The organism is Methylomicrobium lacus LW14 (genome assembly GCF_000527095.1).
Lineage (GTDB): Bacteria > Pseudomonadota > Gammaproteobacteria > Methylococcales > Methylomonadaceae > Methylomicrobium > Methylomicrobium lacus.
The window spans coordinates 3503690-3619032 of sequence record NZ_AZUN01000001.1 but is presented as its reverse complement, the minus strand read 5'-3'; the positions used below and the strand labels follow the sequence as shown (position 1 = coordinate 3619032).

Sequence of the window (115343 nt, the reverse complement as noted above, 5' to 3'; positions counted from 1 at the left end):
CAATGTCGACCGGCACCACTTCGTAGCGTTTGCGCAGCCTGACGATCGCCAATCTGCCGTTGCTGATCTGATCCCGCATCGCTTTCGGCACGAACAGCTTTTTGACCTTGTTATGATCGGTAAAATGATAGGCCTGGCTGTCGTCAAATTCATCGATCGCGCCCTCGTCGATCGCGATACGGTGGCTTTCGATCAATTGCCGAACTTGCGCGGCGATTTGCTTGCGTTCTTCCTGCTCTTGTTTAAGCCGATTCAGTTCCTTGTCGCGCTCGGCCTTTTCGGCAAGCGCCTGCTGCACCATGCGCTTGCCCTCATCCGAGATCTCCACCTTATTATGGCGCTGCTGCTGAACCTGTTTATGTTTGTCGGACTTTGCGGTCCTGACCTGCGCGGTGGTCACAAGCCCCGTCTTCAACAATTGTTCCTGCAGCGATAATTTTTTTTGACTCATAAACCTCATCCCAATGACATCATCATACGCCTCATTATAAAGGGTCTCGATTGCTGTCAAAAAGTGATATTTTCCCGGCCGTGCCGGCAGGTTTTGCGATGCGGCCCCAGGCGGGTACAATGGGCTGAACCGAGGCATTGGAGACCGACCATGAGCGACAACAAAAATAACGACGAACAATGGCGCGATAAATTGACGCCCGATCAATTCGCGATCTGCCGGCTGAAAGCCACCGAACCGCCGTTTACCGGCAAATACTACGACTGCAAAACGCCGGGAATCTATCGCTGCGCCTGCTGCGGCAATGCATTGTTCGATTCCGATACCAAATATGATTCGGGCTCCGGCTGGCCGAGTTTCTGGGATGTGTTATCCGCAGACAGCGTCGCCGAACATGCCGACAGCAGCCACGGCATGCGCCGGGTCGAAGTGACCTGCAAGTCGTGCGGCGCGCATCTCGGCCATGTGTTCACGGATGGTCCGCAGCCGAGCGGGCTGCGTTACTGCATCAATTCCGCCGCGCTGGATTTGCAGGAAAGATCATGACCGCCAGACAACACGCGCAGCATTTGCTGGACTTCATCGACAAGAGCCCGAGCCCCTGGCATGCGGTCGCCTCGATCGAAACCGCCGCCAAGGCATTTCTGTTTAACCGGCTCGACGAAAGCGCCAAATGGGATTTGCATGCGGGCGGGCGCTATTACGTCGTGCGCGACGATTCCTCGATCGTGCTGTTCGTGTTGGGACACAAAGCGACCGCCGAATCCGGCTTCAGCATCGTCGGCGCGCATACCGACTCGCCGGGCCTCCGCGTCAAGCCGAATCCCGCGACAGTGAGTGACGGTATCGCCCGGCTCGGCGTCGAGATTTACGGCGGCCCGATTCTTGCGACCTTTACCGACCGCGACCTGAGCCTCGCCGGACGGGTTAGCTATGTCGATGACCGCGAACGCCTCACGCACAAGCTGGTGCGCTTCGAGCGACCGCTGTTGCGTCTGCCGAATCTTGCGATCCACATGAACCGTGGCGTCAACGAAGACGGCCTGAAGCTGCACAAACAGAACGAATTGCCGCTGCTGCTCGCGCAATTGACCGGCGAACAACTGCCGCAGCCTTATTTTTTATCCTTGCTGGAACAGGCCGTCGGCATCGGCGCCGCGCAAGTACTGTCCTGGGATCTGGCCGTCTACGACACCCAGAAAGGCGCGCTCTGGGGCGCGAACCAGGAATTCATCGCCGACAGCCAGCTCGACAACCTGGCCTCCTGCCATGCCGGACTGCAAGCCCTGCTCGACGATAACATCCTGAATCAGGCCGAAAGCACGCTGGTCTGCGCGTTCTTCGACCACGAAGAAATCGGCAGCGAAAGCCACATCGGCGCGGCCGGCAGCTTCTTGACCGATGTGCTGGAACGGATCAGCATCGCGACGTCACCGGACCGCGAGGACCATGCGCGTGCGCTGTCGCAAAGCTTTTTGATCAGCGCGGACATGGCGCATGCCTATCAACCCAACTTCCCTTCGGCCTACGACGCGGATCATAAGGTCTTCGTGAACAAGGGCCCGGTGATCAAGGCCAACGCGAATCGGCGCTACAGCTCCGAAAGCATCTCCACCGCACGCTTCATCCATTGGTGCGAGGAAGCCGGCGTTCCCTATCAACGCTACTCGCACCGCTGCGACCTGCCCTGCGGCAGCACGATCGGGCCGATCGCCTCGGCCAAGCTCGGCATCCGCAGCGTCGACATCGGCTGCCCGATGTGGGCGATGCACAGCCTCCGCGAAAGCGCGGGCGTGTTGGATCACGATTATATGATACGGGTCTTGAAGCGGTTTTTTATGGGTTAAGCCTCCTACTGCACGTACGCCACCGCCGGGCAAAGCCCTGCCCTGCATTCCACTGGATGACGCGTTCGATTTATCGGCCATCGGTTACTGACTGACTGACTGACTGACTGACTGAGTATCGTATTTGAATGATCTTGGGCTGCCTAGTATTGGTTGTTCGATGAAAAAACGGGGTAGCGGGCATAATGGGCATGCCCGACCTAGCTTATACCCCCTACGCGCCTCATTTCCTCATCTTCAACATGCCACGGATTGAGATGCCGCGATTTTCCATGGCCGTAAATAGTCTGCGTCCTCCGTCGACTCCATCCCGGAACAGTTTTACGAACGGATAGGTTATCTGTCGGCAAACATTCCACATTAGTCGCGATTTCCTTACTCGACTCTCGCAGGGAAAATCGGAATCGGCAATACCTGTAGCCGGATATTCTGATGGGCCTCGATAAGCTGTTCCGAAGAGATAGTCCCAGAAGCTGAAAAGCACGCCGAAGTTCTTGTCACGATGACGATCCTCTTTTGAGTGATGTAGTCGATGAAATTGCGGCGACACCAGAACATAGTTTAAAACCCCAAAATCGATCTGCACGTTGGCATGGATGAATCTCTGCATGGCCCCTCTTATCACTACCATTGCGGTAAGTATGGGGAGCGCTGGGTCGAACATGAGAAATGGAGCGTAGGTTATGACCCTCCGAAAGAGAACGTCGACCGGGTGACTGCGATCATCGGTAAAAACGTTTATCTGTTCCTGAGAATGATGGACGGCGTGAAATGCCCATAGCACCGAGTTTTTGTGGATCAACACATGACTAAACCAGTTTAGGAAATCACTCATCACCACTGCCAGTAGGACTTGTAAGGACAAAGGCCATGCCGATGTGGTTTGAATTGTCAAAAAGCTCAGATTATGATCGTAGACAGCCTCGAGAATGATGAACGTTGGTCCCAGCAAGAGCGGGTCTAAAAGCGTGCGCACCACGAACCAGATCGCATCCTGCAGGAAGCCAGCGCTCAAGAGCGGCTGCTCTAGCCTGCATGGGACAAGGTATTCGAGCAGCAAGATGAACGGCACTACAAAATAAAGACAATTCTTATACAGAGACCAAACCAACTCACGAATGAAATCAGGCAACTCGTGGTACAAATCCCGTAAATTGATCAAAAAGCGCTGAAACGCCGCAGAAAAAGAATCAGCATCTAGTGTAAAACCCAACTTGGAAATTTTAATGATATCTAACTGGAGATCCAGCAATGAGAGGATCGCAATGAAACCAATTATTAAGAAAACGGTTGGAAAATTAGGATGATCTACCAAGAAGCGACGAAGCCATCGAGGCAAATTTAGAAAGCTATTTAAAGAAGTTGATCGGTGATTTGACATGATTTTTCTTCATTAGCCCATATTTTGCATAAAAAATGGCTATCCTTGCTTAGCTCATTGATAGAAAGACTATTCCGTCAATTATTAAGCAAGCATTTTCCACTCAGATTTTCGAAAATATATACAAAGCTTTGCGAAAGCAGTCGAAGCGGTGGAAAGCTATCCAACATCTCACGCAGAAATGCGTACTTGATCTTCTCCCTCAGGATTTCGGCGCAGTTCAGTTCGGTTAAACATGAAAAAAACCAACCTAATCCTAGCCAATCCCATTAAGCTTCCGCTACGGTCTTTTTGTAGATGGATGCAGAGTTCCCAACAGCCAGCTTATCGGGCTTGCGGGACGCACAAAACCTGAAATCGGCTCAATCTCAGCGGGAGAAACATTAAAATAATCTTACGCCGCGACCAGTCAGATGTCAAACTCGTCTAATCTCGAACCGGAATCGGTGAATTATCGGGCTATTCAGACTCTCAAAACATCACGTATCACGGCCATATGACGTCTTGAGTGAACGAGCGACCCAAGAAGAGGGCCTTTGTTAACAAGCATGTATGCTAGAGTGCCGAAGGGCCATAAATATGCTGCTTGCGCTGAAGCGGATCAGCATCGCTGACGTCACCATACATTGAGAATCATGCGCGCGCTGTCCCAAAGCTTTTTGATCAGAGCCGACATGGCGCATGCCTATCAACCTCACTTCCCCACGGCCTACGACGCGGATCATAAAGTCTTCGTAAACAAAAAGGCTCCGTGATCAAAGCCAACGCGAACCGACGCTACAACTCCGAAAGTATCTCCACCGCGCGCTTCATCCATTGGTGCGAGGAAGCCGGCGTTCCCTATCAACGCTACTCGCACCGCTACGACCTGCCCTGCGGCAGTACGATCGGACCGATCGCCTCGGCGAAGCTCGGCATCCGCAGCGTCGATATCGGCTGCCCGATGTGGGCGATGCACAGCCTCCGCGAAAGCGCTGGCGTGTTGGATCACGATTATATGATCCGGGTATTGAAGCAGTTTTTCAGCGATTACCCCCCTCTACACTGCACTGCCGCCGGGCAAGACCCTGCCCGGCTTTCCACTCGCTTACACGTTCGGCTTATCGGCCATCGCTTACTGCCCGGGCATCGCTTTTCAATTTTGCGATTCTGAAGCTGAAAGGGACAGCAAACTGGCCATGATCCGCGATAGACCTTTGGCGGACTGGTGATCCTTATACATAGTTTGCAAACATCAGCAGGCTTTTACTCTCCAAGACAACTCATCTTTAAAGCTAACCGCATAAGGATTCGTACGTATTGTGCGCTTACCTCTTATCTTGTAGTTTTAACATGCAAAAGTTACATGTCCATATGTTACTTTCCAGCCCCATACCGAGACAATAGGCACAAGTCGCCTTAGGTAATGGCAACCTTATCTCACCAGGAGAGGATTATGCATAGAGTCAACACGAGTACACAAAAAATGACCGCGGTATGTCTGTTTATCGCAGGAATTTTATTCAGCCTGACGGTTTCCGCGGGCGAGACGGATCCCTCGGGAAAGAAGAAGAGGATCCCTTTGCATAGAGACCCCATCGTCAAGAACGCCGCCCGCATGGTCGGCCAGGGCCGGGATATTTTCCGTTTCGATACCTTTGGCGATGAGAAATTCTGGGGCGATACGCTGCAGTTGCATCAAGCCATCCAGGGCGAACGCTTTGGCGGAGTCGGCGCAGGGCTCTCCCCCCAGCAAGCCTTGGGAGTGGGTCTGAAGGTGGACGTCGATGCGCTCCCGAAGCAAATCGTCCACCAGCTCAAACGGGGCAAGGTCGACCTGAACGATGTCGCGGTCACCTTGGCCCTCCTGCAGCAAAATGCGGTTGTGGGCGTCAAAGGCAACTTCAATGAGAACGGCGCGTTGAAATCGGTCGGCATTACCTGCGCCCTCTGCCATTCCACGGTGGATGATTCCCTGACGCATGGCGTTGGCCACCGGCTGGACGGCTGGGCGAACCACGACCTCGATGTCGGCGCGATCATCGCCTTCGCGCCCAATCTGCAACCTGTCACCGATTTGCTGAAGCTCGTTAACGGACCGCAATTAAGCAACGACGACGTGCGCGCGGTATTGAACAGTTGGGGGCCCGGCAAGTTCGACGCGGAACTGCTGTTTGATGGCAAGACAGTCAATCCGCAACAGATAACCAACGGGGAAGTTACCGCCACCAATGTGCCTGCGGCAACCCTGCTCCCCGACGCCTTTGACCTTGCCGGGTTCAACCAGCATACCTGGACCGGCGATTGGGGCTCGGTCCCTTATTGGAACGCGCTGGTGGCCGTGCTGGAAATGCATGGAGTCGGCAACTTTTTCGATCCCCGGCTGGACGACCCCGTCAAGTTCCCGATCGCCGCCGCGAATAAGTTTGGCCATACGTCGGTAAGCCCAAACAAGGATCAGGTCACTTCCAAACTGCCGGCGCTCCATTTCTATCAGTTGGCCCTGCCGGCGCCGAAGCCGAAAGCCGGCATTGATTTTGATCCGGCGGCGGCCAAGCGGGGAGATGCGTTGTTTAGCGGCAAGGCCAATTGCACCAGATGCCATGCCGAGCCGCTGTGGACCGAGCCGGGCTGGAACCTGCATACCCCGGAAGAGATGAAGATCGACAGCTTCCAGGCGGACCGGGCGCCTGGCAATACCTACAAGACGATGAACCTGGCCGGCCTCTTCGTGCGCGAACGCGGCTTGTTCATGGACGCAGCGAACAAAGGGCGCTTTTATCACGACGGCCGTTTCATGACATTGATGGACGTGGTCGAGAGTTACACTGCGCGTTTTAACCTGAATCTGAACGACACGGAAAAACAAGACTTGGTCGAATACTTGAAATCGTTGTAAGAAGGATGGGACGACGGTCGCCATCACACAATGGCGACCGTCATCGGTTGACCTATAACCAATCGGCCGAGTACGCCGATGTCTGCCTACGACTGATGAATGTGCATTCGACATGAAAAAGTCGAGGGACATCTGTGCGTAAATGCTGGATTTCGTACTTCAACCGAGTATACGCGCTAAACCGTATCTACCTGGATTCAATGTATTCACGCATTTTATTTGCGGTATTGCGAAGGATCATATTGGCACCGGATTCCATAATAAACCGCGGAGGGAAATGCTCATCTGATTGCATTACCCGGAAATAAACGAGAGATGTGTTTTGATGTCCGCGTTTTGCTTCAAAATAGAAATCACCTTCCATACCCGCAAAGGTGCCCTGAGTCACTACAAAGTGGATCCATCCTGGATCTTTGTCGTGGAATTGAATCAACGAGAGCATTTTCCAACCCAAAATTCCGCCTTCAATCGCCACTTTGGCGGGGGCTTCAATCACTTTGATGTCATCGATAAATGGAATCAGCTTCTCGTAGACTTCATAGCGTGTAAGAATATCTCGTGTAACCGATACAGGCGCATTGATTGTAAATGCAGCGCCTGCTTGGTATGTTTCTAAAAAAGGTGGATTTGGAGTTTTGCCCAGTTTTGTGGTGACATAGGTCTCATCATCTTCGATAAGAGCCTCATAGTCTTGTGAGCTCAGAAGCGACTGGATTCTTGAAGCTTGCAAGGATGCGCTTGCCGCAATTCCCATGCAGTTGTATCCCATCGCCACAATTACAATCACCCAGCATTTTCGCATAGACATAAAACCGACTATCGATTAGAAGAGCTGTTAGCCCCCAGTTTTGCAGGCTTTAAGAAAGGGGGCATCGACGACCCAGAAGATAGATATTTCAGCCATCTATCATGACTTGAAAGAGCACCTCCCTACGGTTTGTGGAATAATGCAACAAGCTTCATCTTGGCCACTTGTTACTTGCTATAGAGACATCTTGGGTCCAGCAAGCGAATTTGATTCCGCTTTAAATCCAGGGTATTCAGTCAGCAACTCCAGTATTACCGTTTCACAAGCCCCGCAGCCTGCACTAGCCCCGGTAATTCTCGAAATTCTTTCCAGATTGTCGACCCCATTGTCGATAAGTTTGATGATTTGCTGTGTAGTCGTTCCGCTACAGTGACAAATCACGTCGTTTTTTCTGTCCGGATAGTCTGAATGGATCGTGTTCATCGGCATTTTAGGCAAGCGCCTGCATCTGAGCCAACAGCCAATCCGTCCAGGCCGAAAAGTTTTCGCCCTGGGTCGATGACAGCCGGATGATCTGGATATCCGGATTGACCCGCCGCGCGTAATCGATACAGCGCTCGATGTCGAAATCGACATACGGCAATAAATCGGTCTTGTTGATCAGCATCAGATCGGCGGCATGAAACATGTCCGGGTATTTCAGCGGCTTGTCGTCGCCTTCGGTCACCGACAGCACCACGACCTTGTGCGCCTCGCCCAGGTCGAACGAAGACGGGCAGACCAGATTGCCGACATTTTCGATCGCGAGCAGGCTGTTGTCCTGCGCGCCCAGATCCATCACCGCATGGCCGATGCCGTGCGCATCGAGATGGCAGGCGCGGCCGGTATTGATCTGCACCGCCGGCGTGCCGGTGGCGCGGATGCGGTCGGCATCGTGTTCGGTCTGCTGGTCGCCTTCGATCACCGCAATCGGAATCCGATCTTTCAAGGTCTTGATCGTTTCGACCAGCAGGGTCGTTTTGCCGGCGCCGGGGCTGGAAACCAGGTTCAACACAAAAATATTGTGTTCCTTGAAGTACGCCCGGTTTTGCATCGCGTAGGCATTGTTCTTGCCGAGCAATTCCTGCTCGATCCTGACCAGGCGGCCGGCGTCGGGCTCGTCATGGCTATGGTCATGTTGATGGTGGTGGTGACCCTGGCTCAACACGAATCGGTGAGTCTGTTTGGGCTCAGTGGAGCCGCAACCGCATATTCCGCACATAATGATTCCGCAACTAAATGACTATCAAATCTTTAATTTTCATCTCCGCGCCCTGGACGACGTCCACATAAGGGCAGCCGCACTCGGCGCAGGGATCGTATAACGTTTCGATGACCGACTGGCGCCCGCATTGCCGGCACAGCCCAATGCCGCTCGCTTCGGTGATCACCAGTTCGGCGCCTTCGGCCAACGAGCCTTGCATGACCACATCGAAGCCGAAGCGCAGCGCTTCCGGTTCGACGCAGGACAGTTTGCCGATTTCCAGAGTCACCCGCGTGACTTTGGCGAAGTTCTGGCTCTGCGCGTGGCTTTCGAGAATTTCGCGCACGTTTTCGAGCAATGAAAGTTCATGCATGACGACTGCTTCCAAAAAAAATCACCCGTGGGAGCGACGCCCACGTCGCGACAGGAGGCTTTAGTCGCGACGTGGGCGTCGCTCCCACCACTCGCTTATCGATTTTCACGGGGATGGCCGTAACTCTCGGGACGGGATTTGCAATTCCGTCTCTCATCGTTTTTACGATGCCGATACGCCTAAGCATCCATCAAATCCTGCGGACGGGGCAACATGCCCCGTCCGGCGAGAGGGTGCCTGCTATCGGCTTGTTGCCGCCAGACCGCAACATCGGTATGACTCAACAGACTCAAGGCAAACCGGCAAGCCTGTTGCAGATTTTTCCCGGCATTTTCGCTCAATTCCTCGCCCAGTTCGAACGACTCGCCCTTGATGCCGAGCAGAAAACACGGAGGCGGCGGCTGTTTTTTGATCGATCGGTAAACCGCCATCACCGCCGCCGGGCTCATCGCATGGGTCGTGTAACTGTTATCCTGCGCCGGTTCAAGCTCGGTCAATTCGAAAGGCCCTGCGCAGCTTACCGAAGCGTCGACAAACAGAACAAGCTTTCGATCTTCCAGGTCCAGCGCATGTTCGATCTGCAACTGAAAATCGGTCAGCAGCTCGATTTCGCTCAAATCGCCATGCCCCTCGACATATTCAAGCAGCAGCGGCCCCAATGCGTCGTCGCCCCGGCTCAGATTGCCGCAGGCCAGCAGCAGAACGGGCTTAGTCATGCCTGTCAATGGTGCCGTCGTTGTGCTTGACCAGCTTGTCGACCAGCCGGCCCTCGGCATCGACCAACTCAAGCTGGAGCGGCATTTTGCCGACCGCATGGGTCGCGCAGGACAAACACGGATCGTAGGCGCGTATCGCGACTTCCAGGTTGTTCAACAGCGGCTCGGTCAGTTCGCGACCGGACAGATACGTAGCCGCCACCTGCCGCACCGACTCGTTCATCGCCATGTTGTTGCTGGTGGTCGAGACGATCAGATTGGCCTTGGTCACGATGTCGTTTTCATCGACCTGGTAATGGTGAAACAGCGTGCCGCGCGGCGCCTCGATCACGCCGATGCCTTCGAAGCGTTTTTCGCCCTGGGTGACCAGGTCGTGCCCGATGATGTCGGGATCGTGCAGCAATATCTTGATGCTTTCGGCGCAATGGAGGAGTTCGATCAGGCGCGCCCAGTGAAACGCCAGCGTGCTGTGCACCATCGCCTCGCCGCTGTGCGCCTTGAACTCCAGGCGGGCCGCCTCGGCCATCGGTGTATCGATGAAGTCGCAGTTATTGACCCGTGCCAACGGTCCGACGCGGTACCAACCGCTTTCCTTGCCCACGGACAACAGATAGGGAAACTTCATGTACGACCAGGAGCGGACTTCCTCATGAATAGCTTCGTTATAACGGCAATAATCGAAATGATCCAGAAGCGTTTCGCCTTGAGCGTTTTTCGCGCGAATGCCGCCGTGATACAGTTCCAATGCGCCGCCTGGCTGAATCAGGCCCAGATAATTGCTGCGTATCGTCGCGAACTCGTCGTAAAATGGCAGGCTGGAGCAATGCACTTTTTTGATCAGCGCGACCGAATCCGCCGCCCATCGAATCATCTGATCGACATCTTCCAGTAAAGTGTCGCACTCGCCCTTGGTCAGCGACTTGTTCATGCCGCCGGCGATCGCGCCGGTGCCGTGAATGCGCTTGCCCGACACCATCCGAATCACTTCCTGCCCGTACTTGCGCAGCTTGACGCCTTGCAGGCCGATGTCGGGATAGGCGTTCAAGACCGCGATGATGTTGCGCTTGCCGATGTCGCTTTCGAAGCCGAACAACAAGTCCGGGCTGGATAAATGGAAGAAATGCAGCGCATGCGACTGCAGGACCTGGCCGAAATGCAAGAGGCGCCTTAATTTGGTCGCGCTCGGCGTCAGGTTTTCAGGATCGACGCCGACCAGTTGGTCTATCGCCTTCGCGGCCGCCAGATGATGGCTGACCGGGCAGATGCCGCATAAACGCTGCACCAGCACCGGCAACTCCCAGTAAGGCCGCCCCTGGATGAAGCGCTCGAAACCGCGGAATTCGACGATATGCAGCCTCGCCTGCTTGACCTTGTTGTTTTCGTCGAGCAATAAGGTGACCTTGCCGTGGCCTTCGACGCGCGAGACCGGATCGACCACCACGCGTTTCAGATTTTCGCTGTTCTCGGCGGTTTCTAAATGTTCGTACATAGACTTCTCTAAAATTTAACCAGAACAACAGGTATGGCCCAATTGTTTCGGCGGGCAAACAACCGTTCCGTATGAACAAAAGACGCAGCAATCGCCCTGCTTAGGTTTAAATAAAGCCTGGCAATTCGTACATTGGTAAAAATAAATACAGGAATCGGTCGGCATGATTTCCTGTTTTTCAAATCCGCACTCGGGACACGTCAGCACCGATGTCAAAACAGGTTTCGTCTCTGATCGCTTAATCATAATGCACCAGTTCATAAGACAACGACGGCTCGCGCCCTTCCAGCAAATCGGTCAGAAATTTCCAGAACACATCCGCCGACGGCGGGCAGCCGGGCAGGAAATAATCGATCTTGACCACTTCATGCACCGGCCGCACCTTGTCCAGCAATAACGGCAACTCGGGATCGTTCGGAATCTGCGGATTCTCGACGCCGATGCCGTCCAGATAGGCTTCCTGCAGGCATTCTTCCAGCGGGATGAAGTTGCGCAAGGCCGGCAAGCCGCCGTTGATCGCGCAGGCGCCGACCGCGACCAGGATTTTGCAATTCTTGCGGAACTCGCGCAGCACATGCACGTTTTCGGAATTGCAGACGCCGCCTTCGATCAGGCCGATGTCGCAATTCGTGCAGTGTTCGATATCAGTGATCGGCGAGCGGTCGAATTCGACCACTTTGGCCAATTGCAGCATGCGTTCGTCGATGTCGAGGAAGGACATGTGGCAGCCGAAGCAGCCCGCCAGCGAGGTGGTGGCGACGCGGATTTTTCTATTAGCCATGTTCGCCTCTCTCCTCTTCCAAGCTAACTGCATCGATCTCTCTATGGTCATACACCCGCTCGCCGATCGGCACCGTGTAGCCGGTGCGTTTGATCAGAATCGCACCGGTCGGGCAGATAGTGGCGGCTTGATCGGTCGCCTCGAGATCGGTGTCCTTCAACAGGCCGCTTTCGGCGTTCACGATCAGATGCTTGTTGATGCCCCGACCGCTGATCGCGAACACGTCCTTGCCGTCTTTTTCCCGGCTGGCGCGCACGCACAGCGTGCAGAAAATGCAGCGGTTGTGGTCGATCAATACGTCAGGGTGCGAGGCATCCATGTTCCGCTTCGCATAAAAGTGCGGAAAATGATTGTCGAGCATGTTCAGATGATAGGCGACCGCCTGCAACTGGCAGTTACCGGTTTTTTCGCAGCCAGGGCACAGATGATTGCCTTCGACGAACAGCATCTGGGTGATCCGCCGCCGGTCGGCGTTCAACTCCTCGCTATGGTTCTGAATATCCTGGCCCTCCGCGGCCGGGAAGGTGCAGGCCGAGCAGATTCTGCCGTTGACCCTGACGTTGCAGAGTTTGCAACTGCCGTGCGGCGTATAGCCCGGATGATGGCAGAGATGCGGAATGTAGACGTCCGCCGCGGTCGCGGCCTCCATGATCGTTTGCCCCTCGGTGAAAGGGATGGCCTTGCCGTCGATCGTGATCGTTTTACTCATGTTCTGCCGCCGTTTGTTGCAAATGCGCCGCCGCATCGTTCCGGTTCGCCATGCGCCGCGCGGTTTCGAGCGCGCCGTCAAGATCGAAGCCCGGTTCGAAACTGATTTTCTTCAAGCGGCTTTGATAAAGCTCGGGATAGCGTTCCAATGTCGTCAACACCGGGTTCGCGGCCGTTTGCCCGAGGCCGCAATGGCTGTTCGTCTTGATCAGGCGGCAAATTTCTTCCAGAGCGACCACGTCGCCAGCCGAGCCGTGGCCGCCTGTGATCTTGTCGAGCTGATTTCGCAGCAGCGAGGTGCCGACCCGGCACGGGGTACAGAAACCGCAGCTTTCATGCGCGAAGAAATGGGTGAAATTATGTGCGATGGCCAGAATGTCGCGGTTGCCGTTAAAGACGATGAACGAGCCGCCGGTAGCCAGATCCTCGAACGCCAGCTTGCGGTCGAATTCCTGGTCGGAAATGAAGGTTCCGGAAGGTCCGCCGACCTGCACGCCGAGCACGTCGCTCGCGCCGCAGTCGTCCAGAATGGTACGGACCGTCGTGCCGAACGGGTATTCGTAAATGCCGGGTCTGGCGCAATCGCCGCTGATGCTCAGAATCTTGCTGCCTTGCGATTTTTCGGTGCCGCTTGCGGCAAACCAGTCGCCGCCATGGACCGCAATCGCGGATGCCGCAAAGAAGGTTTCGACATTATTCACGACCGTGGGCCTTCCAAGATAGCCGCTGGTGACCGGATACGGCGGACGGTTGCGCGGGATGCCGCTTTTGCCTTCCAGCGATTCGATCAGGGCGGATTCCTCGCCGCAAATATAGGCGCCGGCACCGAGCCTGATTTCGATGTCGAAATCCACTGCCCCGCCCAAAATTCCCGCCCCGAGCAGTCCGGCCGCGCGGCGCTCTGCCAGAATGGCTTGCAGTTTGTCGTAAAGATGCAGATATTCGCCGCGCAAATACAGAAAACCCTGCTTCGCGCCGATGATCGCGGCGCACAGGGTCATGCCTTCGAACACCTGATCCGCGAACGAATTCAGCAGCACCCGGTCCTTGAAGGTGCCGGGCTCGCCCTCGTCCGCATTGCACACCACATAGCGTTCGGTTTGCGGCTCTTCGGCGCAGAAGCGCCATTTCATTGCGGTCTTGAAGCCGGCGCCGCCCCTGCCCCGCAAGCCCGACTTGTCGATTTCTATCAGGGTTTCCTTGAAGCCTCTTGCGAGTGCCGCCTTCAATGCTTCGCCTGGCGCAATTGGGCTGTCCAGCAATAAGCCCGGCCTGCGGATATTATCCTCAACCTGAAAAAACTCGGCCGGCCATTCCTCCAGCGAAATTTCCCCGTTGATCAGTTCGGCGATCTGGTCGATCCGGCTCCGGTCGAGACGGGTCAAGGCGTAACCGTTGACCAGCCCTGCCGGCCCCTGGTCGCACATGCCGGTGCAGGAGGTGTTGTCCAGACTCACCACGCCGTCGCTGCGGACTTCGCCGACCGCAACGCCCAGTTTACCCGCCAGATAAGCCATCAACTCCTGCTTGCCCAGCATATGGTCGGTGATCGAATCGCTGATCAGCAATTCATAACGGCCCTTGGGATCAGTCGAGAAAAAACTGTAGAATTCGGTGGCATCGATGATCCGGGTTCGCGGTATGCGCAAGACTTCGGCCAGCAGTTCGGCTGCATCGGCCGGAATATGATGGTAGCGGGCCTGAACCGCTCTTAACATTTCCAGCAAGTGCGTCGGCCGAAAATCGTGTTTTGCTGCAAGACGCTGAATGAACTGTCGCATGGGAACCGCCTGGCTGGGTCTGATTTTAAAACGGCTATTTATTTTTTATCCAAGATCGCGGTTAAATAGTATTAATATCCGGTTATTAGTTCAACAGGTTTCAATATTATTACCGAGCATCTTGTCATTACGATTACAGGCTATGTCCAGGGCGTGGGCATGCGGCCGTTTATCGCCCGCCTTGCGGGGCTGTGCCGGCAGAACGGCTGGGCCGCCAATACCGCCGAAGGGCTGACGATTGCGATCGAAGGCGAGCCCTTCTTGCAGCAACAGTTTATTGATCGCCTGCAAAGCCAGTTGCCGCCTCTGGCCCGCATCGTCTCGCTGACGGTCGACAGGCAGCCTGCGGCCCATTACCCCGATTTTCAGATCAAAGCGAGCCGCGACGAAGGCGGTTCATCGGCCTTCGTCTTACCCGACATCGCGTCCTGCCCGGAATGCATCAACGATATATTCAATCCCCACAGCCGCTTTTACCGCTACCCTTTCACCAGCTGCACGGACTGCGGCCCGCGTTACAGCATCATGCAGAAGAGCCTGCCTTACGACCGGGAGCGCACGGCGATGGCCGGCTTCGTGATGTGCGCGGACTGCGAACGCGAATATCGGTCTGCCGACAACCGGCGCTTTCACGCGCAAACGATTGCCTGCCCAAACTGCGGGCCGGTCTTGAGCCTGCTCGACCCGGCCGGCAAGCGCTTGGCCGAGCGCGATGATGCCTTGCTCACCGCAAGCGATTACTTACGGAAGGGAAAGATCATCGCGGTCAAGGGCATCGGCGGCTTTCAGCTCTGGGTCGATGCGGCCAATCAGGCCGCAATCGAACGCCTGCGGCAGAGAAAGCACCGCCCGCAAAAACCCTTTGCGCTGATGGTGGCCGATTTGGCGGCGGCAAAGCAATTAGGCATTATCAATGCAATAGAACTACAAACCCTGACCTCGCCGGCCGCGCCGATCGTGCTGCAGAGAAGACGGGAAAGCGCTCAGGTTGCCGATGCGGTCGCGCCCGGCACCGACCTGCTGGGGGTGATGCTGGCCTATGCGCCCTTGCATCATTTGCTGCTGCGCGAATTCGGCGCGGCGGTCGTCGCGACCAGCGGCAACCGCCAGAACGAGCCGATATGCATCGACAACGACCAGGCCCTGGACCGGCTGGCGGACATTGCCGATGTTTTCCTGACCCACGACCGGCCCATCCTGCGCCCGCTGGACGACTCGATCGTCCGGCTGATCGGCGGTCAAATGACCGTATTGCGCCGCGCCCGAGGTTACGCTCCCCTGCCCGTGCTATTGAAAACGGCGCTGCCCGATGCGCTGGCGGTCGGCGGCCATCTAAAAAATACGGTCGCCGTCTGCCATGACCGGCAAATAATTCTGAGCCCGCATATCGGCGATCTCGATTGCGCGGCTTCGCAGCGGCAATTCGAGGCCGCGTTGACCGACCTTCGGCAGTTTTACCGGATCAATCCGCAAAGGTTGATGCGCGACCTGCACGACGGCTACGGCAGCAGCCAGTATGCGATGCGGCAATCGCAGACGGCAAGCGGAAAAGTGCAGCATCATTACGCGCATATCCTCGCCTGCATGGCCGAGCACGGCCTGGAGCCGCCCTTGCTCGGCGTGGCCTGGGACGGCAACGGCCTCGGCGACGACGGCACCTTGTGGGGCGGCGAGTTCCTGAGGATTCACGACCACGGCTTCGAGCGTTATGCGCATCTGCGGCCGTTTTCGCTGCCCGGCGGCGGCAAGGCGATCGAGGAACCGAGGCGCGCCGCGCTGGGCCTGCTGCACGAGATATACGAGGAGCGCGTATTCGACCTGAACTTCCTGCCTTTTACCGAATCGGAATTGCAGTTGCTAAGCCCCGTATTGGCGAAACAAATCAACTGTCCGCGCACCACCAGCGCGGGCCGCCTGTTCGATGCGGTCGCGAGCCTATTGGGGCTTTGCCACCTTAACCAATATGAGGGACAGGCGGCGATGGCGCTGGAAAGCTGCGCGGCGAGAAGCGAATCTGACGCCGCTTACCCCTTCCGAATCATCGAAACCGAGCCTCGGGTGATCGACTGGCAAGACGCGATCGAAGCACTTTTAGCCGACATACCGAACCGTGATGCTGAATTGATCGCAAAAAAATTCCATAATACGCTGGCGGAGATGATCCTGGCGGTAGCGAAACGCGCCGGCGAACAGACCATCGTCTTGAGCGGCGGCTGTTTCCAGAATGCCTGTCTGGTGGAAGCCGCCGTCGAACGCTTAAAAACCGCCGGCTTCAAGGTGTTCCGGCATCAAAACATCCCCCCAAACGACGGCGGCCTGGCGCTCGGGCAGCTGTATGCGACAAAATACATCGGATAAATCTATGTGCCTAGCCGTTCCCGGACGCATCATCAGTCTTTCAAACGCAAGCGATCCCTTGGCGCGTACCGGAAGGGTCGATTTTTCCGGCGTTAGCCGGGAGATCAGCCTCGCCTATGTGCCGGAAGCGAAGGTCGACGATTACGTGATCGTGCATGCAGGCTTCGCGCTGTCGGTGCTGGACGAAGAGGAAGCCAAGGCCAGCCTTCAGGCTTTTCGGGAGCTGGACGCGGCGGGCGAAGACCGATGAAATATCTGCAAGAATACCGCGACCCTGCAACCGCCAAAAAACTGGTCGCGGCAATCAAGACGGCCGCGACTAGGCCCTGGAAGATCATGGAAGTCTGCGGCGGCCAGACCCATAGCGCGCTGAAGTACGGCATCGACCAGTTGCTGGACGGAGTGATCGAATTGATCCACGGCCCCGGCTGCCCGGTCTGCGTGACCCCGATCGAATACATCGACAAGGCGCTGGCGATTGCCCAAGCGCCGGGGGTGATATTCTGCTCATTCGGCGACATGCTGCGCGTCCCCGGTTCAGCCAGCGATCTGCTCGGTCTGAAGGCGCAAGGAGCCGATATACGGATCGTCTACTCGCCGCTCGATGCGCTGACCCTGGCGCAGCAAAACCCGGACCGGCAGGTGGTGTTTTTCGGCGTGGGCTTTGAAACCACCGCCCCGGCTACCGCGTTGGCGGCCTATCAGGCCAGACAACTGAACCTCGAAAACTTCACGCTGCTGGTCTGCCACGTGCGCGTGCCGCCGGTGATCGAAGCGCTGCTGCACTCGCCAAGCAATAAGGTACAGGGCTTTCTCGGCGCCGGGCACGTATGCTCGATCATGGGATACCACGAATATCTGCCCATTGCGGCACGCTACCGGATACCCATCGTGATCACCGGTTTCGAGCCGGTCGACCTGCTGCAAGGGCTGTATATGACCGTCCAACAACTCGAAGAAGGCCGCTTTGAAGTCGAAAACGAATACAGCCGGGTCGTGAAAGAGCAAGGCAACCTGCCGGCCCAGGAATTGCTGCTGAAGGTATTCGATACGGTCGACAGAAGCTGGCGCGGGCTCGGCCCGATTGCAGGCAGCGGCCTGGCGTTAAACGCCGACCACGACGACTGGAACGCCGAACAGAGGTTTCCGGTGGCGGGCATCGCTACCCAGGAATCGCCACTCTGCCGTAGCGGAGACGTATTGCAAGGCCTGATCAAGCCGACCCAATGCCCCGAGTTCGGCGTCCGCTGCACTCCCGACAAGCCTCTGGGGGCGACCATGGTTTCGTCCGAAGGCGCCTGCGCCGCCTATTTCCATTACCGCATCCATCCTCATGTCTGACCTGGAACTGAACTGCCCCTTGCCGCTGCAATACGACCGGATCGTGATGGCGCACGGCGGGGGCGGCCGCCTGATGCAGCAACTGCTGGACAACCTGATCCAGCCGGCTTTCAGCAATCCGCTGCTGAACCAGAAACACGACAGCGCGGTATTCGACATCAACGGTGTGAGGCTCGCCTTCACGACCGATTCCTATGTCGTGAAGCCTTTGTTTTTTCCCGGCGGCGACATCGGCAAGCTGGCCGTATGCGGCACCTTGAACGACCTGGCGATGAGCGGCGCGAAGCCTTTGTATTTGACCTGCGCGCTGATCATTGAAGAAGGCTTCCCGATGGCAGACCTCCAGCGTATCGTGCAGTCGATGCAGCGCACGGCCGAAGAGGCAGGTGTTTTGATCGTGACCGGCGACACCAAAGTGGTCGACAAGGGCAAAGGCGACGGCGTCTTCATCAATACCGCGGGCATCGGCCTGATCGAAGCCGGCATCGAGAGCAATCCCCGCCGAATTAAAGCGGGCGACAGCATCATCCTGAACGGCGACCTGGGCCGGCACGGCATCTCGGTGATACTGGAACGCGAAGGCCTGAATTTTGCGCACGAGATCGAGAGCGATTGCGCCGATCTTTCAGGACTCGTCGAAGACTTGCTCGCGTCCGGGATCGAAATCCATTGCATGCGCGACCTGACCCGAGGCGGCCTGGCGGCCGCGTTGATAGAACTGGCCGCGACGGCGCGGCAACACATCGAAATCAGGGAAGCTATGCTACCGGTTAACAGTAACGTCAAAAGCGCCTGCGAGATACTGGGTTTCGACCCGGTCTATATCGCCAATGAAGGCGCGTTTATTGCATTCGTTCCCGAAGAACAGACCGAACAGACCTTGTCCGTTTTGCGGCGGCACCCGCTCGGCCGGCAGGCTAGCCGGATAGGCCAGGTTAAGGCGGCGCATCCCCGCGGCACGGTCACGCTCGAAAACGTCATGGGCGTCAGCCGGGTTCTGGATTTATTCAGCGGCGAGCAACTGCCCCGGATTTGTTAATCACAGCGAAATCAATTGAGATCAATAATTTGCTGATCAATGGGGGCAAATCAGTCGAGTATGGCCCATAGATTTTTTTCGATTTTAAGCATTCAATAAATTAACTAAATATATTATTGATAGTTTAAAACCCAGAAATGATTATCATGAACACCCTGGAAAACCCAAAAGCCTCTATCGCACAAGCTCAACAGCCATTTGTTTTGCCTGCCAAATTCTGTTTTCCCAAGGCATTGCCGCGGCTTCCTATACGGGCTCTGATTCCTTTGACGGCAGCGAGCAGACCATGCTCTCTCGTTTTTCCAGACGATTAGACCCCCACCCCACCACGGAGTGCGAGACAGTACGCCCCGACATACTCCACCCGTACAAAACATACACTTTCAAAACCGATGATTCGGGGCAACTGACGGCAAGCTTTGACCCAACAGACGACTGTAACAAAAGTCTCTATGTCACTTTTCATAAGGGCAGATTTAATCCGGAGAACCTCTGCGCCAACTTTATCTGGACACATGGATTCAACGAGAAATTTACCGGCGAAACTTTCGACGTCCCCCCTTCCAGTGAAATGACCATGGTCGTCAATAGAATAGTTACTGCACCCTATGTGTCCTGCAAGCCGTTTACCTGGACATTGGATGGAGCCAATGCGCCACCAACCACTGGATTATGGATCAGCAAACTGTCCATCAAAGACAATGAAGGATCGGAAGATTCATGGCAGGCAACGTTTATTTATAATGCCGACCGCAGTGCAGGCGATATCTTTAACCCGCAAACTCAAAACTTGAAGGTTGCCGTAGGCGGCAGCAACATTAACATTCCTGTCGGTAAGCTGATCGGCGATGCCAAGGAGGGCTTTAGCTACAAAAGCCCCAAAAATGAAATCCCGGTCGTCAGCATTAAGGGCAACCCGTCAAAACAAACCCTGAATATCAAGGTCAGCAAAACGGACGTCGGCAACATGGGATCGGGCATAGCGACGTCTGTGAAGTTGGGCGGAGTTCTCAACCAATTTACGGCGCCCTTGACAAACGGCAAATATAAATCCGTAGCCAATCCTTTGAGCGACAGCTTTGTTGTTGTCAGCGGCAAAATACGCAATAAGGAGGGGGAAAACGACACGCTCACGGCCAGTTTTAAACTGGCTTCCCCAAGCCTGATAAGTACATTGGAAAGTTGCAATGGCGATTGCAAGGCGGTTGTTAAGCTCAAGTTATATCGTAATGCTGAGACAGCCCCGTTTGTTGATGAAGACTTAACAGACTTGCTGAGCGTCAGCGAAAAAACGCAAAATAATAACAAAAGCTATTCCATTAAAAAAAGTCCGGCAAAAAACAAGTTGACGGCTTTTCGCTACACCAGCAGCAATGGCTCGCTGAGCTTAGGACTTAATGTATTGGCGCTGCCATTTGCTTTAATAGAAGAAAAACTGGGTGTAGAGCTTACGATCGGGGAAAACACATACAAAACTTTTGTCACGTTATTTGCCAAGGATGATAAATTTTCAAGCTACAGCACCACCTTCTGAAACTAAAAAAATCATGGTGAATGAAGCATTGGCGACTGCAATTGTGGGGAAATTTGCCCTAATCTAACCTCGGCTCGGGATAAGAAAACGTTTAAAACCGGGAGGTTGAGTCCTTTTGATAATTAATTTCCTCATTCTTGGACCTTTTTTAGCCATGCGCTTTCCAATGGTCATCCTTTACCTCAAACCTGGGAGGCAGCCATGAACATTTTCAATGATGCGATCGAAACGCACATTCAATGGAACATACGGCTAAAACGCCACATAGAAGAAGGAATCATCCAGGACCTAAAAAAGGTGGCGGATTGCCATGTTTGTGACCTCGGACACTGGATTTATGGCGATGGCGTTCAATATAACTATTTGCCCTCCTTTGAATCGATGTGTACCGCACATGAACACTTCCACCGCATTGCGGCTGAAGTGGTTTACCACAGCAACGCAAATAACAAAGAGAAAGCCAGATCATTACTAGCAGCCGATGGGGTCTTTGCTCAGAGTTCTTCCAAACTGATTAAGGCACTGATGAGCTGCAGCAAAGATCTTTGCGATTCTGTAGTCAATGGAATAAGAAACAGGCGTAAAGTCAAGGACATATTACAAGCCAAGGAAAACAACACGATATTCTCAATTGAAGATCACTCGCCTGTTTTAAATGCAATAAAGATCATGGCTGATCATAACATCGGAGCGGTAGCCGTCACCAATAAGGGCTTTTTTCTCGGTATTTTTACTGAACGGGGTTATTTGCAGCATCTTATGTATAGAGGCGCACCCGGCCTGGAAGCCCCTGTTTCCGAGATGCTTGATATCAATACCCTATGTGTCGATCCGGATGATTCTGTGGAGCAGTGCATGATATTGATGACTTCCACGCATACGCGCCATTTACCTGTTCTGGAGAATGGCAAATTGATTGGCATGATCAGCATCGGGGATGTCATAAAACAAGTTGTGTCGGAGGACAGTAGTACCATCTCTCAGCTAACTGATTATGTCCATAATCGTTATGGCGTTCAGTAGCGGAGCACAATAGCTTCCGAACAATTTTTTTGCTCCGTTTTATCGTCCTTTGGGACATTCAAAAATAGAAGATCTTTCACTTAACCGGCTGTTCATTTTTTCGGGCCACATTTCTGAAAGTACATCCCTGTACTCCGGATGAAACGGTTCCCCAGGTCAGTGACGCTTACACTCGCCAATCATTGACTGCCCCCCAGCATTGATAAACGCCTTCCGCGCTTCGACGCCGGTATCGGGAAATTCGGTAAACAGGCCATCGACGCCCAGGTCATAGTAATAAGTCATCTCCTCGCGAGGATCGAAAAAGCCGTAGCCGCCGGCATCATTGCGGAAGGTCCAGGTATGCACCTGCAAGCCCTTTGCGTGCGCTTTTTCCAAAACGCCGGTGCTGCCATCGACGCGGCGGTCGTTGATCGTGATCTGCCCGTCGCCATTGCGATCGACTTGATCATCGACGGTTTTGACCAGATAAGGCTTCCAGGGGCCGACCGCATCGGCATAGGTTTTGACAAAATCCAGCCCGGCATCGGTCAACAGGTCTGCAAAGGTGCGCGGATCGCCGGAAACGACGAAGTCATATGGCTGGCGATAAGGCACGACCAAAGATATTGAGCCATCGGCGTTCACGTCATCGGCATCGATCAACTGCACCAAATTGATTTGGGTTCTACGGCTCAGATATTGCAGGTTGCCGACTTCGAAAGACTGGATAAATACCGGCGCGCAAGCGCTGTTTCCGTATGCCTTATGCAGCTTGTTCAGTAACTTTATCTCGAAGAAATGCTTGCCGAACAGTTTATGTTTCTTTCGATTCGTCACCGTCGCATGATAGGTCGAATGCTTGATCTCGGGATAGATGCCGATCGTACGACCGGTTTCCGCGCTCTTTTGCTTGGCCAGCGCAATCACTTGATCCAGCGTGGGTATCTCGTATAAGCCATTGTATTGCTGATCGCGGTTCGCCCGCGCTTGCACAGCGCGGAGGGTTTTAATTTCCGCCAGTGTAAAATCGGTCGCGAACCAGTCGTTGTACTCGACGCCGTCAACCATCCGCTGGGTCTTGCGGTCGGCAAATTCCGGGTGGCTGGCGACATCGGTGGTTGCCCCGATCATCGGCTCATGCCGGGCGATCATCTTGCCGTCCTTGGTCAACACCAAATCCGGTTCGATAAAATCGGCGCCCTGGTCGATAGCCAAGGCATAGCCTTCCAGCGTATGTTCGGGACGATAGCCCGACGCGCCGCGATGGCTGATCACGAGGGGCCTGACGACCGGCGCCAAGGTTTCAACCGGCTTGGCTTGGACTCTGTTCTGACAACCTAGTACGGCCACTGCCGCGACCGCCAGCCAGGCATGTTTGCTGAGTTCGTTTAACATAAATCGTATCCTTTAAAATCTGATGAAGGGGTACAAACGATAGAGCCAGCGTTGGCCTGAAAGTGCCCGAACTTGCCCGGCCGCTTGCAATCAATTAGTGGCTTCTGAGCTTGAGAAAGCGCAAATTATAGGTAGCGTTAGGTGACAGGATGATTACGGCATGATGCGCTACATACGTGGGCTAGCAGACAGACGGCTCAGGTCCGCTTTGATTATGATCTAAGCTGATTGACCCTCAATATTACGTTTGAACAACAGCTCATTTTGATTTTCCACGCTATCCGCCCGGAGATTCCCGCCGCTCAGCTTTAGGAGTCAGCGCATGCTTTTTGAACTCACCCACAAAGCCATCATCGTAATCTTAGCTTCCGGCACCCTGACGACCATATTGCCGAATGTGCCGCCGATAGCTACCTCGGTGGCAATGCCTGCCGTTCAACTGCCGAATGCTGAATTGCAGGATCAGCACGGCGCTTTGGTCCGCTTTACCCGCGATATCGTAGGTGACCGGATCATCGCAATCAGCTTCATTTATACCGATTGCAATACAACATGCCCGGTCATCTTGTCCATTTTCTCCAAACTGCAAAGCCGGTTGGGAGAAAAACAGGCCCAGAACGTGCGCATGGTATCGCTGAGTATCAACCCGGCAATGGATACGCCTGCACGGCTGAAAACCTATGCGGAGCATTTTGCTGCCAAACCCGAATGGATCTGGCTGACCGGCAAGAAAGCCCAAGTCGATGCTTTATTGAAAGCGCTGGAGGTCTACACTACCGATCACACCAACCATGCGTCGGCCATTCTTGTTGGCGACCCGATCCGCGGAGAATGGCGGCGCTTTAACAATTTCTCCAATCCAGAGGCTATTGCCGAAAAAATCGATGAACTGCTCGTCGCTCGCGAAGAAAGCCCCAGACAAAGGATAAGTGCTTCACATGAAATTCGTTAGCAATCGGGCATGAAGTAAATTTTCAGGACATACTTACCAAGGTCTTGTCCCGATGAAAAAGGCACTTGCGCCACATCCACCAGATGGAAATACCTGAAGAGAGCAATATCATCGCCTTATCAAGCAAGTTGTAATTAAAAAGCTTTAATTTCCAGCGCCTCTTTTTCCGGTCACAGTGATAGCGTTGCCGACATGCTTAGCCGAATCCGAATCGGCCATATAAGTAATCAGGGCATCTACATCGGCGTCGCTGAGTCTCAGATTCGGCATCGGAAGCCTGTTATAACGCTCAAACAATTGCGTCGCGATGGGATCTTTTTCCGCCAGCATCTGATCCGGAGTCTTCAGCCAGCGTGCTAGCCAGACACGATCCCGCATCTTGGTCACGCCGGCCAGCCCTGGCCCCAACCCCTCTTCTGTGCCCAGGCTATGACAGCCATCACAACGCGAACGATAGAGATCCTCGCCTAGGCTCATGTTGGGGAGGCGTGGCGCTTCGGCATAACTCGTTGGATTCGACTTAGCTACGGGCATGCGCTGTAGCGAATACCCGAGCAATCGAGCCAAAACCTTCGGCTCGTCGAAGGGCGAGCGTTTGATCCATTTCCCGGTGGCCTCATTGCCGACGATGAGGCTGATGTTGTGATTCTTCGCTTTTTCGTCCGGGCGCTCTTCACTGTATAGCCCCAGTTTTTTGCGCAGAAGCGTGATATCCGCCTTATTCCCGGTTAAGAATGTCCAGCCGGGTCCCACCCTGAACCTCCCGGAATATTCCTTGAGCACCGCCGGCGTATCGTGCTCGGGATCTATGGTGATCGAATAAAAGAAGACATCGCGGCCCACACGCTCACCCAGCGCCTTTTGGACCTGGCGCATGCTGGCCGTTTCTGCAGGACAAGCATCCGGGCAATGCGTAAAAATGAAATTGATCGCCACCACTTTATCCTTGATCAGGTCATCATAGAAGCGGACTGTTTTGCCGTCCTGCGTCACCAGGGAAATATTCGGAAAATAGTCCCCGCCCCACCGCGAACTCGCAGGAGCGGCCACAACCGGGCCGCTCCCGAGAATCGAAGCGATGCAGGCGAATAAAAGGAGAATGGCCGTCCTCCTCAAATATTCAACGGCATGCTGCATTTTCATCGCCTCCTCCTGTCAGGCCTCAGGGTATTAGTTGGCAGTCAGCAAGAGGGCTGTCGCATCCGTCCTTATAGGTCGGCAAAACATTTGAACTTTCATAAGAAACGCCTTCCCATCCCGAAACCGGCGTAGGCAGCACTATAGGGTTAAGTTGATCTTGAATATCCCAGCGCATGAGCATGGCTTTATCTTCGTGCTGCGTGTTATGGCAGTGCTCCATGTAAGTCCCGGCGAATTCCCTGAAGCGTATAGCCATCTCGACACTGTCTGTCGCATCCGTTAGAGGACCGATACGATAGACGTCCTTGCGCGCCCATTTTTCCCATATCGGCGGCGCCTTACCGCCGCGCTTCAGAATTTGTCCTTCTTCGAAATGAACATGCACCGGATGACTCCAACCACTGCCACCATTCACGATATGCCAGATCTCGGCGGCCCCCCCGGTCGGGGCGGCCGATAGCCGATGCGGATCCATGTTGAGACCTTGTCCGCCATCGGTCTTGATGGTCCAGGGCTGTGTGTCTGTACCGTTGCTTCGCCCAAACTCGAATTTCCTATGTATCGCGTTCTGGAGTTCATCCGCAGTAAAAGTGGGCAATGGGATCATCTGCAAGCCACCTTCGACATAATCGGCCGGATTCATGCTGTAGTCCGGGCAGCTGACGGGACGCCCTTTCTGCACGCATGAGTGCACGCGGAATTCGAGGAACTTGCCTACGCCCGGATCGCCATTGATGCCGTCGGCCTGGTATACCCCGCTCACGACATCCTCGAAGGGTATCGCCTGTTTCGGACCTCTGCCGTTATCGTGCTCCAGCAGGTTGACGAAGTAGAGCTTGTCTCCATCCTTGAAGTTTTTGAAGTCCACCACGATGTCGTATCGCTCGGCAATTCCTTGTGACGGCAGATCGGCGGACTCGGCATTAGGGAACGGCACCGTATGTTCCATCAGATTGCCATCATTGGCGATCATATGAAACGGCACGCGCTGGCCCTGCGCGTTGACCAGGGCGATCTTGAAGTAACGGGAAACACTGCCGTTCAAGAGGCGGAAGCGGTAACGGCGCGCGCGTACATCGAGATACGGCTTCCACTGCCAATTGACTGTGACCCGATCGCCGAGAAAGCCGTCCGTATTGAAAATATTAAAGAAGAGCTGGCCGTCCTGATCCCACGCTTTGTCGGCAATTATCAGGTTGACGTCGTAGTCGCGATTGCCCCAATCAAGGGCTGTGCCGCTGGGGAGACAAAGGTTTACGTTTTTGCCTGGATTGGCATAGTGACAGCCATAGCCGGGCTTTTTCGCATCGCCCCTCGCTTCTATCGCATTCGTAGCTTCCCGGCCACGATCCACGGCGCTGTAATAGTTCATCATGGCCGCGTTGCCCTTATAAACATTCTGCGCGGTGAAGTCGAGTTTATGGTCATGAAACCAATGCGTGCTCATCGTCTCGCGCCAGTCGCCCGGAATCTTGATAATGCCGCCGTTGCCGTCCGGCATACCGGCTGCAGGAACACTGGCCAAGGCATTGATACTGTCGTGCCCGGCAAGAATCATCGGCCAATTATAGTCATAGAACTCGCCCGGATAGAACCAAGAAGCTGTGTAACCGTCGCTCTCGGCCGGATTGTGACCGTTATGCTCGTGGGTGCTGATCTCCTTGCTTCCAAAACCATGGTTCGCCGTATCATCGATAGGGAGCGCATTGTAATGGCGGAATAATATAGACTCTCCATAGCGCGCCATCAGCAACTTGGGAGGAAAGGTGCCGTCGAAGGTCCAGACGGTATCCGGCCGCTGGACGGGCAGCATTGGGTGGAGTTTGACCTCGATGTTCTTCGCAGTTCCGCTGCTATGGTAGAGTCCTCCGCTACCGAATTCCCCTTTGCTGTAGCCGTGCCTCTGGTACAGATCGCGCAGACCCAGGTTCTTGCGGGCACCAGTCTGTGCACTCTGGAAGTAGACTTTGGGATAGATATATTTCCTATCATTAACTCCCGTCCACCGCTGATGGGCAAACCACACGCCCGGCGGCCGGCCTTCCAAAACGGTTCTCGGGAATGAGCCCGCACATTCCTCAATTTTTGCTTCCCAGGCATTCGGCAATAGCTCATTCGCGGCTTCGGTAGGAAACGGATGAAGAGGCTCTTTAATGAAATTATCGAGGTCCTGGCCATTGGGTAGACTCTGGCAGTCCAAAGGTCCAGGCAGCCTGCTCGTGTTCGAAGGCGGACTCGTCGGCATTGCCTGCAGACCGAACTCTTCGAACATCAGCAGTGGAGCGGTAAAAGCCGTGACGCATTGACCGTTGATACACAATGGGCTGGGTACTGCAGCCGGGGGAATATCGGTAACCCCCGTGGGAATATTGAATGCCGCATGAACCGGCCTGGCAGCAATCATACTGAGGAAGCAGGCCATAATAACTGCTGTGTTCAGTTGATTGCTTGAGCATTCTAAAGCATCTTTCGGGCCGATCGGACGGCTGCAGTTCGCAGGTTTATTCGGCATGACAGGGTAATGCCCTACCCCAACGGTTCCGTGTTCGGCTAAGTTCATCCTGTTGTTAATTTTATTCAACATGATATACCTCCATTTAATTTTATAGAATTGAATAAGAAAACCCATCTAAGCATGGCCTTAACGGTAATAAGACCCAGGGTCTTCATTATTTACTTGCGTCAGCAGGAGGGACTCATCCATCATTTTAAGATTGATCTGAAACCGGCCGACAAAAACCCCCTCACGAGTTATCATAATAATTCAGATTACTTAATTAACAGGTCGCATAGCTTTATATTTTCTGCGGTTTATTAACCAAAAAACTTTGCCTATTATTTCGTTCATTACCAGCGACCTCTTCAAAATATGCAATACATAAGAAACATGAATGCGATTATTTTTATATCGCAATGATTAACTCCGCATAACCATTATTCGTGCTTATAAGTAAGCGTTCTTATATTAACTCTAGTTAGATCGGTGCCCTGCATAAAGCAGGATAACAGCCGCATAATAAAGCAATAAAAGGCGCACATACAGATAAAAAGGCGATGCAATATAGAAAAGACCCTAGAATATAATTCGCCCAAGGTCTTTTCATTATCTAAAATGCTACGAATTTAAAGGCACACCCGAGCAACGTTGAAAAGTATCAATTGCGGCGAGTAAAGTTCTATAATGGGCCTGAAATGCGCCTTGCACACAGTTTTGAACAGGTGCCGCCGCAGGACGGTTAACATAGCAACTCTCTAACGCGACTGACAGTGTTTTGCCAGAAGCCGTGGCTGTTTGCATATAACTGTCGGTACAAGCTGACGGAGCTGGAGCGGTGGCGGTAAAAGCCAAGCCACTCAAACTTGAAATAGAGAGTGCCAAGACTCCGACAGCAAGGGTTCGCACCGTCATTTTTGATGAAATATTCATGATACAGTCCTCTTCATTAAAAGTTTTTAATGGGGTTTATAATGCGTCAAAGCATTTGTCGCTGCACGCCGGATGAATATCCTATTTATACCTTTGCGAAAATTCCTGACGCGCTGTTTTTGTCAATATGTTGTAAGCATCTTTTATACTGTCCCGTGCAGTTGTTAACAAAAGTTCCTTCCCTTTCAATAGCTTTTCTTTCTCTGCTTCTGTTGAAGCGCTTGTAGCGGCGTCAAATTTCTCTTTTGCAGAGTCAACATCCTGTTTTGCAGAAGCAACCTTTTTGCCATACATAGAAAGCAGTTCCTCATGAACCTTAGTATCTTTTCCGGATGCCTTAAGGACATCTATACGTTTCTGAATACTTGAAGAATTTTCATCCGCATCCGATATCAGCTGATTTTCCTTTGCGGCAACAATCTGTCCTTCTACGCGTTCCACACTGAGTCTGCTTTTTATCCATTCAGCCTTGATTTTATCGGCGACATTTTTGATGTCCTGCTTTGTTGCACTCTTGTTGATCTCTGATTTGAATGCCTTGAACATGTCAATTTCGGCATCAAGCTCGGCAACCAGACTTTTTCTTTCTGAATCGCTCAACGTCGTTATATCGTTTACTCGGGTTCTGAAAGGCCCAAGTTGCTTCAGGCGATTGTTAACTTGGGTTAAAAGATAATTTTTCCCTCTAAACACCATCACTTCCATGGTATCGAGACGGCCCTTTTCTTTGCCGAAAGCCTTCCCCGCTCTGAAGCTATCAGCTTTTGCGGTTGCATATTGTTCGTCTGCCGGCGGATTCTTCTCCTTGACTGCCTGTATTTTTGCAAGAGACGCGTTTTTTTCGGAAACATTGCCTACAAATGAGGGAGCAAGGATGGCCAGAACGAAAATAAAGGCTACAAGAATTAATGCTATTGAGAAGTTTTTCATAAAAATACCTCACGTTCCTAAATCAAGATCGAATATCGCCGCCGCCTTGTTCGGCGCCTTTGCGCTTGTTGAGCCCTAGCGCTGCTCGCGGATAGCCTGCGGTTGTGTCATTGACGTGTTTTTTACGGAACCCTTGTCAACCCATGAGAGTGCAAGGATTTCAAAATCCAACAAAATAACGGCTCCAAATACAGCCAGTGCTAAAAATTTCATAACAACACCCCAAATCAAGATCGAATATCGCGGCCACCTCGTTCGGTGCCTTTGAGCTTACTGTGACTAGTCGCGGCGACCTTCGGGAGGTCGATTGTGGGAGCGGCTTGCGAGCCGTCCCGCAATCAGCCACGTAGCTCGCTACGCTACATTTCCATCATTGCCATTTTCATGTTAACGCCCCCTACCCGTTAGGGTGCCGCTTGGGTTATTGCTGGCGTTGCTCGCCATTGTCAGCGTTGCCGTGTACGTCTGGGCAGCGGTCGGCCTGAAAGTTACGCTGAGATTGCAGGTCCTTCCGGGATTAACCGGCGTGGTGCAGGTGCCCAGGGTGACCGAGAACGGCGCAGTCGTACTTGCAGAGGTGATAACGAGCGGGTTAGCCCCTGTATTCGTCACCCGAACGTTGCCGGTGGCAGAGGCACCGATCCGCACTCCCCCGCCGCCGCCGATGGTCGCGTTGGCGATGGTGGCGGTCGTTGCCGCGGCGATGCCGTTGCCGCTCACCGTGACGCTGGAAGGCGATCCTGCCGCGTTGCTGGCGATGGAGACGGTGGCCGTCTTAGCGCCGGTCGAGGTAGGCCTGAACAGCACAGAGACAGTGCAGGAGCCGCCAGGCACGACAGCAGTCGTACAGTTGTTCGTAAACGAGAACTGTGTCGTCGCCCCGCTTAGGGTGACGCCGGATACGGTCAGATTGGCCGTTCCGGTATTGCTGACCGTGATGGTCTGAGCCGCCGAGGTGGAGTTGATGACCTGGTCAGGGAAGGAGACGACCAGCGAGGCGGGCGCTATTGCGATAACCGGAGCAGGCGCGAGGCCCGTACCGCTCACCGCGACGCTGGCAGGCGATCCTGCCGCGTTGCTGGCGATCGAAACACTGGCCGTCTTAGAGCCGGTCGTGGTAGGCGCGAACTGCACAGTGAAAGTGCAGGAGCCAAGAGGCGCGACGGTGGCACAGTTGGCCGTGTTCGCCAGCAAGAACTGTCCCGGATCGATACCGGTCAGGGTGATACCGGATACGACGAGGTTACTGTTGCCGGTATTGGTGACCGTAATAGACTGAGGCAGCGAGGGAGGAGTGTTGACTACTTGGTTCCCGAAGGTCAACGCCAGCGAAGCGGGCGATATTGTGGCAACCGGAGCGGTCGTACTGGCGACGCTGACAGGAGTCGCACGAACATCGCATGTTCCCTTAACGGCGCCAGGCGTCGTACAGAAACTGAGCTGTTCGATATTCCGCAACGTGTCGGTGCCATCGACGCCTGTATTGTCTCTGACAGTCACGCTGCCATCGGCATTGCCAATGACGGTGTAATTGGCCGCAGGCCCCGAGAACCACGCCGTGTCGCAGTTGAGCGGAGTTGTGGCGCCGCAGTCCGCAACGGGAACGGCTGGAAGCAGGATCTCCCGCACAATCACGATGTTGCCCGGATTGACCTTGCCGGCGAACACCGCTTGTTGCAGGGTCATGCCGGTAGCTAGAGGACCAAAGTTTCCTGTAACAGCCGCGTTTTCCATGAGATCGGTGCTGGCGATTTCAGGGCCCGAGCCGTTACGCACAGTGTCCACCCCATTAGCATCGTCCGAGCCATTGCGTACACTGAGCCGGACGTTCAGGTACCTGTCACCGTCGAGGATGTCATCGGCACCGCGGCCTTCCAGTATATCGCTGCCTTCCCCGCCGAGGATGATATTGCCTTCCCCCCAGACATTGCCAGTCAGCTGGCAATTGAATGATGCCGAGGCGGCGACAATCGGTGCGGACGGGATAGTCTGGATTGCCGCAGGCACCAATGCGTCAAGACCATTGATACGCGCTACCCCGTTCGCATCCAACGCGTCGCAGCCGATGAAGCCGCCGCCATTAACCTGGCTGGGGATAATGCTATCACCATGCAGGATGTCGTTAAATTTCCATCCCGACATCGCTTCGACTTCGTTGAATTTATCACGGGCAACGTTGACAGGAAGCGGCAAGCCCAGCAAAGGAATAGCCAAATCCATGTCTTGCGGTTGCGGATCACCCAGACCGATTTCCCAGTCATAGCCGGCCGCCCCGGCAACTTTCTCGACACCCGGACCGGATACGCCAATGTCGTCGCCGCCTTCCATATCGTAGTCGTCATCGCCGCCCTGACCAATCAGAACGTCATGTCCAGGCAAGTTGTGGTCATCGAAGAAAATGCTGGAACTGTCACCGATCAAGAGATCAGGCTGATCACCGCCTTCTTCCCACTCGTCGCCGCTGTCACCGAAGATGGCGTCTTCGCCCTGTCCGGCGATCGCGAAGTCATCATCGGGGCCGGCAAAGGTTTCATTGATATTGGCGCCGCCGTTGGTAAAGTCCTTGCCGGAGCCGGGAATGATGATGTCATCCCCGATACCGCCGTCGATGGCATCGTTGCCGGGACCGCCTTTCAGGAAATCGGCGCCGCCGAAATCGGTGATGATGTCATCGCCGTCGCCACCGAGAACCACATCGTCGCCGCCGCCGCCCTCGATTCTATCGTCGCCGAGTCCACCCCAGAAGGTGTCGTTATCATTGCCGCCATAGAATTGATCGGCAAAATCAGTGCCATTGTAAACGCTCTGACCGTTGATGCCGGCTGGGTCGACGCTATTGATCGCACGGTATTGGATCGTGCCATCGGCCTGAAACAACAGGAGTTGGTTCTCATCGCATTCGGAGAGCGGATCGTCATTTACCGACCCTGGACCCGTAATCGGCGCCACCGGGGGTGTCAACGTCGATGACACGGGTAGTGGATCCGTACCCGGAACGTAAGGGGTATGGAGGTTTGCCAATTCGAACTTGCAATCGGCCGTCGCGAAGGGATCCGCCTTTAAGGTATGGGTATACGGATTGGTGTTGCGCATCACCAACTCGGCGAAAGAATTGCCCTCGAGCTGTGTCCTGAGGTTCATGCCCGGCGTGCGGGCCAAATAGTACAACCGGTCGCCATTCTGGAGATCGGTGAGTTGCTTCTCGAACACATAATTGAAGGTTGGACCGAGCAGGCCGCCGAACAAATTGGTGTTCTCGGCAAGACCGCCCATCCAGAGGTCGATGTCGTCAATGCCGGTTTTAGATGCTCCTGTCAAAGTATCATTCGCCCAGGTGCCAGTACTGAACATGAACGCGCCACTATCGACGGGGGGCAAGATGTCATCAGTGGTGCCAAGTATACCGTCCGGTCCCGGCAGAGTCGTGCCGTTGACGATTTGCTCGGCGGCAGCGCGCCGAGACGCCAGCGTGGCCGGGGCGTTGTCGTCGACAGTGCTGAAATTGTTGTCAGGACCTGCATTCGCGAAGAGAATGGTCGGGTGTTTGCCATACGCCGCAATGAAGTTGACCAATGACACGTGGTGCTTGATATTCTGGTCGAAGTCAATCCAGTTGGTGTAGGGTCGCAATTGGCCATCATTTGTCTTTGCGAAAATTTGCTTGCGGGCGTCGTTCAAAGGAGGGACGCCTTCGCTACGGGCACGCGCCATATTGATGCTGGGCAGGTCAAGCGGAAGTCCCAGCAGATTGTTGCGCAGCGTGTCGGCGACGAATTCGTCGATCTCGTTGCCCGTTTGATCAGACAACCCCATTAATATTGATCCGGTGGCTTGTCGGGAATCGAGTATACCGGCGGAACCGCCATTGTAGAATGACGCCGGGTTCAGGAAGCCATCGAGCAGTTGAATGTCGTTATGCGAACCGTCTGCGTTTATGCGAGGAATCGTATCGGTCAGCATCGAATGGCCGAAGCGATAGACCGCATGGGCATACTCGGCCACGATCGCCGAGTTGAGGTCCGTCTGGTTGAAGGCGAAGGCCTGGAAGGGGTTGATCGCCGGTTGAACCTTGCGGGCGAACTCCTCGAATACCAAATGTTGGTACTGCATCTCGGTGACGAACCGTGCGGCCTGGAACAGACGCTCTTGATAAGTAAAGGTCTTATTCGGGCCAGGGGTAAGGTTAACGTTCTGAAAATCCGCCAGCAGCGCGGCGTTCTCGGGCCGAGTCAGCACGCCATCAACTGGATTGATGAAATAATCGACCAGACGATCATGCTCCATATGGAATATCTGGTGGACCGCGGTCAGCGCGATGTTCTCGTTGCAGCGACCGTCACCGCAGATGAAGTGCAGGTCGAGCAGTTCATCGTCGTACTCGCCGGCCGCTACCGGAGCAAGGCTGCTGCCAGCCGTAGTATTGGCATCAGGCGTCTTCGGAGCGGCTAAGCTTCCCGGATCCGCACTATGGGCGATATCGTTAAGGAAGGCCGTATCGATACGGACAACATCCGTCGGGACAGGAACCGGGCTGGCTGGATTGCCCTCGACGAGTCCGGTACCTCCGGTCGTCACGTACTGAGGCATTCCGCGGGCTGGGCCGGGGATGAAGTTGCCGTACGGGTCGGCAGCGATCATCGGGATGTTAGTTACATCCACGTCACTGAGTTGAAGGCCAAGTTTGGTCGCAGCCTGGGCTTTGACTGTCGCCCAGGTTACAATGCCGCCATTGGCCTCAGAGAGGAACTTGCCCGTTGCAAGTGGTTTTCCAGAGGTATTGTCGTACTCACGCAAAAAAACCTGATGCGACGAATGCGAGGTGTAGGTCTGGCTTTGATCCACGAAGGGGGTATCGGTGTTCGGCGCGCTGCGGATACCGGTTACCGGATCGTTCTTGATCGTGCCCCGCGTCAGAACCATGAACCGCAGTTGAGGTGCAAGGTCATCGGCAGTGCCGAAGACGTGGTCCGGCCCTGCGACCAGCGGGTCATCATCCTTCAAAGGAACAAAGACTTCACCGCTGTCCCCGTTGGTGATCTTGTCCAGTCCGTGGTCGAAGAATTGGCCGAAGATGGTAAACAGCGAGTTGAATGGCGGCGAGAGGCCGACATCGGTGGTCACATTCGGGATAAACAAGGTCTGGAACTGAGGCACGCAGCCGATAGGTAGTCCGTTGGCATCGCACGGAACCACGCCTGTGTCGCCCTGGGTTCTTGCGGGATTTCCGGCCACGAAGATAGCCGCCGGATTCGTGGAGGTCTGATCAACAACCAGGTTGCTGATCATGCGCGGCTGGGAATCGAAGACAGAGCCAGTGGTCTGATTATAATTTGTCTGGGCACCACCACCGAAAGTTGCCGGAGGCGATTCAGCAAGTCTGTTGAAATTAGGCGTGGTCAGGCGCGGAAAGACTTGGTCGGAGGCACCGAAGGTCTCCTGGCCTTTTAGCAGGTTGTTGCACGACCCATCCACGGTCCGAAGGCCGAAGGAAAGGAGCGTGTCAGGGATTTGGTTAGGTCCAGAACCGACAAGTGCGCCACAAGGGCCCGTTGCCGATGTGGTATTCGCGACATGAAACTCGGAGATCTTGATCTGCTGAAGGATAAACGCAAGATCGGCAGCGGTAATCGTGAACCCCTGCCCGACCGATGAAGTGTTGATAGCCGCCTGTGAAGGTTCCACGCCGACATTCGTCATGGTGATGAGCACGGCCATCGGTATGGCCCGCAAGGATCCCTTACCTATTTCGGTAAGTCTGTGTTGGATTCTAGCTAACATTTCCTGTTCCTCCTATCAATGAGGGATAGAGTCGCCTCCTGGATGAATCCTTGGATTTCAAACTGGGTCGTCGGAGGTGTTTCAGAATTTTTTACCGCTGCCAAAAAGTCTTCCGGCAACAGTTTTGCGGTAAATTTCAATATGGATTTCATGATCTCAAGCCCCTAGCAAATTAAGTTTATTCTGCCAAGCGGACGAAGTCAGACAACATCTGTCTGCAATGTCGTTCAGCAGAATGGTGAGTAATACCTACCTACTTCAAAAACAGAGATCAGTTCGGCAACATTATGAATGTTCAGTTTTTTATCAGCTTTGGCCGATGCGTCTCTTCTGTTTTTAAACTGTTGCAAACACTAAACTGTAATTAGCATGAATTACAGTTTTTCTACCCTGTAAATTGGGCATTACCGGCGAAAATAAGCTCGACCTTACTCGCGCCTGTCCATTCATTGAAGGAACTTGGCCGGTTTTGGGGATAATGAAAGACGATAGAGGAAGGTGCCGTCTGCCAGTATGGTTTTATCCAATAATCCTCGTCTATCCAGCTCTTCCAGCGCCACGCTGACGAGCTTGACCGACACCTCAAAGCGCTGCCGTTTCATCCACCAGAGGGCAATGCCTTCTGGCGTATCCGCGGCATCGGGATGTTCCGTGAGGTAGTTCAGAATGTCCCCTGTCAGATCTACCGACGATTCTTCATCTTTTGCCATGGCCGCTACTCCAACTTCGGATTCCCTTTTGGTTGTGTTACTTACCAATAAGTGCATATGGCATGCCATGCCAAAAAAATACATAAGCAACTGTTTTTGCTATATTTTTCGTGACATCTCGGTAGTTGAGAGAGGGAAATTTACCCCATGTAAATAAATAGCCATAAATTAACTACATTATTTATATCAATGAGTTAGAGTGTGGTCTTATTCACGCAGTGTGGGAAAAACGACACACCCGAAAAACTAGTCATTAGTCAACTTAGTTTTGACGGGTGTAACAAAGACCTGTGAGGCTTTAAAAACCTCGTAGATCTTGCGATGAGTGAAAAACGTTACCCAACATTATAAAAATGACTGAGTACTTGGGCTGGTGCTTCGGCATTAGATGCCCTTATCTACCGAGAGATAGTCAAGCAGACTTTGGCGGCAGGGGATTTTAGGGGCTGATAATGAGTGAGCACGTCCTATCGATCATGCTCAAGGGAAGATGACCGGGAATCATGAGATTCGCGGTCGACTGGATTCATGCTTGGCAAATCCGTGGTGAAATGTTGTCTATCGAGTCCATGGCGCTTGAGTAACTTGCAAAGATCACTCCTATCACGCCCGGATAATCGTGAGGCAAGGCTCAGATTTCCTCCGGTCTGGGTCAAAAGGGCTATCAGATGATCTATCTCAAGTTGAGCGACTAGCGCTTCCTTAGCCTTCTTGAAATTTTCATAAGAGAGAAGCTGATGCCCATTCACGGCCTTCGGGATAAATTGTAAATTTGTACTTCCGTCATTGGCTTGGTCCTTGAATGCAGTGCGCCTTCGGTCTTTGTATCTGCGCTCGGAAAATCCAGTATTGCCAACGTCTCTGCTTAAATTTTCTTTTCTGTTGTGCTCGGCGCCGGAGCACACCTCTGGAAAGAATAGGCATGCCTCACATGCCGGGTCGTATATTTTTATCACAGTGCCTTCCTCGAGTATAAATTCTCGCCGAAGTATGTTTTCCAACTCACGAATGTTACCCGGCCAATGATAGGCTTCCAAAAACCCAATTGAATCCGGATGTAATACCTTGTAGGGAGGAGGACCTGCAAGGCGGTTCAACCGATTCAGAAATTCTTGTGACAATAACTTGATATCGCCCACTCGTTCTCGCAACGGCGGCATTTCCACCGTGAGAGAGTTTAAGCGAAACATGAGATCAGATCTGAATAAGCCTTGCCGAACCAGATCGAATAACTTGGCATTGCTGGCCCCGATCACCCGGATGTTTGCGTTCTGAACGACTGCTCCGCCCACTGGACGGTATTTCTTGTCTTGAAGGAAGCGCAGCAGCACGCCCTGAGCACGAGGACTCATGGCTTCTATTTCGTCGAGAAATAGCGAGCCTCCCTTAGCTTGCATGATTAACCCTTGTCTGGATTCTCGTGCGTCGGTGAAGGCGCCCTTGATGTGACCAAAGAATTCGCTTTCTATCAAACTGTCAGTAACAGCTCCACAATTGACCGGCACAAACGGATAATCACGCCTATTGCTTAGGTAGTGAATCGCGCGCGCCGCCAGTTCTTTTCCGGTACCCGTCTCTCCCTGTATCAATACCGTTTCATCGCAAGCCGAAAATCTTTCAATTAACCTCAGGGCTTGCAAAAAGACTGCAGAACTGCCAAGCAAATTCAGGTTTGCAAAATTTTTCATTGCCATAACTCCTGGTCAATCATTGCCGATACGAAATACAGACCTGCAAGTTCTTTTGGCGACGGCAAAGCGTGCTGTAATCCAGCACAGGCCAGCCGAGTCCCCACAACTTTAGCAAGCAGGCAATCATGCCCATGGCTTGCCGTAATCCCAAACCAAACCCATTCTTGACCATCAAACAAAACTGGATGGCGGCATCGGAAAACTTATCGGATCGTCCTCGTTTGCCACTCGCCGGAGCCAACCAATCCATTGTCTTGTCGATCCATAGTAGGAACGAACCTCGTTGCTTCAGAGATCGATTGTAGTCGCGCCAATTGATCGTTTGGTATTTTGCGAGCTTGGTTTGGGCATGGTTGGCTTAGCAGGGATGTTTTCCTTCAAACACTGCACGATCTCGACGATTTATGCAACAAAGTCGCTTTACAGTAAACAGCAATAAGATACTTTTAATGATGGATTGTAAATAAGTATTTATACTTATTTTTGATTAGGAGTGGCTTTGTTGCATAAATCAAATGCCGGATAAATTTCTCCTTTCCCCAAATTTCAGGCGGATTTAGAGTATAACAACCGTCACCAGTGCATCCAATCATACGCGCGAACTTAAGCCACTAGGCCGCTTGTGCGCCTAGACAGAGGATGCCATTGCGCTGCTCATGCAAACCCAATTAAACGGTATGGCAGCTCCAGCCGAAAATCCGCTCCGCTTGGTCAGCGAGAGCCCGTTTTACGCCAAACTGGCCGATGCCCGCTCCATAAACGATGTTCAATGGATTCGGCAACTGTATTATTTGTCCTGCGACTTCACTTCCGCCGTCGCCTTACGTTACGGCAGTTGCCTTGACCCACGTTTCCGCGAAGCTTTCGGCGAACATGCCGCAGAGGAAGTGACCCATCCCCACGATTTGACCGTCTGGATGCGGGAATTCGGCTTTCTTGCCGTCGACGAAGAGCCGACCTCGGTGCCACCAAGCCTGGAAACTCTGGCTTATGGCGGTTATTTCATCCGTTCGGTCATATGCGAACCCATCAGCCACCAGGTCATTACCCTGAATTTAATGGTCGAGGGCATGGCCAGCGATTTGTTCGCCGCAGTCAACCCCAAACTCGCTGAACTGGGATTGACGCCCAAGGGCTATTGGAAGGTCCATGAAAAAGCCGACATGAAACACCAGTTCCTCGGACTGGACCTGATCCCTGACCACGAGCCGGATGCCCCCTCCGGAAGGCGCTATGCCCGCATCGCATGGGAAGTCGCCAGCCTGGCGCGACAAGAGTTGGACTCTTGGAGCGGAATCCCGCCGGAACGGCGGCAAAAGCTACCGCTTCCCCAAGACCTCAATGCCGCTTGTACAGCAGCCGTCGGAGATTCGCCCTAAGCAATTAGCTATCGGCCGAATGAAAACTGGCTCGGGTCAATGACGGCGGCGCCCGTCTCCCCCGCGATGATGGTCGCCGCCTCCATGCGATTTGCGCTGAATCAGAATTCCGCCGGAACCGCTGCCCAAGAAAGGCCCGCCCCACATCCAGCCGAAATTTTGCTGCGGCGGGTAGCCGGCATTTATCTCTATCTGTACCGGGTTTTGCCGGCCCCATTGCATCTCTTGTTGCTGCTGTTGCGTTTGCTTCAGTCGCTGAACTTGTTGTCGCTGTTGTTCAATTTGATCTTGCAGCAATCTTGTTTTCTCACGCTCCGCTTCCAGCAGCTTTTTTTGTTCTAACTCTTGCTTGCTTGGCGGTAACTCACCATTGGGCCCCAGGTTGACTCCCCCCGGCCCATAGATATTAGGGTCACCCCTGACAAATCCTATCGCGGAGCAGAATAGAACGAATATGACGAATAGTTTTTTCACGGCATTCACTCCGTCGTTTAGCTGATTTATGCGCCTTAGACCTATCAAGGAGGGAAAATAGCCCGATTGCCCTGCCAAATGCCGTACTTTTAACCTATACGGTCAAAAACCTGATACCGTTTTTACCCGCCCGGCGGGTATGACGACATTTCGCTATAATGATCAGCGCGCCACGTGGGAACCGAGAACCGGAAGCGCTAACGTCCCGTTCCGCGATGTCGATGCCTTCGTTTGCCCTTACTCTGTAGGGTTGATGCCGGCAACAAGCGTAACGTAACGAAAATATCTTTCCATCAATTGCCAGATACAAAGGGACCATCCTCAATGCTATTCAAAAGAATTCGTGGATTTTTTTCCAATGATCTGTCCATCGACCTTGGAACCGCCAATACCTTGATCTATATCCCGGGGCAAGGCATTGTCCTTAACGAGCCTTCGATCGTCGCAATTAAGGAAGACATAAAGCGCGGCACCCAAAAAATCACGGCTATCGGCGCGGGCGCGAAACGCGTTGTCGGCCGGACGCCCGGCAACATCACCACGATTCGCCCGCTGAAAGACGGCGTGATCGCCAACTTCGCCATCACCGAAAGTATGCTGCGCTTTTTTATTCAAAAAGTGCATAAAAGTAAAATGTTGCGCCCAAGCCCGCGCATTTTGATCTGTGTCCCTTGCGGTTCGACCCCGGTCGAGCGCCGCGCGATTCGCGAGTCCGCCACCCTGGCCGGCGCGCGCGAAGTATTTTTGATCGAGGAAGCGATGTCCGCCGCGATCGGCGCCGGCCTGCCGGTCGATGATGCCTGCGGCTCGATGGTGCTGGACATCGGCGGCGGCACCTCCGAAGTCGCGGTGATCTCGATCAACGGCATCGTGTATTCGTCTTCGATCAGGATCGGCGGCGACCGTTTCGATGAGGCAATCATCCGCTATGTGCGCAGTCACCATGGCAAACACATCGGCAAACCGACCGCCGAAAAAATCAAGATGGAAATCGGCACCGCCCACCCCGGCAGCGAAGTCAAAGAAATTGAAGTGATAGGCCGCGATCTGGCCGATGGCGCGCCTCTCCGCTTCACGCTGAACAGCAATGAAATCCACCAAGCATGGCGGGAACTGCTCTCCGGCATCGTCAGCCTCGTCAAGGAGGCACTCGAACAGACTCCGCCCGAACTGGGCGCTGACGTCGCGACCCGCGGAATATACCTGACCGGCGGCGGCGCGCTGCTGAAAGATATTGACCGGCTGATCGCCGAAGAAACCGGTTTGCCGGTCTTCATCGCGGACAACCCGCAGACCTGCGTCGCCCGCGGCGGCGGCAGGGTGCTCGAAATGATGGGCAAGAAAGGCTTCTCCGCTTTTTCACTGTGCACGGTACCTTAATCTTGAAAGCAAAAACCTGTTTACTCATTAGCTTATTGTTTCCTCTGGAGTATGCCATGAGCGCTGAAGCCGTAAAACCCAACATCGCCTCTCAAGTTAGCCACCTCCTGACCCAAATGACCTTGGAAGAAAAGGTCGGCCAGATGACGCAAGTCGATTTTACGGTGATCGGGGCACCGGAAGAACGCCATGCTGATGACCCAATAGATCAGGCCAAACTCGAGGATGCGGTATTAAGGCGCCATGTCGGGTCGATCATGAATACGCCACTCACGCCGAATAACCAGGCGCAGCCCATCGCGACTTGGCGCAAAATGCAGGAGACGATACAGGCGGCATCGGCCAGATCGCGGTTGAAAATTCCGGTGCTCTACGGCATCGATGCGATTCACGGCGCAACCTATACCCAAAATGCCACCTTGTTTCCGCAAGCCATCAGCATGGCGGCGACCTTTAACCCCGATTTGAGTTTTCAAGCGGGTGAGATTACCGCGCGAGAAATTCGCGCTTCCGGTTTACTGTGGAATTTTTCGCCGGTGATGGACATCGGCCGCCAGCCGCTGTGGCCGAGGCTGTGGGAAACGTATGGCGAAGACGTGCATTTGGCCACGGTGATGGGAACCCGTTTTATAGAAGGCCACCAGGGCGCCGATTTCAGTGCCGCCGACAAGGGCATGACCTGTTTGAAACATTATGTCGGCTACAGCCTGCCGTTCAACGGCAAGGACCGCACGCCGGCATTCATCGGCGAGCGCATGCTGCGCGAATACTTTCTGCCCACCTTTGCCGCGGGCATCAAGGCGGGCGCGCCTACGATCATGGTCAACTCCTCCGAAGTGGACGGCATTCCGGGGCACGCCAATCATCATTACCTGACGACTGTTTTAAGGGACGAACTGGGCTTTAAAGGCTTTACGGTATCGGACTGGGAAGATATTCAGCGCTTATATACGCGCGACAAGTTAGCGGCTTCGGAAAAAGAAGCGGTCAAAATTGCGGTCATGGCCGGCGTGGACATGAGCATGGTGCCGTTAGATTTTTCGTTTTACGATATTTTGCTGGAACTGGCTAAAAGCGGCGAAGTCCCGGTCGCCCGTATCGATGAAGCGGTCGGGCGGATTTTGACGGTCAAATATCAGGCCGGCTTGTTTAATCCCCCTAAGACGCCGATACCGGCAGAAGGTAATTTTGCGACGCCCGCCGCGACCTCGACCAACCTGCAAGCCGCGCACGAAGCGATTATTCTCGCCAAAAACGACCATCATCTTTTGCCGTTGAAAAAAGACGCCAAAATCCTGGTGACCGGCCCCACCGCGAATCTTTTAAGCGTGCTGAACGGCGGCTGGACCATTACCTGGCAAGGCGATGCGGAACATTTATACCCCAAAGACAAGCTGACGGTGCTCGCCGCCCTCAAAAAACAATCGACCGGTAAAGTCACTCATGTCGGCGGCAACCGTTTTGACGATCCGATCGATACAGCGAAAGTCATCGCCGAAGCCAAGCATCATGATGTCATCGTATTAAGCCTGGGCGAAAAACCGTACACCGAAACCTTGGGCAATATCGCGTCCCTGGATCTTGACCCAGAGCAACAGGCTTTAGCCGATGCGGCACTGGCAACCGGAAAACCGGTCATTTTATTGACTTTCGGCGGCCGTCCCCGCATTATCACGAAGATTGCCGACAAAGCGGCGGTCGTATTACTGGGCTTTTTGCCGGGCATGGAGGGCGGCGAGGCCGCCGCGGACATACTATACGGCGCCTATAACCCGGACGCCAAATTACCGATCACCTACCCGCGCGCTACCAACGACATTACGCCTTATGATTACAAACCCATCGAGGCTTTTGAATCCAATGCCTATAACCCGTTATACCCTTTCGGCCACGGCTTAAGTTACACCACCTTCGAAACCAGCCAGTTAAAGGTCGATAAGCCCCGCATCGGTTTGCATGAAAACATCAACGTCAGCGTGGATGTGACGAATACCGGCAAGCTCGCAGGCAAAGAAACCGTTTTAGTGTATCTGAACGATGCCGCCGCTTCCGTGACCCGCCCGAATAAGCAGTTAAAGGCATTCAAAAAAGTCGCGCTTGAACCGGGTGAAACCCAACACTTGAACTTTACATTAACCCCCGATGATTTATCGTTTATCGGTCTGGAGTTTAAACGGCTTGTCGAACCCGGGGATTTTACCGTGATGGTCGGCAATCAGAGCGTCAAGTTTACGGTGAGCCCCTCATAAAACTGAGGGCTCCCACGGACGCGTTTTATATCGCCAAATTTTTAATCGAGTCCCCAAGTGCCGACTATCGACAACTATTTTGATTCAGGACATTATGCCGGCTAAAAACCCCTACCTTGGCTCTTTGAGTATTTTAACCTCGCTGTTTTTCATGTGGGGCTTCATTACCTGTCTGAATGACATCCTGATTCCGCACCTCAAGTCGATCTTCATCCTCAACTATACCCAGGTGATGTTGGTGCAGTTTTGTTTCTTTGCTGCCTACCTGATCGTTTCGGTGCCTAGCGGGTATTTCGTTGAACGGTTTAATTATCAAATAGGGATTATTACCGGATTAACCTTGGCCAGCATCGGCTGCTGTCTGTTTTATCCTGCGGCGGAGATTCTTTCTTATCCGCTGTTTCTCGCCGCCTTTTTTGTTTTGGCCTCCGGCATCACTTTATTACAAGTCGCCGCCAATCCTTATGTCACGATTCTGGGGCGACCCGAAACGGCCTCCAGCCGGCTGACGCTAACGCAAGCCTTTAACTCGCTCGGCACCACGTTGGCGCCCTATTTCGGCGGTTTATTCATCCTGGCGCTGCCGGTCAAAACCACGGATGAACTCAAATCCCTCGATGTCGAGGCATTGGCCGTTTATCAGTCCGCCCAGGCGCAACTGGTACAGTTGCCTTATTTATGGCTCGCGGGCAGTTTATTAGTCATCGTCCTGATCTTTGCGTTGATCAAACTACCGACTGTTACGCCCGCTGAAATTGAAAAAAGAGAGACGGACCAACCGACAAACGACAATAAAAATGCCTGGCATTACCGGCATTTGGTGCTGGGCGCTCTGGGCATTTTTGTGTATGTCGGCGCGGAAGTTTCGATCGGCAGCTTTTTGATCAGTTATCTGGGCGAGACGGCTATCGCGGGATTATCGGCGCAAGCCGCCAGTCACTATGTTTCTTTTTACTGGGGCGGCGCGATGCTGGGCCGGTTTGTCGGCGCCTCCCTGATGCAACGCCTTCCGGCCGGCAAATTACTGGCCTTTAACGCTTGCGCCGCGGCCCTGCTGGTGTTGATCGCGATGTCCGGGAGCGGCCCTATCGCGATGTGGTCGCTGTTGGCCATCGGCTTGTTTAATTCGATTATGTTTCCGACCATTTTTTCCCTGGCGCTGAACGGGCTCGGCAAACATACGGGACAAGGTTCCGGCATTTTATGTGCCGCGATTGTCGGCGGCGCTGTGCTGCCGGTGGTCCAAGGCCTATTTGCGGACCGCATCGGCCTGCAACTTGCCTTTTTTATTCCCGCGCTGTGTTACGGCTATATTGCCTATTACGGCTGGCGGGGCAGCCGGTTCGGCGTGGCAGGGGGCGCTTCCGTGCCGGAATAGAAATTATCAAAGGTGGGGGAGACCCCCTCCGCCTTACGACGCACAATGTGCACATAAGCAATCAAACCGCTCCGTCCGCTGGGATAAACGCCGTCCTCCGCCGCAGAAATACGATCTTTATATTTAGCACCGTCCCACATCATGATCGCGGCGCCGGTGCTCTTATCAATGATTTGTCCCCAGAGAAAGCCATCTTCCGACCAGAACTTCAGCCGGTAATCGCCGGATGGGTCGGGCGCCGGCTTCATCCACCTGCCCTGTTCTCCAGTTAAGAAAATCGGGGGAATGATTCCGCCCAGGCTTTTCACAATCATCAGCCGGCGCGAGGCAGGATCGCCATTCTTGTCGTTCCTTAGAATCAAGGCGTAACCCTTCGGCAGAAAATGCGACGGCACAGGCTCCTGCATCCGGGCCAACAGCCCAATGTCCTCGCCCCAGTTGTACGTCCAGTTCAGCAAATCGGCCTCCACATGGAATTTCGTATGCGCCGGCTCTTTCATATTGATGCTGCCGATGCGCCCCGGGCTGAGAAGGCTGCCCCAGGGACTCGCCATTTTATAAGCCACGCTACCGGATTCCTTGGGGAACGAGTATGTCCCCGGCACTGGATTGTAACGCGTCCAACCATCGTCAATACCGTCATTGAAGTCGTCGAAGGTGGCGGCGTGGACGGAGGCCATGCAGCCGGCTAGCGCCAGGAGCGTAAGGAGGAATCTAAAGTTCAGTTTCATAGTGATTTCAACCGGCCGGATTGATTTAACGACATTGGGCTAACGGGAGAAGAACAAGAAATACAGGATCATTAACCCTTTATTTTCTTGGTAATTCGCATTTCGCCGTTGTTCTGGAGTAATTTAAAATCCTTCAAGACATTGCTGCCTAGCAAAGCCTGTTTTAGCTTGGGAACTATGATGCAGCGCAAATCGGTTAGCGTGAAGTCTCCAAATTTAAGCTTTGGGATCGTGCCTGTGCAGGCTTGGGCTGTGCCGTTTGCGGTCTCCACGGTTGTATCGTTTTCACAATAAATACCCGCCCCCAACGCCACCTCCCGCGGCAAGGTGACGACCGAAGCGCCGGTGTCGATCACAAAGATAAGCGGGGAACCGTTAATCGAGCCATCAACAAAATAATGTCCGTTGCTTTGCTGGCGGAGGGTCAGACCAGAGCCGGATTCCTCTTCGGCGACAGTATTTTGCCGCTGCTGCTGTTGATAGGGATTGCCATCAGGCCCAAGGTTTGCACCGCCTGGACCATAAATGCTGTCGTCACTGTGAACAAACCCTGCCGCACTGCTAAAGAGAATTAAGGTGAATAATAATTTTTTCATAGTTTATTTCTCCGGGGATTGATTGGGACCCTACGGCTGCTCCAATGTTCACGAATCGCCAGGCGCAGGTAAAGCGCGCATTATTCCGGGCGTTGGCTCTGGTTAAGGATAGTCTGGTTTAGGTTCACGGCAATTGTTTCGGCAGTGCCGAGACTTTTTCATCGTCCCGATAGGCTTCGTAAAACTGTCCCACCCGAAACAGGCTTCCCGAGGTCACTGCAAGATGACGCCGGAAACTGTTGCATAGTCAGCGTCGCCTTTCATGATTCAGGCCGCCATCAATCACCACTCTCATCGCTGTTTCCACCAGCCGACCCGTCGCCAAAGCCGTCTATCTATCACGAACAGCAGCGGCAAACGGCTGGGCCGGCGCGGGTCGATGTTTTCCTCCGACCTGAGAACCCGATCAAGGACGCTCCGCGATCAGAAAATGAAATCCCCATGCCGGTAGATCGACGTATAAGCCTTCTTGTTCCAACTCCGTTCCATCGCGTTCAAAGCTCGTTGACTGGAACACGTCGTTCAGCCGCCAAAGCTGGTCCTTGAGTCCCGGCCAGGCTATTTTTATTCGGCTCTGGCTTTGCGTTTCAGACAGGTTCACGACGATAAGACAATGGCTGTTTTCAGTCGTCCATGTCCAGGCGACCAGATTGTTGCAACTCATGTTGTCCGGCCAGCCGCCAAGCTCGCAGAGCAGCCAATCGCCCCGCATGAAATCGCCCCTTTTCAAAGCGCAGAGAAGTTGCAGATAAAACGCGAGCAAATCGCTATCGGCGGCTTCCTCGGGCCGGCGGCTCAAAGATACCGGCAAACGAACGCGCAGGCCTTCCAGCTGGCCCTCGTGAACCAGGCGCGCGCCGGGCAAGGTCAGCGCGGCGACCGCGACGGCGCGGTGCTTTTCTGCATTGAACGTGGCGGGCGCTCTCAGCGTGTCATGATTTTCAATGAAGCGGACCAGTTTGTTCTGATAGGCGAGGTCGGCACCCAGATGCTGCCGCACGCTTTCCGCCGGCTCGTGCGCGAGGCGGTCGTACAGGCGTCCGTCGTAACAAAAATCGAAGCCCTGCTGCTGCAATTCCCATTCCTTGTCCCCGTTGGCTTCGGCGATGAACAGAAAGCCAGGATGCTTCGCTTTGACGGCCGCTATCATCTCGCCCCAATATTCGGCTTCGGGTCTATCTCCCGCGCGGGGCCCCCAGGTTTCCTCAAAAACCGAATCGAGCAGCAGCATCGCCCTATCGCAGCGCACGCCGTCGCACTGTCCGGCGATAGCGTGCAGGGTCTCGACGGCGGCTGCGCGCAGTCCTGGGGCAAAGCCGTTCACCTGGACCCTATCGGACCCGGCAGGGAAACGCGGATCCTTGCCGCAGGCAAAGATGTTGCCGCCGATGTCGATGAAGGCTGCCGGCTCCCTGCTCAGGTCCTTGTCACCGCCGCGAATAAAATAGCGTGGATGCTCGGCCAGCCAGGGGTGATCCGGTGCGACATGATTGGGCACGAAATCGAGGATCAGGCGCAGGCCGCGCGCCGCCATTTTCGCTCTGGCGAGGGCCAGGGCTTCCGGTCCGCCCAGATGCTCGTCAACGCGATATCGCCTTATGCAGTAAGGCGAGCCGACATTGTCCGCCTCCTTGAAATCCGGCAAAGCGTCTTGGAATTCTGCCCGCAAGCCTGCATTGGCCATCGCAATCCTTTTGCCCATCGGACTACGCTCCCAAACCCCCATCAACCAGACCGCATCGAAGCCGAGCGCCGCGATGCAGTCCCACTCGACATCGGGGACCGAAGCCAGGGTGATGGGGCGACCGGCACTTCGGCTGAGCTCCTCCAGCCAAACCCAGGTATTGATTTCGTATATCTGCGGATATTTCGTCCAGGAATTCATAAAGTCTCTTTTTGTTTAGTGGTTTGTTTCTTTTCTTCGGGAAAATATTTTAGCCGGTCTTCAGGCACTCTTCCTCTCCTGAATCATCTTCGCCCCGACGGTACGCGCGAGGAAATAATGGGGGCAGGTCTTTCAATATCAAGAAATGATGGGCGGCAGGTCTTTTACTCTCAGAGAGCATGAAGGGCGCCAGTTTTATGGGATATTGCCGGATTGTTTGATCACCATGCAACGCAAAGGTGGCACGTACGGGTATTTTATCTGGTTCCCGCGCGCGGCGTGGTAACCAGATGGGTAGTCTCGCAAATTTCGCCGGAACAAAATCATGAGGCAATAAAAAAGGGCTTAGACTTTCATCTAAACCCTTGTTTTATCTGGAGCTGGAGCTGGCGATGGGACTCGAACCCGCGACCGGCTGATTACAACTGTTACGCTTTCAATTTAAAGTAGATTAAATCAATATCTTGCATTTTTATTCGCCATCAAAAACAGCCTCAAAAAGCCTAGAATCTCTTATTAACCGTTAGGCGCAGCTACGATTTAGTTACAGAGACAACCGACCCACAAGAAACTTCCATCTTGTTCGTAAACCAAGGGGTTCTAGGACTTCTCGGGCCTTCACGCCATAGCGGCAACGGACATTCGAAGCAGCGCCTTTTTGGAGATGAATCAAGGCTGCCGGCTAGGGATAGTTAGCCAACACGTTCACCGCCTCCTGGTTGATGATTGCGTGTACGGCCTTCGTAGGGTGAATACCATCCCAGAAAAAGAAGCTGTCAGGTTTTTTGCAGGTATAAGGCGGAGTATCCGGCGTTACGCAAGGATCTGTGACATTCGTCAGGCCGTAGTCGCTCGGAGAGCCGATTATAGTCGCCATTTGATCAGCGATATCCAGTTGCGCGATCTGGATGCCTGGCAGAGCGCTGAGGGATGCCAATACGTTTTGGGCTAGCCCTTGATTGAACCCATCAGTCAGGATGCCGGCAACCGTTGTCGCGTCCGGCCCCAGGGCTGTCACAGCAGGAAGCAGGTCTATCCTTGCCGCATTCAAGACAAGAAATTTTCTCGCCCCGGAACCGTAAAGCACTTGAATATTGTCGGCGATGCCGCTCAGAGCGGCGGTTATGACAGCGTTCGCCGCAGCCACCGCCTGGGTTTGATCGCCCGTCGCTAGAAACACCGTGAAGAACTCCACCAAGGCATCACGAATGTCATTGTTTCCAAACTCGATGACGTACAGAGCATCTGCCGGGGCCGTTTGCCCAACATCGTCGAGGAAAGCTTGTACCTGTTGCGGCAGATTGACTCGATCCGGGTAATTTGTGGCTCGTGCCCCGCCCACGGCATAGTTATGCGCCTTGCTGCTATCGCTTTGGAAGGCCGGTCCGACGTCTGCAGCCAAGCCTCGCCCTTGGGCGAATTGCTCAATCCATGTCGCGCCGTTGCTGAAATGATGCCCGCCCTTCGCATAGGGGGCGCTCGGAACGAGAGACTCGTCCAGCGTATCATAAGGCGGCGTGTTCTGACTCACATCGCCCTCCAAATTTAAGCCCGATACAGGGTGAGCCAGCAGGGAGAATGCATTGCCAGGGTCGGACACGCTGGTACCAAAAGTCACGATGCCGCTGAATGTCAATTGGGCACTCGCCATGCCCGGTAGGCCAAACACAAGGATAGCCAAAATAAAGCGCGTCCAAATTCTGATCGATGGGTTCTTCATATTATTCACCTCTGATTAATAATAAATGAATCGATGTAGATCGCATTCTCGCGACCGAAGGCTCAAGTTCCGTGCCGATGGTTTCCAATTTGGCTAGTCCTTTTTATGCAACAAAGCCTGGCTCAATTAGACATCATCTTATAGATTAACTAACCTCTACAATTAGTAAAAATACTTAAGTAATACTACTTATTATCTGGTCCCCACGCACCGCGTGGTAACCGAGGGCGGACGCGCCAGCGTCCCGATCCGCGATGTCGCCGCGGTATGGAAAACCACCTGTATTTGATCGCCCAATCGCCGGATTTACCGGCTGAAATCAGCAGTTTCAAATCATGGACCGCAAAACGCTTGCTCGAAGTGCTGCAAAAACAAAGGGCCGAGCGCATCCTGAAACAACTGGCTTTTTATAAAAAGGCGCATAAGCAAGACCGCGATTATCAGGTCTGGGAGGAAGGCTCGCATCCCGAGCAAATACAAAACCCTGCGATGATGCTGCAAAAAATCGAATACATCCACCAGAATCCGGTTAAACGTGGCTGTCGACACTCCGGTGCATTGGCGCAATTCCAGCGCCCGCAATTACGCAGGGAAAAACGGGGTGTTGAAAATCGATACGGAATGGTATGGCTGAATCGCGACGCTGGCGCGTCTTGGCCGGCATTCCCACGCGGCGCGCGGGAACGAGAGGGGTGGTCTCGCAAATTTCGGCGGAACAAAATCATGAGGCAATAAAAAAGGCCTTAGGTATTTCTACCTAAGGCCTTATTTTATCTGGAGCTGGTGATGGGACTCGAACCCGCGACCGGCTGATTACAAATCAGCTGCTCTACCAACTGAGCTACACCAGCTAAGAATCCGCCATTATACAGAATAATTTGATTTTGACCAGCATTTTTTAGCTTTTCAGCTCAGGCTTAATGAATTAAACCTGAGCTCGTTGTGCGAAAGCGATCAAAATCATATTTTTATAAACGGCGAATCACTTCGACCTTTTGGCCGCGCGCGGGTTGACGCCCGTACGCGCTCGTTTTTTCCCAACCAATCCCGCTTCCTGCCCGGTATGCTTGGTTCTGAAGTGTTGCAGCTTTTCGGCAGCGACGCCGCCGGTGCCTTTGGGCTGGAAGGTCGGGATCAGGTGGTGTTTACCGTTGCCGATCAGGTCGCTGCGGCCCATCTCCTTTAACGCTTCGCGGAGCAGCGGCCAGTTGTTCGCGTCGTGATAGCGCAGAAAGGCTTTATGCAGGCGGCGCTGTTTGACGCTTTTCGGGATATAAATATCATCGACGCTGCGGCTGACCTTGTGCAGCGTGTCCTTGCCGGAATGGTACATCGCGGACGCGATCGCCATCGGCGACGGCAGGAAGGCCTGCACCTGATCGGCCCGAAAGCCGTTGCGCTTTAGCCACAGAGCCAGGTTCAGCATGTCCGCATCGGTCGTGCCGGGGTGGGCTGCGATGAAGTACGGGATCAGGTATTGCTCCTTGCCGGCTTCCTTCGAGTATTTGTCGAACATCTGCTTGAAACGGTCGTAAGTGCCGATGCCGGGCTTCATCATCTTCGACAGCGGGCCCTGCTCGGTGTGTTCGGGGGCGATTTTCAGATAGCCGCCGACATGGTGGGTGACCAGTTCCTTCACGTATTCCGGGGAGGTGACCGCGAGATCGTAGCGCAGGCCCGAGGCGATGAAGATCTTCTTGATGCCGGGCAAAGCGCGCGCGCGCCGGTAAAGCTTGATCAGCGGCGTGTGGTCGGTATTCAGATTCGGACAGATGCCGGGGAACACGCAGGAGGGCTTGCGGCAGGCGACTTCGATCTCCGGGTCCTTGCAGGCAAGCCGGTACATGTTCGCGGTCGGGCCGCCCAGGTCCGAGATGTGGCCGGTAAAGGCCGGCGAGGTGTCGCGGATCGCTTCGATTTCGCGGATGATCGAGTCTTCCGAACGGCTCTGGATGATGCGGCCTTCGTGTTCGGTGATCGAACAAAACGTGCAGCCGCCGAAACAGCCGCGCATGATGTTGACCGAATGCTGGATCATCTCGAACGCGGGAATGTTGGCCTTGCCGTAGGTCTTGTGCGGCAGGCGCGAGTAAGGCAGATCGAAGACGCCGTCCATTTCCTTGGTGGTCAACGGGATCGGCGGCGGATTGATCCAGACCTGGCGCGGGCCGTGCTGCTGGATCAACGGGCGCGCATTGCCCGGATTGGTCTCGCCGTGCATGACCCTGGAGGCATGCGCGTACAGGATCGGATCGTCCTTGACGGCCTCATAGGCGGGCAGACGGATGACCGTGTTCGCGCGCTGGTTTCTGAGCAGGGTCTTGTCGAATTTAACCACGTTTTCGCCCGGCGCGGCCTCCGGCGCCTTGGTCTCGCAGGCCGGCTGCTCCTGATACGGATTTTGCGGCGGCATCAGCGTGCCCGGTTTGTCGACATCGGTCGAATCCTTGACCGCGTAACCCGCCGGAATCTCCTTCACGAAATGCGCGGTGCCGCGAATGCCGGTTAGATCGGAAATCGCCTCGCCCTGCGCGAGCCGGTGCGCGATTTCGACGATCTGCCGTTCGCCGTTGCCGTAGACCAAGAGATCGGCCTTCGAGTCGAGCAGGACCGATTTTTTGACCGTATCGGACCAGTAGTCGTAATGCGCGATCCGGCGCAGGCTCGCCTCGATGCCGCCGATGATGACCGGCACGTCTTTAAAGGCCTCGCGGCAGCGGTGCGAATACACGTTGACCGCGCGGTCGGGGCGCTTGCCGGCTTCGCCGGCCGCGGTGTAGGCGTCGTTCGAACGGATTTTTTTGTCGGAAGTGTAGCGGTTCACCATCGAATCCATGTTGCCGCCGGTCACCCCGAAAAACAGGTTCGGGCGTCCGAGCTTCCGGAAATCCTCAACCGAAGTCCAGTCCGGCTGCGAGAGGATGCCGACCCGAAAACCCTGCGCTTCGAGCACGCGGCCGATCAGCGCCATGCCGAAGCTCGGATGATCGACATAGGCGTCGCCTGTCACCAGAATGATGTCGCAGCTGTCCCAGCCCAGCGCATCCATTTCCTGCTTGCTCATCGGCAGTTCGGGGGCCACGCCGAAACGCTGCGCCCAGAATTTACGGTAACCGAACAGATACGGCTCGGCGGAAAAAGCAGGATGGGTCATTTGGTGATTACTCGGTTGATAACGCGGGAATTGGATTTGATCAGCGTTTTAAGAAAGCTTGAAAATTCGATACGGTAAACTTGTTCGAGCGCTTCCGCCCGGCTGCGCAGATCCTTCAGCGAATACAGCGGCGCGCCTTTGTTGAAGGCCAGGCCGATCACATTGTCATAGTCGTTGACCGGCAAAAACAGCACCCGTTCCTGAAAGGCGCTGTTCAACCAATCGCAGTAAGCGGCGAACAAATTCTTGTCGGTGCTCCACAGATTCACGATCAGCATGCCGTCATCCTTCAGCAGCGCCCGGCAGGCATCGAAAAACGCGATGCTCGACAGCGACGGCGACATGCCGTCATGATCGAATATATCGACGAACAACAGACTGAAATAGCCGCCCAAAGTTTCCATCCGGCGGCGCACATATTCGCCGCCGTCGTCCAGAATCACCTTCAGGCGATTGTCCAGCGGCAGCCCGAAATGGCTGCGCGCGACCTTGACCACGTCCTTCCGGTATTCGACCGCGACTAACCGGCAATCCGGAAAATGATATAATAAGTGCCGGGCGAGCGAGCCGCCGCCCAAACCGAGAAGTAAACCCTGCTCCGGAGCATCTTTAAACAGCATCCAGCTATTCATTGCGCGCAGATAGGCCAGTTCCAGATTTTCCGGATCGTCCAGGCGCAGGCAGCTTTGCCTTGCGGAGGAACCGAAGTGTAGCGACCTGACGTTGTTTTTTTCGACCACTTCGATGACGCCGTCGTCATCGTGGCTTTGATAAATCAGCCGGCCCTTGACTTTGTACATGCCTTTGACGCAAGTTTCCAATATACTGTCCCCATTATACCTCAAGATGCTTTTTAACCTGTTGAATTTATTGTTTTCATCGGCAAAACGTTCGCCGCTGTGCCGCTTGAAAAAACGCGCATTGCCCTAATATCGACCAAGAACCGGCCGGTCGTGCGCGGCCGGCAAAATCGATTGCTTGTTTACCCTTTAATCATCCCGAGAATCCTATGAAACAGTTTCTTTTCCTTGTTTTATTGTCGTCCTCCTTCGCCGTTTTTGCGGACGACCCGAAAAATGAATGGCACAACACCACCTTGTCGGACGCCACGATCAAGAAAATCCAGTCATCCCAGTTCGACTACAGAAAATGCGTGGATGCCGAGATGCGCAAACCCGCTTATCAGTCAGTCGATGTGCGCGCCGGCACCGAACAAGTCATCAAACAATGCGAGTCGGAGTTGGCGAAGATGCACGATGTCTATGCGGGCGAAAAAGTGCCCGAGGTGATCATTGGCCGCCATTTGAAGCAGATGCGCATGCAAACGACCCGCGCGGTGCTGCAAAACCTGATGTTTGCGGCCGCCGCGCGCGATGCCGGCCAAACCAAATAAGGAGTGATTATGAATATGCAATATGCAATCGATTTGTCCCTGCGACCGACCACCTTTGACCTCTGGCACGTTTGCCTGGCCGGCACCGCCGCGGTATTGGCGCTGATCCTGATCTGCGTGCTGTTGTCGATGTTGATCGGCATGTCCAGATGCCGGAAGAAGCATGCCGCCGCAGCCGTGGCTCCTGTCGTTGCGCCTGTCGCAGCGCCGGCTCCGGAACCTGTCGTCAAGATCGTCGAGAAAATCGTCGAAGTCGAAAAGATCGTGCCCGGCCCCGCGCCGGAACCGGTGATTCTGAAAGAATCGACCCCGGATGCCGCGCTGCAATTGCTGGGCCTTCTGCAGCAACAGGCGCGCTTCATCGACTTCATCAAGGAAGACCTCTCCGCTTTCAGCGATGCGGATATCGGCGTCGCGGCGCGCGTCGTGCACGAAGGCTGCAACAAGGTGATCAACGAGCACTTTACCCTGGCCACCGTGCGCAGCGAACAGGAAGGCGGCAAGGTCACGCTGCAAAAAGGCTTCGATGCGGCAAGCGTGCGGCTGACCGGCAAGGTGACCGGCGAAGCGCCGTTTACCGGCACGCTGGTGCATAAAGGCTGGCAGGTCACGCAAATCCGGCTGCCGAAACTGACGCAAGGCTATAACGCGGCGATCGTCGCCCCGGCAGAGGTGGAATTATGAGCGAAGACATTCAAGCGACCGGGTCCGGCCCGCGCTTTTCGGTCGGTATCGACCTCGGCACGACCCATTGCGTGCTGTCCTATGCCGATTTGAGCCAGGTCGAACACGACGACTTTTCGCCCGAAGTGCTGGCGATTCCGCAGCTGACCTCGCCCGGCTCCGTCGAAGACAAGCCGCAACTGCCTTCGTTTTTATATCAGGCGCACGAAGCGGAACTGGCCGAAGGCTCGACCGCCCTGCCCTGGACGCAAAAACCGGAGCATCTGGTCGGCGAAATCGCCCGCACGCTCGGCAGCAAGACGCCGATTCGCCTGGTCGCGAGCGCGAAGAGCTGGCTCTGCCATGCGGGCGTCGACTGCAAGTCGCCGATCCTGCCGAGCGATGCGCCCGAGGAAGTCGAGCGGGTCTCTCCTTTCGCGGCGACCACCGCGTACTTGCAGCACCTGCACGATGCCTGGCGCAATCTGCACCCCGATGCGCCATTGGAAGATCAGGATCTGGTGATCACGGTGCCGGCATCGTTCGATCCGGCCGCCCGCGAACTGACCGCCGAGGCGGCGCGCGCGGTCGGCCTGGGTCGGGCGATCCTGCTGGAGGAACCGCAGGCCGCGCTGTACAGCTGGATCGAGCAAAGCCACGGCGACTGGCGGAACTATGCGCAATGCGGCGACATCATCCTGGTCGTCGACATCGGCGGCGGCACCACCGACCTGTCGCTGATCGCGGTGACCGACAATGCAGGCAACCTCGAACTGACCCGGGTCGCGGTCGGCGACCATATCCTGCTCGGCGGCGACAACATGGACTTGGCGCTCGCCTATACGGTCAAGGCCAAGCTCGAAAAAGACGGCCGCCGGCTCGAACCGTGGCAGGTGCAGTCGTTGATGCACAGCTGCCGCGATGCAAAGGAAAAAATCTTCAACGAGGCGTCTGTCGATCAGATGCCGATCGTGGTCGCGAACCGCGGCTCCTCCTTGATCGGCGGCACCCTGCGCACCGAGCTGACCCGCGAAGAAATCAATCAAGTGCTGGTCGAAGGCTTCATGCCGAAGGTCAGCGCGGCCGACCGACCGCTCGTAAGACCGCGCACCGGCCTTCGGACCGTCGGCCTGCCGTATGCGCAGGATGCCGCGATCACGCGCCATCTGGCCGCCTTCCTGGCCAAGCAGCAAAGCGCGGCCGATGACCTGAAAGACGTCAACCTGCCCGCACAGGCGACCTTCCTGCATCCGACCGCGATCCTGTTCAACGGCGGCGTGCTGAAGGCAGAGCCGTTGGCCGAGCGCTTGACCGAGGTGGTGAACTCCTGGCTGACAGCGGAAGACGCGCCCGAAGCGAGACTCCTGCCCGGCGCCGATCTCGATCTCGCGGTCGCACGCGGCGCGTCTTACTACGGCGTGGTCCGCAAGGGCAAAGGCGTGCGCATCAAGGGCGGCACCGCGGCCTCGTATTACGTCGGCGTCGAAAGCGCAATGCCGGCGGTGCCCGGCCTGCCGCCGGAACTGCAAGCCTTGTGCATCGCGCCGTTCGGAATGGAAGAAGGCACTCAGGAAGAACTGCCGGACGAGGAATTCGGACTCGTGGTCGGCGAACCGGTGCGCTTCCGCTTCTTCGCCTCGAACTCGCGCCGCGACGACCAGGTCGGCGAACGCCTGGCGTATTGGGCGGACGAAGAGTTGACCGAACTCGACGAGATCGAAGTGACGCTGCCGCCGGAAAATCGCCGTCCGGGCGAAGTGGTGCCGGTTCATCTCGGCGCGGCGGTCACCGAAGTCGGCACGCTCGAATTGCAGGCGGTTTCGCAAAAAGACGGCCAGCGCTGGAAGATCGAGTTTGATGTCCGGGCGGGAGAAAACTGATCCCTAAGCCCGACGCCGGACGGGTTTTGCCAACCCGTCCGCACGTTTTATTGTAACTTCGAAGCTGGCGTTAAACTTTCAGGACGGGGTTGAAAAACCCCTTCCAGCTGAAAAGGGTACGCGCAGCGTACCCTACGAACTCCATGTACCAACTCTGTTTCTACGTCCCCGAATCGCATCTTGAAGCGGTCAAGGCAGCCCTGTTTGCGCAGGGCGCCGGCTACTACGAGGCCTATGACCGCTGCTGCTGGCAGGTGCGGGGCGAGGGCCAGTTTCGGCCGCTGGCAGGCAGCCGGCCGCATCGGGGAGAAACGGATAGACTGGAAAGGCTGACCGAATACAAGGTCGAGATGATCTGCCGGGACGAAGCGATCCAAGCCGTCGTGCAGACCCTGCTGGCCGTCCATCCCTACGAAGAACCGGCCTATCATTTTTACAAAATCCTGACCGCCGCGGACCTGTAAAAACTTCGACTCCGGCGCATCTTATTGCCGGTACGACTTCAGCTCGCCCAGCAGCCACCGCTCGCTGTCCTGCACCTTTTCACCCGCGCAAAACACCCGGTATTTTTTCCCGCTCAGCTCGCTCTTCGTCGCGCTCAGCGCGATGAAATCCTCCGCCGTCGCAATCTGGTCCTTGAAATGAGCGTATTTCTTCCGGATATGTTCGGCCGCTTCCTTGCCGCTATGCATCTCAAAGAATGAATTTAATGCTGTGCTACAGGGTCCAATAGCTGTTAAAAAATGTCGCGTAACCCATAACAGAGAGCCTCATTATCAATAATTTTCGCCCCGAAAAGCAAAGGGGAAAGGCCATGTCATCGAATATTACCATCCTGAAATGGCTGTTCGCGCTGGTTTTGATTTTTGGCGGATTTGTGGTCTACAAAATCTTCGGCGTGCTGGCAACCGATCTTCCCGATAAAGATTACGTCTGGCTGCTGAAACTGATCTCCGAATTCGGCCTGTTCACCTCGGTCGTGATTTCGGTCGGTTTTTTTCATCACTGGATCATCGCGACCGAAGAACGCCGGGAAACCGAGAAAATGTTTCAGAACGTGCTGACCAAATATATCGACGGCACCGTGATCAACGCGACCAAACGCGGCTTTGTCGGAATCACCAACAAGGAACTGGATTTTTCCGAGCTGATGCACGGACTTTATCACGGCGATTATGTGTATTGGCTGATTACCTTCGATCCGCGTTACAAACATCACTGCCGCGAACTGGAGCATGCGATCCGCAGAGGCGTGCACGTCAGGATGCTGATTTTAAAGGATTGTTCGATTTCCGAACTGTGCGCCAGCGAAATCATCGGCTACGAGGCCGAGGAGTTTCGCCAAAACAATCGCCTGTTCCTGTCCGCGCTCGAAGACATCGCCGGGCGCATCGACAACCGCAGCGAAGGCTCGCTCGGCGTTTTCGTCTACGACTCGTTGCCGAGTATCCCGCTGTTCATCATCCTGCGCAACGCGCCGAAAATGATGGAAATCTACAACAGCTTCTATCTCTCCGAACCGGTCGGCAGGATGCCATACCTGCACTGGCAGGCCGACATTAAGACCCGCACGGAGTATTCCTTCGAATCGGCCAACTGGAACATGCCCGATCTGTTTGCGGACTATTTTCAAAGACGCTGGTGCGCCGAGCGCGAAAAACTCGGCCTGGCCGAAAAAGACAATGCGCCGTATCAGGATTTTCTCTACGCGCCGGCAGCGGCGAAGCAAAAGTGCACACAGTTGACTGACGGATAGGGAAGTCAAGACAGCAACAAAACCTTGCCGATCTCCGGCAATAAATACATCGGCTAAGGCACAGCGACGACTCAGGGCCAGCGGGTTAATCTTTGTGCTCATTCTACAAGCCTCCTGTTCAGAGCGTCTCGCAGGGAGCGGATTTGCCGATAGCATAACGTCACGTTTCGCCGGATCGACTATAGTGTACGGTGAATCCTACGCGGCCTGCTGCCGACGGAATCAAAAATACATTTCATCCGGGGAAGTTATGCGCAAATCAGCCATTCAGTTGACCGTCGGCGCGCTTTTGGCCGCATCCTGCGCGCCAACGCTAGGCGATCAAATCTACAAATGCAAAAATTCGGAAGGCCGCCTGCTTTATCAAAAAACGCCTTGCGCGGCCAACGTCGAAACGCTCTCATCCTGGACGCCGACCATCAAAACCCAACCGGCCGAAGCCGCCACGCCGCTGGCGCTCAAACAGCACGGCAGCGGGCATTATTTTGTCGACGGCGCGGTCAACGACAAACCGCTCATTTTTGTGATCGATACCGGCGCTTCGGTCGTTTCGCTGCCCAACGTCATCGCGTCCGCGGCGGGCATCCATTGCAAAGACAAGGCGCTGATGGAAACCGCGAACGGCATCACCGAAGCCTGCACCGCGGTGATCCCGGAATTGAAATTCGGCAATTTCGTGGTCAAGGATGCGGAAAGCATGATCGTGCCGAATCTGAGCCAGCCCCTGCTCGGCATGAACGTCCTCCAGCATTACAAGATCGCGCAGGATAACGGCGAGTTGCGCATTAGCCAGCCTTAAGCCTTTATTCTCAATGCAGTTTCGCAAGCCACGCCGGGTCGATCCGGCAGCCGCCGACTTCGGGGCGGTCGGCGATGTCCTGCTCGAAATCCCGGTAAGTGGGTAATTGAAAGGCCAGACGGTTAACTTTGCCGTCCGCGAATTCGAATTCGAGCGCGCCGCCTTTGGCCCAGGGACCGCCTTCCTTAGTTGTGAAAAGCAGGATGCCGATGCCCTTGCCCTGCTGTCCTGGCGCCGGACGCGCGCAGCTCAGTTCGCCGATTTTAAGGCCCAGAAAGACCTCGGCCAGTTGCTTCGCGCTGACCTGAATGCCTTCGCCCGGAATCGTCGAAAGGGACGGGGCTGCCGGCACAACCGGTGCAGGCGCCGGTGGCAAGGCGGTATCGGCAGACTGAGGCGCAGCGGGAACCGCCGGCGGATTCAGCAACTTTTCCAGGCCGAAATCGCCCAGATGGTTTTGCAGCAAGACCTTGCCGTTCGCTTTATCGGCGGTCATCAACAGCGGATACAATTGCCTTTCCATCTCGGCGGCCGAGGTATTGCGGAGCACCGCCAGCAACTGCCGTTCGATCGATTGCAGGGGCGAGAATAACTGCTCCTGTTGGCGGCTGGTGGCGCCGAGCTGATCCCAATCGGCGGGCGTATTGACTGCCAGCCCCATCACCTTCATCACCGCATAATCGTCTTCCGCCAGACAGGCGCCGAAATTCTTGTCGCGGTAGGCCGCGATCGTTTTCGGACGCATGTCGTTGTCCGTCGCCCGGCGCCGGTCGATGTTGTAATTTTTCCAGTCGCCGCTATTGGCGAGGAAATAATACAGCAGTGCATTGCGGTCGAACTTGTTGAAGCCGAGCGCCTTCAGGGTCAGTTTCAATTTACGGCAGTTCGTTTCGACATCCGCGTAATTTTTCCAGTCCAGCTTTAAATTCGGTCTGTCGAGCGGCGGCGACTGGGCGATCAATTGCTCCAGCTTGATGTCGCCTCCAGCCGACTTGATCGTCGAATGGCTCAGTTCCTCGAAAGACAAATCATGGGCGTCGGGCACGCCGTCAGAACCGGTACGCAGAAGCAGCGTCGGCACGATTTCGGGATAAATCTTCAGCTCGCCCAACGGTTTGGTTTCGGCGCCGAGCAGATTGAGGCCGCCTTCGTCGACCTGAAAGACCTTGAAGACGGTCTGATTCAGCTTGCCGGTCTTGCCGCTGTAGGCGGCCAGCGCCGGCAACGAATGCGATTCGGAGCTCTGCTTCGCGGATGACTGATTTTGGGCCGGAGCCGCTTGTTGGCTGCTCTGCATCCACTGCCCGGCCAACTGCCCCATCACCGCGACGCCCAGCCCCGCGCCGGTCATCGCCAAAATGCCGCTCGCGGCATTCACGTCGCCGACCAGGCTCGAAACATCCAGGTCGCTGTTCGCATTGGTGTAGAAATCATAATCGACCTGCGTTTCTCTGCCGTTGTCGAGACGCAGCCACGGCGTCAGAGTCAGTTTTTTCGCATCGAACCTGAAATTGCACTTGCCGGTCGTGGCCTGGTAAAGGAAGCCGGATGCCTCGCCCTGGAATTTGACCACGTCGTTGCGGACACGGTAAACCAACGCGGCAGACAAGTCGCCTTTTTGGTAAGGCGCGAGGTCCGAACAGCCGCCTTTCAGGAAATTGTCGCCCTGAGCGGAAAATTCGGAAACCAGGCGAACGTAATAATCGTCGCCATCGATCGCCTGAAACCCGGCCAGCGGCTGCAAAGGCTGCGGCGTCATTTCGGGCCGATCTATCGCGATCTGGCGGGTTTCCGCGCAGGCAGTCAGCAAGGCGGCGGCAAGCAGAGATAAATGGCGGTATGAACTGTGATGAAAGGACATGCTGTAATCTTGGCTGCGCCGTTTGCACGGCGGATAATGAAATGAATGTAAACATCGGGATTTTATCATCTTTCGCTTTTGCGGTTAACGCCGATTTGCAGGTCGCCCGGCATCGGCTCGAAGCGAAAGCGCCGCCGATTGGTAAATCCCAGCCGGGACCATTAAAATACCCGGCTTATTACGTTTCGGTCTGATCACGGCAATGCAGTCTTTTAAAACCCAGGAAAACGCCCGGGGCAAGCAACACGACGAAGAAAGCTCGCGGCGGCAATGGATCTCTGTGTTTTTAATGATTTTGCTGCTGCATGCCGCGCTGATCGCTTATCTGCATCGGCCTGACGAGCCGGAAACGCCCGCAAAACCCCTGGTGATGGATGTGGCGCTGATCGCCGCGCCGGCGCCGCAGCCAGCAAAACCGGCTCCGCCCGCGCCGCCGGTCGTGCCGCCCAAACCGCAGCCCAAACCAGTCAAGCCGAAAAAAGCGCCGGTCATGCCGAAGAAAACGCAGGTAGCCCCGAAGCCCGTCCGCGCCCCTACGCCTGAACCCGCACCGGCAGCAAAACCCGAGCCTGCGGCGCCCCGGCAAGAAAGCCCGGCGCCGCCGATTTCGGCACCGCCAAGGCCCGCGGTAGCACCGGCGGCGCAACCGCCGAAGACCGAAACCTTTACCGAGGCGAACTATAAAGCCAATTACAAATCCAATCCGAAGCCCGAATACCCGCGCATTGCGAAAAGCCGCGGCTGGCAAGGCAAAGTGCTGCTGCGCGTCCAGGTGACCGCCGACGGCCATAGTGCCGGCATTTCGGTGCAGCAAAGCAGCGGCCATGAAATGCTCGACGAAGCCGCGATCGAGGCGGTCAAAAACTGGACCTTCATTCCGGCCAAACGCGGCGACACGCCGGTCGCCAGCACGGTCACCGTACCGATGCAATTCAAATTGAACGAATAACCCTCTGGAGAAGTGAATGCCCCTGCAAATTCCACCGTCAGTGATCATCAATGGAACCCTCTATACCTTGCTGATTTTCTCGGTGATCACCTGGACGATCATCGTATTCAAGGCCTGGCAGTTTAGACAAAACAACCGCAACAACGAGCGCTACCTCCTGGTCTTTTGGGACGCGCCGAATCTGGAAGCGGCCGAAATTCTGCCGCCGAGCCTGGCGCGCGGCCCAAAGGCAAACATCGCACAACGCGGTTTCGCCTGGCTGGCCGACCTGAAACAAACCGGCGGCGCGGCGCTGAAGTACCGCGGCGAGCCGGAAGCATTGTTGGAGCAGGCCCTGCGCATCCAGACCCAACAGGAACTGCGGACGATGGAAAGCGGCCTGACCATGCTGGCCAGCATCGGCAGCACCGCGCCTTTCGTCGGCCTCTTCGGCACCGTGCTCGGCATCATGAATGCGCTACAGGACATCAGTAAGAGCGGCTCGGCGAGCCTCGACGTGGTCGCAGGCCCGATCGGCGATGCGCTGATCGCGACCGCGATCGGCATCGCGGTCGCGGTGCCGGCGGTGCTCGCCTACAACTATTTCGTGAAGCGCGCCAAGCAGCACCGGGTCGGCCTCGAAAATTTCGCCGACGGCTTTCTGCATATCGCGTTCAATTCGGACGCGCACGCGAGGAAATAACATGGCCTTTAAAGCGCAATCGGACGACCAGGATGCGGTCAGCGAAATCAACGTCACGCCGCTGGTCGATGTGATGCTGGTGCTGGTGATCATTCTGCTGGTCACCGCGCCCCTGTTGACTCAGTCGGTCAAGGTGAACCTGCCGAAAACCGCGCAGACCACGGCCGATGTGAAAGATCAGCCCTTACAGCTGGGCATCGACGCGCAGGGCGCGATCACCCTGAACAAAAAACCGCTCGCGGATAACGCCGCGCTCGAGGCAGCCTTAAAAACCGAGCTGGCCCGCGATCCCGAGATTGCGGTGCACCTGTACGCAGATCAGGCCGTCAACTACGGCAAGGTCGCCGAAATCATGGCCGCGGTGCAACATGCGGGCATTGCGAAGATGGGCTTTGTAACGGTCGAGCAATAAGAAGGCTCGGCCCGGCGGCCGGACTGTACGGATTACGCAGGCCGGCATGAATAGCATATAATCTGACTCTCGCACGGATAAATGTCGTTATGAAACTCAAAAACACCCTGCTCTGCCTGCTTCTGTCGGCCTCCTGCGCCAGTTTTGCGGAAGACAAAACCCCGATCCGTATCGGCATGCAAGCCACCGGCACCTCCGGCTGGGAGTTGTCGGTATTGGAACAGGCCCCTGAAAAGGCGAAACAGCCCTTTACGGTACAGACGCAACAGCTTGCGAACGCCGAGGCCGGCAAGATCGCGCTGCAATCCGGCGCGGTCGATCTGATCATCTCGGACTGGATCTGGGTGTCCAGGATGCGCGCGACAGGCGCCGATTTCACCTTTTATCCGTATTCGACCACCTCCGGCGCGCTGGTCGTCGCCGGCGACAGCCCGATCAAATCCCTGGCCGACCTGAAGGGCAAGCGTCTCGGCATCGCGGGCGGCGAGTTCGACAAAAACTGGCTGCTGCTGAAGGCGCTCGCGAAAAAGCAGCAGATCGATCTGGATGCGAGCGTCGAAAAGGTGTTCGGCGCGCCGCCCTTGATCGACGAGCAATTGAAACTCGGACGCATCGACGCCGCGCTGAACTACTGGCATTTTGCGGCGCGCCTGGAAGCCCAGGGCTACCGGCAAATCATCGACGGCAAGGGCATCCTGCAAGGGCTCGGCATCAACGAGCCGGTCGCGAACCTCGGTTATGTGTTCAAGCAGAGCTGGGCCTCAGCGCATAAACCGGCGCTCAACGCGTTTCTGAAGGCTACCGAAACGGCGAAAAAGCAGTTGTGCACCCAGGATGACGCCTGGCGCGGCGTGATTCCGCTGCTGAAGACCAACGATCAGGCCAGCCAGGACAAGCTCAGGCAGCGCTATTGCGACGGCATCGTCCAGCCGGGTGGAGAAGCCGAGCGGCAGGCCGCCGAGCGCATCTACCTGCTGCTCCGCGAGTTGAGCGGCAAACAGCTGACCGGCGCTGCCGAATCGCTCCAGCCCGGCACCTTCTGGACCCTCGACTGATCCCGGCGCCTCTTGAGTAATCTGCAAAAATTTTTTCCGGCCCTGTCGCTGGCGGTCTTCGTCGCGGCATGGCAGGGCGCCGCGTGGGTGCTGGACAGCAATCTCTTGCCTTCGCCTGTGACGGTGGCCGGCGTGTTTTGGCTGGAACTCCTCTCCGGACAGCTGACTTATCATCTGGGATCGACCCTGATCCGCCTGATCGTCAGCTTCGCGGTCGCGATGCTGCTCGGCTCGGCGATCGGCCTCGCGCTCGGGCGCAACAAAAATCTGAACGCGTTCTTCGACAACTGGCTGGTGATCTTTCTGAACATACCGGCCCTGGTCACGATCATCCTGTGCTATGTCTGGTTCGGTCTGAGCGAAGCCTCGGCGATTTTGGCGGTCGTGATCAACAAGCTGCCGAACGTGATCGTAACGATACGCGAAGGCGCCCGCACGCTCGATCAGGACCTGCTGGACATGGCGCGCTGCTATCGGCTGAGCCGGATCAACACGCTGAAGCATGTGATCTGGCCGCAACTGCATCCCTTCATGATGAGCGCGACCCGCTCAGGGCTCGCGTTGATCTGGAAAATCATCCTGATCGTCGAACTCCTGGGCCGCAACAACGGCGTTGGTTTCCAACTGCATCTGTATTTTCAATTGTTCGATGTCGCGAGCATTCTGGCCTATTCGATCGCGTTCGTGATCGTGATCCAGGGCATCGAGCATACGATCCTGAAACCGCTGGATAAACAATCGCAAAGGTGGCGCAGGTGAGCGACATTCAGATCGAGGTCAGACAAAAGGTCTACCCGGCCGCGGGTCAGGCCGCGCCGCATGCCGCGATCCAGGATTTTAAACTGACCCTGCATGCCGGCGAGTTCGTCTGCCTGGCCGGCCCTTCCGGCTGCGGCAAGACCACATTGCTGAACATCGTCGCCGATCTCGATCAGGATTATGACGGCGAAATTCGAATCGCCCGGCAGCAGGCGCGGCCGAAGATCGGTTATATCTTTCAGAATCCGCGCCTTTTGCCCTGGCGCACGGTCAGGCAAAACATCGAACTAGTGCTGCAAGGGCGTGACGCCACAGAAACGGTCGATTTTTTGCTCGAGACGATGCAATTGACCCGCTTTCAGCATGTGTATCCTGAGCGCCTGTCGCTGGGCATGAGCCGAAGGGTCGCGATCATCCGCGCGTTTGCGATCGATCCCGAACTGTTGCTGATGGACGAGCCGTTCGTGTCGCTCGATCCGCCGACCGCAAGACAAGTCCGGGAACTGTTGCTGGAACTTTGGCGGAAACGTCCGCACACGGTATTGTTCGTCACGCATGACCTGCGCGAAGCGATCGCGCTGGCCGACCGGCTGATTTTTCTGTCGCCTTCGCCGATGTCGATCGTCGGCGATATTCGCGTCACGATACCGCGAGACCTACGGCGGGATGAAAACGAAATCGAAGCGTTCAGGCGCCAGCTTTTGGACGGCGCGCCCCATATAAAACAACTTCTGTAGCGCTTTGATCGCGGCTTTCGATTACGCCAACCGGGGGTTGCTAATTAGCTAGATTTGCCCGATACTAGCACCGATCAGGCTTTGTGAAACGTTACAACCCATAGGGCTACCCTATACACCATCGGAGACACATCATTATGAAAAAAACAATTATTTCGGGACTTCTGACCGCGGGTCTCGCGCTTTGCTCATTGACCGCGTCGGCAGCCGGCGACGACCAATACCCGGCCGCGAACTTCCAGCCGAAAGTCGTTTTCATCGATAAGGATGCGGCCGCCGCAGCGTCCAGCAGCAGTGAGTCTGCTGCACCCAAATGCGCCGAAAAAGCAGCCGCTGCAAAGCAAAGCGAATTCGATCCGAAATATCCGGCGGCCAGCTTCGAGCCTAAAGTGGTTTATCCTAACTAAGCCCGCTTCTCGCTCCCTCTTTGCAGGTCGGGACACGCTCTGCCGAGCCGCCCGACCCGCAGCCTGAATCCGGCTGGATTCGCCGCATCCAAATTCGAATCATGCCTGATTTGCCCGCAGTTCGTGCAACGGCATGTTGACGATCTTCAGCCTCGCCATCACCCTCGGCAAGCGTTTTTCACGCTGATGCGCCAATGACGCATGCGAGAAACGCCGCTGTTATTTTTCTGAAGCCGGTGCGTTACAAGATGCCTCGTCCACCTCAGTACACTCCCTTGGCTCGTTTAGAGCCGCATTTGAGATCCTCTACGGAGTTCCGGTTTTTCCATTTGCGCACTGTCTTTGATTTCCCTCTTTGAGTTGACGATAGAGCGCCATTTAAAATATAGCGGTTACGACGGTATTACGGCACCGATACCCAAAAGCTCGTGTTGCCGACGATGTTAAAACCTCCGACCGTTGGTGTCACACAAGGGACGATGCCGTTGTAAAGTTGCCGTCTATCGCTTCCGGATTTCTGCATTCCCTTTATGGGGGATGCAGAAATGACAGAAAACGATGTACTTCCGGATGGACGGGATGGTGACATAAGAAAACATCCCGTCGGCGGTTTTTTCGGCGTTAATGGGCTATTTCAGGGACCCAACCATTTGCCAAGCGGACGCTATAAGCGACCGGGGTCGCCACGCTGGTGTCCGTACGGTACAGGTTGATTTCGACGTAGTACTCGTTGCTTTCGAAATCAAAGGTATGGTCGAATGTCTTTACGTCTTCATGCGCCACGACACTGGCTGTCAGGTTGCTGTTAAACGTCGCAATGGTCGATTCGCTCAGCGTTGCCCTGCTGACTTTTTTCAGTGAGGCAGTCATTTGGGCTTTAGTACCGATGCCGTCAGTATCCTTGTAGCCAACAATCAAAGAATTCCACTCCCAGTTTGGATTTTTCCAATAAGCAGCGGAACCAAATTCATCGGGGTCGTCAGCTACAAAAGCGGGTACATAGTCATAGCTAGGCGTGACATTGCAACGCACGGTAATCGGCGAAATCAGGAATAATGGCGGGAAGCCGTCCGGCTCCGGTTCGGATGCGGTCCGGTTTAAGTCCGGTTCGGGCGCGGTCTGGCAAGCCGGAAAACGCCGCTTGCCTCCGGCAGGCGGACCCATGAGCCAGACGCAATAATCCTCTGGCCTACACGCGGCATACTCGAGGAGAACAACACCATGCCCCAGCCTGTCTGGTTATTCGATCGGTTCCGGCTCGATACCGGGGATGCCAGCCTGTGCCGTGACGGCCAGGTCGTCAACCTTACCCCCAAGGCGTTCGCGCTGCTGTGCTGCCTGGCCGAGCGGGCGGGGCGGCTGGTGACCAAGGATGAATTGCAGGATGCCGTGTGGACGCACCATTTTGTCAGCGAATCGGCGCTCAAGGGCCGCATGAACGAACTGAGGCAGGCTTTGGGCGATGACCCCAAGGCACCGAGCTACATCGAGACGGTGGCTCGGCGCGGCTATCGCTTCATCGCCGAGGTGAGCCGGGAGGACGCCCATCCGGTGACCGCTGCGGCCGGTCCGACCGCCGGCGGCGCCTTGGCGTCGATCCGCTGGGACACACCGGACGCCCTCCCCGGGGTGGGCCGCGAGGCCGCTTTGGCGCAGCTTCAGCAGCTATGGGAAAAGGCCGCAGCAGGCCGCCGGCAACTGGCCTTTATTACCGGCGAAGCGGGGATAGGCAAAAGCACCTTGATCGAGATGTTTCTGCGGGCGGGGCCGGATAAGCCGGTGGTGCTTCGGGGCCAGTGCATCGAGCATTTCGGCGCGGGCGAGGCGTTGCTGCCGCTGCTGGGCGCGCTGGCTCGGCAGGGGCCGGCCCTGATCGGCGCATTGCGCGCCCAAGCCCCGACTTGGCTATTGCAGATGCCGGGGCTGCTCACAGCGGAGGAACGTTTAGGGTTGCAACAAGAAGTGCTGGGAGCCACGCAGGAGCGCATGCTGCGGGAAGGCTGCGAAATCCTCGAAGCCCTGAGCGCACGAACGCCGCTGATCGTGGTGCTGGAAGACTTGCACTGGAGCGATTACGCCACGCTGGATCTGCTCGCCGCCTTGGGACGGCGGCCGGAGCCGGCGGCGCTGTTGGTAATCGGCAGCTACCGGCCCAGCGACGTGGCGTTGCAGGGTCACCCGATGCGGCGGGTGCAGCAAGAATTGCAGGCGCATCGGCTGTGTGCCGAAGTGGCGCTCGACAGCTTTTCCTCGGCGGAACTGCACACCTATCTGGAACGGCGCTTTCCCGAAGGCCGCTTCCCCGAGGTGATTGCCGATATTCTTTACCGCCGCAGCGGCGGACATCCTTTGTTTCTGGTGAACCTGCTCGACTATCTGCTCGCCGAGGGGCGGCTTAAGCAGAGCGGCGACTGGTGGAGCGTCGCCGGCGGCGACGGTCTGGAGCGCGGGGTGCCGGACGACATCCGGCAGATGATCGAGCAGCAAGTCGCCCGTTTGAACCCGGACGAGCAGCGACTGCTCGGGGTGGCCAGTGCGGCCGGGATGGACAGCTCGGCGGCGCTGTTGGCCGCCGTGCTGGAAGAAGATCCCCTCACCGTCGAAGCCCGCTGTGAAGCCTTGGCGCGGCGCGGACCGATGCTGGCGGCGGATGGGGTGACGGAGTGGCCGGACGGAACGCTGGCGGGAAATTATGCCTTCCGCCATGCGCTGTATGCGGAAGTGCTGTATCAGCGGCTGCCCCCGGCCTATCGGATCTCGGTGCATCGGCGCCTCGGCGAGCGGCTGGAACTCGCCTACGCGGAGCGGGCCGGGGAAATCGCCGCCGAACTGGCCCGCCATTTCGAGGAGGGAAGGGACTTCGCCAAGGCCGTGCGTTATCTGCGCTTGGCGGCCGGGCAAGCCGCGGCGCGCTTCGCCAACCGCGAGGCATTGGATTATCTCGGCCGGGCCTTGGCGTGGGTGGAACGGCTTCCCGCCGAAACCCAAACGGACAGCCGGCTGGCGCTGCTGCAACAACGCGCCTTGGTCCATCGGACGCTCAATGATTGGCCCGGCATGGTGACGGATCTCGAAGCACTGATTGCCCTAGCCGGCGCCGAGGATCGGCGGGAGGAAGAGACAGGCAGTTTGATATCATTAAGCTGGGCGCTGTTTCATTCCGACCGCTCCCGTCATCTCGCCATTGTGGAGCAGGCGGTCGAGCGGAGTGGCAAACTCGCGAACCACCCGCTTAAGGTCTACGCGGTCGCCAATCGTGCATATTTTCGCCTTGATTTTGGCCTGTGGCGGAACGAAGATCTGGCGGCCGTCGCCTGCGGAGTGACAGTCGCCCGCCAGTCGCGAGATGACAGGCCCCTGGCCTTATATCGGATGATACAGAGCATCCTCGATCTCAACCAGGCCGATTACGCCGGCGCGCTCGCGGCTGCGCAAGAAGTAGCCCAGTTTGGCTTGGCGATGGGCGACGGCTACCTTCACTTGGGCGGCCAGTATCTTTCCACTTGGGCTTTGCTCGGCCTGGGCAAGTGGGGCGAGTTGCGGCACGTTCTGGCCGAAGGCATAAAAGCGGCGGAGCAAAACAACAGTCCGATGGGCCGGTCGATATTCCACCTGGCGGGCGCGGCCCTGCATCTGGAGGTTGATGATTTTCAGGGGGCGCTGGCCATGTGCGAACGAGGGCAACTACCGCCGAGTGATCCCGCCCTATTCTTGCATCGGGTTCTGCGCGGCCAGGCCCACCTGGGCCTGGGGGAGTATGCCGAGGCCGCACGCTGGTTTGGGGAATTCACCAGGGCCTTAGACGCCGGCGGCTTGACCGAACTGCGCAATCAGACAAGGTTTCGCAGCAGTCTCGGCGCGTATTGGTTGGCGCGTCGGGAACCCGCGCGCGCGCCGAGGCCGCACGGCTGCTGGAACTGGCCACCCCACCGGGCAATTGCGCCTATCAGGCGCTCGGCCACCGGTTGCTGGCACAGGCCGCCCTCGCGGAGCAGGATTGGGATGTAGCGGCAACGCAGCTTTCCCGCGCCTTGGCTATCGTCGAAAACGCGGAGATTCCGCTTGCAGCTTGGCGCGTGTACGAAACCGCGGCGGAACTGCACCTGTGCCAGGGGCAGGCCGGCCTAGCCCAGGACTTTCGGTGCCAGGCCGAGGCAGGGCTGTCCCGCCTGGCCGGCTCGCTCGATGAGTCCGACCCCTTGCGCCGGTCGCTCCTCGCCCACCCGCTGCTGCAAGACGGAGCAGCGCATAAGATGGGCTGAGGCACGAAGCTCATCTTATAAACAAGGAGTCCTAAAGTTCCCCTTCGGCCCAGACAAATATTTGCCGAGCCAGGTAGGGCGCGCATCGCGCACCGTTTTGATGTCCTAGCGCCTATGCGTTTGGGACCAGACTTCGACGTATGTGCCGCGTGGGTCGCGTGCCTGCATTTTCTTGAGGAAACTCTGAACGCTATCGAAACCCTTGCCGGCCTTCGGCACGATTTCAGTCCTCACGAGGTTGTTCGCGCCGGGGTGGACGTAAGCGCTAAACAAATACCAATGTTCCACATAGCGGATTTGGCCGGCGTGTTCGGGCACATAAATCGCCCCGACCACGGTGTTCCGCTGTCTCAGATCGTGAACATTCGGGTCGACTTGCGCCTGGGCATGGCCGGCGAACAGGCTGGCGGCGGCCAGCGCGAGGCAAGACAAACGACAGGTTTTCATGGGACTACTCCTTAAAAGGTTGAATGAACGGCAGACTTGCAAACCCAGCCGCGCTTCGGCACTTGATTCCAGCCAGATAGGGTGCGCATCGCGCACCAAAAGCGGTTACGGACGTGGCGAAAGTGTTCCGGTCACCGTTAATGTACCCGTGTCGCCGCCTAGAAACCCAGACTGAAAGATTGCCGTTGCACTAACTGTTACATGCCCTGCATTGTCGATTCTGGAACCCTTCGGATTCAGTGTTTCAGTTGACAGCACGAAGGTAATGTCCGAATCACCAGCAAAAGCATTACTTTCGTGGAAATGCAGCGGCAGCGTCAACTTCATTACACCCTTTGTTCGATTGCACGAACCGCTCGCAGCGCCTTTTAATGAGATGGTCGTTGTGTTGCTTCCGCCGGGTACTGGAAATGGGCCAATGATGATCGGTGGAAAGTTTACGATGTCGCAAAAACTATGATCGTATTTGTGCTCAAGAATTTGGTCATTAAGATCATTAAGTTCTTGTTTAAGAATATTGCATTTGCTTGTCATGGTAAATTCCTTTGTTGATTAATTGTTTAAATAGCGATTACGACTGTATTACAGCCATGTCGGATCGTCTTCTAGACACCCTTGTTTATACTGTTGATTATTCAGGCAACAAATCCGTTAAGCCTATACCGTACATGTGTGTTGCCAAGGATTGGAAGAAATTGCAAACCTTGACAACCTAACGTCCTGAAACACTAGACCGCCGGAACCAGGAAGACCGTTTTGCCGTTGGCGATATCGAAACCTTCGACCGTCGGCATCACGCAGGGGACGATGCCGTGGGCGTCGGGGACGACGCTGACGACCGCATACAACTCCAGACGCGAACCCTGGCTGGGCGCGAAATTAGCGGCTTTCACATCCAGCGCGGCGGCTTGACCGGGCGCCAGCAATTTTGTGGTCTGCGCCAGCAATACGCCGGCTTTGGTATAAAAGCTGAGCGTCACGCGGTACGGGTCGGGCGGGTAGCCGTCCGGATTGTGGATGTCCACCGTGTTGACCACATTCAGCCGCGCCGCTTGCCCGCGGGCGATGCCGATGATGCCGGAGTCGTAAAAGCCGGGCGGGTTATGCTCGGCGGGCGGAGTATCGTCGGGCGGATTATGCCGCCCCGGATAGACGAAGGCGGTGCGCTGGGTGATGTTGTCGATCACTTCCACCGCCGACCTGAAATCCGGCGTGTTGCCGCGCACATCCGGTTCGACAATCACAATCGGGCGAATTCTCTGCCGCAGGCCAACCGGTATTGACGGAGCGGCATAATCCAAAAAGGCGGACTGCCCGGCGATCACCGGAAAGGTCTGCTGCGTCAGGACCCGGCCGTCGCCGTTCAGGAAATACAGCGTGACGCGGTACGGATCGGGCGGATAGATTTGGTCTGGTATGCGGTCAAGCCTGACGTTGAGTCGCGCCGTTTGCCCGTCGGCGACGCCCAGCATGCCGAATCCCGGAGGATCCGGCTGCGGGTTGAAGTCGGCGGCCTGGGCGGACTGGCCCGCCATGAGACCCAGTAGCGCACAGAAGGCCAGCGCTCTGAAGCCGCTTGATGTCATTGTGTCAATATTCATGAGTTTTTACCTCGGTCGTTTGGTTGTCGAAGTTAGCGTTTTGAAATGGAACGTTTTAGCCTTGCGGCAAACCTTCTGATGCAGACGCCCTACCCCATGCATTTGGATTGGGCAAAAGCGGCTGCTCCAGAAGTTGATGCCAGAATATCGGAACGGACTTGGAAAGTCGTCCGGCTCCGGTTCGGATATGGTCCGGTTTAAGTCCGGTTCGGGTGCGGCGGTCTGGAAAGCCGGAAAACGCCGCTTGCCTCTTACATGCTGACTCATGCGCCATGCGCAATGATCCGGCCTACACGCGGAATACTCGAGGAGAACAACACCATGCCACAGCCTGTCTGGTTATTCGATCGGTTCCGGCTCGATACCGGCGATGCCAGCCTGTGCCGTGACGGCCAGATTGTCAACCTTGCCCCCAAGGCGTTCGCGCTGCTGTGCTGCCTGGCCGGGCGGGCGGGGCGGCTGCCCAAGGATGAATGCAGGATGCCGTGTGGACGCACCATTTTGTCAGCGAATCGGCGCTCAAGAGTCGCATGAACGAGCTGAGGCAGGCTTTGGGGGAAGTGCTGGAAGACTTGCACTGGAGCGATTACGCCGCGCTGGAACGGCGGCGCTGTTGGTGATCGGCAGCTACCGGCCGAGCGACGTGGCGTTATGGAACCACCCGATGCGGCGGATAAAGCAGAAATTGCAGGCGCATAAGCTGTCGATGACCCGTATGGGCTCAACAGGGGCAAACAAAACCTTGTCGCCAGCGTGCGGGGTTCAAGTCATTCCGACTTGAATCAAGCTTGATTCACCCCCGTCTCATGCAACTGTATGTTGACGATCTTCAGCGTCGCCATCACCCCCGCAAACACCTGATTCGCATGCACCCCGCGCGTTTTACGCAATTCATTGCCAAAATCCCAGGTAATCACGCATTCGGTCAACGCATCGGTATGACCGCCTTTCGGTATTCTGACTTCATAATCGGCTAATGCCGGCAGCGTGCAGTCATGCAGCGCCAGTACCTTGCCTATTGCCTCGATGAAAGCAGAGAAGCCGCCGTTGCCGGAACCGACGGCCAAATGCTTCTCGCCGTTGACTTCGACGCGGATGCTCGCGGTCGATTCGAGATTTAATCCACTGGTGATCGAACAATTCAGCAGGCGGATGTGCTCGTAACTCTTGCTTTCGAGCACGTCGGCGATGATGAACGGCAGGTCGTCGGTCGTGATCGTCTGCTTCGAATCGCCGAGCTGCACGATACGGGCCAGCACCTTTTTCTGATTTTCCTCGGACAGCTCGACTTCCAAGAGTTCCAGATTCTTCTTCAAGGAGGCCTTGCCGCTCATCTTGCCGAGCGCATAGCTGCGCGTGCGCGAGAAGCGTTCCGGGCTCAGCCGGGTCTTGTACAGCCCACCCTTCTGATCGCCGTCCGCATGGATGCCCGCGGTCTGGGTGAATACGTCGGTGCCGATGATCGGCGCATTCGCGGCGACGCGCTTGCCGGAAAAATTCTCGACCATCTGGCTGATGCGGACGATATGGGTTTCGTCGATAGACAACTGCATCGCCAGCTTGTCGCGCAGCACGACCGCGACTTCCGCGAGCGAGGCATTGCCCGCGCGCTCGCCGAGGCAGTTGACCGTGCAATGCACCGAGCTGACACCGGCGCGCACCGCCGCCATCACGTTCGCGGTCGCGAGGCCGTAGTCGTTGTGCGGATGAAAATCGAATAGCAGCGACGGATAGCGCGAACACATGTCGCCAATGCTGGCCTGCACCTCGTCCGGCGACATCACGCCGAGCGTGTCCGGCAGCATGAAATGACTGATGCCGGCGTCCTTCAGGTTGTTCATCAGGCCGAATACATAGTCCGGGCTATTCTGGTAACCGTTCGACCAGTCTTCCAGATAGACGTTGACCTTCAAGCCTTTCTGCAAGGCATAGTGGATCGTTTGCAGAATGTCCTGCGTGTGCTGTTCAAGCGTTTTACCCAGTTGCTCGCGGCAATGCTTCTCGCTGCCCTTGGTCAACAGATTGATCACGCTGCCGCCGGTTTCGAGAATCCAGTCGACGCTGCGGGTATGGTCGACAAAACCGAGCACTTCGACACGGCCGGCAAAGCCTTCCTGCCGCGCCCACTCATTGATGCTGGCCACCGCCTCTTTCTCGCCCTGCGAAACCCTGGCCGACGCCACTTCGATCCGATCCACGCGCAACCATTGCAAGAGCGCCTTCGCGATGTTGACTTTTTCCGCGGGCGTGAACGAAACGCCTTGCGTCTGTTCGCCGTCGCGCAGGGTCGTGTCCATGAGCTGGATGTATCGGGATTCTGTAGCCATAATCGAGGTTTTTAGGTCCTGGCGCGTTCATGGTAGACCGCGCTGATCGAGAAGATAGAAAACCTTTTATTTTACACCGATATGGAAAAAACCTTAGCAACTAAATCATCACGTTTTTGCGCCGAAATCAATCAAATCATATTCCCATGTGTAGGAATATCCAAAAAACCACACAATAGTGGACCTTCTGGCCTAATGCGGCGCCCAAAATGAATAACGGGCCGCCAGAACGCTTTCATGCTCCGGCAGCCCTTTCGCTGGCTGGCTACAGATACAAAGCGGCTTAGCTTTTATCTTCGTCCTTAACCTCGCATTCCTCCGATAACGGGTCGGGCGTCTCGCCGTTCTTGGCTTGGTTCACATAGAGCACCAGATTGCCTAGGAACGCGAGCACGTCCTTTTGTTCGCTTTTGGTGAGCTTGTTAAAATTGTTTCGCGAATCATTTGAGTCGCCATGGTGCCAATTAACGGCTTCCCTCAAGGTCGTCGCGCGGCCGTCATGCAGCCAAGGACCGGTGCAGGCGACGCCCCACAGTTCCCGTGTACCAAATGTCGCCTTGCCTTTTTCGACATCGTAATCTCCGTAAGACGCTTGCGGCAGGATCGCATTGACCGGATCGTAGTTCACGAGACTCATATGGCCGTTGCCGTATTCCTTCGGATCTTCCAATTCATCGACGCGTTCGGACAGCTCATCGCCCATCCAGTGCCTCTTCAAATCGCCGTATAAGCGCACGACGGTCTTGCCGTTTCGTTTTTCGAACGCACCGAGCAAAGTTTCCTGGGTCCCTTTGCAAAATCGGTTATCCGGCAGATCCTTGGCCAAATCAAATTTGACCGGATGCTCCGGTTTCACGCCCTCGGCTTCCAAATCGACCTGCACCTGACCTTTGGTCTTGAAGAGTTTTTTATCGTCGCGGTGATAAAGCGAATTGCTGGGTTCATAAAACACACTGCTGTCCAGCGCCAATTCCTTTTTGTGGCATGCGGTGCAGCCGATCGAATCGAACAATTTTTCGCCGTTCTGGATTTGGGTGCGCTCTTCGGGTTTCAGTTTCTGCTTGTTGGCGGCCAGGATGCCCAGGTCGTCAAGCTCGATCTTGGTCACCGGGCGCGGCTGCGCCGCCATGTAGATCGTAAACGCGGTCATGTCGCCGACGCTGAGTTCATTTTTAGGGCCGTCATGATCTTCATCGACATCTTTGCCGACCAATTCGACACCCTGCATGCCGATTTCATTATTGCCGGCATGGCGCATGAAATCCCGTAAAAAGGCGACATTTTTCTTCCATTCATAGGGACGCACCACGCCGTCCGGCGAGACGCCTTCAAGCTTCGATTTCTGCCCAACAATCTCTGCCGTTCCACTTTCGCAGGTTACAGTGACCTGCCCAAACTTCACGCCTTTGGCCGAAAAATCTTTGGTAACTTCGGTTTTTTGGGCACAGGCTTCCGCTTTAGCTTTGGGTATGGCATCCCTTATTTCATCCGTCATTTCTTCAGCCAAACGCTGCAAGGCGCCGAGACCGAACACATGCGGCGTATTACGTTGAATCGTCAGATCGGGATGTTCCAACTGCGGGATACGATGCACGTTGGCGGAAGTTGGACCTGCGCCGTCATCGATCGGCTGACTATGGCAGGAACCACAAGACTGCGCATTGGGACCGGTCGGCCGCATCACATCACGCGTCATATCGCCCCATTCTCCCGGCGCATTCAAATCGGCGCGCGGTATGCGTGTATAGTGAGACGGCTCGTTACTGCCGATAAAGGCGCCGCCGCCTTGCCCCAGGGTAAATTTCGTACCGAAGATCAGATCGCCATGTTCAAACGCATCGTGAAAAACTTCCTCGCCCTTTCCGGCCATGATGCCGGACAACAGCTCCTGCTGATCCAAGGGACGATAAACGCTTTCTTCTTCGCCGCCGTCAGCGGAACAAGCGGTGATGGCGGGTTCGGTTGGGACCGGAGGGGATGGCGGATTATTCGAACCGCCGCAACTGGACAAGAGGATCACTGCCGGCAACAGACTGCATGACTTTTTCATAAGACTCTCCGCTCAAGAAGATTTAAGAAGGTCAGAAACCCTGCGCGATTGCAGCGTTTCCCTATCAGCGTCATACAAAGGCGCCCTCATGCGCTTTGCAGACAACACCGCGAAATTGCCTCTTCTCTTAAATAAAAAAGCCGTGATCCGTAGGAGCCAACAAACTAGCGTTTTGTTTTACCCTGATTGTCTCATGCCTGGAGATTCTTGAATTTGAGCATTCGGATTGGCTGCATGTGTAATGTAATTGAACTAAGCCGTTAATCAATAATGATTTAACGGTTGGATTTTGCCGAGATCAGACAATTTTCGAGCTGCCATTTAGCGCCTAATCACGCCTCATGTCAACCCAAGTCTTTTATTATCCTTAAGCATACCCCGGCGACTTCGCAAAATGCCTCCCTGTCTTTTCTGATTTTTACCTTCAGGGCGACCCGACCCACGCCAATTCAGCGTGAAAACCATGGCGTTCAAGCTGTTTTTTTAAGATTTACCCCCTTGTTTTGAACCTTACCGTGCGTGACGGGAATATAGCCATGCGACCCAAACAAAAACCCAAAGCAAATGGAGACTATATGAAAACCAGCATCGGCACAGTCCGCAATGCGAGCCAGATGATCCTCCTGCTCACCGCCGGCGTCCTGGCAACAGCGACGGGCGAGGTCCAGGCCCAAACTTATACTTCGATTGACCTTACGCCCAATTCCCCCCTCAGCACAGCCAATGGCATTTCGGCCGGGCGAGCGGCCGGCTATTCCGCCGATACCGCCTCGTTCGGCGCCATTCACGCGACGTTTTGGGAGGATTCGCATAAAATCGATTTGCATCCCGCCTTCCTCGACGACCCTGTGAACGCCATCAAGGGACGCTCCTCCGTGCAAGGTAGCGCGGACACATTGCAGGTCGGCTGGGGCGCAGGACCGGGCACGAACAATCGTTCCGTGCCGCTGGCCTGGAACGGCACGGCGGCCAGTGCGACTACGCTCCCGCTACCCTTCGATAGCGCCGGCGGCCAGGCCTTGGCCACGGACGGCAACCAGATCGTCGGTTACGGCACGCCGCTGATCAAGGACGGCACGGCATTCGGGCCACCACGCGCGGTCGTTTGGGACGCCACGACCCAGGAAGCGATTGATCTGGGTGACGCCGGCAACGGCGCACAGGCTATCGGAGTCGGCGGCGGACTGCAGGTCGGTTATGTCATTAAAGGCACAGCGAACGCCGCGCTGTGGAGCGGCAGCGCGAAATCCTTGCTGGCGCTGCATCCCAAGGACGCGGCCGCCTCGGTTGCGTATGGCACGGATGGCAGACTGCAGGTCGGGTATAGCGGCTACGACATCCGCGTCCGTTCCGAAGCCCCCAAGGGCAACAAGGATAAGCGCTTCAACTTCGCCACGGTCTGGTCTGGGACGGCAGCTAGCGCATTTGCGATTCATCCTTATCCTTTCACGCACAGCTACGCGGCGGCCGTGAATGGCCCGTGGATCGTCGGCTACGCGGGTGACGTGTCAAAAAATGGCACACCAGCCTACTATCACGCCATCGTGTGGGACTCGACAAACTATCAGCCCACTGACCTCAACACGTTTCTGCCCGCCGCCTTCGTCGGCTCACAGGCGCTCTCCGTGGATGCGCAAGGCAACGTTGCCGGTGTCGCCCTGACCGCCGACGGCCAGCGTCACGCGGTAGTCTGGATGCTCGACCCGGCTCAATGAACCATCGTCTTTGAAGATGCGAGGCACAGATATGCCGCTTGGCAAGCGTATCTGTGCCCGCGCAAAAGCAAGTCACCCGGATGATGGACTTGGCCCCGATCGTGGAGTACTATCACCAGCCAGAACGGGTAGAGAAATTGCTCTACCGGCTTGAGACATGCGTGGGCTTATTCCATATCACATGAGTTAGCCTGCAAACGGCGTAACGTGTTGACCCCGCTTACCCACGTCAGTAATGAGGCAAATAACATGTCGGATATCATCGAAAAAATCGGCAAGGCTCTACAAGAGCAGGCGATACCTGCGGCACAGAGGCTCCAGGCCAGCGCCTCGCATGTGATGGTCATCTTACGTGAAAAGGCCGAAGAAATGGGCCGGGAAATCAGCAAACCTCCGCAGCACGTCATGAGGGCGAAAGTTGCCGCCGACCGGGCGGAAAACCATATGTACAGCCCCGTACCCACCGCTCAAGTTGGAGAAACGGTTTCGGAGGTAAGTCAGCGGCTAGCCAGCCTGCCCAGCGCTTTCGATTCGATTGAATTGCTGTTTGTCACCGATGCTGATCAAAGGCTGTTAGGCGTGGTGCCTCTATCCAAGCTTCTGGTGGCAACGCCTAACGTGTCCATAGAAGAACTGATGAACCGGGATATCGCCAGCGTCACCCTGGCCGACCCTCCGGAAAAAGTGGCCGAGGCGGCGTTAACCCGCCCCATGCCTGCCGTGCCCGTGTTGGACGCGCAGGGACGCCTACTCGGCGCAGTCCCCGCGCACACGGTATTCAAAATCATGCGGGAGGAGCATATCCAGGATATGGACCGTCTGGCCGGAATATGGCGACACTCGGATCAAGCGCTGTCCGCCATCGAGGGAGACCCGCTACGCCGCGTGATGGACCGTTTGCCCTGGTTGATCTTGGGAACCGCGGGTTGCGTGCTGGCAACCGGACTCATGGCAACATTTGAAAGCACGCTGAAGGCTGATTTGGCGGTCGCATTTTTCATCCCCGGTATCGTGTATCTCGCCGATGCCATCGGAACTCAATCCGAAGCGATTGCCGTGCGGGGGCTCTCGTTCAGTAGTACGCCGATTCCACAGTTACTGAAGGGAGAGCTCAAAACCGGCTTTTACCTGGGCATCGCATTGGCACTCGTTGTTTTTCCGTTCATCTGGCTTACGTTCAATGCCTCCCTGGCGATTGCGGTGTCGGTTGCCCTGATTTGTGCCAGCAGCGTCGCCACCAGCATCGGGCTTTTGCTGCCATCAATCCTGTCCCGAATGGGGAAAGATCCCGCCTACGGCAGCGGACCGGTTGCCACGATTGTTCAGGATTTGCTCAGCCTCTTGATCTATCTGAGTGTGATAAGCCTACTGATTTCTTGATAACAACTTGTCGGATGGAAAAGCTCATTTTTGTTTACGCTAATGGGTGACTCATGAAAGAAAATCATTAATTATCTTCCTTCGTTTAAGGACAAATCGGTCATGCAATTTCAACACACAAGTCTTAACAGGAAGCTGTCGGCATTCTTGATCTTTGTCGGACTTGTTTTATTGATCGGACATGAACTTGAGCTTTATCTTCCTGAGTTGGAAGTCTGGATTGAAGGCCGGGGCGTTTTCGCGCCACTGGCCTTTATCGCCTTATTCATGGTTCTCTCGCCGGCATGTGTATCGGTTGATGCACTTTGTTTTGCGGCGGGAGTACTCTTTCCTATCGCGACCGCCGAGTTGACTGTTGTGATTGCAACCTTTCTGTCGGCTGCGGTTATCTTCTTCCTGGGCCGGGATCTTGTGCGTGCCAGGGTCACGGCTTTTATTGCCGGACATAAGCGTTTTGCCGCATTGGATAAGGCGATCAGCGGCGATAACGCCTTCAAATTGATGTTGTTATTGCGCCTGACACCGCTTCCATTTGCATTGCTCAGTTATGCTTTATCGGTTACGGAAGTTAAATTCCGGCCTTATTTAGCCGCAACCAGCGGCATTTTAGTTTACAACTGTAGCCTGGTTTATTTCGGTTATGCGACCAAACATTTGACAGGATTGGCCAATGGCGCACCGCAAACTGGCTTTGTTTCATACGCCATGCTGGTCTTTGGCCTAGTCATTTTAATCGCGGTTTTGATCTATGTTGCACAAACAGCCGGCCATCTTTTAAAGGACATGAACTTAGAAAGCTCCGACGAATAAGCGCCGGGAGATTTTTGCAGCGGCCGGATCAAGCCCAGAGTTTTACAGCCCCCCCTCCTTAACTCCGCCCGTTAAGACAGCCGCCAGCTAACCAGCAGCCCCAATAAAATGGCCGCCACCAGGACGCCTCCGACCCGGAGGCCCAACGCATGACCGCCAATCACCCCCGATACCAGACTCTTGAATCCGGTGTTGACCGCGACCGCAATCAACACCGCGCGCCCGGCGACCCTGATGTCCATCCCCTGCTTGCTCATTTGCGCCATCGACAAGGTAATCGGGTCGACATCGGCCACGCCGGAAATGCTGGCCAGCACGTAAGCTCCCGCATCGCCAAACTGGATTTGCAGGACCCTGGACAACAGCATGATCACCGACAAAAACAAGCCGAACTTCAGCGCCATGCCCAACTGGAAAGGATTCTGCAGCGGGACTTCCTGGCTGTTTTGCAGCGACCGGGTATTCAGCCAAAGCAGCAAGGCCGCCAGATAGCTGAACAGGCTCATCGCCAGCAGCGAAGTCAAAAGCTGCTGGAATAACGCGGGATTCAATATCGAAGTCAGCAGCAAGGTTCGCGCGAACATCGTCGCGCAGGCGGTCAAAATGCCCGCCGTCAGCGCATTGCACAGCGCCGGGTCGGTTTTTGCGAGGCGCGCCAGGTTGATGCTGACCGCGGTCGACGACACCAGGCCGCCGAAGACGCCGGTCACCACCGGCCCGTGCCGGTCGCCCGCGATCCGTATCGCAAAATAACCGAGATATGAAACGCCCGCGATCAACACCACCATCCACCAGACTTGATAGGGATTGAACACCTGCCAGGGACCATAGCCCTGATCGGGCAAAATCGGCAGCATCACGACCGAAATCAGCAACAGCTTCAAGGTCGCTTCGAGCTCCCGCTGATCGAGCTTGCTGACCCAGCCATGCAGCAAGGGCTTGAAACCGAGCAGCAGCGTCGTGACGACCGCCGCCGCGGCCGCCAGCACGACATGGCCGAACACCGCCAGCGCGCCCAGGATGAAGGTCAGCAAGGACGCGATCACGCTGGTAATGCCGACATCCTCGAATTTTTCGAGATTTTGGGTGTAGGCGACCAATAGGACCAGCGCCAGCGCAATAAAGACAAAACCGATCAACAGCGGACCGGTCTCTCTGGCGAGCATCGCGCTGACTCCGCCCAGAAAGCTGATCAAGCCATAGGTGCGCAAGCCCGCGATACGCATGCCTTCGCGGCGCTCGCGCTCACGCCAGCCGCGCTCCAGGCCGATCAGCAAACCCAGCGCCAGCGCGATGCCGAGCAACTTGAAATTTTCCAACTCCGCCATGCCGTTTCCTCTGCTTCCCGAGCACCCTCAAGGCAATTTGGCCCGCCTCTGCGCAGCAACCTTTATGCAAATATCCACAAAACCTGTGGATAACGTTGTTCATTGCGCGTTGATAAGGAATGCAAGCGCTTGCCTTGCTTGATTCCGCGTTAAAATGGCTAAAAATTGACCAGACCGGATCGGCACCGCGGCTACGCTTTTTACGCGTTCGCCACGCGCTTTAGTCTGACCGGCACTGAGAGGCATTCATGATCAAAATGACCGCAAAAACCGGCTCCGCCGCCGCAACCCTAACCATCGCGCTGATCGTAATCACGCCGCTCTGCGGCCTGTTATTCGCCTGCGGCTGCACTTGGCCGTGGTCCGGTTTCTTTTTCGGCTGCAATTATTTCGACCCGGCCGCCGAACAGCACTGCCCCTGGTGCGCCTCGACACTCGCAGGCTGGCTCTCGGTCGGGGTCTCGACCGCACTCGGCACCCTCGCCTCACTCGCGCCTTTCACTGCGCCGACCCACTGCAGCGGATCGGAAACTCTGATCCGAACCGGCGCGGGGATAGTGGTCTTCCTTTGTATCGCGGTTTTGTCTGGCTGGCTCGCGGCTCGTTCACAGCACTACCCCCACGGCCTGATCGGAGACCGGGAAACCGCTGCAACGCCTTACCACGAGACTAATGCCGGTAAGTCCCAATCAATTCCGCCTTCCCGATAATATGCCCGGCCATCGCGTTCTCGAGCTGGCTTTTATCCGGATTGTCCAGATCGGGCAACACCGCATCCAGCGCATAGAGCTTGAAAAAATAACGATGCCGGCCGATCGGCGGACAAGGGCCGCCGTAACCGGTGCGCTTCCAGTCGTTCAGACCATCCAGGCTGCCTGCCGGCAGCTTTTTCGCGGCAGCAGGCAAGCCCGAGGACGCAGGCGGAATGTTGTAAAGCACCCAGTGCACCCAAACGAGCTTGGGCGCCGCAGGGTCCGGCGCATCCGGGTCATCGACGATCAACGCCAGGCTTTGCGTGCCTGCGGGCAGATTGGACCAGCTCAACGCCGGCGCCACATCCTCGCCGTCACAGGTGAAGCGTTTCGGAATTTCGCCCCTGTGAACAAAATCCGAAGATTCAAGTTTCATGTTCATGATTTTATTTTCCTCGGCCAAAGCCGCCTCAGCGAAAACGCAAAAAATCAACACCATCGCGCGCGCGAAAAACAACCGGCAACCCCTCTTCATAGCTTCTCCTCTAAAACGTCAATTCCCGCTCATTAGTTTTACTGACTGGTACCTTTATTATGACTCGCAGCTTACGCAGGCGCTACTTTTTGATCGTTACATCGCCAATAAATTCCTGCTGCCAGCAAGGCCTCCGCCCTATTCATCGCCCTCAATAACTAGTCCTTAATAATCAATATTTTATGACAAGAAATACGCAATTCACCCCTAAGCCGCCATAAGCCAATTGCAAAATAACCGCACGGCACCGAAAAAAAATTTGACGACACCCCAATCCATCGTTATCATAGGCAGCTCTTCAAGGGTGGCTGAGAAAGTCACAAGCCAGATAAGGAAGATACACGGGGTATAGCGCAGCCTGGTAGCGCGCCTGCTTTGGGAGCAGGATGTCGGGGGTTCAAATCCCTCTACCCCGACCATTGCGCTTGTAGCTCAGCCGGATAGAGCATCGGCCTTCTAAGCCGAGGGTCGCAGGTTCGAGTCCTGCCAAGCGCGCCATTTCTTGAGACGTTTTTTCTATGATGGTGAGCGTAGCTCAGTTGGTAGAGTACAGGATTGTGATTCCTGTTGTCGCGGGTTCGAGCCCCGTCGTTCACCCCACCTATTTCAATTAGATCAACGCCTCTCGTCTTATCGCCGTAAACGTTGACTTATAGACGTGTTAAAGACCGCTCAGCAAGAGTGGCCGAGAAAGTCACAAGCCAGTTAAAAAGATATTCGGGGTATAGCGCAGCCTGGTAGCGCGCCTGCTTTGGGAGCAGGATGTCGGGGGTTCAAATCCCTCTACCCCGACCATTAGCGCTTGTAGCTCAGCCGGATAGAGCATCGGCCTTCTAAGCCGAGGGTCGCAGGTTCGAGTCCTGCCAAGCGCGCCATTTCTTGATACCTCCGTTTTTCCCCCATCGCTAAATTCACATCTATTGCCAATAGCGGCCGCCGGATCAATCCATTCCAGGCCTTCCTGCCGACTCTATCCTTTCCCCTACACCTTAGCCGTTGCCTAGCAAGGCACCGATCGTATTCTGCGAGTTTAACCCTTCCCCCTCTCAAAAACATGGCTTGTTCATTCCGCATCTGTCAATCCAGCGGAGCGCCCATCTCTCAAATCTCGTCGCAAAAACCAACGAGTAGCCGCCGTTTTTTATTTTTGCCGAGCCGGCAAAAATAAACTGGAATTTTATACGGACAAAACCGGACATTTTGATAAGATGCGTCTTTTGGTTAACTCCAACACTATCGCACCCTAAAGGATCCGCTTCATGTCAGACGTTCACGTCTATCCGGTCAAGCCCGAAATCGCCGCCCATGCCCACATCAACCGCGAAACCTATCATGCCCTTTACCAGCGCTCGCTTGCCGAACCCGAGGCATTTTGGGCCGAGCAGGCGGAACGGTTTTTAAACTGGGATCGGCGCTGGGACAAGGTCTCGGACTACGATTTCGAAACCGCGAACATTCGCTGGTTCGACGGCGGCCGCCTGAACGTCAGCGTGAATTGCCTGGACCGTCATCTGGAAAAGCGCGGCGATCAGGTCGCAATCATCTGGGAAGGCGACGATCCGGCGCAGGACAAGAAGCTGACCTATCGCGAACTGCACGATCAGGTCTGCCGCTTTGCGAATGTACTGAAGGCCCGGGGCGTCGAAAAAGGCGACCGGGTCTGCATCTATCTGCCGATGATCATGGAGGCGGCGGTCGCGATGCTGGCCTGCACCCGCATCGGCGCTGTGCATTCGGTCGTGTTCGGCGGCTTTTCGGCCGAGGCCCTGAAAGACCGAATTCTGGACTGCGGCTGCAAATACGTGGTCTGCGCCGACGAAGGCTACCGGGGCGGCAAGGTCGTGCCGATCAAGGCGAATGTGGACAAGGCCGCCGAGCATTGCCCGCTGCTCGAAAAAATCATCGTGATCCAGAACACCGGCGGCAAGATTGCCTGGCAGGAAGGCCGCGATCTCTGGTACCACGAGGCGATGGCGGAGGCCTCCGCCGACTGTCCTGCGGTGCCGATGGATGCCGAAGACCCTTTATTCATTCTTTACACCTCCGGCTCGACCGGCAAGCCGAAAGGCATGCTGCATACGACTGGCGGCTATTTGCTGTATGCGGCGATCACGCACAAGTATGTCTTCGACTATCAGGACGACGACATTTACTGGTGCACCGCCGACATCGGCTGGGTGACCGGTCACTCCTACGTAATCTACGGCCCGCTCTGCAATGGCGCGACGACGCTGATGTTCGAAGGCATCCCGACCTATCCGGGACCCGACCGTTTCTGGCGCGTTATCGACAAGCACAAGGTCAACATTTTCTATACCGCGCCGACCGCGATTCGCGCGCTGATGGCGCAGGGCGATCATTATGTGACCGAAACCTCCCGGCAGAGCCTCAGAATCCTCGGCAGCGTCGGCGAGCCGATCAATCCGGAAGCCTGGGAATGGTACTATCATGTGGTCGGCGACGGCTCGCGTCCGATCATGGATACCTGGTGGCAGACCGAAACCGGCGGCATTCTGATCACGCCGCTGCCGGGCGCGATCGACCTGAAGCCGGGCTCGGCGACCTTGCCGTTTTTCGGCATCAAGCCGGAGATCCTGGACGCGAACAACCAGATACTCGAAGGAGAGTGCGAAGGCGTGCTGGTGATCGCCCGCTCCTGGCCGGGGCAGTCGCGCGGCATTTATGGCGACCATCAGCTTTTTATCGACACCTATTTCAGCAAGGCCCCCGGCTTTTATTACAGCGGCGACGGCGCCAAACGCGATGCCGACGGCTATTACTGGATCACCGGACGCATCGATGACGTGATCAACGTATCGGGACATCGGATGGGCACCGCCGAGATCGAAAGCGCGCTGGTGCTGCACGAACTGGTCGCGGAGGCGGCCGTGGTCGGCTACCCGCACCATATCAAGGGCCAGGGCATTTATGCCTATGTGACCCTGAATGCGGGCGTCGAACCGAGCGAACAACTGCGGAAGGAACTGGACGATCTGGTAAGAAAGGAGATCGGGCCGATCGCGCACCCGGACATCATCCAGTGGGCGCCGTCACTGCCGAAAACGCGATCAGGCAAGATCATGCGCCGGATCCTGCGCAAGGTCGCGGCGGGCGAACTCGACAATCTCGGCGACACCTCGACGCTGGCCGACCCTTCGGTCGTGCAGAACATCATCGACCACCGGATCGTCAGAGACGATTGAGAGCAATTGAAACCATGAGCGGAATGTCCTGTATCCGCTTAAACCGCTACCGGGCCCCGCTCTCCAGCCAATCCAGTTCAGCCCCCGAAAAACCGGCCTGAATGCGGAGCGGCCGGTTGAAAGGCCCTTTCGGCCGGCCGCCCTTGTAATACTCGCCAAGGAGGCGCCGGTATTCGGCTTCGGACTCCAGCCCCTGCTCCCCGCAAACAGACTTGAACCAATAAGACCCGAATTCGACATGACCGACTTCATCGGTCAGAATCCGGTTCAGGATCGCGACGCTCTTTGCATCGCCGGCCTGCCTGAATTTTTCGATCAGCGCCGGCGTCACATCCAGCCCGTGCGCTTCCTGACAGCGCGGCACCAAAGCCAGCCTGGCCAAAAGATGCCCGGCCGTATCGGTCGCGAGCTCCCACAAGCCGCCGTGCGCGGGCAGGTCGCCATAATCGGCGCCCATCGCCCGCAAATGTTCGCGGATCAACGCGAAATGCTGCGCTTCCTCGTCGGCCACGCGCAGCCAGTCGCGGTAGAACTGCTCCGGCAGGCCGCGAAAGCGGTAGAGCAAGTCCCAGGCCAGATAGATCGCGACAAACTCGACATGGCCGATCGCGTGAAAAAACGCCGCGACGCCTTCCGGCGTATTCAACTTCCGCTTCGGCATCTCCCTCGGCGGCAACAGCACCGGCCGCTCCGGAAAACTGACGCCGACGATCGGCAATACCGGACCGGACTCTGCGAACTGCAAGCGGCCTTCCCGCAGCAACTGCATCGCCCGATGCGTCAGCGCTAGTTTTTCGTCGATGTCGTTCCGGTAAAGACAGGCTTCGGCGAATTCAAAGATCGAATTCATCGACGGTTCAAGCAAACCGGCATGCCGTTAAACTTTCGGCATCGCGCGCAGCTTTTCGACGACCTTGTCGCCGAACTCGACCGTGCTGATCATCTTGACGCCGCTGCCGGGCTTCGACAGGTCGGCGGTCGAATAGCCGTCCGCGAACACGCCCTGCATCGCGGACCAGACGTTCTTCGCTTCTGCTTCCATGCCGAAGCTGTTTTCGAGCATCATCGCGACCGAGCCGATCATCGAATACGGGTTCGCGATGTTCTTGCCGGCGATGTCCGGCGCGGAGCCGTGCGAGGGTTCGTAATAGGCCTTGTCGTCGCCGAGGCAGGCCGATGGCATCAGACCCAGGGAACCGAGGATGCCGCCGCCCTGATCGCTCAGGATGTCGCCGAACATGTTTTCCATTACCATCACGTCGAACTGGGTCGGCTTCAGGCACAGCGCGGTCGCGGCCGAATCGACCAGAAAATTGACCACCTGCACTTCCGGGTATTCCTTCGCGACTTCTTCCATCACTTCGTTCCAGAGCACGCTCGATTTCAGGACGTTGCTCTTGTGGATGTTGTGCAAAAGCTTCCGGCGCTTCATCGCCAGCTTGAACGCCTGGTGCATGATCCGGCGGATCTGCACTTCATCGTATTCGAGCGTTTCGCGCACATAACGCAGGCCCTGCGCGTTGACGCCCATTTCCTTTTCGCCGAAATAAAGGCCGCCGACCAACTCGCGCACCATGATCAGGTCGATGCCTTCGCCGATCACTTCGGGTTTCAACGGCGAGAAATGCGCCAGCGCCTTCGGCAATGAAACCGGACGGAAATTCGCGTAGGTATTGTAGCGACGGCGCAGCGGCAGCAAGGCGCCGCGTTCGGGCTGCTTGTCGATCGGAATCTTTTTCGATTCTTCGTGGCTGAGTCCGATCGGACCTTTCAAAATCGCATCGGCCTGGTCGCAAATATCGATCGTCGCCTGCGGGAACGCATCGCCGGTCGCGAAATAGGCGCAGGCGCCGAACAGCGCCGGCATCAGTTCGAAGGATACGTCGTTGCGCTCTTCGACGACTTTAAGAACCTTGAGGGCTTCCTGGGTGATTTCGGGACCGATGCCGTCACCGGCCAGTACCGCGATTTTGTAATTCTTCATAGCTGCCTTGTAAATATAAGATCAAAAATGCTGTAAAAAACCGGTAATTATACTGCACTTTGGCGGGGCGGCATGATTGAAAATATAGAGTCATCGACAGCAATGCCGACTCGAATAGCGCAAAACTCAGGGCTTGATCGAGGCTTCCTCTCCCGCCAGCAGTCTCTCGATATTGCTCTTATGCCGCCACAGCAGGATCGCCGTCATCAGCGCAGACGCCGCGACCAGCGTCGGACTGCCGATGATGAACCAGGCATAAGCCGGCGCCAGCACCGCGGCGATCAGCGCGGACAACGAGGAAATCTTGCTGATCTTATAAATCACCAGCCAGGTCGCGACAAAGGCCAAGCCCAAAAACCAGGAATAACCGAGCAGCACGCCGATCGTCGTTGCGACCCCCTTGCCGCCCTTGAAGCCGAAAAAAACCGGGTACAGATGGCCGAGGAATGCCGCAAGGCCGGTCGCGGCAAGCAGCTCGCCCGGTACGCCGAACAGATTGGCGCCGTAAACCGGAATCAGCCCTTTCAACAAATCGCCCAATAACGTGATGCCCGCCGCTTTTTTGCCGCCGATGCGCATCACATTGGTGGCGCCGGGATTGCCGGAACCCTGCTCGCGCGGATCGGGCAAGCCCATCAGCCGGCAGATAATAATCGCACTGGAAACCGAGCCTATCAAATAGGCCGCGGGAACAAACAACCATTCCATCATCGGATACCTTTCATCAATCAAAACTTGTAAGCCGGGGGCAATTCCCCGATACTTAGCGCTTTTAAAAAGCGCACATCATAACCGGAAAATTACCATGGACATCATTTTTTTAGGCGGGCTGAAGATCGAAACGATCATCGGCATCTATGACTGGGAACGCGAAACCAAACAAACCATCGTGCTCGATATCGAAATGGGTTTCGACATTGAAAAAGCTGCAGAAACCGACGACATTCAATATGCTCTCGACTACAAAACAGTCTCCAAACGGATCATCGACTTCGTCGAGAACAGCCAATTCTTGCTGGTCGAAAAACTCGCGGTCGAAATCGTCGAGATCATCCAGAACGAATTTAATGTGCCGTGGGTCAAATTGATGCTGAATAAGAAAGGCGCGATCAGCGGCGCCAGCGACGTCGGCATCATCATCGAAAGAGGGGAACGCAAGCGGTGACCAGGGGCTATATCAGCATCGGCAGCAACATCGACAAGGAAGTTAACATCCATAGCGCGTTGCGTGCGCTTGCGCTCTACTTTGGCGGCCTGGTGGTTTCGAGCACTTACGAAACCGAAGCGGTCGGCTTTATCGGCGACACCTTCCATAATCTGATCGTCGGTTTCGACTCGGACCTCGATGTCAAAACGATCGCCAAACAACTTCGCCAGATCGAGCTCGACCACGGCCGCACCCGCGAATGCAAAAAGTTTTCGTCAAGGACGCTCGATCTGGACCTGATCCTGTACGGCGATCTGGTGATCAGAGACGGACGCCTGCAAATCCCGCGCGATGAAATCGAAAAATACGCCTTCGTGCTGGAACCCTTGGCCGAAATCGCAGGCGACGAGAAACACCCGATCAGCGGCATCAGCTACCGCGAGTTGTGGGAACGCTTTGACAAGGACGATCTCCAACAAAAACGCATCAAGCCGGGCTGGTCGTCAATAAAATAAGGTGCGTCCGCCATCGATGGTCAATATCTGCCCGGTCATGTAATCGGCATCCCGGATCAGAAAAGACACCGCTTTCGCAATATCGTCCGGCTCGCCGCTGCGCTTCAGGGCCACGCGCTGCAATATCTCGGCTTTGCCCTGCTCGGTCAAGTCGCGTTCCGGCCAGATGATCGCGCCGGGCGCGACGCCGTTGACCCTGACCTCGGGCCCCATCTCTTTCGCCAACACCCGCGTCATCGCGACCAGCCCCGCCTTCGCGATGCTGTACACCGGGAAACCTGGCAGGCCGCGCTCGGCATGGATGTCGACGATATTCACGATGCAGCCCCGCCTGGCCTTCAGCGACCCCCACAAGGCCTGCGCAAGAAAGAACGGCGCCTTCAGATTGCTGCCGAGCAGTTCGTCCCATTGCGCTTCGGAGGCCTGGCCGAAGGGCGTCGGATAAAAGGCCGAGGCGTTGTTGATCAGCACGTCGACGCCGCCCGCGATTTTTTGCGCGGCATCGGCAACGTCTTCGAGATGCTCCGCGTCCAACAGGTCTGCCTGCAACGCGCTGGCCGAATCCGGCCGCAACCGGTTCAATTCGCCGCACAGTTCCAGCGCATCCCGTTCCGACGCTCTATAATGCACGATGATATGACAACCTTCACTGTGCAGCCGCCTTGCGCAAGCCGCGCCGATGCGTTTGGCCGCGCCGGTGATCAGTACTTTTTTTTGCATCGAAACCGCCTTATGAAGATCATTCCGCTCGTCCTGCTGTTGCTGCTGACCGCCTGCAACAAATCGTCTGACGCCTTGACTAAACTGCCGAGCGACGCAGTGATCCTGGCCTTCGGCGACAGCCTGACCTACGGTACCGGCGCGTCGCCGCAGCACGACTACCCGAGTGTACTCGCGAAACTGACCACACTGCAAGTCGTCAATGCCGGCCGCCCCGGCGAAATCAGCGGCGACGGCGCCAAACGCCTGCCCGCCCTGCTCGACCAGCACCAGCCCGATCTGTTGATTCTGATCCACGGCGGCAACGACATGCTCAGAAGGATTCCGCCAGAACAAACCGCCGACAACCTGAAGCAGATGATCACTCTGGCCAGAAACCGCCAGATTGGCGTCGTGATGCTCGGGGTTCCGAAGCCGGCTATTTTATGGATGTCCAGCGCCGATTTCTATCAGGCCATCGCGGAGGCGCTGAACGTGCCGATCGATCTTGAAACGCTGCCCGAGGTGCTCGGAGACAATAGCCTCAAATCCGATTTGATCCATCCGAACGATCAGGGTTACGAGAAAATCGCGACGCAAATCCACAGCCTGTTGGTTGATTCGGGCGCTTTGTGACGCTGACTCTTCGCGGCAACGCCTGCCGTTGGCCGAGCGCAGCTGAGTTATCGTTGGCTGAGCGGAGCCGAAACCAACGGCAACATCTCAACTCGGATAAACTGACCTGCGTAAGTCGCCTTATTGCAGAACAGAGGACTCAGGTAAGCGGCCCACTTCCACGTTCCGCCGCCACAACTGTGCGATAACCGGACCGGATAGCGCAGGATCCGCACTGGTCCAGAATTGCTCGGTGCCAGATGCCTCCCTGTCAGTCAACAAATCGTGCGCAACGAGACGATGCCGAAGCTGGCGCGCGACGGCTTCGGAGGAGTCGATCACCGAAACATTAGGTCCTGCAATGTCCTGAATCACGGCCCGAAGAAAAGGATAATGCGTGCAGCCGAGCACGACGGTATCGGCCCCGCGCGATACTAACGGAAGCACATAGGTTTCGAGGAGGCTTCGGGTCTTCGCGCCCGCCAGATCGCCGGATTCGACCTGCTCGACCAAGCCCGGACAGGCTTGCGGCAGAATTTCGGCTTCGGCAGCATAGCGCTCAAACAATTTGACGAAATTATGACTGGCCAGCGTCCTGCTCGTCGCGAGCACGCCGACCACGCCGGTTTTCGTCTGCGCGGCGGCCGGCTTGATCGCAGGCTCCATCGCGACGATGGGGAGGGTAAAATGGCTTCTTAATGACGCGGCCGCCGCGCCGGTCGCGGTATTGCAGGCGACGACGATCGCTTTCGCGCCGCGATCAAGCAAAAATCGAGTGATCGCGAGCGAGCGGGCCTCGATGAATGCCTGCGTTTTGTCGCCGTACGGCGCATGCGCGGAATCGGCGACATAGATCAGGTTTTCGGCGGGCAATTCGCGGCGTATTTCGCGCAGCACCGACAGGCCGCCGACGCCGGAGTCGAATACGCCGATCGGATCGGCAGCGGAGTGCAAGGCCGTTACATCCTCACAAGCCGAACAATTCGCGCATTTTTTGGCCCGGGCTTTCCGCGCGCATGAATGCCTCGCCGACCAGGAACGCATAGATGCCGTTGTCGAGCATCAGCTTCACGTCATCCTGCGTATGGATGCCGCTTTCGGTGATGATCAGGCGGTCTTCCGGAATTTGCGCCTTCAAATCCAGGGTCGTCTGCAAGGAGGTCTCGAAGGTGCGGAGGTTGCGGTTGTTGATGCCGATCAGCTTGGTGTCGAGTTGCAGGGCCCTGTGCAGTTCTTCTTCGTTGTGGACTTCGACCAGCACATCCATGCCGAGCTTGGCCGCAAGGTCTGCCAGTTCGCGCATCCGGCCGTCTTCGAGCGCGGCGACGATCAAGAGGATGCAGTCCGCGCCTAAAGCGCGGGCTTCATAGACCTGATACGGGTCGATCATGAAATCCTTGCGCAGCACCGGCAGCGGGCAGCGCTCGCGGACCATTTGCAGATACACTTCGGAGCCCTGGAAAAACTCCTTGTCGGTCAAGACCGAAAGGCAGGTCGCACCGTTCATCGCATAATCCTGGCCGATCGTGACCGGCTGGAAATCTTCCCGGATCACGCCCTTGCTCGGCGAGGCTTTTTTGATTTCGGCGATGATCGCCGGTTTTTTCAGCGCGACGCGTCCTTGCAGGGCCCGATAAAAGCCGCGCGGTTTCTCGACGCTCTCGGCAAAACTTTCGAGATCGGCGATCGGCGTGCGCACGCTGCGGTGAGCGACCTCTTCGGCTTTTTTATCGAGGATTTTTTTCAGGATGTCGGACGTATCGGTCATGTTTTAATGGATTTTTACAGAGTTTGAATAAGCAATCAGGGCGCCCAGTTTGGCGCGCGCGGCGCCGCTGGCAATCAGCGCATCGGCCCTGGCGATGCCGGCTGCGAGCGAGTCGCAAAGGTTCGCCGCATAGATCGCGGCGCCGGCGTTCAAGACGACGATGTCGCGCGCAGGTCCTGGCCGATTGTCGAGCACGGCCCGCATCATCGCCAGACTCGACTCTGCGTCGGTGATCGCCAGTTCGGACAGGCTCGCGCGCTTCAGGCCGAACTGTTCCGGCGTCACCGTATAGGTCGTGACGATGCCTTCTTTCAGCTCGGCGATGTTCGATGGCGCGGCGATGCTAATCTCATCGAGGCCGTCGTCCGCGCTGACCACCAGCACATGCCGACTGCCGAGTGTTTTCAGCACCTGGGCCAAGGGTTCGACCCATTCCTTCGCGAACACGCCGATCAGCTGGTTCGGCGCGCCGGCCGGATTGGCCAGGGGGCCGAGCAGGTTGAACAGGGTTCTGACGCCCATTTCGCGGCGCGGGCCGAGCGTGTATTTCATCGCGCCGTGCAGCTTTTGCGCAAACAAAAAGCCGACGCCGATCTCTTCGACGCAGCGCGCGACCTGATCCGGGCTCAACTCGAGGTTCACGCCGGCCGCTTCGAGCACGTCGGCGCTGCCGGAACGGCTCGACACCGAGCGGTTGCCGTGCTTGGCGACCTTGGCGCCGGCCGCGGCGACCACAAACGCGCAGGTCGTCGAGATATTGAAGGTATTCGCGCCGTCGCCGCCGGTGCCGCAGGTATCGATCACATGCTCGCCGGTAGCCTGCACCTTATGCGCCAGTTCGCGCATCACTTCGGCCGCCGCGGCGATTTCGTCTATCGTTTCGCCTTTGCAACGCAACGCGATCATGAAACCGGCGATCTGCGCGTCGGTCGCGCCGCCGCTCATGATCTGGCGCATTACCGCGCGCATCTCCTCGCGTGTCAGATCGTGTTTATCGAGCAGTTTTTGCAGGGCTTGTTGGATTTGCTCTAATGAGTTCATTTTACAAACTGACTTGCCAGCCGACACATCCTGAAGTCATATCAACAACCAGCGGATGTGCATCAATGGGTTTTAACAACTGTCGAATTTTTTGTTTCACATCTACCGGATTGATGGCACGAGGACGCAATTTTGAGTGTTTTTCAGGTTGCTCAAGATGCAAGACCACTCGTAAATTATTCGCTGTTGCTATGGCACGGGCAAGCTGCTTTTCAATCGGACCGGTAGCATGAATTTTTGCCGGAATCATTGCGGACAAGGTGTCAAATACTTTGTGAACCACTTCCTCACTCAAATCAGAGGGTTTCGTACGGGAGTTGACGCGATAATCCTTGACCTCAATCAACCATGCGGTTTTACTCGGATCGATTGCAAGCAAATCCAATGCTTTGATTCCATACTTTATGCGGCAAAACTGATTTCGATAAAACGACCACTCATCGTATTTACCAACTAACCAATCATCAGGAAAATCAAATTGTAATCCGTCCACGTCTAAACTCTGCATGATCAATCCATTGCTAAAAAACGATCGGATTGCGCTAACTGTTCGTCCAGCGCAGAGATATCGCCTATATCGTCAACACTGACGCCTTGCTCAATTTTGACGCCAACGTCAGTGTCATGAAGCCCAAAAAATCTAGCTTTAACTTTTTTATACCTTGAATCTGACAGCAATATTTCTAATTCTCGCAACAAAAACAGACTATGTGTAGCAATAAAAACCTGAATTCCGGAATCACATAATTCCAAAATACTTTTTGCGACCTGTTTGATAAGTACAGGGTTGAGATTAGCTTCAGGCTCATCCCAAAATAGGTATCCTTTATCAAGTAGCGCGCCGGTTGCAATCAAGCGTGAGAGCATTCCAAGCTTACGTAGCCCCTCAGCAACCAATGGCATTTCCATGCGCCCACTTTCATTTCTCAAATAAAAGCGCCCGTTCTTATCAAGCTCAATCGAGCCCTTCATTGCCTCTTCCAACGGCTCCAAAAGCTCTTTAATCCGCTTTTCTTTTGCCCCTCTTTGTAATAAAGCCCCAAGCAAAAGGCAAGTATCCCGCCAAGTTTCTTCGAATTCGAGATAATGCCCTTCATAGACCGAAATGAAGTTAGGAAATATCGTCAGCAATTCACGCGTCGGCAAATAAGCAGGTGAAACATCGACCCAAGCTTCCGGTAATTTCTCAATACTGACTTCTGATTTACTATTGCTAGCAAAGCTGAAAGCTATGTCCCAATTGCTTTGTTCAAACACCATGCTAACATCGCATCTCTCACGGCCTTGTTTTCTCTTCGCCAAACGACCCAGTGATTCGGGCCGATAAACATTAATCAGCTTATCAGCGATACGTGTTTGTAAAATCGATTTAGTGGGAGATGTGACCTTCGATTTACGGCCTTCTTCAGCACTTACCGCCAATACCGAATAAATCATCTTCAGCAAATGCGTTTTGCCTGAGCCGTTTTCACCGATTATTACATTCAGACTCTTCCCGAACTCCAGATTTGCCTCTGGATAAACAGTCAGATTTTTGAGAGCCATCTGCTTAAGCATTGCTATTTCCTCCCAAGATAGACATAGCTTTAACTAAATTATGCTTCTCTTGTCCTGATGTACGGTTGGATAACAATCACCGCTCCAAAAAATTCCTCAGCAAATCATGCCCATGCTCGGTCAAGATTGATTCGGGATGGAATTGCACGCCTTCGATGTCCAGCGCCTTATGGCGGACGCCCATGATTTCATCGATGTTGCCTTCCTCGTCCTGGGTCCAGGCGGTGACTTCGAGACAGTCGGGCAAGGTCGACTGCTCGATCACCAGCGAATGATAACGGGTCGCGGTGAACGGGTTTTTGAGCCCCTTGAACACGCCGACGTTATCGTGGTAAACCTCGGAGGTCTTGCCGTGCATGATGTGCTTGGCATGGATGATGTTACCGCCGAAGGCGTAGCCGATGCTTTGATGACCAAGGCAGACGCCGAGAATCGGATAGCGGCCGGCGAATGTCATGATCGCCTCGACCGAGACCCCGGCTTCCCTAGGCGTACACGGGCCCGGCGAAATCACGATCTTGTCGGGCGCCAGGCGTTCGATGTCTTCGATGGTGACCTGATCATTGCGCACAACCGTCACGTCCGCGCCGAGTTCGCCTAAATATTGCACCAGGTTGTAGGTGAACGAATCGTAATTGTCGATCATCACCACTTTGATTGCGCTCATGCTCCTTCTCCTTCGAGTCCTGCTTCGGCCATGCTGACCGCGCGGAAGATCGCCCGGCCCTTGTTCATCGTTTCGTCCCATTCGTTGCGCGGTATCGAGTCATAGACGATGCCGGCGCCGGCCTGGATATGCAGCATGCCGTCCTTGATCACGGCCGTGCGGATCGCGATCGCGGTGTCGAGGTTGCCGGACCAGGCGATATAGCCGACCGCGCCCGCGTAGACGCCGCGCTTGACCGGCTCCAGTTCGTCGATGATTTCCATGGCGCGGATTTTCGGCGCGCCGCTGACGGTGCCGGCCGGAAAGGTCGCGGCGAGCACGTCGAAGGCGTTTTTGCCGGATTTCAGCCGGCCGATCACGTTCGAGACGATGTGCATCACATGCGAATAACGCTCGACGATCATCTTGTCGGTCAACTGCACGCTGCCGATTTCGGCGACGCGGCCGGTATCGTTGCGGCCGAGATCGATCAGCATCAGATGTTCGGCGATTTCCTTCGGATCGGCCAACAGTTCCTTTTCAAGCGCGAGGTCCTGTTCCTGCGTCGCGCCGCGGCGGCGGGTGCCGGCGATCGGGCGCACGGTCACGATATTGTCTTCGAGCCGGACCAGGATCTCCGGCGACGAACCGACGATATGGAAGTCGCCGAGGTTCAGAAAGAACATGTACGGCGACGGATTCAGGCAGCGCAGCGCCCGGTACAGATTCAGGGGCGAAGCGGTATAAGGGATCGACAGACGCTGCGACAACACCACCTGCATGATGTCGCCGTCGGTGATGTATTCCTTCGCCTTGCGCACCGCATCTTCGAAGCCCTGCTGGGTGAAGCCGGACACGAAATCGGATTCGTTGACCTTTTTCGGCGCCGCGTGCCGTGCCGGCTTGGCCTGCACTTCCCTGAGCTTGACGGCCCATTCGTGCAGGCGCTGCTGCGCGCGCTCAAAAGCCTGGTCTTCGGCAGGGTCGGCATGGGTCAACAGCAGCATCTTGCCGGACAGATTGTCGAACACCAGCATTTCTTCGGACACCATCAATACGATGTCCGGATTGCCCAATGGGTCGGGTTTGCCGGCGCTGCCGAGGCGCGGTTCGATGTAAGAAATCGTCTCGTAGCCGAAATAGCCGACCAGGCCGCCGTTGAAACGCGGCAGGTCGTCAATGTCCGGCACCTTGAAGCGCGCCTTGAAATCCTCGATCCACAGCAGCGGATTGTCGAGCACGGCGGTTTCGATGATCTCGCCGTTTTTCTCCAGGTTGATCCGGTTGCCGATCACCTTGACGATGGTTTTGCAGGGCAGTCCGATGATCGAATAGCGTCCCCATTGCTCGCCGCCGTGTACCGATTCGAATAGATAGGAATAAGCGCCGTCGGCCAATTTCAGATAGGCGCTGAGCGGCGTATCCAGATCGGCCAGCACTTCCCGGCTGACCGGGATGCGGTTATAGCCCTGACGGGCGTATTGATTGAATTGTTCTGGGGTCATTCTTAATTTTTCAAACTGCGCTTGCGCAACGGGTAAAACCAGAATCTGTAGCAAACACGTAGGGTGGGTTCGGCGCGCTCCGCCATTATCTCTCGAGTTCCGGCAGAGTTTTCCGCGCGCCGAACCCACCTTATGCTGCAATCTTTTGCCAAAAAGCCGGTGGGCAGCTTAGCGCTGCCCACCCTACATGATTTATTTGCCGGCCTGCGCGAGTTCGGCGCGCATGTCGTCGATGATTTGCTTGTAATCCGGCTTGCCGAAAATCGCGGAGCCTGCAACGAAGGTATCGGCGCCGGCTTCCTTGATTGCGCGGATATTGCTGCCGTTGACGCCGCCGTCGATTTCGAGACGAATGTTGAGGCCGCTGTCATCGATTCTTTTTCTGACTTCGCGCAGCTTGGTCAATGCGGACGGAATGAACGATTGACCGCCGAAGCCCGGATTCACCGACATCAGCAGAATCATGTCCAGCTTGTCCATCACGTGATCGAGGTAATGCAGCGGGGTGCCGGGATTGAACACCAGGCCGGCCTTGCAGCCGTTGTCCTTGATCAATTGCAGGGTGCGGTCGATATGCACGGAAGCTTCCGGATGGAAGGTGATGATGCTGGCGCCGGCCTTCGCGAAGTCGGGCACGATGCGGTCCACCGGTTCGATCATCAAATGCACGTCGATCGGCGCGGTCACGCCGTGTTTTCTGAGCGCTTCGCAAACCAGAGGACCGATGGTCAGGTTCGGCACGAAATGGTTGTCCATCACGTCAAAATGCACAATGTCGGCGCCGGCGGCCAATACGTTATCGACTTCTTCGCCCAATTTGGCGAAATTGGCCGACAGGATGGAAGGCGCGATCCAGTTTTCGTTCATTATCATCTCCTCGCGGTTAAACGTGGTTAAGTTAAAACGGCGCATTATATCTTTTTTTTTGCCGGCAGGCTTCGATATACAATAACCGTTTGCAATCTTTTCGGAAAATTTCCACGATGAAACTGGTCACCTTCACGCATCACCAATCCACCCGCGTCGGCGCGGTCGTCGAAGACTGTGTCGTCGACAGCCTGGGCAATGCCGATATTCCGCCGCGGATGCTGGAGTTTCTTGCGGCGGGAAGTCAGGCACTCGCCGCGATGCGGGCGCAAATCGACAGCGGCCAGCACCGCCTTCCGCTTCCGGAAGTCAAACTCGAAGCGCCGGTGCCGCGTCCCGGCAAATATCTGGCGATCAGCCTGAACTACGCGGATCATATCGCCGAAACCGGCAAGGACAGGCCCGAGTACCCGAGCTTTTTCACCAAGCAAAGCACCTGCGTGATCGGCACCGGGGATGCGATTCACCGCCCGAAGGTTTCGGACAAGCTCGATTACGAAGGCGAGTTGGCGTTCGTGATCGGCCGGCGCTGCCGCCATGTCGCGGTCGAAAACGCGCATGAGGTGATTGCCGGCTTTACGATTGCAAATGACGTGTCGGTACGCGACTGGCAGGTGCGCTCGCCGACGATGATGATCGGCAAGTCATTCGATACGGCGGGTCCTCTGGGACCATGGATCGTGACGCCCGATGAAATCGGCGATCCGCATAATTTGAATCTGAAGACCTGGGTCGATGATGAACTGCGCCAGCAGGCCAATACCAATCAGATGCTGTTCAACTGTTATGAGATGATCGCCTATCTGTCCGCGGCAATGACGCTGGAGCCTGGCGATGTGATCAGTACCGGTACGCCGGCCGGAGTCGGCGTTAAGATGTACCCGCGCGGTTATTTGAAACCGGGGCAAACGGTCAGGATAGAAATCGAAGGCATCGGCACGCTGGTCAATCCGGTCATCCTGGAACCCTAAACCGCCATCCCTACGAGACGCGCTTGGCCTGCGGGGATACCCTGGATTTTTGCGGCGGCGCTTTATCGGCTTTTCTTCTGGGGCAAGGGAATAAGACCGTCACCTTCAGGCCATCCAGTTCCGACACGCCGAGATTGAACTCGGCGCCGTGGATCGCGACGATCCGTTGCACGATAGAAAAGCCGAGTCCGGTCCCCTGCGCCACGCTGGAGGTCTCCGCCAAGCGGTGAAAGCGTTTGAGCGATTTTTCGTAGGCTTCGGGCGCAATCCCCGGCCCGGAATCTTCGACGCGCAACTCCACTTTTTTGTCTTTATCGGTCAGATAGACCCTGATGTTGCCGAATTCTGGCGTATACTTGATCGCGTTATCGATAATATTGCGGATCAAAATGTTCAGCAATTGCGGATTGGCGACGATCTCCGCGGAAGATTCCTCGATAAATTCGACTTCTATCGATTTTCGGTACGCTTCATGCTCCAGGTCGGTGATCACCTGGATGATCTCGGTCGCTAACTTGACCGTGGTTTTTTCGAGATATTCAGGTCCGGAATCGATCCGCGAAAACGTCAACAACTGCTGCACCATGTAGCTCATGCGATTGACCGCCTGCTCTATCCTTTTCAACGCCTGCCGCTGAATCTGCTCGTCCTTCGCTTTAAGCGCCACCTGCACCTGCGTCAACAAGCCTGCCAAGGGCGTTCTGAGCTCGTGCGAGGCATCCGCGGTAAAACGGCGTTCACTTTCAAACGCCTTTTCCAGCTGATCGAACAGACTATTCAACACATCGACCATCGGCACAATCTCGTTCGGCAGATTGTCGACCGATAGCGCCTTTAGGTTGCTGACTTCCCGTTCCGCCAACGCATTTTGCAAATGACTGATCGGCGTCAAGGCATTGCCGATGATAAACCATATCACCAGCGCCAATACCGGCATGCCGACCAGAAACTGGGTGACCAGCTGTTCGGAAATCTCATCGGTCAACTGCTTGCGGATCGCTTCCTGCTGGCCGACATGGATCACATAATCGCCGGATTTGTTTGACACGGTAAAAACATGCCATAGGCTGCCTTCGCTTTGCACCTCGCTGAATCCCTGCTTGGCAAAGGTAAACGGAACCTGGGGAGCGCTTTCGGAACGGAGCAGCAAGCCTTTATCCTTCGACCAAAGCTGAAAGGCAACCTTGCTTTCGTACTTCAGGCGAAGCGCATCGTTTTTCAGCGAATCATCGAACACATGCCAAACCAGCTCGCCCGGCTCGCCCCCCTTCAGATCTCCCAATAAACCCGGCTTCTTGACGGAATGCGATAGCAGGCCTTTTTCTTCCGACCATAACTGATACGCCAGTTTTCTTTGGTACGTTTCGGTAAAATTCAGGCCTTCATGGCCTGGCGCCAGCCGCCCTTGCCGCCAGTAATCGGGTAAGGCTCCGTCCAGCAACAAGCTGTCGACAAAAGCCAGCAGGACCTTACCTGACTGCGCCAGTTCCGCATCGAACAATTCGGCGACTTCGTCACGGATCGCCTTATAGCTGGAAAAGGCGGTAACGCCCCAGATCACCATCGTTGCGGACAGCAACGAAACCAGCAGTAATTGCCGTAACGAATAATTCATTAACCTTCTTCGGCATCAATGATATAGCCAACTCCCCTGACCGTCCGAATCAAGCCGGAATCGAGTTTTTTCCGCAGATAATGAATGTGGACTTCGACGGTATTGCTTTCGATATCCGAATCCCACGAATACAGACTCTCTTCCAGGCGCGCCCGCGAGACGACCTTGCCGATATTGCCCATCAGAAAACTCAAGATTTCGAATTCTTTTTGCGACAGATCGACCCGTTCGTCGTTGTAGGTCACGATGTGCGAGGCAGGATCCAGAATCAGGTCTTTATGCACGATCAGCGGCGTGCTGCGGCCTTCGCTCCGCCTAGCCAAGGCACGCAGCCTGGCACAGACTTCGGTCAGATCGAACGGCTTGTTCACGAAATCGTCCGCCCCGCTATCCAGACCGATCACCCTATCGTTGATGGTGTCGCGGGCCGTCAACACCATCACCGGCGTTTCGTCCTTACGGCTACGCAACTCGTGCAGCAGATCCATACCGTCCATGTCCGGCAAGCCCAAATCAAGCACGATCAGCTCATAGAGATTATTTTTCAGCGCCTCCTCGGCAAGTTTACCGTTGGTAAACCAATCGACCGCATATCCTTCCATTTTCAGGCCGGCCGACAGACCTTCTCCGAGGATCTCATCATCTTCAACCAGTAATAGTCTCATGCAATTTCCTATCTCATTTAAAAAAGTCGCGCATAACCTCTAGGTATTGACTCGCCCGCCTGTTTACTGCGGCGGGGGCACATAACCTTCCGGCATCTCATTATTTCCTTCAAACAAAAATTTGTCTCTTTCTTGCGCCAGAAAAGCCTTGGCTTTCGGATCATAGCTGGCCAAACGGTATTCATTGATCAACATCGTCTGTTTGGCGATCCATTGCTGCCAGGCCAGTTTCGATATTTTTTCATAGATTTCCTGCCCTTTCGGTCCGGGAAAAGGCGGCGCATCGAAGCCTTCCGACTCCACGCCCAACTTTGCGCACTTAACCATTCTTGTCATGTGTGTCCTCGTGGTTTTGATAGTGTTTCAATAATTGTTTAATCGGCGCGGCCAAGCCCAAGCGGTCAATCGACTCGACCGGATGCCAGCCCGCGGATCCCGCTTCGCCGACACCATGGTCCCCGCCGTCGGTCAAAACCACCAGCGGCGTGTAATCGAGATGATAATGCGAAAAAGTATGCCGCCGCCTCTCCATCATATACCGGCCAATGATCGCGATATTGCGCTCCCGGCACCAGGCCAATGCCTGCTCGTGATTTTCAAATTCCGGTAGGCACCATAATCCCCCCCAAATTCCGGCGGGCGGCCGTTTTTCAAGAAAAACGTGTTGCCGGCTATTCGCGAGCAAAAGAAAAGCCCGCTGCTTGACCGGCAAGGTCTTGCCCGGTTTCGGCGTCGGAAAATCGGCAACCCGTCCGCCCCTAAAAGCCAAGCAATCGGCATGCAAGGGGCACAGATCACAAGCCGGCCGGCCGCGCGTACAAAGGGTCGCGCCCAGATCCATGATCGCTTGCGTATAATCCGCCACCCGCTGCCGGGGCGTCAACGCCCGGCTAAGCTCCCATAGCCGTTTGCTCACTTTCGCCTCGCCAGGCCAGCCCGCGATGGCACGATGGCGCGCCAACACCCGCCGGACATTGCCGTCCAGAATCGGATGACTGCACCCATAGGCGATGCTCATGATCGCGCCGGCGGTCGATAAACCAATACCGGGCAATTGCTGAAGGGCTTCCAGCGTATCGGGAAAGCGGTCCATCGCTTCGATTTTCTGCGCGGCTCGATGCAAATTGCGCGCCCGCGCATAATAGCCCAATCCCGACCAGTAGCTTAGCACCTCATCGAGCTCCGCTTGCGCCAAGGTCTCGACGCTCGGAAACCGGGTCATGAACGCCTCAAAATACGGGATGACCGTTGCCACCTGGGTCTGCTGCAACATCGTCTCGGATATCCATACCCGATAGGGCGACTTATCCTGCTGCCAGGGCAAATCCTTGCGTCCATGCCGATCAAACCAAGCCAGGAGGCGTTCGTCAAACGCTAAACTATTCATCGCAAATCGTCAAAGGGTAAATAAACTAGAACAACTTCCTGAACAAATCGTCGACGCCAGGCCCCAATTTTTTATCCAGCTTATTTTTCAATTTGTCTATTTTACTCTTGTTTTTCTCGATGAACTTCTCAATTTTGGCCTTATTCTTCTCGGTTAGCAAGGCCTCCATATCGAGTCGATAGACGGGCTCGGCCCAGGTGCCGCTCATGGCAACCACGATTGGTGTGCTATGCAGTTTTTCCGGCTCGGTTTCGGTCGCCGGCGCCTTGACCAAATGACTGACAAAGCGGTAATCGATCCGGCCGGTTTCGATATGCGTGCTGCCGCCGCCTTCCATCCGAAAGCGGGGCGATTTGACCAATAAGTCCTGGCTCTTGATCACACTTTCGGCCAATGCCGCCGTGCCTGAGATTTCGGAAAAATCCATGCCGTTGTGATGCATCGGCGACGGTGGGGCATGATTGAGCACATCGGCAGCCTGATCGATCAGCTGTTGAAACTTCAGCTCCCTGATCGCGCCATCCTTGAGCGTAAAGGTCAGCTTTCCCTTCGCCCCCTGTCTGATCTGTTTGCTGTCATTCCCTTGCGCCCGCAGCGCCGCGGAAGCAGTCAGTGCGCCGCTGATGTGGATTTTGCTGCCCATCGCCTTAAGAAAGGGCTCAATCTCTACCCGCTCGACTTTTTCCGCTAACGACATCGTATTTTCCCTGCCTGCGGCATTGAAATTCACGCTGCCGGCATAGCCGCCCCGATGCAGCCGGCTGATGTTTTTCCGGGTTTGTATGACGCCTTCCTTGGCCTTTAATTGCAAGCGCAGGTCGTCGGCGGCGATGCCGCGCATTTGCAGGTGCCCGAGCGTGAGTTCGCCTTGCGCATCCAGTTTTCTAAGCTGCCCTACCGGCAACTTCGAGAGCGCGCCAACCAGGGCCGCCGACGGGGTGACCTGCGGGGTTTTGTTTTTCGGCAAATAGCGGCCGACATCGACCGCATCGACGGCCAAATTGAAACGGATCGCCGGCGCCTCCCACCCCTCGATGCGCGCCTCGCCTTGCAGCAAGGTATCGTCCAGCTTGCAGCGCAAGGCATCGAGCGACAGCGCATTTTGCGCCACATGCCAATTAAAGCCGGCCTGCAGCCGGCTCAAGGCGCCGGGGTCCTGAAATTTCGGCAGCGCGATGTCGAAGCGCTTTAACAGCTTGCCGGGATTGAGCTCCGCCATTTCGAGACGTCCTTCGACATCGGCCGCTTCGAATAAATGGCTTCCGCTCAGACTGGACACGATAGCCAGCTCGCCGGACTCAATTTGCAGCTTGGCAATCCGAAGCTTTTGTCCGTTTTTTTCGAAGAGGATTTCCGGCGCGGTCAGCATCACCGATAGGACCTTATCCGGCCGCGCTCCCCCTTCCCTCGCCAGACTCAGCTCGGTATCGGCAAGATTCGCCTGCTCGATATGTTGCTTGATCAACACCCGGGTTTTAAAGCCGATGCGGTCTTGATAGCCGGAGCCCGGCTCGACGACAGTGAAAGTCAGTGCCACATCGGCAAACTGATCCCACGTCAATTTGCCGACGTTCAGGTTGATATTTTCAACATCGAGACGCTGGCCGTTTTGCTGGTCGTCCCAATGAATCGCCGCCTCCTCGAGATCCACGCCGCCCACCGCGAAGATCGCCCATGCCTTTTCAGGGGATACGGGCTTGTCCGGCGCGGCTTGGCCGGGGGGAGTCGGCTCGACAGCCGCCCCGCTTGTTGAATCCATTGGACCCCAATTATTCGCGCCTTCCTTGTTGCGCAGCAAGTTCAGCCGCAAGCCTTTTAATGCGATGCGGATGATTTCCAGCCGCTTGCCGAGCAACGGCAACACTTTGACCTTGATTTCGCCCTGCTCGATGCCGAGAAAGTCGGCTTGCGGGAAGCCCTGGACATTCCTGATCCGCATGGGCCCTGCCGAAACCCCCAGCCAGGGGAAAACCGACCAGTGTAAATCGCCGGCGAACTCGACTTCGCGCCCGATCTTTTGCTTGATCGTCTCCGCCAACTGCGGCTTGAATTGATTAGGATCCATCACAATCGACAGGATGCCGAGCGCAACGCCGATCAATAAGATCGACATGGCGAAAATGACCGCAAACACTTTCAGCGGTTTTCTCACAACGGGCTCCTGGCGATAAAATTATGTCATGAAGGGCGGATATGGAATATGATTAGCGCCTGATCGCTGAGACCTGTGCAAGCCTCGGCAGCGGCCTATCACACCAACAATGAAAATGGGGGGAGACGATGTTATATCTTGCAAAATTTGCCGGAGTGGCGATTCTAATCTGGTTTTATTTAACCGCCAAAGAAAAAAAGCAACCCACGCTGCAATGGGCCATTATCGGATTTATCGGCTTTTGGCTGACCTGGTGGCTGGTCAAATTGTCGGTGCTGCATCCGCTCGGCGACATGTTCGCCAAGAACCCGACATCATTATTTCTGGTGACTCAAATTCCGGCGCTCGCGGGCATTATCGTGTGTTTTTTCATTCGTAAAAAACTGATTGCGAATGCCGCGAAAGAATCTGCACCACACAACGATCAATAGCCGCCCGGACAATCTTGCCAAGCAGGGCGCATTGCTTAGTGTGCAATGCGCCCCAGATAACTGCCTCTGGGACAGTTTTTCAAAAGCTATTATAACTTTTCAGCGTTTTTATCCAGGTATTCCGCAACGCCCGTAGGGCTTGCATTCATACCGGCATCGCCTTTGTTCCAGCCGGCAGGGCAGACTTCGCCATGCTCTTCGTGGAATTGCAACGCATCGACCATACGCACCAGTTCATCCATGTTGCGGCCGAGCGGCAGATCATTAACCACTTGGTGACGCACGACGCCGCTGCGGTCGATCAGGAAAGAACCGCGGTAAGCCACGGCCGGCGCTTCAGCTTCGACATCGTAATCCTTGCAAATGCTGTGCGCAATGTCCGCCGCCATCGTGTAACGCACGGGGCCGATACCGCCTTTGCTGACCGGCGTACTGCGCCAGGCATTATGCGTGAAATGTGAATCGATCGATACCGCAATCACTTCCACGTTACGACTCTTGAATTCGTCGATACGATGGTCTAACGCGATCAACTCGCTGGGGCAGACAAAGGTAAAGTCCAACGGATAGAAAACCAGGACTGCGTATTTGCCGCGAGTGGCGTCAGAAAAGCTGAAAGAATCAACGATTTGACCATCGCCCAACACCGCAGGAACGGTAAAATCCGGTGCCTGTTTACCAACTAAAACACTCATCGTTTTTCTCCAAAATAGTTATAAAAAGCAGATAGTTATCAACTCACGATTAGCCACTTGAAAGTGGAATCCTTGCATTCTACACCAAAATCCTCGGAAATTTATGCTTTTTTCAAGTGAACTTTTTCACTTGATTGTCATTTTTTTCTTGCATTTGTCAGAACTTTGGTCATAATTTGTAATCATTAGATTACAAACATAGTAGCTCTGCTCTTTCTTTTTTTTTAAAAAAAGCTTAAGCCGCTACGTTTATAGGCAACCTAGCTTTACCGCTATTAACTTTTATGTCGTTTTTGTGAGGGGCTTCTTCCATGGCAAAAAATAAACATATCACCGAACCGGACGTTTTCGGTTATCAAGTACGCATCGTGCGCCGCGGCAAGGAAAGCAGCCGTTATTTTTCTCATAAATTATGGGGAAACAAAGCCAAGTCTTTGCAAGCTGCGATTCTCTGGCGCGACCAGATGCTGGTCGTCTTAAAAGGCAGTAAGACACGCTTTTTAAAACCGCCGAAAAATAAAACCACGACCGGCGTCACCGGCGTTTCGAAGACGATCAAATACGACCACCGCAAAGACAAGAGCTATCTTTGCTACACCGTATTTTGGGTCCATAACGGCAAATCCAAGAACAAGACCTTCCAGGTCGGCAACGTCGCGAAGATTACCGCGGATGACGAATTGCACGCCTTCCGCACCGCGCGCCTGTTCAGAAGCTGCTATGAATATGCGATCGATAACGATCTGGAGTTTGACGAAAGTAAATTCGCCGGCTGGAAGAAAAAACGCCTCTATGAGGACGAGTCTTTACGCGCTGTAGCGTAAGACGACCGCCGGCATACTCGCCCGGCGCGTTTTTGCGGCGCCCATGTGGCGCCGGAGCGAAGCCCGATGCTTTACTCTCAAGCGCCCCCGGCGCTTGTATTCTGCTTGCTGTGTTTAAGCGCCATGGACGGCCCGCTTCACTCATCGCACGACCGAAGCTAAACTTGTCAGCAAAACCGCGCAGGCATCTGTTTTTTCGGTCACCGGCCGGCATGTCCGTAAAAATCCAGATACCAGCGCACAAAACGCCCAACCCCCTCTTCCAGTTGCGTACTCGGCTGATAACCAAAATCGCGCACCAAATCGCTGACATCGGCATAAGTGTCGGGCACATCGCCGGGCTGCATCGGCAATAAATTTTTGACCGCGGTTTTGCCGAGATATTTTTCGAGCGTTTCGATAAAGGTCAGTAAATGCACCGGCTGATTGCTGCCGATATTATAGACCTTGTAAGGCGCCCTGCTGCTGCCGGGATCGGGGTTCTGCCCCGTCCATTCAGGATTCGACCTGGCCGGCTGATCCAGCACCCGAATCACGCCGTCGACAATATCGTCAATATAAGTAAAATCACGCCGGTGATTACCGAAGTTGAACACGTCGATCGGCTTGCCTTCCAGGATATTGCGCGCAAACAGAATCGGCGACATATCCGGCCGCCCCCACGGCCCGTAAACGGTAAAAAAACGCAGCCCCGTGGTCGGAAGCTGAAAAAGATGACTGTAAGTGTGCGCCATCAATTCATTCGCTTTTTTGCTGGCCGCATACATCGACACCGGATGATCGACATTATCATGCACCGAGAACGGCATCCGGGTGTTGGCGCCATAGACCGAACTTGAAGAGGCATAAACCAGATGCTCTATCGCCTGGTGCCGGCATCCCTCCAGAATATTCATGAAGCCAAGAATATTTGAATTCACGTAGGCCTGCGGGTTGGTCAGGGAATATCTGACGCCTGCCTGTGCGGCAAGATTAACCACCCTTTGCACTTTTTCTTGCTGAAACAGCGCCTCAAGGGCCGAAGCGTCCGCAATATCCAGTTTGATAAACTTGAATTGCTCATAGTCAGTCAACAATTGCAGGCGCGCCGTTTTTAAGCTGACATCGTAGTAATCGTTTAAATTATCGATACCAACGACTTCATCCCCTCGCGCCAACAGTTTGCCGCATAAGCTTGCGCCGATAAAGCCGGCCGCCCCCGTTACCAGAATTTTCAAAGATAATTTCCTTTGGCTGCTTGCATGTTAATATCTTACCGGATCTTCATCCGCGACGGGTTCGTATTATAATACGAGATCCTTGCCGATCTTATGACAAAGACTTCCCTTTTATTTTTCAGAAAAAACTATGAAAGCCCGGGTAAAAACATTTACCGCTGTCGCCGTATCCCTGCTGAGCGCTTGCTCGACCCAACCCGCTCAACGACAAAACACTGCCGCCGTAGAAGCCACGGCTAAACCGGCGCCGCAGCAGGCAAAACCGGCCGAAAATTATGACGCCGCCGCCAATCCTCCGTTGACGACGACCAAAGACGGCAAGACCCTGAATTTGGTCAGAATCATGGATGGCGGTATTTGCAAAAATGAATCCCAGGGCGCCAGCGGGTCTTTTTTGGTATATGCCGACCCGCAAGATCTCGAGCGCATCAAGCGCGACAAGCCGAAGGAAATCTTCAAGGATTTTGAGGCAAAAATACAGCACTTAGCCTCGGAAGCCCTGGAAGAGGCGATCGGCCAGACCAATTTGGCCGTCGATCCTTTTTCTTTGGGGGACGATGTCGCGCAGGAAAAATTGGCCGCGCAATTGACGAAAAACTTTCTCAATGCGGCATCCGGCCCCGTGGCCGCCTTCGACCAAGAGACCACATTAACCATCGATGTGACGCCGTTCCCGCCATCGCTGATGTTTTATCAAAAAGGCTGCGACGCAAAGCGCTTTGAGCCTTAATGCAATGCTACAAAGCCAATCCAGCGGACTGGCTCTGGCATTTGTGCATTTCTAAGTTAACTCGAATGCCAGAACCAGCCATTCCTGACCGTCTCTTTCCTGTATTTCTTGGATTTGTGCAGGCCTTTCGACAGACACATCACCGCAAAAACACAGAGACTACCGAGCAAGTTGATTACTATCATAAATTTCTTGAACATGACCATGTCCTTCCTTTAAGAATCTCAATATAGCGCTTCACGCCGGCAGGCTGCGAGTCACAGCATGTGGCGCGAAGAAAGGCTCCTCTGCCGATCAGCTACGGACCACCTCTCCTCTATTAAAACTGTAGTTCAAAGTCGATCTTTACACATCTCTCGTAACTACTAAACAACGCGAGTTAAGAAAAGTTTCATAATTATTCTCTTAACTTTTTTCACCCCGACACCTGCCTTGAGTCGCTTCCCGTCATTTCGCCTGACCGGCTAACACGCAAACCGCCTTCATCACGCATTATTTTTTCCGGATAATGCCAAATCGTTTACAATCGAAGACTCATCTTTCACCGGACAGGAGCTTTTATCATGGGCTGGCGCGAACGCAAACACGAAGACACTTATACAGACAGCGAAGTTGAAGAGCGGCTGAAGGAAGAACTACCGCACTGGTATCTTGAAAACGGCTGGATTCGGCGCAAATACAAAACCAGCGGCTGGAAAGGTACGCTGATGGTCGTGAATACGGTCGGCCATCTGGCGGAAGCCGCTTTTCATCACCCCGACTTGACCGTTTCCTATGCTTTTGTAATCGTCAAGCTGGTGAATCATGCCGCTAAGGGCATTACGAACAAGGACTTCGAACTGGCGCGCAAAATCGAGGAAGTGATCATGTGGCAGCCGGGCAAGGAAGGCGGCGCACTGGAAGGAACACCCGACGACCCGCGCTTCAAATATATCAAATACGATTGATTCAGCGAGAACGATAGATAAGGATACAAAAGGGAGTATCCCAAGAGGAAATCACAGGCTTACGCGATAAGCCTGTGATTTTTTGGCGATATTATAGCGAATTGACCGAATTCAGGTCTTGGAACGCCTGTTGCAGACGTGCGACCATGCCGAGTTCGCCTTCACGTTGCCAAACGCGAGGATCGTAGTACTTCTTGTTCGGCTTGTCGTCGCCTTCCGGGTTGCCGATTTGACCTTGCAGGTAGCCTTCATTTTTCTTGTAGAAATTCATGATGCCTTCCCAGGTCGCCCATTGGGTATCGGTATCGATATTCATCTTGACGACGCCGTAGCTGATCGATTCCGCGATTTCTTCCGGAGTTGAACCTGAACCGCCGTGGAAGACGAAGTTCAAGGTCTTGGCCGGCAGATTGAATTTTTCGGACACATATTTTTGTGAGTTGTCCAGAATCTTCGGAGTCAATTTGACGTTGCCCGGCTTGTAAACGCCGTGTACGTTGCCGAACGAGGCCGCAATCGTGAATCGATCGCTGATCTTGCTCAAATGCTCATAGGCATAGGCGACGTCTTCCGGTTGCGTGTACAACATCGAATGATCCAAATCGGAGTTATCGACGCCGTCTTCTTCACCGCCGGTCACGCCCAGTTCGATTTCCAAAGTCATGCCCATCTTGGACATACGCTTCAGGTATTCGCCGCAAATCTCGATGTTTTCTTTCAGGCTTTCTTCGGACAGGTCCAGCATGTGCGAGCTGAACAAAGGCTTGCCGGTTTCCGCGAAGTGTTTCTCGCCGGCGTCCAACAGGCCGTCGATCCATGGCAGCAGTTTTTTCGCCGCATGATCGGTGTGCAAAATAACCGGAACGCCGTAGTATTCGGCCATCAGATGAACGTGTTTCGCACCCGAAATCGCGCCCAAAATCGCGGTCTTTTGACCTTCCAGCTTCAGCCCCTTACCGGCGACAAATTGTGCGCCGCCGTTTGAAAACTGCACGATCACCGCAGACTTGGCTTTTGCCGCCGCTTCCAGCACCGCATTGATCGAATCGGTGTTGATCACGTTGACCGCTGGCAATGCAAGTTTGTTTTCTTTGCAGATCGCAAAGACTTTCTGCACATCTTCACCGGTCACGACACCGGGTTTAACTACATCTAAAATTTTGTTTGACATATTGGACTGTAAGAATTGATAGGCGCCGATGCGCACACCACGCCGTATTTAGAGTGCCTTCAAATTTCCGGCACCGGACGAGCCGATGCCGGAGATTATCATCGTTTATGCTTACGCGGTTTCCAACTGGTTTTCCAGCTCGGCCAAACGCTTGGCCAACAGATCTTCCAGAGATACCAGTGCCTTTTCGAAGCCGACGATGCCTTCGGCCAGCTTGTCGTTCGCCATGCGGTTTTCTTCGTGCATGCGATCGAAAGTCGCGCGGTCCATCGTGATTTTTTCGATTTGCATGCTGGCGGCTTTGGCAGGATCCAGTTTACGCGGCAATTCGCCTTCGGTGGATTGCAGTTCGGCCAACAGCGATGGCGCGATGGTCAACAGGTCGGAACCGGCCAATTCGGTGATTTCGCCGACATTACGGAAGCTCGCACCCATCACTTCGGTCTTGTAACCGAATTTCTTGTAATAGTTGTAGATCGAGGTCACGGAAACAACGCCTGGATCTTCGGCTGGCGCATAAGAGTCGCGACCGGTATCTTTCTTGTACCAGTCCAGGATGCGGCCGACGAATGGCGAAATCAGGGTAATGCCGTTTTCGGCGCAAGCGATCGCTTGGTGAATGCCGAACAACAGGGTCAGGTTACAATGAATGCCTTCTTTTTCCAGAACCGCGGCGGCTTGAATGCCTTCCCAGGTCGAAGCGATTTTGATCAGGACGCGGTCTTTCGAAATACCGGCTGCTTCATATTGCGCGATGATTTCGCGGCCTTTGGCGATCGTCGCTTCGGTGTCGTAAGACAGACGCGCATCGACTTCGGTTGAAACACGGCCCGGGATGATTTCGAGAATTTTCAAACCGAAGGAAACCGCCAGACGGTCGAACGCCAGGTTAGCCACCAGTGCAGGCGCCGCATCACGACCCAAAGTGTCGCGCGCACCCTTTAGGGTATCGTCAACGATGCTTTGATATTGCGGCATTTGCGCCGCCGCGGTGATCAGAGAAGGGTTGGTGGTCGCATCGCGAGGTTTGAAGGTTTCAATAGCCTGGATGTCCCCGGTGTCAGCAACAACGATGGTCATTTCCCGGAGTTGTTCTAGTAAATTCTTAGCCATAATATGCACCTTACAAATTTATAATTAAAATAACAAATGCCTCCGAAATATTACCATATTTCGTGTTTATACGACACTACTGAATGAGTCAAATTACGGAGCAGGTTTCAGCCGCGGTTTCGATCACAGTTAGATGAATGCCCCCATACGGCGGGCCATATCGCATTGTGCGGGCTTTGCTAAGGAAGACAATTGCGGAGTGAGAAATGAGTCGATGCTCTGCCGGCCCGATATGGATTCTAGGAGGAGAGGAGCCGCGATAGCGGTAAGCCGGGCCGCAGAGCCCCATTTTGACGTAATAGGGAGAGATGAGGCCCACAGACGTAGGCGCCTGGCGACAGGCCAGCGTGATTGGAACAAAATAAAGAGCCTGTATTCGCGCTGGTCGAACGCAGGCTCAATATCTTGGGTTATGCAGATTGCAACAGGTACTTATCGACACCTGTCGGCTTTTTGGCACCGGCTTCATTTTTTGCCGCCGCCTGGTGCTCATTGATATATTTAGAAACCCGGGTCGACCTGACTTTTTTAGGCTTAGCCGACTCATTTTCCAGGGCTTCCGCCGCCGGAATGAATTCGCCTTCCAAACAGATCTCGGCCGGAACATCGGCCTGACTCGCCAACACTTGAGCCGCCTCGTTTTGCAGACTCAGATATTTGGCAACACCGGTCAACACAAACGCCTGCTTGACGGGGCTTTTCGCCGCAACAGCGATGTCACCGACGGTCTGCGCGTGCTGAACAAGATACTTTGTTACCCCGCTGACTTTGGCCGGCTTGCTGGGCAACGCCAGCCTTTGTTTGATCAAATACTTTGCAACCCCCGAAAATGCCGGCTTGGTTTTGGCAAGTACGGCCTGCGTTTCCAGATATTTGGCAACACGGCTCACGACCGGTTTTGCCGTATAGACTCGGCTTTTCGCAAGGTATCTGGCAACGCCGCTTTGACGGGGTTTCAGACTATCCCGAACGACTTGCTGCGCAATATATTTGGCAACCTTGCTGACGGCCGGCTTTTCGTCGTCAATTTTCGCTTTTTGCTGCAAATAGCGTCCGACTCTGGTTTCTGCCGGCGTCTCCTGAACTTCGGCAGGCTGCGCCTGCTCCACGACCGCTTCCTGCTGAGCCGCAAGCGCCGCCTTTTCGGCAGCGATGCGCGCCTCTTCTTCACGATAATGTTCGATCAGTTTTTGCGCGTCGATTTTTCTTTGCAGTAAATCCTGCTCGGCCTGGTATTTCGCGACGCCTGTCAATGCGGCGAGCTTCGCTTCGGCGATTTCCTGGCGGGTAATATATCTGCCGACACGGGTGCGTTTGGGCAGATATTGGGTTTGGATGATTTGCTTGGCGACATATTTGGCGACACCGCTGGCAGACGTTTCGCTGTCGAAGCGCGCCAGATATTTGCTGACGCCGCTCACGCGGGTCACTTCCCGGACTTTGATCGACTGCGTCACCAGGTATTTACCGACGCCACTCATCGGTTGCGCGTTGCTCTTTTTCAGATACGCCGACACACCGGAGTCGACGGGCCGGCTCCGAAGGTAGCGCGACACGCCGGTATTGGTTTCCATGACCGGCGCCTTTGCGGGCACCCCGGAAGATTGTTCGTAAATCTCCCCGGAGTGAGTCAAGGTTTGCTGTTTTTTCGCACCTGTTTTGGATCGCTTACCGAAGGGATAAAATCCCTCGACCAAGCTGATCAAGTAAGCTTGATCCATCCCTTACCCCCGGTCGCGCAAATATTTTTCGACGCGGGAAGCTGGCTTTGACGAAGCGCTTTCGGTAGATGGCTTTTGACTTGCCATGTACTTGGCAACGCCGGTCAGCGGCGCAGAAGCCGCCACGGATTTGACGTGTTGCTCCAGGTATCTGGACACGCCGGTTCCGCCTTTACGGTTCAGGTATTTTGCCACGCCGGTTGCGCCGGCAACGACTGTGCGCGCAGCACCTTGCGCCGCATGACCTTCAGGCCGCGCTTGTTTCTTGAAGAAAACTACGCCGACGAAAGCCAGTACCGCCAATCCGATCAGATAGACGAAATTGGACTCTTCCTTTTTACCTTCGGCAGCAGGCTTGGCTTCTTCTACAGCAGCAGTCGACTGTTGTTCTGCAGCCGCCGATGAACTCTCAACCGATTTGTTTTGCGGTCTGCTTGCAGCCGCCGCGCCAGTTGAAGAGGGCGCCTTATAGCCAGGGTCCGAATAAACGACTTTCGGTTGAAAATCGGACGCCGGATATTTCGAGTCTGCCGGCTTTGCGCTGGATGGCGCGGCCGTCGCAGCAGATGCGCCTTGATGCTTGTATTCGGCATCCTGATACAGCACCTTCGGTTGAAAATCGGACGCCGGATATTGGGCATCCGCACCCGCAACAGAACTGGCCAACAGTAATGCCGCAAAAGCGCCGTTCGTTATATTTATAATTTTCACGTTGTTCACCCTAATAAGTCCAAGTATGTGGATCGAGATCCTGTATACGCCGAGTTGTGCCTCTGCAATGCCCAGGATCTCGTCAACTGACGGGATGAACGAGTCATCCCGTCTTTTTTCAATTAAAGTACAGCTTCCACGTTCTTGACGACATTTTCAACGGTGAAGCCAAACTCCTTGAAAAGCAGTCCTGCCGGCGCCGATTCACCGAAGTGGTCGATACCGACGATACGGCCGTTGCTGCCGACATACCGCCACCAGCCTTCGGTGACTCCCGCCTCGACTGCAACCCGCTTGGTAACGG

The 115343-nt window shown here is 55.4% G+C and carries 108 protein-coding genes, 6 tRNA genes and 2 pseudogenes (2 of these 116 running past the window's edge); 51 read left to right on the top strand and 65 right to left on the bottom strand.

Translation table 11 applies throughout. From position 1 onward, the window contains the following. Positions 1-451 carry the 5' portion of a DUF2058 domain-containing protein gene (locus METLA_RS0116805; RefSeq protein ID WP_024299651.1) on the bottom strand. 125 nt of this gene lie to the left of the window's left edge, so only the first 451 of its 576 coding nucleotides appear in the window; it begins with the start codon at positions 449-451; its stop codon lies beyond the left edge, outside the window. A gap of 150 nt (positions 452-601) precedes the next feature. On the opposite strand from METLA_RS0116805, the gene msrB reads away from it, so the two are divergent. Both msrB and METLA_RS0116795 read left to right on the top strand, forming a co-directional pair. Then, positions 602-997, top strand: a complete 396-nt coding sequence (gene msrB, locus METLA_RS0116800; protein ID WP_024299650.1) for a peptide-methionine (R)-S-oxide reductase MsrB — start codon at positions 602-604, stop codon at positions 995-997. After that, the gene (locus METLA_RS0116795; protein WP_024299649.1) at positions 994-2298 is read left to right on the top strand and encodes a M18 family aminopeptidase; all 1305 of its coding nucleotides are present in this window, start codon (positions 994-996) and stop codon (positions 2296-2298) included. Before msrB ends, METLA_RS0116795 begins: the two co-directional genes overlap by 4 nt. A 223-nt stretch (positions 2299-2521) precedes the next feature. Here METLA_RS0116795 and METLA_RS21530 read toward each other — a convergent pair whose 3' ends face one another. After that, positions 2522-3679: a sterol desaturase family protein gene (locus METLA_RS21530; RefSeq protein ID WP_084480169.1), complete on the bottom strand. Its 1158-nt coding sequence runs from the start codon at positions 3677-3679 to the stop codon at positions 2522-2524. Between the two features lie 638 nt (positions 3680-4317). Between METLA_RS21530 and METLA_RS0116780 the strand changes: the two are divergent. Further along, positions 4318-4706, top strand: a pseudogene (locus tag METLA_RS0116780) (M18 family aminopeptidase); the annotation flags it as partial. A gap of 534 nt (positions 4707-5240) precedes the next feature. After that, positions 5241-6557 (top strand): hypothetical protein, encoded by a 1317-nt coding sequence (locus METLA_RS0116775; RefSeq protein ID WP_198408478.1) that lies wholly within the window; start codon positions 5241-5243, stop codon positions 6555-6557. A gap of 187 nt (positions 6558-6744) precedes the next feature. Here METLA_RS0116775 and METLA_RS0116770 read toward each other — a convergent pair whose 3' ends face one another. The 10 genes from METLA_RS0116770 to METLA_RS0116735 form a co-directional block, all read right to left on the bottom strand. Next, positions 6745-7365: an SRPBCC family protein gene (locus METLA_RS0116770; RefSeq protein ID WP_161635423.1), complete on the bottom strand. Its 621-nt coding sequence runs from the start codon at positions 7363-7365 to the stop codon at positions 6745-6747. A gap of 174 nt (positions 7366-7539) precedes the next feature. Continuing rightward, positions 7540-7788: a (2Fe-2S)-binding protein gene (locus tag METLA_RS21060; RefSeq protein WP_051459847.1), complete on the bottom strand. Its 249-nt coding sequence runs from the start codon at positions 7786-7788 to the stop codon at positions 7540-7542. 7 nt (positions 7789-7795) lie between these two features. Further along, the gene (gene hypB, locus METLA_RS0116765) at positions 7796-8512 is read right to left on the bottom strand and encodes a hydrogenase nickel incorporation protein HypB (protein WP_024299644.1); all 717 of its coding nucleotides are present in this window, start codon (positions 8510-8512) and stop codon (positions 7796-7798) included. Positions 8513-8579: 67 nt separating this feature from the next. After that, complete coding sequence (gene hypA, locus METLA_RS0116760) at positions 8580-8921, bottom strand: hydrogenase maturation nickel metallochaperone HypA (RefSeq protein ID WP_024299643.1); 342 nt, start codon at positions 8919-8921, stop codon at positions 8580-8582. Between the two features lie 179 nt (positions 8922-9100). After that, entirely contained in the window at positions 9101-9637 is a 537-nt protein-coding gene (locus METLA_RS0116755; RefSeq protein WP_024299642.1) for a hydrogenase maturation protease, read from the bottom strand. Next, positions 9630-11126, bottom strand: coding sequence for a Ni/Fe hydrogenase subunit alpha (locus METLA_RS0116750; protein ID WP_024299641.1), 1497 nt, complete (start codon positions 11124-11126; stop codon positions 9630-9632). The genes METLA_RS0116755 and METLA_RS0116750 overlap by 8 nt, the downstream gene beginning before the upstream one ends. A 15-nt stretch (positions 11127-11141) precedes the next feature. Then, positions 11142-11372 carry a GDCCVxC domain-containing (seleno)protein gene (locus METLA_RS23585; RefSeq protein WP_084480166.1) on the bottom strand — a complete coding sequence of 77 codons (231 nt, stop codon included), beginning with the start codon at positions 11370-11372 and terminating at the stop codon, positions 11142-11144. After that, entirely contained in the window at positions 11365-11907 is a 543-nt protein-coding gene (locus METLA_RS0116745) for an NADH-quinone oxidoreductase subunit B family protein (protein ID WP_024299640.1), read from the bottom strand. Before METLA_RS0116745 ends, METLA_RS23585 begins: the two co-directional genes overlap by 8 nt. Continuing rightward, a complete protein-coding gene (locus METLA_RS0116740; RefSeq protein WP_024299639.1) occupies positions 11900-12616 on the bottom strand; it encodes a 2Fe-2S iron-sulfur cluster-binding protein in 717 nt (238 codons plus the stop codon). The genes METLA_RS0116745 and METLA_RS0116740 overlap by 8 nt, the downstream gene beginning before the upstream one ends. Then, positions 12609-14396: an NAD(P)H-dependent oxidoreductase subunit E gene (locus METLA_RS0116735; protein WP_024299638.1), complete on the bottom strand. Its 1788-nt coding sequence runs from the start codon at positions 14394-14396 to the stop codon at positions 12609-12611. The genes METLA_RS0116740 and METLA_RS0116735 overlap by 8 nt, the downstream gene beginning before the upstream one ends. Positions 14397-14480: 84 nt before the next feature. Here METLA_RS0116735 and hypF point away from each other — a divergent pair, with 84 nt between their 5' ends. The 6 genes from hypF to METLA_RS21525 all read left to right on the top strand — a co-directional run bounded on the left by hypF (position 14481) and on the right by METLA_RS21525 (position 21691). Continuing rightward, a complete protein-coding gene (gene hypF / locus METLA_RS0116730) occupies positions 14481-16754 on the top strand; it encodes a carbamoyltransferase HypF (protein ID WP_036281840.1) in 2274 nt (757 codons plus the stop codon). Positions 16755-16758: 4 nt separating this feature from the next. Beyond that, complete coding sequence (locus tag METLA_RS0116725) at positions 16759-17004, top strand: HypC/HybG/HupF family hydrogenase formation chaperone (protein WP_024299636.1); 246 nt, start codon at positions 16759-16761, stop codon at positions 17002-17004. Beyond that, on the top strand, positions 17001-18095 hold the full coding sequence (gene hypD, locus METLA_RS0116720) for a hydrogenase formation protein HypD (RefSeq protein ID WP_024299635.1): 1095 nt from the start codon (positions 17001-17003) through the stop codon (positions 18093-18095). The genes METLA_RS0116725 and hypD overlap by 4 nt, the downstream gene beginning before the upstream one ends. Continuing rightward, a complete protein-coding gene (hypE, locus tag METLA_RS0116715) occupies positions 18088-19134 on the top strand; it encodes a hydrogenase expression/formation protein HypE (RefSeq protein ID WP_024299634.1) in 1047 nt (348 codons plus the stop codon). The genes hypD and hypE overlap by 8 nt, the downstream gene beginning before the upstream one ends. A gap of 286 nt (positions 19135-19420) precedes the next feature. Further along, positions 19421-20668: a hypothetical protein gene (locus tag METLA_RS0116710; protein WP_152539470.1), complete on the top strand. Its 1248-nt coding sequence runs from the start codon at positions 19421-19423 to the stop codon at positions 20666-20668. A 201-nt stretch (positions 20669-20869) separates the two neighbouring features. Then, on the top strand, positions 20870-21691 hold the full coding sequence (locus METLA_RS21525; RefSeq protein ID WP_024299632.1) for a CBS domain-containing protein: 822 nt from the start codon (positions 20870-20872) through the stop codon (positions 21689-21691). A gap of 156 nt (positions 21692-21847) precedes the next feature. On the opposite strand, the gene METLA_RS0116700 is transcribed toward METLA_RS21525, so the two are convergent. Further along, a complete protein-coding gene (locus tag METLA_RS0116700; protein WP_024299631.1) occupies positions 21848-23068 on the bottom strand; it encodes a glycerophosphodiester phosphodiesterase in 1221 nt (406 codons plus the stop codon). 322 nt (positions 23069-23390) lie between these two features. On the opposite strand from METLA_RS0116700, the gene METLA_RS0116695 reads away from it, so the two are divergent. Next, a complete protein-coding gene (locus METLA_RS0116695) occupies positions 23391-24020 on the top strand; it encodes an SCO family protein (RefSeq protein ID WP_024299630.1) in 630 nt (209 codons plus the stop codon). Between the two features lie 144 nt (positions 24021-24164). Here METLA_RS0116695 and METLA_RS0116690 read toward each other — a convergent pair whose 3' ends face one another. The 9 genes and pseudogenes from METLA_RS0116690 to METLA_RS21045 all read right to left on the bottom strand — a co-directional run. Then, positions 24165-25163, bottom strand: coding sequence for an SCO family protein (locus METLA_RS0116690; RefSeq protein ID WP_152539469.1), 999 nt, complete (start codon positions 25161-25163; stop codon positions 24165-24167). 19 nt (positions 25164-25182) lie between these two features. Further along, complete coding sequence (locus tag METLA_RS0116685; RefSeq protein WP_198408477.1) at positions 25183-27744, bottom strand: multicopper oxidase domain-containing protein; 2562 nt, start codon at positions 27742-27744, stop codon at positions 25183-25185. 531 nt (positions 27745-28275) lie between these two features. Continuing rightward, complete coding sequence (locus tag METLA_RS22720) at positions 28276-28587, bottom strand: hypothetical protein (protein ID WP_152539468.1); 312 nt, start codon at positions 28585-28587, stop codon at positions 28276-28278. An 81-nt stretch (positions 28588-28668) separates the two neighbouring features. Beyond that, the gene (locus METLA_RS0116680) at positions 28669-29517 is read right to left on the bottom strand and encodes a hypothetical protein (RefSeq protein WP_024299628.1); all 849 of its coding nucleotides are present in this window, start codon (positions 29515-29517) and stop codon (positions 28669-28671) included. A 75-nt stretch (positions 29518-29592) separates the two neighbouring features. Continuing rightward, positions 29593-29730 carry a hypothetical protein gene (locus METLA_RS22990; protein WP_161635422.1) on the bottom strand — a complete coding sequence of 46 codons (138 nt, stop codon included), beginning with the start codon at positions 29728-29730 and terminating at the stop codon, positions 29593-29595. 174 nt (positions 29731-29904) lie between these two features. Then, complete coding sequence (locus METLA_RS21055) at positions 29905-35232, bottom strand: choice-of-anchor D domain-containing protein (RefSeq protein WP_024299627.1); 5328 nt, start codon at positions 35230-35232, stop codon at positions 29905-29907. A 509-nt stretch (positions 35233-35741) separates the two neighbouring features. Then, positions 35742-36005: a hypothetical protein gene (locus tag METLA_RS21520; protein WP_029646750.1), complete on the bottom strand. Its 264-nt coding sequence runs from the start codon at positions 36003-36005 to the stop codon at positions 35742-35744. A gap of 467 nt (positions 36006-36472) precedes the next feature. Further along, positions 36473-37693 (bottom strand): sigma 54-interacting transcriptional regulator, encoded by a 1221-nt coding sequence (locus METLA_RS0116660; protein WP_024299625.1) that lies wholly within the window; start codon positions 37691-37693, stop codon positions 36473-36475. A gap of 25 nt (positions 37694-37718) precedes the next feature. Continuing rightward, positions 37719-38015 (bottom strand): annotated as a pseudogene (locus METLA_RS21045) (transposase); the annotation flags it as partial. Positions 38016-38373: 358 nt separating this feature from the next. Between METLA_RS21045 and METLA_RS0116655 the strand changes: the two are divergent. Next, on the top strand, positions 38374-39075 hold the full coding sequence (locus METLA_RS0116655) for an iron-containing redox enzyme family protein (RefSeq protein ID WP_051459795.1): 702 nt from the start codon (positions 38374-38376) through the stop codon (positions 39073-39075). Between the two features lie 36 nt (positions 39076-39111). Here the strand turns inward: METLA_RS0116655 and METLA_RS22715 are convergent, their stop codons facing one another. Next, positions 39112-39549, bottom strand: coding sequence for a hypothetical protein (locus tag METLA_RS22715; RefSeq protein ID WP_152539467.1), 438 nt, complete (start codon positions 39547-39549; stop codon positions 39112-39114). A gap of 324 nt (positions 39550-39873) precedes the next feature. Between METLA_RS22715 and METLA_RS0116645 the strand changes: the two genes are divergently transcribed. The 3 genes from METLA_RS0116645 (at position 39874) to METLA_RS0116635 (ending at position 44556) form a co-directional block, all read left to right on the top strand. Next, positions 39874-40929: a rod shape-determining protein gene (locus tag METLA_RS0116645; protein WP_024299622.1), complete on the top strand. Its 1056-nt coding sequence runs from the start codon at positions 39874-39876 to the stop codon at positions 40927-40929. A gap of 56 nt (positions 40930-40985) precedes the next feature. Continuing rightward, on the top strand, positions 40986-43178 hold the full coding sequence (locus METLA_RS0116640; RefSeq protein ID WP_084480164.1) for a glycoside hydrolase family 3 N-terminal domain-containing protein: 2193 nt from the start codon (positions 40986-40988) through the stop codon (positions 43176-43178). Positions 43179-43272: 94 nt separating this feature from the next. Then, entirely contained in the window at positions 43273-44556 is a 1284-nt protein-coding gene (locus tag METLA_RS0116635; protein WP_024299620.1) for a sugar MFS transporter, read from the top strand. Here METLA_RS0116635 and METLA_RS0116630 read toward each other — a convergent pair. From METLA_RS0116630 to METLA_RS0116615, 4 genes are all read right to left on the bottom strand, one after another. Next, positions 44499-45287, bottom strand: a complete 789-nt coding sequence (locus tag METLA_RS0116630; protein ID WP_152539466.1) for a hypothetical protein — start codon at positions 45285-45287, stop codon at positions 44499-44501. The two genes, METLA_RS0116635 and METLA_RS0116630, sit on opposite strands and share 58 nt — an antisense overlap. A gap of 71 nt (positions 45288-45358) precedes the next feature. Next, complete coding sequence (locus METLA_RS0116625) at positions 45359-45883, bottom strand: retropepsin-like aspartic protease family protein (RefSeq protein WP_024299618.1); 525 nt, start codon at positions 45881-45883, stop codon at positions 45359-45361. 406 nt (positions 45884-46289) lie between these two features. Then, the gene (locus METLA_RS0116620) at positions 46290-47768 is read right to left on the bottom strand and encodes an alpha-amylase family glycosyl hydrolase (protein ID WP_024299617.1); all 1479 of its coding nucleotides are present in this window, start codon (positions 47766-47768) and stop codon (positions 46290-46292) included. 682 nt (positions 47769-48450) lie between these two features. Then, a complete protein-coding gene (locus METLA_RS0116615) occupies positions 48451-49488 on the bottom strand; it encodes an SGNH/GDSL hydrolase family protein (protein ID WP_024299616.1) in 1038 nt (345 codons plus the stop codon). A 267-nt stretch (positions 49489-49755) separates the two neighbouring features. Between METLA_RS0116615 and METLA_RS21040 the strand changes: the two genes are divergently transcribed. Beyond that, entirely contained in the window at positions 49756-50223 is a 468-nt protein-coding gene (locus tag METLA_RS21040; protein ID WP_051459794.1) for a hypothetical protein, read from the top strand. A gap of 40 nt (positions 50224-50263) precedes the next feature. Here METLA_RS21040 and METLA_RS0116605 read toward each other — a convergent pair. The 3 genes from METLA_RS0116605 to METLA_RS0116595 form a co-directional block, all read right to left on the bottom strand. Continuing rightward, positions 50264-50339 (bottom strand) — tRNA-Thr (locus METLA_RS0116605). Positions 50340-50470: 131 nt separating this feature from the next. Further along, a complete protein-coding gene (locus METLA_RS0116600) occupies positions 50471-52642 on the bottom strand; it encodes a YgiQ family radical SAM protein (RefSeq protein WP_024299615.1) in 2172 nt (723 codons plus the stop codon). Then, positions 52639-53442, bottom strand: a complete 804-nt coding sequence (locus tag METLA_RS0116595; RefSeq protein ID WP_024299614.1) for a spermine/spermidine synthase domain-containing protein — start codon at positions 53440-53442, stop codon at positions 52639-52641. Before METLA_RS0116595 ends, METLA_RS0116600 begins: the two co-directional genes overlap by 4 nt. Positions 53443-53651: 209 nt before the next feature. On the opposite strand from METLA_RS0116595, the gene METLA_RS0116585 reads away from it, so the two are divergent. The 4 genes from METLA_RS0116585 to METLA_RS0116570 all read left to right on the top strand — a co-directional run bounded on the left by METLA_RS0116585 (position 53652) and on the right by METLA_RS0116570 (position 57042). Further along, a complete protein-coding gene (locus tag METLA_RS0116585) occupies positions 53652-54035 on the top strand; it encodes a hypothetical protein (protein ID WP_024299613.1) in 384 nt (127 codons plus the stop codon). Between the two features lie 9 nt (positions 54036-54044). After that, entirely contained in the window at positions 54045-54719 is a 675-nt protein-coding gene (locus METLA_RS0116580) for a DUF2760 domain-containing protein (RefSeq protein ID WP_024299612.1), read from the top strand. Further along, entirely contained in the window at positions 54716-56578 is a 1863-nt protein-coding gene (locus METLA_RS0116575) for an Hsp70 family protein (RefSeq protein WP_024299611.1), read from the top strand. Before METLA_RS0116580 ends, METLA_RS0116575 begins: the two co-directional genes overlap by 4 nt. Before the next feature lie 143 nt (positions 56579-56721). After that, on the top strand, positions 56722-57042 hold the full coding sequence (locus tag METLA_RS0116570; RefSeq protein ID WP_024299610.1) for a YqfO family protein: 321 nt from the start codon (positions 56722-56724) through the stop codon (positions 57040-57042). A 21-nt stretch (positions 57043-57063) separates the two neighbouring features. Here the strand turns inward: METLA_RS0116570 and METLA_RS0116565 are convergent, their stop codons facing one another. Next, entirely contained in the window at positions 57064-57342 is a 279-nt protein-coding gene (locus METLA_RS0116565) for a DUF5329 family protein (RefSeq protein WP_161635439.1), read from the bottom strand. Positions 57343-57392: 50 nt separating this feature from the next. Here METLA_RS0116565 and METLA_RS0116560 point away from each other — a divergent pair, with 50 nt between their 5' ends. Both METLA_RS0116560 and METLA_RS0116555 read left to right on the top strand, forming a co-directional pair. Beyond that, positions 57393-58334: a hypothetical protein gene (locus tag METLA_RS0116560; protein ID WP_024299608.1), complete on the top strand. Its 942-nt coding sequence runs from the start codon at positions 57393-57395 to the stop codon at positions 58332-58334. A gap of 250 nt (positions 58335-58584) precedes the next feature. Next, positions 58585-59133: a TIGR02281 family clan AA aspartic protease gene (locus METLA_RS0116555; RefSeq protein ID WP_024299607.1), complete on the top strand. Its 549-nt coding sequence runs from the start codon at positions 58585-58587 to the stop codon at positions 59131-59133. A 10-nt stretch (positions 59134-59143) separates the two neighbouring features. On the opposite strand, the gene METLA_RS0116550 is transcribed toward METLA_RS0116555, so the two are convergent. Continuing rightward, on the bottom strand, positions 59144-60994 hold the full coding sequence (locus METLA_RS0116550; protein ID WP_024299606.1) for a hypothetical protein: 1851 nt from the start codon (positions 60992-60994) through the stop codon (positions 59144-59146). A 41-nt stretch (positions 60995-61035) separates the two neighbouring features. On the opposite strand from METLA_RS0116550, the gene METLA_RS23295 reads away from it, so the two are divergent. The 8 genes from METLA_RS23295 (at position 61036) to METLA_RS0116510 (ending at position 65995) form a co-directional block, all read left to right on the top strand. Further along, positions 61036-61188, top strand: coding sequence for a hypothetical protein (locus tag METLA_RS23295; protein WP_198408476.1), 153 nt, complete (start codon positions 61036-61038; stop codon positions 61186-61188). 8 nt (positions 61189-61196) lie between these two features. Then, positions 61197-61943, top strand: coding sequence for an energy transducer TonB (locus METLA_RS0116540; RefSeq protein ID WP_024299605.1), 747 nt, complete (start codon positions 61197-61199; stop codon positions 61941-61943). 16 nt (positions 61944-61959) lie between these two features. Next, positions 61960-62625, top strand: a complete 666-nt coding sequence (locus METLA_RS0116535; RefSeq protein WP_024299604.1) for a MotA/TolQ/ExbB proton channel family protein — start codon at positions 61960-61962, stop codon at positions 62623-62625. A 1-nt stretch (position 62626) separates the two neighbouring features. Then, the gene (locus tag METLA_RS0116530) at positions 62627-63037 is read left to right on the top strand and encodes an ExbD/TolR family protein (protein ID WP_024299603.1); all 411 of its coding nucleotides are present in this window, start codon (positions 62627-62629) and stop codon (positions 63035-63037) included. Between the two features lie 89 nt (positions 63038-63126). Beyond that, positions 63127-64092: an ABC transporter substrate-binding protein gene (locus METLA_RS0116525; RefSeq protein WP_024299602.1), complete on the top strand. Its 966-nt coding sequence runs from the start codon at positions 63127-63129 to the stop codon at positions 64090-64092. A 12-nt stretch (positions 64093-64104) separates the two neighbouring features. After that, entirely contained in the window at positions 64105-64851 is a 747-nt protein-coding gene (locus METLA_RS0116520) for an ABC transporter permease (protein WP_024299601.1), read from the top strand. After that, positions 64848-65588: an ABC transporter ATP-binding protein gene (locus tag METLA_RS0116515; RefSeq protein ID WP_024299600.1), complete on the top strand. Its 741-nt coding sequence runs from the start codon at positions 64848-64850 to the stop codon at positions 65586-65588. The genes METLA_RS0116520 and METLA_RS0116515 overlap by 4 nt, the downstream gene beginning before the upstream one ends. Positions 65589-65725: 137 nt before the next feature. Further along, entirely contained in the window at positions 65726-65995 is a 270-nt protein-coding gene (locus METLA_RS0116510; RefSeq protein ID WP_024299599.1) for a hypothetical protein, read from the top strand. 621 nt (positions 65996-66616) lie between these two features. Here METLA_RS0116510 and METLA_RS0116500 read toward each other — a convergent pair. Next, a complete protein-coding gene (locus METLA_RS0116500; RefSeq protein ID WP_024299598.1) occupies positions 66617-67159 on the bottom strand; it encodes a hypothetical protein in 543 nt (180 codons plus the stop codon). 57 nt (positions 67160-67216) lie between these two features. On the opposite strand from METLA_RS0116500, the gene METLA_RS0116495 reads away from it, so the two are divergent. Next, positions 67217-70003 carry an AAA family ATPase gene (locus tag METLA_RS0116495; protein ID WP_024299597.1) on the top strand — a complete coding sequence of 929 codons (2787 nt, stop codon included), beginning with the start codon at positions 67217-67219 and terminating at the stop codon, positions 70001-70003. 359 nt (positions 70004-70362) lie between these two features. Here METLA_RS0116495 and METLA_RS21515 read toward each other — a convergent pair whose 3' ends face one another. From METLA_RS21515 to METLA_RS0116475, 3 genes are all read right to left on the bottom strand, one after another. Continuing rightward, positions 70363-70704, bottom strand: coding sequence for a hypothetical protein (locus tag METLA_RS21515; RefSeq protein WP_024299595.1), 342 nt, complete (start codon positions 70702-70704; stop codon positions 70363-70365). A gap of 105 nt (positions 70705-70809) precedes the next feature. Continuing rightward, positions 70810-71238 (bottom strand): hypothetical protein, encoded by a 429-nt coding sequence (locus METLA_RS22710; protein ID WP_152539465.1) that lies wholly within the window; start codon positions 71236-71238, stop codon positions 70810-70812. Positions 71239-71432: 194 nt separating this feature from the next. Next, entirely contained in the window at positions 71433-72305 is an 873-nt protein-coding gene (locus METLA_RS0116475) for a hypothetical protein (RefSeq protein ID WP_152539464.1), read from the bottom strand. Between the two features lie 473 nt (positions 72306-72778). Between METLA_RS0116475 and METLA_RS22985 the strand changes: the two genes are divergently transcribed. Further along, on the top strand, positions 72779-72925 hold the full coding sequence (locus METLA_RS22985) for a hypothetical protein (RefSeq protein ID WP_161635421.1): 147 nt from the start codon (positions 72779-72781) through the stop codon (positions 72923-72925). A gap of 162 nt (positions 72926-73087) precedes the next feature. Here METLA_RS22985 and METLA_RS0116460 read toward each other — a convergent pair whose 3' ends face one another. Then, positions 73088-74632, bottom strand: a complete 1545-nt coding sequence (locus METLA_RS0116460; protein WP_024299593.1) for an alpha-isopropylmalate synthase regulatory domain-containing protein — start codon at positions 74630-74632, stop codon at positions 73088-73090. A gap of 283 nt (positions 74633-74915) precedes the next feature. Then, a complete protein-coding gene (locus tag METLA_RS0116455; RefSeq protein WP_024299592.1) occupies positions 74916-76682 on the bottom strand; it encodes a di-heme oxidoredictase family protein in 1767 nt (588 codons plus the stop codon). Between the two features lie 575 nt (positions 76683-77257). On the opposite strand from METLA_RS0116455, the gene METLA_RS0116450 reads away from it, so the two are divergent. The 3 genes from METLA_RS0116450 (at position 77258) to METLA_RS0116440 (ending at position 80587) form a co-directional block, all read left to right on the top strand. Continuing rightward, positions 77258-78397, top strand: coding sequence for a hypothetical protein (locus tag METLA_RS0116450; RefSeq protein ID WP_024299591.1), 1140 nt, complete (start codon positions 77258-77260; stop codon positions 78395-78397). Positions 78398-78646: 249 nt separating this feature from the next. Continuing rightward, positions 78647-79777: a magnesium transporter gene (locus tag METLA_RS0116445; RefSeq protein ID WP_024299590.1), complete on the top strand. Its 1131-nt coding sequence runs from the start codon at positions 78647-78649 to the stop codon at positions 79775-79777. 102 nt (positions 79778-79879) lie between these two features. Further along, a complete protein-coding gene (locus tag METLA_RS0116440) occupies positions 79880-80587 on the top strand; it encodes a TVP38/TMEM64 family protein (protein WP_024299589.1) in 708 nt (235 codons plus the stop codon). Positions 80588-80658: 71 nt separating this feature from the next. Here the strand turns inward: METLA_RS0116440 and METLA_RS0116435 are convergent, their stop codons facing one another. Next, complete coding sequence (locus METLA_RS0116435; protein ID WP_024299588.1) at positions 80659-81915, bottom strand: MgtC/SapB family protein; 1257 nt, start codon at positions 81913-81915, stop codon at positions 80659-80661. Positions 81916-82163: 248 nt separating this feature from the next. On the opposite strand from METLA_RS0116435, the gene METLA_RS22705 reads away from it, so the two are divergent. Beyond that, a complete protein-coding gene (locus tag METLA_RS22705; RefSeq protein ID WP_152539463.1) occupies positions 82164-82625 on the top strand; it encodes a hypothetical protein in 462 nt (153 codons plus the stop codon). Here the strand turns inward: METLA_RS22705 and METLA_RS0116425 are convergent. Then, the gene (locus METLA_RS0116425) at positions 82585-83049 is read right to left on the bottom strand and encodes a YbhB/YbcL family Raf kinase inhibitor-like protein (protein ID WP_029646741.1); all 465 of its coding nucleotides are present in this window, start codon (positions 83047-83049) and stop codon (positions 82585-82587) included. The two genes, METLA_RS22705 and METLA_RS0116425, sit on opposite strands and share 41 nt — an antisense overlap. Between METLA_RS0116425 and METLA_RS23290 the strand changes: the two genes are divergently transcribed. The 7 genes from METLA_RS23290 (at position 83042) to acs (ending at position 86345) form a co-directional block, all read left to right on the top strand. Next, positions 83042-83311, top strand: a complete 270-nt coding sequence (locus tag METLA_RS23290) for a hypothetical protein (protein WP_198408526.1) — start codon at positions 83042-83044, stop codon at positions 83309-83311. The genes METLA_RS0116425 and METLA_RS23290 overlap by 8 nt on opposite strands. 173 nt (positions 83312-83484) lie before the next feature. Next, positions 83485-83561 (top strand) — tRNA-Pro (locus tag METLA_RS0116420). A 2-nt stretch (positions 83562-83563) separates the two neighbouring features. Further along, a tRNA-Arg gene (locus tag METLA_RS0116415) sits at positions 83564-83640 on the top strand. 26 nt (positions 83641-83666) lie between these two features. Further along, positions 83667-83742: transfer RNA gene (locus tag METLA_RS0116410), tRNA-His, on the top strand. A gap of 118 nt (positions 83743-83860) precedes the next feature. After that, positions 83861-83937: transfer RNA gene (locus METLA_RS0116405), tRNA-Pro, on the top strand. A 3-nt stretch (positions 83938-83940) separates the two neighbouring features. Next, positions 83941-84017 (top strand) — tRNA-Arg (locus tag METLA_RS0116400). Between the two features lie 384 nt (positions 84018-84401). Beyond that, on the top strand, positions 84402-86345 hold the full coding sequence (gene acs / locus METLA_RS0116395; protein ID WP_024299586.1) for an acetate--CoA ligase: 1944 nt from the start codon (positions 84402-84404) through the stop codon (positions 86343-86345). Positions 86346-86391: 46 nt separating this feature from the next. Here acs and METLA_RS0116390 read toward each other — a convergent pair whose 3' ends face one another. The 3 genes from METLA_RS0116390 to plsY form a co-directional block, all read right to left on the bottom strand. Then, the gene (locus METLA_RS0116390) at positions 86392-87195 is read right to left on the bottom strand and encodes a ferritin-like domain-containing protein (protein WP_024299585.1); all 804 of its coding nucleotides are present in this window, start codon (positions 87193-87195) and stop codon (positions 86392-86394) included. 27 nt (positions 87196-87222) lie between these two features. Beyond that, on the bottom strand, positions 87223-88329 hold the full coding sequence (leuB, locus tag METLA_RS0116385) for a 3-isopropylmalate dehydrogenase (RefSeq protein ID WP_024299584.1): 1107 nt from the start codon (positions 88327-88329) through the stop codon (positions 87223-87225). A gap of 126 nt (positions 88330-88455) precedes the next feature. Continuing rightward, positions 88456-89040 carry a glycerol-3-phosphate 1-O-acyltransferase PlsY gene (gene plsY, locus METLA_RS0116380; protein WP_024299583.1) on the bottom strand — a complete coding sequence of 195 codons (585 nt, stop codon included), beginning with the start codon at positions 89038-89040 and terminating at the stop codon, positions 88456-88458. Positions 89041-89134: 94 nt separating this feature from the next. Between plsY and folB the strand changes: the two genes are divergently transcribed. Both folB and folK read left to right on the top strand, forming a co-directional pair. Next, a complete protein-coding gene (gene folB / locus METLA_RS0116375; RefSeq protein ID WP_024299582.1) occupies positions 89135-89494 on the top strand; it encodes a dihydroneopterin aldolase in 360 nt (119 codons plus the stop codon). Further along, a complete protein-coding gene (folK, locus tag METLA_RS0116370) occupies positions 89491-89991 on the top strand; it encodes a 2-amino-4-hydroxy-6-hydroxymethyldihydropteridine diphosphokinase (RefSeq protein ID WP_024299581.1) in 501 nt (166 codons plus the stop codon). Before folB ends, folK begins: the two co-directional genes overlap by 4 nt. On the opposite strand, the gene METLA_RS0116365 is transcribed toward folK, so the two are convergent. After that, positions 89980-90711, bottom strand: a complete 732-nt coding sequence (locus METLA_RS0116365) for a pteridine reductase (protein ID WP_024299580.1) — start codon at positions 90709-90711, stop codon at positions 89980-89982. The genes folK and METLA_RS0116365 overlap by 12 nt on opposite strands. Positions 90712-90723: 12 nt before the next feature. Between METLA_RS0116365 and METLA_RS0116360 the strand changes: the two genes are divergently transcribed. Then, entirely contained in the window at positions 90724-91326 is a 603-nt protein-coding gene (locus tag METLA_RS0116360) for an arylesterase (RefSeq protein WP_024299579.1), read from the top strand. Between the two features lie 120 nt (positions 91327-91446). Here the strand turns inward: METLA_RS0116360 and murI are convergent, their stop codons facing one another. From murI to rpe, 8 genes are all read right to left on the bottom strand, one after another. Then, positions 91447-92259 (bottom strand): glutamate racemase, encoded by an 813-nt coding sequence (gene murI, locus METLA_RS0116355; protein WP_024299578.1) that lies wholly within the window; start codon positions 92257-92259, stop codon positions 91447-91449. A 13-nt stretch (positions 92260-92272) separates the two neighbouring features. Next, positions 92273-93073, bottom strand: coding sequence for an indole-3-glycerol phosphate synthase TrpC (trpC, locus tag METLA_RS0116350; protein WP_024299577.1), 801 nt, complete (start codon positions 93071-93073; stop codon positions 92273-92275). A 3-nt stretch (positions 93074-93076) separates the two neighbouring features. Further along, positions 93077-94114 (bottom strand): anthranilate phosphoribosyltransferase, encoded by a 1038-nt coding sequence (gene trpD / locus METLA_RS0116345; RefSeq protein WP_029646740.1) that lies wholly within the window; start codon positions 94112-94114, stop codon positions 93077-93079. A gap of 1 nt (position 94115) precedes the next feature. Next, complete coding sequence (locus tag METLA_RS0116340) at positions 94116-94622, bottom strand: hypothetical protein (protein ID WP_024299575.1); 507 nt, start codon at positions 94620-94622, stop codon at positions 94116-94118. Positions 94623-94624: 2 nt separating this feature from the next. Next, positions 94625-95671: an AAA family ATPase gene (locus METLA_RS0116335; protein ID WP_024299574.1), complete on the bottom strand. Its 1047-nt coding sequence runs from the start codon at positions 95669-95671 to the stop codon at positions 94625-94627. A 76-nt stretch (positions 95672-95747) separates the two neighbouring features. Further along, positions 95748-96338: an anthranilate synthase component II gene (locus tag METLA_RS0116330; protein ID WP_024299573.1), complete on the bottom strand. Its 591-nt coding sequence runs from the start codon at positions 96336-96338 to the stop codon at positions 95748-95750. Beyond that, positions 96335-97822: an anthranilate synthase component I gene (gene trpE, locus METLA_RS0116325; RefSeq protein WP_024299572.1), complete on the bottom strand. Its 1488-nt coding sequence runs from the start codon at positions 97820-97822 to the stop codon at positions 96335-96337. Before trpE ends, METLA_RS0116330 begins: the two co-directional genes overlap by 4 nt. Positions 97823-98014: 192 nt before the next feature. Then, on the bottom strand, positions 98015-98689 hold the full coding sequence (rpe, locus tag METLA_RS0116320) for a ribulose-phosphate 3-epimerase (RefSeq protein WP_024299571.1): 675 nt from the start codon (positions 98687-98689) through the stop codon (positions 98015-98017). A gap of 116 nt (positions 98690-98805) precedes the next feature. Between rpe and METLA_RS0116315 the strand changes: the two genes are divergently transcribed. Beyond that, on the top strand, positions 98806-99660 hold the full coding sequence (locus METLA_RS0116315; RefSeq protein ID WP_024299570.1) for a fumarylacetoacetate hydrolase family protein: 855 nt from the start codon (positions 98806-98808) through the stop codon (positions 99658-99660). A 10-nt stretch (positions 99661-99670) separates the two neighbouring features. On the opposite strand, the gene METLA_RS0116310 is transcribed toward METLA_RS0116315, so the two are convergent. The 5 genes from METLA_RS0116310 to METLA_RS0116290 all read right to left on the bottom strand — a co-directional run bounded on the left by METLA_RS0116310 (position 99671) and on the right by METLA_RS0116290 (position 105479). After that, on the bottom strand, positions 99671-101275 hold the full coding sequence (locus tag METLA_RS0116310; RefSeq protein ID WP_024299569.1) for an ATP-binding protein: 1605 nt from the start codon (positions 101273-101275) through the stop codon (positions 99671-99673). Continuing rightward, complete coding sequence (locus METLA_RS0116305; protein WP_024299568.1) at positions 101275-101940, bottom strand: response regulator; 666 nt, start codon at positions 101938-101940, stop codon at positions 101275-101277. The genes METLA_RS0116310 and METLA_RS0116305 overlap by 1 nt, the downstream gene beginning before the upstream one ends. 63 nt (positions 101941-102003) lie before the next feature. Further along, the gene (locus METLA_RS0116300; protein ID WP_024299567.1) at positions 102004-102276 is read right to left on the bottom strand and encodes an oxidative damage protection protein; all 273 of its coding nucleotides are present in this window, start codon (positions 102274-102276) and stop codon (positions 102004-102006) included. Next, positions 102260-103327, bottom strand: coding sequence for an A/G-specific adenine glycosylase (gene mutY, locus METLA_RS0116295; protein ID WP_024299566.1), 1068 nt, complete (start codon positions 103325-103327; stop codon positions 102260-102262). The genes METLA_RS0116300 and mutY overlap by 17 nt, the downstream gene beginning before the upstream one ends. Before the next feature lie 25 nt (positions 103328-103352). After that, entirely contained in the window at positions 103353-105479 is a 2127-nt protein-coding gene (locus METLA_RS0116290) for an AsmA family protein (RefSeq protein ID WP_024299565.1), read from the bottom strand. Positions 105480-105607: 128 nt separating this feature from the next. On the opposite strand from METLA_RS0116290, the gene METLA_RS0116285 reads away from it, so the two are divergent. Next, positions 105608-105910, top strand: coding sequence for a hypothetical protein (locus METLA_RS0116285; RefSeq protein WP_024299564.1), 303 nt, complete (start codon positions 105608-105610; stop codon positions 105908-105910). A gap of 89 nt (positions 105911-105999) precedes the next feature. Here METLA_RS0116285 and METLA_RS0116280 read toward each other — a convergent pair whose 3' ends face one another. Continuing rightward, positions 106000-106605, bottom strand: a complete 606-nt coding sequence (locus METLA_RS0116280; RefSeq protein WP_024299563.1) for a peroxiredoxin — start codon at positions 106603-106605, stop codon at positions 106000-106002. A gap of 311 nt (positions 106606-106916) precedes the next feature. Between METLA_RS0116280 and METLA_RS0116275 the strand changes: the two genes are divergently transcribed. Next, complete coding sequence (locus METLA_RS0116275) at positions 106917-107429, top strand: hypothetical protein (protein WP_024299562.1); 513 nt, start codon at positions 106917-106919, stop codon at positions 107427-107429. 200 nt (positions 107430-107629) lie between these two features. On the opposite strand, the gene METLA_RS0116270 is transcribed toward METLA_RS0116275, so the two are convergent. Continuing rightward, positions 107630-108646, bottom strand: a complete 1017-nt coding sequence (locus METLA_RS0116270) for an NAD-dependent epimerase (RefSeq protein WP_024299561.1) — start codon at positions 108644-108646, stop codon at positions 107630-107632. Positions 108647-108776: 130 nt separating this feature from the next. Here METLA_RS0116270 and METLA_RS0116265 point away from each other — a divergent pair, with 130 nt between their 5' ends. Continuing rightward, positions 108777-109376: a hypothetical protein gene (locus tag METLA_RS0116265; protein WP_024299560.1), complete on the top strand. Its 600-nt coding sequence runs from the start codon at positions 108777-108779 to the stop codon at positions 109374-109376. A gap of 56 nt (positions 109377-109432) precedes the next feature. Here the strand turns inward: METLA_RS0116265 and METLA_RS22980 are convergent, their stop codons facing one another. Next, positions 109433-109576, bottom strand: a complete 144-nt coding sequence (locus tag METLA_RS22980) for a hypothetical protein (RefSeq protein ID WP_161635420.1) — start codon at positions 109574-109576, stop codon at positions 109433-109435. A 363-nt stretch (positions 109577-109939) separates the two neighbouring features. Here METLA_RS22980 and METLA_RS0116255 point away from each other — a divergent pair, with 363 nt between their 5' ends. Next, the gene (locus METLA_RS0116255; protein WP_024299559.1) at positions 109940-110323 is read left to right on the top strand and encodes a 4a-hydroxytetrahydrobiopterin dehydratase; all 384 of its coding nucleotides are present in this window, start codon (positions 109940-109942) and stop codon (positions 110321-110323) included. A gap of 91 nt (positions 110324-110414) precedes the next feature. On the opposite strand, the gene fbaA is transcribed toward METLA_RS0116255, so the two are convergent. The 5 genes from fbaA to tkt form a co-directional block, all read right to left on the bottom strand. Continuing rightward, positions 110415-111494 carry a class II fructose-bisphosphate aldolase gene (gene fbaA / locus METLA_RS0116250; protein WP_024299558.1) on the bottom strand — a complete coding sequence of 360 codons (1080 nt, stop codon included), beginning with the start codon at positions 111492-111494 and terminating at the stop codon, positions 110415-110417. A 111-nt stretch (positions 111495-111605) separates the two neighbouring features. Then, positions 111606-112607, bottom strand: coding sequence for a transaldolase (locus METLA_RS0116245; RefSeq protein ID WP_024299557.1), 1002 nt, complete (start codon positions 112605-112607; stop codon positions 111606-111608). A gap of 410 nt (positions 112608-113017) precedes the next feature. Then, positions 113018-114328 (bottom strand): hypothetical protein, encoded by a 1311-nt coding sequence (locus METLA_RS0116240; protein WP_024299556.1) that lies wholly within the window; start codon positions 114326-114328, stop codon positions 113018-113020. 3 nt (positions 114329-114331) lie between these two features. Then, complete coding sequence (locus tag METLA_RS23285) at positions 114332-115039, bottom strand: hypothetical protein (protein WP_024299555.1); 708 nt, start codon at positions 115037-115039, stop codon at positions 114332-114334. Between the two features lie 122 nt (positions 115040-115161). Continuing rightward, positions 115162-115343, bottom strand: the final stretch of a protein-coding gene (tkt, locus tag METLA_RS0116230; RefSeq protein ID WP_024299554.1) for a transketolase. Its footprint extends 1813 nt past the window's final position; the window shows 182 of its 1995 coding nt (coding positions 1814-1995); the start codon falls outside the window, past its right edge — the gene reads right to left on this strand; it ends in the stop codon at positions 115162-115164.

Coding starts and splice junctions, on each gene's coding strand:
- mutY (WP_024299566.1), bottom strand. CDS start 103,327: ATGAATAGTTTAGCGTTTGACGAACGCCTCCTGGCTTGGTTTGATCGG.
- METLA_RS0116240 (WP_024299556.1), bottom strand. CDS start 114,328: ATGGATCAAGCTTACTTGATCAGCTTGGTCGAGGGATTTTATCCCTTC.
- METLA_RS0116435 (WP_024299588.1), bottom strand. CDS start 81,915: ATGGCGGAGTTGGAAAATTTCAAGTTGCTCGGCATCGCGCTGGCGCTG.
- trpE (WP_024299572.1), bottom strand. CDS start 97,822: ATGACCCCAGAACAATTCAATCAATACGCCCGTCAGGGCTATAACCGC.
- METLA_RS0116550 (WP_024299606.1), bottom strand. CDS start 60,994: ATGTCCTTTCATCACAGTTCATACCGCCATTTATCTCTGCTTGCCGCC.
- METLA_RS0116425 (WP_029646741.1), bottom strand. CDS start 83,049: ATGAACATGAAACTTGAATCTTCGGATTTTGTTCACAGGGGCGAAATT.
- METLA_RS21525 (WP_024299632.1), top strand. CDS start 20,870: ATGAACATTTTCAATGATGCGATCGAAACGCACATTCAATGGAACATA.
- METLA_RS0116700 (WP_024299631.1), bottom strand. CDS start 23,068: ATGTTAAACGAACTCAGCAAACATGCCTGGCTGGCGGTCGCGGCAGTG.
- acs (WP_024299586.1), top strand. CDS start 84,402: ATGTCAGACGTTCACGTCTATCCGGTCAAGCCCGAAATCGCCGCCCAT.
- METLA_RS0116445 (WP_024299590.1), top strand. CDS start 78,647: ATGTCGGATATCATCGAAAAAATCGGCAAGGCTCTACAAGAGCAGGCG.
- METLA_RS0116655 (WP_051459795.1), top strand. CDS start 38,374: ATGGCAGCTCCAGCCGAAAATCCGCTCCGCTTGGTCAGCGAGAGCCCG.
- METLA_RS22990 (WP_161635422.1), bottom strand. CDS start 29,730: ATGAAATTTTTAGCACTGGCTGTATTTGGAGCCGTTATTTTGTTGGAT.
- METLA_RS21515 (WP_024299595.1), bottom strand. CDS start 70,704: ATGAAAACCTGTCGTTTGTCTTGCCTCGCGCTGGCCGCCGCCAGCCTG.
- METLA_RS21055 (WP_024299627.1), bottom strand. CDS start 35,232: ATGGCCGTGCTCATCACCATGACGAATGTCGGCGTGGAACCTTCACAG.
- METLA_RS0116560 (WP_024299608.1), top strand. CDS start 57,393: ATGTCATCGAATATTACCATCCTGAAATGGCTGTTCGCGCTGGTTTTG.
- METLA_RS0116340 (WP_024299575.1), bottom strand. CDS start 94,622: ATGCAGAGTTTAGACGTGGACGGATTACAATTTGATTTTCCTGATGAT.
- METLA_RS22710 (WP_152539465.1), bottom strand. CDS start 71,238: ATGACAAGCAAATGCAATATTCTTAAACAAGAACTTAATGATCTTAAT.
- METLA_RS0116280 (WP_024299563.1), bottom strand. CDS start 106,605: ATGAGTGTTTTAGTTGGTAAACAGGCACCGGATTTTACCGTTCCTGCG.
- METLA_RS0116540 (WP_024299605.1), top strand. CDS start 61,197: ATGCAGTCTTTTAAAACCCAGGAAAACGCCCGGGGCAAGCAACACGAC.
- METLA_RS23295 (WP_198408476.1), top strand. CDS start 61,036: ATGAATGTAAACATCGGGATTTTATCATCTTTCGCTTTTGCGGTTAAC.
- METLA_RS0116660 (WP_024299625.1), bottom strand. CDS start 37,693: ATGAAAAATTTTGCAAACCTGAATTTGCTTGGCAGTTCTGCAGTCTTT.
- METLA_RS23585 (WP_084480166.1), bottom strand. CDS start 11,372: ATGATTAAGCGATCAGAGACGAAACCTGTTTTGACATCGGTGCTGACG.
- METLA_RS0116555 (WP_024299607.1), top strand. CDS start 58,585: ATGCGCAAATCAGCCATTCAGTTGACCGTCGGCGCGCTTTTGGCCGCA.
- METLA_RS0116620 (WP_024299617.1), bottom strand. CDS start 47,768: ATGAATTCCTGGACGAAATATCCGCAGATATACGAAATCAATACCTGG.
- METLA_RS0116460 (WP_024299593.1), bottom strand. CDS start 74,632: ATGGCTACAGAATCCCGATACATCCAGCTCATGGACACGACCCTGCGC.
- METLA_RS0116300 (WP_024299567.1), bottom strand. CDS start 102,276: ATGACAAGAATGGTTAAGTGCGCAAAGTTGGGCGTGGAGTCGGAAGGC.
- METLA_RS21040 (WP_051459794.1), top strand. CDS start 49,756: ATGGAAAACCACCTGTATTTGATCGCCCAATCGCCGGATTTACCGGCT.
- METLA_RS0116795 (WP_024299649.1), top strand. CDS start 994: ATGACCGCCAGACAACACGCGCAGCATTTGCTGGACTTCATCGACAAG.
- hypA (WP_024299643.1), bottom strand. CDS start 8,921: ATGCATGAACTTTCATTGCTCGAAAACGTGCGCGAAATTCTCGAAAGC.
- METLA_RS0116755 (WP_024299642.1), bottom strand. CDS start 9,637: ATGACTAAGCCCGTTCTGCTGCTGGCCTGCGGCAATCTGAGCCGGGGC.
- METLA_RS23290 (WP_198408526.1), top strand. CDS start 83,042: ATGTTCATGATTTTATTTTCCTCGGCCAAAGCCGCCTCAGCGAAAACG.
- METLA_RS22705 (WP_152539463.1), top strand. CDS start 82,164: ATGATCAAAATGACCGCAAAAACCGGCTCCGCCGCCGCAACCCTAACC.
- METLA_RS21520 (WP_029646750.1), bottom strand. CDS start 36,005: ATGGCAAAAGATGAAGAATCGTCGGTAGATCTGACAGGGGACATTCTG.
- trpD (WP_029646740.1), bottom strand. CDS start 94,114: ATGAACTCATTAGAGCAAATCCAACAAGCCCTGCAAAAACTGCTCGAT.
- plsY (WP_024299583.1), bottom strand. CDS start 89,040: ATGATGGAATGGTTGTTTGTTCCCGCGGCCTATTTGATAGGCTCGGTT.
- METLA_RS0116390 (WP_024299585.1), bottom strand. CDS start 87,195: ATGAATTCGATCTTTGAATTCGCCGAAGCCTGTCTTTACCGGAACGAC.
- leuB (WP_024299584.1), bottom strand. CDS start 88,329: ATGAAGAATTACAAAATCGCGGTACTGGCCGGTGACGGCATCGGTCCC.
- METLA_RS0116695 (WP_024299630.1), top strand. CDS start 23,391: ATGCTTTTTGAACTCACCCACAAAGCCATCATCGTAATCTTAGCTTCC.
- METLA_RS21530 (WP_084480169.1), bottom strand. CDS start 3,679: ATGTCAAATCACCGATCAACTTCTTTAAATAGCTTTCTAAATTTGCCT.
- METLA_RS0116635 (WP_024299620.1), top strand. CDS start 43,273: ATGCCGGCTAAAAACCCCTACCTTGGCTCTTTGAGTATTTTAACCTCG.
- METLA_RS0116580 (WP_024299612.1), top strand. CDS start 54,045: ATGAATATGCAATATGCAATCGATTTGTCCCTGCGACCGACCACCTTT.
- METLA_RS0116710 (WP_152539470.1), top strand. CDS start 19,421: ATGCTCTCTCGTTTTTCCAGACGATTAGACCCCCACCCCACCACGGAG.
- METLA_RS0116275 (WP_024299562.1), top strand. CDS start 106,917: ATGGCAAAAAATAAACATATCACCGAACCGGACGTTTTCGGTTATCAA.
- METLA_RS0116745 (WP_024299640.1), bottom strand. CDS start 11,907: ATGGCTAATAGAAAAATCCGCGTCGCCACCACCTCGCTGGCGGGCTGC.
- METLA_RS0116770 (WP_161635423.1), bottom strand. CDS start 7,365: ATGTCTATGCGAAAATGCTGGGTGATTGTAATTGTGGCGATGGGATAC.
- METLA_RS0116645 (WP_024299622.1), top strand. CDS start 39,874: ATGCTATTCAAAAGAATTCGTGGATTTTTTTCCAATGATCTGTCCATC.
- METLA_RS0116330 (WP_024299573.1), bottom strand. CDS start 96,338: ATGAGCGCAATCAAAGTGGTGATGATCGACAATTACGATTCGTTCACC.
- METLA_RS0116525 (WP_024299602.1), top strand. CDS start 63,127: ATGAAACTCAAAAACACCCTGCTCTGCCTGCTTCTGTCGGCCTCCTGC.
- METLA_RS0116510 (WP_024299599.1), top strand. CDS start 65,726: ATGAAAAAAACAATTATTTCGGGACTTCTGACCGCGGGTCTCGCGCTT.
- METLA_RS0116530 (WP_024299603.1), top strand. CDS start 62,627: ATGGCCTTTAAAGCGCAATCGGACGACCAGGATGCGGTCAGCGAAATC.
- METLA_RS0116535 (WP_024299604.1), top strand. CDS start 61,960: ATGCCCCTGCAAATTCCACCGTCAGTGATCATCAATGGAACCCTCTAT.
- METLA_RS0116455 (WP_024299592.1), bottom strand. CDS start 76,682: ATGAAAAAGTCATGCAGTCTGTTGCCGGCAGTGATCCTCTTGTCCAGT.
- METLA_RS0116475 (WP_152539464.1), bottom strand. CDS start 72,305: ATGAATATTGACACAATGACATCAAGCGGCTTCAGAGCGCTGGCCTTC.
- METLA_RS0116575 (WP_024299611.1), top strand. CDS start 54,716: ATGAGCGAAGACATTCAAGCGACCGGGTCCGGCCCGCGCTTTTCGGTC.
- METLA_RS0116265 (WP_024299560.1), top strand. CDS start 108,777: ATGAAAGCCCGGGTAAAAACATTTACCGCTGTCGCCGTATCCCTGCTG.
- METLA_RS0116500 (WP_024299598.1), bottom strand. CDS start 67,159: ATGGGTCCGCCTGCCGGAGGCAAGCGGCGTTTTCCGGCTTGCCAGACC.
- METLA_RS0116365 (WP_024299580.1), bottom strand. CDS start 90,711: ATGCAAAAAAAAGTACTGATCACCGGCGCGGCCAAACGCATCGGCGCG.
- METLA_RS0116570 (WP_024299610.1), top strand. CDS start 56,722: ATGTACCAACTCTGTTTCTACGTCCCCGAATCGCATCTTGAAGCGGTC.
- METLA_RS0116255 (WP_024299559.1), top strand. CDS start 109,940: ATGGGCTGGCGCGAACGCAAACACGAAGACACTTATACAGACAGCGAA.
- METLA_RS0116305 (WP_024299568.1), bottom strand. CDS start 101,940: ATGAGACTATTACTGGTTGAAGATGATGAGATCCTCGGAGAAGGTCTG.
- METLA_RS22720 (WP_152539468.1), bottom strand. CDS start 28,587: ATGAATATTTCATCAAAAATGACGGTGCGAACCCTTGCTGTCGGAGTC.
- METLA_RS0116335 (WP_024299574.1), bottom strand. CDS start 95,671: ATGCTTAAGCAGATGGCTCTCAAAAATCTGACTGTTTATCCAGAGGCA.
- METLA_RS22985 (WP_161635421.1), top strand. CDS start 72,779: ATGCAGGATGCCGTGTGGACGCACCATTTTGTCAGCGAATCGGCGCTC.
- rpe (WP_024299571.1), bottom strand. CDS start 98,689: ATGAACGAAAACTGGATCGCGCCTTCCATCCTGTCGGCCAATTTCGCC.
- hypE (WP_024299634.1), top strand. CDS start 18,088: ATGTCTGACCTGGAACTGAACTGCCCCTTGCCGCTGCAATACGACCGG.
- METLA_RS0116735 (WP_024299638.1), bottom strand. CDS start 14,396: ATGCGACAGTTCATTCAGCGTCTTGCAGCAAAACACGATTTTCGGCCG.
- trpC (WP_024299577.1), bottom strand. CDS start 93,073: ATGACCGATACGTCCGACATCCTGAAAAAAATCCTCGATAAAAAAGCC.
- METLA_RS0116740 (WP_024299639.1), bottom strand. CDS start 12,616: ATGAGTAAAACGATCACGATCGACGGCAAGGCCATCCCTTTCACCGAG.
- folB (WP_024299582.1), top strand. CDS start 89,135: ATGGACATCATTTTTTTAGGCGGGCTGAAGATCGAAACGATCATCGGC.
- METLA_RS22980 (WP_161635420.1), bottom strand. CDS start 109,576: ATGTTCAAGAAATTTATGATAGTAATCAACTTGCTCGGTAGTCTCTGT.
- METLA_RS0116495 (WP_024299597.1), top strand. CDS start 67,217: ATGCCCCAGCCTGTCTGGTTATTCGATCGGTTCCGGCTCGATACCGGG.
- METLA_RS0116600 (WP_024299615.1), bottom strand. CDS start 52,642: ATGACCCATCCTGCTTTTTCCGCCGAGCCGTATCTGTTCGGTTACCGT.
- fbaA (WP_024299558.1), bottom strand. CDS start 111,494: ATGTCAAACAAAATTTTAGATGTAGTTAAACCCGGTGTCGTGACCGGT.
- METLA_RS0116595 (WP_024299614.1), bottom strand. CDS start 53,442: ATGTACAAAGTCAAGGGCCGGCTGATTTATCAAAGCCACGATGACGAC.
- METLA_RS21060 (WP_051459847.1), bottom strand. CDS start 7,788: ATGAACACGATCCATTCAGACTATCCGGACAGAAAAAACGACGTGATT.
- hypD (WP_024299635.1), top strand. CDS start 17,001: ATGAAATATCTGCAAGAATACCGCGACCCTGCAACCGCCAAAAAACTG.
- METLA_RS0116750 (WP_024299641.1), bottom strand. CDS start 11,126: ATGTACGAACATTTAGAAACCGCCGAGAACAGCGAAAATCTGAAACGC.
- METLA_RS0116450 (WP_024299591.1), top strand. CDS start 77,258: ATGAAAACCAGCATCGGCACAGTCCGCAATGCGAGCCAGATGATCCTC.
- METLA_RS0116640 (WP_084480164.1), top strand. CDS start 40,986: ATGAGCGCTGAAGCCGTAAAACCCAACATCGCCTCTCAAGTTAGCCAC.
- METLA_RS0116285 (WP_024299564.1), top strand. CDS start 105,608: ATGTTATATCTTGCAAAATTTGCCGGAGTGGCGATTCTAATCTGGTTT.
- METLA_RS0116630 (WP_152539466.1), bottom strand. CDS start 45,287: ATGAAACTGAACTTTAGATTCCTCCTTACGCTCCTGGCGCTAGCCGGC.
- METLA_RS0116440 (WP_024299589.1), top strand. CDS start 79,880: ATGCAATTTCAACACACAAGTCTTAACAGGAAGCTGTCGGCATTCTTG.
- METLA_RS0116245 (WP_024299557.1), bottom strand. CDS start 112,607: ATGGCTAAGAATTTACTAGAACAACTCCGGGAAATGACCATCGTTGTT.
- METLA_RS0116625 (WP_024299618.1), bottom strand. CDS start 45,883: ATGAAAAAATTATTATTCACCTTAATTCTCTTTAGCAGTGCGGCAGGG.
- METLA_RS0116690 (WP_152539469.1), bottom strand. CDS start 25,163: ATGAAAATGCAGCATGCCGTTGAATATTTGAGGAGGACGGCCATTCTC.
- METLA_RS0116360 (WP_024299579.1), top strand. CDS start 90,724: ATGAAGATCATTCCGCTCGTCCTGCTGTTGCTGCTGACCGCCTGCAAC.
- msrB (WP_024299650.1), top strand. CDS start 602: ATGAGCGACAACAAAAATAACGACGAACAATGGCGCGATAAATTGACG.
- METLA_RS0116685 (WP_198408477.1), bottom strand. CDS start 27,744: ATGTTGAATAAAATTAACAACAGGATGAACTTAGCCGAACACGGAACC.
- METLA_RS0116725 (WP_024299636.1), top strand. CDS start 16,759: ATGTGCCTAGCCGTTCCCGGACGCATCATCAGTCTTTCAAACGCAAGC.
- METLA_RS0116585 (WP_024299613.1), top strand. CDS start 53,652: ATGAAACAGTTTCTTTTCCTTGTTTTATTGTCGTCCTCCTTCGCCGTT.
- METLA_RS0116615 (WP_024299616.1), bottom strand. CDS start 49,488: ATGAAGAACCCATCGATCAGAATTTGGACGCGCTTTATTTTGGCTATC.
- METLA_RS0116680 (WP_024299628.1), bottom strand. CDS start 29,517: ATGAAAAACTTCTCAATAGCATTAATTCTTGTAGCCTTTATTTTCGTT.
- METLA_RS0116310 (WP_024299569.1), bottom strand. CDS start 101,275: ATGAATTATTCGTTACGGCAATTACTGCTGGTTTCGTTGCTGTCCGCA.
- METLA_RS0116315 (WP_024299570.1), top strand. CDS start 98,806: ATGAAACTGGTCACCTTCACGCATCACCAATCCACCCGCGTCGGCGCG.